Origin of the sequence: Streptomyces sp. NPDC051105, from assembly GCF_040682795.1 — a bacterium.
Taxonomy (GTDB): domain Bacteria; phylum Actinomycetota; class Actinomycetes; order Streptomycetales; family Streptomycetaceae; genus Streptomyces.
On record NZ_JBFBBR010000002.1, the window covers coordinates 57160 to 172502 of the forward strand.

97 protein-coding genes, 3 pseudogenes and 1 riboswitch (2 of these 101 only partly in view) are annotated in these 115343 nt (G+C 70.9%); of the genes and pseudogenes, 59 read left to right on the top strand and 41 right to left on the bottom strand.

What is annotated here, in order from left to right; all coding sequences use genetic code 11:
* Nucleotides 1-595: the 3' portion of a hypothetical protein gene (locus AB0N16_RS04255; RefSeq protein ID WP_365792899.1), read on the top strand. Its footprint begins 26 nt before the window's first position; only the last 595 of its 621 coding nucleotides appear in the window; its start codon lies beyond the left edge, outside the window; it ends in the stop codon at nt 593-595.
* A 213-nt stretch (nt 596-808) separates the two neighbouring features.
* Entirely contained in the window at nt 809-1147 is a 339-nt protein-coding gene (locus tag AB0N16_RS04260; protein ID WP_365792901.1) for a DUF2218 domain-containing protein, read from the top strand.
* 24 nt (nt 1148-1171) lie between these two features.
* Here the strand turns inward: AB0N16_RS04260 and AB0N16_RS04265 are convergent, their stop codons facing one another.
* Entirely contained in the window at nt 1172-1981 is an 810-nt protein-coding gene (locus AB0N16_RS04265; protein WP_365792903.1) for a hypothetical protein, read from the bottom strand.
* A gap of 141 nt (nt 1982-2122) precedes the next feature.
* A complete protein-coding gene (locus tag AB0N16_RS04270) occupies nt 2123-2380 on the bottom strand; it encodes a hypothetical protein (protein ID WP_365792905.1) in 258 nt (85 codons plus the stop codon).
* 160 nt (nt 2381-2540) lie between these two features.
* Here AB0N16_RS04270 and AB0N16_RS04275 point away from each other — a divergent pair, with 160 nt between their 5' ends.
* The 11 genes from AB0N16_RS04275 to AB0N16_RS04325 all read left to right on the top strand — a co-directional run bounded on the left by AB0N16_RS04275 (nt 2541) and on the right by AB0N16_RS04325 (nt 12858).
* Nucleotides 2541-2687, top strand: a complete 147-nt coding sequence (locus AB0N16_RS04275; RefSeq protein WP_365792907.1) for a hypothetical protein — start codon at nt 2541-2543, stop codon at nt 2685-2687.
* A 128-nt stretch (nt 2688-2815) separates the two neighbouring features.
* Nucleotides 2816-3688, top strand: coding sequence for a glutathione S-transferase C-terminal domain-containing protein (locus tag AB0N16_RS04280; protein WP_365792909.1), 873 nt, complete (start codon nt 2816-2818; stop codon nt 3686-3688).
* Between the two features lie 77 nt (nt 3689-3765).
* Nucleotides 3766-3889: riboswitch (SAM riboswitch) on the top strand.
* A gap of 390 nt (nt 3890-4279) precedes the next feature.
* Nucleotides 4280-5260, top strand: a complete 981-nt coding sequence (locus AB0N16_RS04285; RefSeq protein WP_365792911.1) for an amino acid ABC transporter permease — start codon at nt 4280-4282, stop codon at nt 5258-5260.
* Nucleotides 5257-6039: an amino acid ABC transporter ATP-binding protein gene (locus tag AB0N16_RS04290; RefSeq protein ID WP_365792913.1), complete on the top strand. Its 783-nt coding sequence runs from the start codon at nt 5257-5259 to the stop codon at nt 6037-6039. Before AB0N16_RS04285 ends, AB0N16_RS04290 begins: the two co-directional genes overlap by 4 nt.
* Nucleotides 6040-6104: 65 nt before the next feature.
* Nucleotides 6105-7130, top strand: coding sequence for an ABC transporter substrate-binding protein (locus tag AB0N16_RS04295; RefSeq protein WP_365792915.1), 1026 nt, complete (start codon nt 6105-6107; stop codon nt 7128-7130).
* A gap of 26 nt (nt 7131-7156) precedes the next feature.
* Complete coding sequence (locus tag AB0N16_RS04300; protein WP_365792917.1) at nt 7157-7870, top strand: GNAT family N-acetyltransferase; 714 nt, start codon at nt 7157-7159, stop codon at nt 7868-7870.
* A gap of 43 nt (nt 7871-7913) precedes the next feature.
* A complete protein-coding gene (locus AB0N16_RS04305; protein WP_351703418.1) occupies nt 7914-8009 on the top strand; it encodes a putative leader peptide in 96 nt (31 codons plus the stop codon).
* Nucleotides 8010-8075: 66 nt separating this feature from the next.
* Nucleotides 8076-9266, top strand: a complete 1191-nt coding sequence (locus AB0N16_RS04310; protein WP_365792919.1) for an LLM class flavin-dependent oxidoreductase — start codon at nt 8076-8078, stop codon at nt 9264-9266.
* Nucleotides 9267-9288: 22 nt separating this feature from the next.
* The gene (locus tag AB0N16_RS04315; RefSeq protein ID WP_365792921.1) at nt 9289-10662 is read left to right on the top strand and encodes an NtaA/DmoA family FMN-dependent monooxygenase; all 1374 of its coding nucleotides are present in this window, start codon (nt 9289-9291) and stop codon (nt 10660-10662) included.
* On the top strand, nt 10659-11741 hold the full coding sequence (locus AB0N16_RS04320) for an LLM class flavin-dependent oxidoreductase (protein WP_365792923.1): 1083 nt from the start codon (nt 10659-10661) through the stop codon (nt 11739-11741). Before AB0N16_RS04315 ends, AB0N16_RS04320 begins: the two co-directional genes overlap by 4 nt.
* Nucleotides 11734-12858 (top strand): LLM class flavin-dependent oxidoreductase, encoded by a 1125-nt coding sequence (locus AB0N16_RS04325; RefSeq protein ID WP_365792925.1) that lies wholly within the window; start codon nt 11734-11736, stop codon nt 12856-12858. The genes AB0N16_RS04320 and AB0N16_RS04325 overlap by 8 nt, the downstream gene beginning before the upstream one ends.
* A gap of 3 nt (nt 12859-12861) precedes the next feature.
* On the opposite strand, the gene AB0N16_RS04330 is transcribed toward AB0N16_RS04325, so the two are convergent.
* The 5 genes from AB0N16_RS04330 to AB0N16_RS04350 form a co-directional block, all read right to left on the bottom strand.
* Entirely contained in the window at nt 12862-13977 is a 1116-nt protein-coding gene (locus tag AB0N16_RS04330) for a phosphotransferase (RefSeq protein WP_365792927.1), read from the bottom strand.
* Nucleotides 13974-14735, bottom strand: a complete 762-nt coding sequence (locus AB0N16_RS04335) for an ABC transporter ATP-binding protein (protein ID WP_365792929.1) — start codon at nt 14733-14735, stop codon at nt 13974-13976. Before AB0N16_RS04335 ends, AB0N16_RS04330 begins: the two co-directional genes overlap by 4 nt.
* Nucleotides 14732-15496, bottom strand: a complete 765-nt coding sequence (locus AB0N16_RS04340) for an ABC transporter permease (protein WP_365792931.1) — start codon at nt 15494-15496, stop codon at nt 14732-14734. The genes AB0N16_RS04335 and AB0N16_RS04340 overlap by 4 nt, the downstream gene beginning before the upstream one ends.
* Nucleotides 15493-16530, bottom strand: a complete 1038-nt coding sequence (locus AB0N16_RS04345; protein WP_365792933.1) for an ABC transporter substrate-binding protein — start codon at nt 16528-16530, stop codon at nt 15493-15495. The genes AB0N16_RS04340 and AB0N16_RS04345 overlap by 4 nt, the downstream gene beginning before the upstream one ends.
* A gap of 123 nt (nt 16531-16653) precedes the next feature.
* On the bottom strand, nt 16654-17556 hold the full coding sequence (locus AB0N16_RS04350; RefSeq protein WP_365792935.1) for an ABC transporter substrate-binding protein: 903 nt from the start codon (nt 17554-17556) through the stop codon (nt 16654-16656).
* 408 nt (nt 17557-17964) lie between these two features.
* Here AB0N16_RS04350 and AB0N16_RS04355 point away from each other — a divergent pair, with 408 nt between their 5' ends.
* Nucleotides 17965-18816 carry a rhodanese-like domain-containing protein gene (locus AB0N16_RS04355; protein ID WP_365792937.1) on the top strand — a complete coding sequence of 284 codons (852 nt, stop codon included), beginning with the start codon at nt 17965-17967 and terminating at the stop codon, nt 18814-18816.
* 222 nt (nt 18817-19038) lie between these two features.
* Here the strand turns inward: AB0N16_RS04355 and AB0N16_RS04360 are convergent, their stop codons facing one another.
* On the bottom strand, nt 19039-20118 hold the full coding sequence (locus AB0N16_RS04360) for a M12 family metallopeptidase (RefSeq protein ID WP_365792939.1): 1080 nt from the start codon (nt 20116-20118) through the stop codon (nt 19039-19041).
* A 94-nt stretch (nt 20119-20212) separates the two neighbouring features.
* On the opposite strand from AB0N16_RS04360, the gene AB0N16_RS04365 reads away from it, so the two are divergent.
* Nucleotides 20213-21940, top strand: coding sequence for a LuxR C-terminal-related transcriptional regulator (locus tag AB0N16_RS04365; protein WP_365792941.1), 1728 nt, complete (start codon nt 20213-20215; stop codon nt 21938-21940).
* A 235-nt stretch (nt 21941-22175) separates the two neighbouring features.
* Here AB0N16_RS04365 and AB0N16_RS04370 read toward each other — a convergent pair whose 3' ends face one another.
* The gene (locus AB0N16_RS04370) at nt 22176-24740 is read right to left on the bottom strand and encodes a CHAT domain-containing tetratricopeptide repeat protein (RefSeq protein WP_365794011.1); all 2565 of its coding nucleotides are present in this window, start codon (nt 24738-24740) and stop codon (nt 22176-22178) included.
* Nucleotides 24741-24889: 149 nt separating this feature from the next.
* Here AB0N16_RS04370 and AB0N16_RS04375 point away from each other — a divergent pair, with 149 nt between their 5' ends.
* The 3 genes from AB0N16_RS04375 to AB0N16_RS04385 are packed head-to-tail and all read left to right on the top strand — an operon-like array spanning nt 24890 to nt 27443.
* Complete coding sequence (locus AB0N16_RS04375; RefSeq protein ID WP_365792943.1) at nt 24890-26332, top strand: S8/S53 family peptidase; 1443 nt, start codon at nt 24890-24892, stop codon at nt 26330-26332.
* A 35-nt stretch (nt 26333-26367) separates the two neighbouring features.
* Complete coding sequence (locus tag AB0N16_RS04380; RefSeq protein ID WP_365792945.1) at nt 26368-26967, top strand: sigma-70 family RNA polymerase sigma factor; 600 nt, start codon at nt 26368-26370, stop codon at nt 26965-26967.
* Nucleotides 26964-27443: a hypothetical protein gene (locus AB0N16_RS04385; RefSeq protein ID WP_365792947.1), complete on the top strand. Its 480-nt coding sequence runs from the start codon at nt 26964-26966 to the stop codon at nt 27441-27443. Before AB0N16_RS04380 ends, AB0N16_RS04385 begins: the two co-directional genes overlap by 4 nt.
* A 13-nt stretch (nt 27444-27456) precedes the next feature.
* On the opposite strand, the gene AB0N16_RS04390 is transcribed toward AB0N16_RS04385, so the two are convergent.
* The 4 genes and pseudogenes from AB0N16_RS04390 to AB0N16_RS04405 all read right to left on the bottom strand — a co-directional run bounded on the left by AB0N16_RS04390 (nt 27457) and on the right by AB0N16_RS04405 (nt 32324).
* Nucleotides 27457-28680: a cytochrome P450 gene (locus AB0N16_RS04390; protein ID WP_365794013.1), complete on the bottom strand. Its 1224-nt coding sequence runs from the start codon at nt 28678-28680 to the stop codon at nt 27457-27459.
* 133 nt (nt 28681-28813) lie between these two features.
* Entirely contained in the window at nt 28814-29605 is a 792-nt protein-coding gene (locus AB0N16_RS04395) for an N-formylglutamate amidohydrolase (protein WP_365792949.1), read from the bottom strand.
* 48 nt (nt 29606-29653) lie between these two features.
* Nucleotides 29654-29788 (bottom strand): annotated as a pseudogene (locus tag AB0N16_RS04400) (homoserine O-acetyltransferase); the annotation flags it as partial.
* A 319-nt stretch (nt 29789-30107) separates the two neighbouring features.
* Complete coding sequence (locus AB0N16_RS04405; protein ID WP_365792951.1) at nt 30108-32324, bottom strand: NADP-dependent isocitrate dehydrogenase; 2217 nt, start codon at nt 32322-32324, stop codon at nt 30108-30110.
* A gap of 203 nt (nt 32325-32527) precedes the next feature.
* Between AB0N16_RS04405 and AB0N16_RS04410 the strand changes: the two genes are divergently transcribed.
* Entirely contained in the window at nt 32528-34111 is a 1584-nt protein-coding gene (locus AB0N16_RS04410; RefSeq protein ID WP_365792953.1) for a M1 family metallopeptidase, read from the top strand.
* Between the two features lie 181 nt (nt 34112-34292).
* Here the strand turns inward: AB0N16_RS04410 and AB0N16_RS04415 are convergent, their stop codons facing one another.
* On the bottom strand, nt 34293-35384 hold the full coding sequence (locus AB0N16_RS04415; RefSeq protein WP_365792955.1) for a mechanosensitive ion channel family protein: 1092 nt from the start codon (nt 35382-35384) through the stop codon (nt 34293-34295).
* 201 nt (nt 35385-35585) lie between these two features.
* Here AB0N16_RS04415 and AB0N16_RS04420 point away from each other — a divergent pair, with 201 nt between their 5' ends.
* The 3 genes and pseudogenes from AB0N16_RS04420 to AB0N16_RS04430 all read left to right on the top strand — a co-directional run.
* Nucleotides 35586-37031 carry an FGGY family carbohydrate kinase gene (locus tag AB0N16_RS04420; protein ID WP_365792957.1) on the top strand — a complete coding sequence of 482 codons (1446 nt, stop codon included), beginning with the start codon at nt 35586-35588 and terminating at the stop codon, nt 37029-37031.
* On the top strand, nt 37028-38413 hold the full coding sequence (locus AB0N16_RS04425) for an FAD-dependent oxidoreductase (RefSeq protein WP_365792959.1): 1386 nt from the start codon (nt 37028-37030) through the stop codon (nt 38411-38413). The genes AB0N16_RS04420 and AB0N16_RS04425 overlap by 4 nt, the downstream gene beginning before the upstream one ends.
* A pseudogene (locus AB0N16_RS04430) lies at nt 38410-39426 on the top strand (FAD-dependent oxidoreductase); the annotation flags it as partial. The gene AB0N16_RS04425 and the pseudogene AB0N16_RS04430, both read left to right, overlap by 4 nt.
* A 1-nt stretch (nt 39427) precedes the next feature.
* Here the strand turns inward: AB0N16_RS04430 and AB0N16_RS04435 are convergent.
* On the bottom strand, nt 39428-40192 hold the full coding sequence (locus AB0N16_RS04435) for a crotonase/enoyl-CoA hydratase family protein (RefSeq protein ID WP_365792961.1): 765 nt from the start codon (nt 40190-40192) through the stop codon (nt 39428-39430).
* A 40-nt stretch (nt 40193-40232) separates the two neighbouring features.
* Nucleotides 40233-41216 (bottom strand): lysylphosphatidylglycerol synthase transmembrane domain-containing protein, encoded by a 984-nt coding sequence (locus AB0N16_RS04440; RefSeq protein WP_365792963.1) that lies wholly within the window; start codon nt 41214-41216, stop codon nt 40233-40235.
* A gap of 237 nt (nt 41217-41453) precedes the next feature.
* Here AB0N16_RS04440 and AB0N16_RS04445 point away from each other — a divergent pair, with 237 nt between their 5' ends.
* The 3 genes from AB0N16_RS04445 (at nt 41454) to AB0N16_RS04455 (ending at nt 47082) form a co-directional block, all read left to right on the top strand.
* A complete protein-coding gene (locus tag AB0N16_RS04445; protein ID WP_365794015.1) occupies nt 41454-43319 on the top strand; it encodes an ABC transporter ATP-binding protein in 1866 nt (621 codons plus the stop codon).
* A gap of 194 nt (nt 43320-43513) precedes the next feature.
* Complete coding sequence (locus AB0N16_RS04450; RefSeq protein ID WP_365792965.1) at nt 43514-44875, top strand: lectin; 1362 nt, start codon at nt 43514-43516, stop codon at nt 44873-44875.
* Nucleotides 44876-44895: 20 nt separating this feature from the next.
* The gene (locus tag AB0N16_RS04455; protein ID WP_365792967.1) at nt 44896-47082 is read left to right on the top strand and encodes an RICIN domain-containing protein; all 2187 of its coding nucleotides are present in this window, start codon (nt 44896-44898) and stop codon (nt 47080-47082) included.
* A gap of 62 nt (nt 47083-47144) precedes the next feature.
* On the opposite strand, the gene AB0N16_RS04460 is transcribed toward AB0N16_RS04455, so the two are convergent.
* From AB0N16_RS04460 to AB0N16_RS04475, 4 genes are all read right to left on the bottom strand, one after another.
* On the bottom strand, nt 47145-48812 hold the full coding sequence (locus AB0N16_RS04460; protein WP_365794017.1) for an MFS transporter: 1668 nt from the start codon (nt 48810-48812) through the stop codon (nt 47145-47147).
* 116 nt (nt 48813-48928) lie between these two features.
* Nucleotides 48929-49396: a MarR family transcriptional regulator gene (locus AB0N16_RS04465; RefSeq protein ID WP_365792969.1), complete on the bottom strand. Its 468-nt coding sequence runs from the start codon at nt 49394-49396 to the stop codon at nt 48929-48931.
* 81 nt (nt 49397-49477) lie between these two features.
* On the bottom strand, nt 49478-50668 hold the full coding sequence (locus tag AB0N16_RS04470; RefSeq protein WP_365792971.1) for a glycoside hydrolase family 3 N-terminal domain-containing protein: 1191 nt from the start codon (nt 50666-50668) through the stop codon (nt 49478-49480).
* Nucleotides 50669-50847: 179 nt separating this feature from the next.
* Nucleotides 50848-51318 carry an ATP-binding protein gene (locus AB0N16_RS04475; RefSeq protein WP_365792973.1) on the bottom strand — a complete coding sequence of 157 codons (471 nt, stop codon included), beginning with the start codon at nt 51316-51318 and terminating at the stop codon, nt 50848-50850.
* Nucleotides 51319-51485: 167 nt separating this feature from the next.
* Here AB0N16_RS04475 and AB0N16_RS04480 point away from each other — a divergent pair, with 167 nt between their 5' ends.
* From AB0N16_RS04480 to AB0N16_RS04500, 5 genes are all read left to right on the top strand, one after another.
* Nucleotides 51486-51830 (top strand): STAS domain-containing protein, encoded by a 345-nt coding sequence (locus AB0N16_RS04480; RefSeq protein ID WP_365792975.1) that lies wholly within the window; start codon nt 51486-51488, stop codon nt 51828-51830.
* A gap of 509 nt (nt 51831-52339) precedes the next feature.
* Nucleotides 52340-56614: a HAMP domain-containing protein gene (locus AB0N16_RS04485; RefSeq protein ID WP_365792977.1), complete on the top strand. Its 4275-nt coding sequence runs from the start codon at nt 52340-52342 to the stop codon at nt 56612-56614.
* Nucleotides 56615-56690: 76 nt separating this feature from the next.
* Nucleotides 56691-59207, top strand: coding sequence for a SpoIIE family protein phosphatase (locus AB0N16_RS04490; protein ID WP_365792979.1), 2517 nt, complete (start codon nt 56691-56693; stop codon nt 59205-59207).
* A gap of 525 nt (nt 59208-59732) precedes the next feature.
* Complete coding sequence (locus AB0N16_RS04495; protein ID WP_365792981.1) at nt 59733-60089, top strand: PRC-barrel domain-containing protein; 357 nt, start codon at nt 59733-59735, stop codon at nt 60087-60089.
* Between the two features lie 77 nt (nt 60090-60166).
* Nucleotides 60167-60340, top strand: a complete 174-nt coding sequence (locus tag AB0N16_RS04500; RefSeq protein ID WP_365792983.1) for a hypothetical protein — start codon at nt 60167-60169, stop codon at nt 60338-60340.
* Between the two features lie 41 nt (nt 60341-60381).
* On the opposite strand, the gene AB0N16_RS04505 is transcribed toward AB0N16_RS04500, so the two are convergent.
* Together AB0N16_RS04505 and AB0N16_RS04510 are read right to left on the bottom strand one after the other, a co-directional pair.
* Nucleotides 60382-60741 (bottom strand): STAS domain-containing protein, encoded by a 360-nt coding sequence (locus AB0N16_RS04505; RefSeq protein ID WP_365792985.1) that lies wholly within the window; start codon nt 60739-60741, stop codon nt 60382-60384.
* A 331-nt stretch (nt 60742-61072) separates the two neighbouring features.
* Complete coding sequence (locus AB0N16_RS04510; protein ID WP_365792987.1) at nt 61073-61507, bottom strand: MarR family transcriptional regulator; 435 nt, start codon at nt 61505-61507, stop codon at nt 61073-61075.
* A 198-nt stretch (nt 61508-61705) separates the two neighbouring features.
* Between AB0N16_RS04510 and AB0N16_RS04515 the strand changes: the two genes are divergently transcribed.
* Nucleotides 61706-62881 carry a PP2C family protein-serine/threonine phosphatase gene (locus AB0N16_RS04515; protein ID WP_365792989.1) on the top strand — a complete coding sequence of 392 codons (1176 nt, stop codon included), beginning with the start codon at nt 61706-61708 and terminating at the stop codon, nt 62879-62881.
* A gap of 68 nt (nt 62882-62949) precedes the next feature.
* Here the strand turns inward: AB0N16_RS04515 and AB0N16_RS04520 are convergent, their stop codons facing one another.
* Nucleotides 62950-63453: a MarR family transcriptional regulator gene (locus AB0N16_RS04520; protein ID WP_365792991.1), complete on the bottom strand. Its 504-nt coding sequence runs from the start codon at nt 63451-63453 to the stop codon at nt 62950-62952.
* 471 nt (nt 63454-63924) lie between these two features.
* Here AB0N16_RS04520 and AB0N16_RS04525 point away from each other — a divergent pair.
* Nucleotides 63925-64302: pseudogene (locus tag AB0N16_RS04525) on the top strand (asparaginase); the annotation flags it as partial.
* A gap of 124 nt (nt 64303-64426) precedes the next feature.
* On the opposite strand, the gene AB0N16_RS04530 reads toward AB0N16_RS04525, so the two are convergent.
* The gene (locus tag AB0N16_RS04530; protein WP_365792993.1) at nt 64427-65098 is read right to left on the bottom strand and encodes an enoyl-CoA hydratase-related protein; all 672 of its coding nucleotides are present in this window, start codon (nt 65096-65098) and stop codon (nt 64427-64429) included.
* Between the two features lie 614 nt (nt 65099-65712).
* On the opposite strand from AB0N16_RS04530, the gene AB0N16_RS04535 reads away from it, so the two are divergent.
* Together AB0N16_RS04535 and AB0N16_RS04540 are read left to right on the top strand one after the other, a co-directional pair.
* Nucleotides 65713-67671, top strand: a complete 1959-nt coding sequence (locus AB0N16_RS04535; protein ID WP_365792995.1) for a glycoside hydrolase family 15 protein — start codon at nt 65713-65715, stop codon at nt 67669-67671.
* A 95-nt stretch (nt 67672-67766) separates the two neighbouring features.
* The gene (locus tag AB0N16_RS04540; RefSeq protein WP_365792997.1) at nt 67767-67961 is read left to right on the top strand and encodes a hypothetical protein; all 195 of its coding nucleotides are present in this window, start codon (nt 67767-67769) and stop codon (nt 67959-67961) included.
* Between the two features lie 231 nt (nt 67962-68192).
* Here the strand turns inward: AB0N16_RS04540 and AB0N16_RS04545 are convergent, their stop codons facing one another.
* Nucleotides 68193-70298 carry an FUSC family protein gene (locus tag AB0N16_RS04545; protein ID WP_365792999.1) on the bottom strand — a complete coding sequence of 702 codons (2106 nt, stop codon included), beginning with the start codon at nt 70296-70298 and terminating at the stop codon, nt 68193-68195.
* A 96-nt stretch (nt 70299-70394) separates the two neighbouring features.
* Between AB0N16_RS04545 and AB0N16_RS04550 the strand changes: the two genes are divergently transcribed.
* A complete protein-coding gene (locus AB0N16_RS04550) occupies nt 70395-70640 on the top strand; it encodes a hypothetical protein (RefSeq protein WP_365793001.1) in 246 nt (81 codons plus the stop codon).
* Here AB0N16_RS04550 and AB0N16_RS04555 read toward each other — a convergent pair.
* Nucleotides 70622-70762 carry a hypothetical protein gene (locus AB0N16_RS04555; RefSeq protein WP_365793003.1) on the bottom strand — a complete coding sequence of 47 codons (141 nt, stop codon included), beginning with the start codon at nt 70760-70762 and terminating at the stop codon, nt 70622-70624. The genes AB0N16_RS04550 and AB0N16_RS04555 overlap by 19 nt on opposite strands.
* Before the next feature lie 745 nt (nt 70763-71507).
* Between AB0N16_RS04555 and AB0N16_RS04560 the strand changes: the two genes are divergently transcribed.
* Nucleotides 71508-73046, top strand: a complete 1539-nt coding sequence (locus tag AB0N16_RS04560; protein ID WP_365794019.1) for an RICIN domain-containing protein — start codon at nt 71508-71510, stop codon at nt 73044-73046.
* Nucleotides 73047-73097: 51 nt separating this feature from the next.
* Here AB0N16_RS04560 and AB0N16_RS04565 read toward each other — a convergent pair whose 3' ends face one another.
* Both AB0N16_RS04565 and AB0N16_RS04570 read right to left on the bottom strand, forming a co-directional pair.
* The gene (locus AB0N16_RS04565; RefSeq protein WP_365793005.1) at nt 73098-73649 is read right to left on the bottom strand and encodes a hypothetical protein; all 552 of its coding nucleotides are present in this window, start codon (nt 73647-73649) and stop codon (nt 73098-73100) included.
* Between the two features lie 43 nt (nt 73650-73692).
* Complete coding sequence (locus AB0N16_RS04570) at nt 73693-74784, bottom strand: hypothetical protein (RefSeq protein WP_365793007.1); 1092 nt, start codon at nt 74782-74784, stop codon at nt 73693-73695.
* Nucleotides 74785-75189: 405 nt separating this feature from the next.
* On the opposite strand from AB0N16_RS04570, the gene AB0N16_RS04575 reads away from it, so the two are divergent.
* The 5 genes from AB0N16_RS04575 to AB0N16_RS04595 all read left to right on the top strand — a co-directional run bounded on the left by AB0N16_RS04575 (nt 75190) and on the right by AB0N16_RS04595 (nt 82282).
* A complete protein-coding gene (locus AB0N16_RS04575) occupies nt 75190-75909 on the top strand; it encodes a hypothetical protein (protein ID WP_365793009.1) in 720 nt (239 codons plus the stop codon).
* Nucleotides 75910-75979: 70 nt separating this feature from the next.
* Entirely contained in the window at nt 75980-77827 is a 1848-nt protein-coding gene (locus AB0N16_RS04580; RefSeq protein ID WP_365793011.1) for an FG-GAP-like repeat-containing protein, read from the top strand.
* A 763-nt stretch (nt 77828-78590) separates the two neighbouring features.
* Entirely contained in the window at nt 78591-81134 is a 2544-nt protein-coding gene (locus AB0N16_RS04585; protein ID WP_365793013.1) for a hypothetical protein, read from the top strand.
* Between the two features lie 10 nt (nt 81135-81144).
* Nucleotides 81145-81273: a DUF6131 family protein gene (locus AB0N16_RS04590; RefSeq protein WP_365793015.1), complete on the top strand. Its 129-nt coding sequence runs from the start codon at nt 81145-81147 to the stop codon at nt 81271-81273.
* 448 nt (nt 81274-81721) lie between these two features.
* The gene (locus AB0N16_RS04595; RefSeq protein WP_365793017.1) at nt 81722-82282 is read left to right on the top strand and encodes a hypothetical protein; all 561 of its coding nucleotides are present in this window, start codon (nt 81722-81724) and stop codon (nt 82280-82282) included.
* Nucleotides 82283-82871: 589 nt separating this feature from the next.
* Here AB0N16_RS04595 and AB0N16_RS04600 read toward each other — a convergent pair.
* Nucleotides 82872-83207, bottom strand: coding sequence for a MerR family transcriptional regulator (locus tag AB0N16_RS04600; protein WP_365793019.1), 336 nt, complete (start codon nt 83205-83207; stop codon nt 82872-82874).
* A 473-nt stretch (nt 83208-83680) separates the two neighbouring features.
* Here AB0N16_RS04600 and AB0N16_RS04605 point away from each other — a divergent pair, with 473 nt between their 5' ends.
* A complete protein-coding gene (locus AB0N16_RS04605) occupies nt 83681-84355 on the top strand; it encodes an SUMF1/EgtB/PvdO family nonheme iron enzyme (protein ID WP_365794021.1) in 675 nt (224 codons plus the stop codon).
* A 360-nt stretch (nt 84356-84715) separates the two neighbouring features.
* The gene (locus tag AB0N16_RS04610; RefSeq protein WP_365793021.1) at nt 84716-85516 is read left to right on the top strand and encodes an aminoglycoside phosphotransferase family protein; all 801 of its coding nucleotides are present in this window, start codon (nt 84716-84718) and stop codon (nt 85514-85516) included.
* Between the two features lie 113 nt (nt 85517-85629).
* Here AB0N16_RS04610 and AB0N16_RS04615 read toward each other — a convergent pair whose 3' ends face one another.
* From AB0N16_RS04615 to AB0N16_RS04625, 3 genes are all read right to left on the bottom strand, one after another.
* Nucleotides 85630-86268, bottom strand: coding sequence for a DUF6262 family protein (locus AB0N16_RS04615; RefSeq protein ID WP_365793023.1), 639 nt, complete (start codon nt 86266-86268; stop codon nt 85630-85632).
* 150 nt (nt 86269-86418) lie between these two features.
* The gene (locus tag AB0N16_RS04620) at nt 86419-87459 is read right to left on the bottom strand and encodes a tyrosine-type recombinase/integrase (protein WP_365793025.1); all 1041 of its coding nucleotides are present in this window, start codon (nt 87457-87459) and stop codon (nt 86419-86421) included.
* A 316-nt stretch (nt 87460-87775) separates the two neighbouring features.
* The gene (locus AB0N16_RS04625; RefSeq protein ID WP_365793027.1) at nt 87776-88177 is read right to left on the bottom strand and encodes an NUDIX domain-containing protein; all 402 of its coding nucleotides are present in this window, start codon (nt 88175-88177) and stop codon (nt 87776-87778) included.
* Here AB0N16_RS04625 and AB0N16_RS04630 point away from each other — a divergent pair, their 5' ends adjacent.
* From AB0N16_RS04630 to AB0N16_RS04645, 4 genes are all read left to right on the top strand, one after another.
* A complete protein-coding gene (locus AB0N16_RS04630; RefSeq protein WP_365793029.1) occupies nt 88178-88330 on the top strand; it encodes a hypothetical protein in 153 nt (50 codons plus the stop codon).
* A 351-nt stretch (nt 88331-88681) separates the two neighbouring features.
* The gene (gene panD / locus AB0N16_RS04635) at nt 88682-89101 is read left to right on the top strand and encodes an aspartate 1-decarboxylase (RefSeq protein WP_365793031.1); all 420 of its coding nucleotides are present in this window, start codon (nt 88682-88684) and stop codon (nt 89099-89101) included.
* A gap of 21 nt (nt 89102-89122) precedes the next feature.
* Nucleotides 89123-89467: a GNAT family N-acetyltransferase gene (locus tag AB0N16_RS04640; RefSeq protein ID WP_365793033.1), complete on the top strand. Its 345-nt coding sequence runs from the start codon at nt 89123-89125 to the stop codon at nt 89465-89467.
* 10 nt (nt 89468-89477) lie between these two features.
* The gene (locus tag AB0N16_RS04645; protein ID WP_365793035.1) at nt 89478-90110 is read left to right on the top strand and encodes an aspartate/glutamate racemase family protein; all 633 of its coding nucleotides are present in this window, start codon (nt 89478-89480) and stop codon (nt 90108-90110) included.
* Between the two features lie 588 nt (nt 90111-90698).
* Here the strand turns inward: AB0N16_RS04645 and gndA are convergent.
* Complete coding sequence (gene gndA / locus AB0N16_RS04650) at nt 90699-92138, bottom strand: NADP-dependent phosphogluconate dehydrogenase (RefSeq protein ID WP_365793037.1); 1440 nt, start codon at nt 92136-92138, stop codon at nt 90699-90701.
* 353 nt (nt 92139-92491) lie between these two features.
* Between gndA and AB0N16_RS04655 the strand changes: the two genes are divergently transcribed.
* A complete protein-coding gene (locus tag AB0N16_RS04655) occupies nt 92492-93667 on the top strand; it encodes a transglycosylase family protein (RefSeq protein ID WP_365793039.1) in 1176 nt (391 codons plus the stop codon).
* On the opposite strand, the gene AB0N16_RS04660 is transcribed toward AB0N16_RS04655, so the two are convergent.
* Entirely contained in the window at nt 93657-94877 is a 1221-nt protein-coding gene (locus AB0N16_RS04660) for a DMT family transporter (protein ID WP_365793041.1), read from the bottom strand. The two genes, AB0N16_RS04655 and AB0N16_RS04660, sit on opposite strands and share 11 nt — an antisense overlap.
* 231 nt (nt 94878-95108) lie before the next feature.
* Between AB0N16_RS04660 and AB0N16_RS04665 the strand changes: the two genes are divergently transcribed.
* The 6 genes from AB0N16_RS04665 to AB0N16_RS04690 all read left to right on the top strand — a co-directional run bounded on the left by AB0N16_RS04665 (nt 95109) and on the right by AB0N16_RS04690 (nt 103971).
* Complete coding sequence (locus AB0N16_RS04665; protein ID WP_365794023.1) at nt 95109-95876, top strand: (2Fe-2S)-binding protein; 768 nt, start codon at nt 95109-95111, stop codon at nt 95874-95876.
* A gap of 38 nt (nt 95877-95914) precedes the next feature.
* Nucleotides 95915-97066: a glycogen synthase gene (gene glgA, locus AB0N16_RS04670; protein WP_365794025.1), complete on the top strand. Its 1152-nt coding sequence runs from the start codon at nt 95915-95917 to the stop codon at nt 97064-97066.
* A 92-nt stretch (nt 97067-97158) separates the two neighbouring features.
* Nucleotides 97159-98379, top strand: a complete 1221-nt coding sequence (glgC, locus tag AB0N16_RS04675) for a glucose-1-phosphate adenylyltransferase (RefSeq protein ID WP_351744298.1) — start codon at nt 97159-97161, stop codon at nt 98377-98379.
* Nucleotides 98380-98561: 182 nt separating this feature from the next.
* Entirely contained in the window at nt 98562-100883 is a 2322-nt protein-coding gene (locus AB0N16_RS04680) for a GH92 family glycosyl hydrolase (protein WP_365793043.1), read from the top strand.
* A 159-nt stretch (nt 100884-101042) separates the two neighbouring features.
* Nucleotides 101043-102374 carry a wax ester/triacylglycerol synthase family O-acyltransferase gene (locus tag AB0N16_RS04685; RefSeq protein ID WP_365793045.1) on the top strand — a complete coding sequence of 444 codons (1332 nt, stop codon included), beginning with the start codon at nt 101043-101045 and terminating at the stop codon, nt 102372-102374.
* 103 nt (nt 102375-102477) lie between these two features.
* Complete coding sequence (locus AB0N16_RS04690; RefSeq protein WP_365793047.1) at nt 102478-103971, top strand: SDR family NAD(P)-dependent oxidoreductase; 1494 nt, start codon at nt 102478-102480, stop codon at nt 103969-103971.
* 155 nt (nt 103972-104126) lie between these two features.
* Here the strand turns inward: AB0N16_RS04690 and AB0N16_RS04695 are convergent, their stop codons facing one another.
* Nucleotides 104127-104885, bottom strand: a complete 759-nt coding sequence (locus tag AB0N16_RS04695) for an SDR family oxidoreductase (protein ID WP_365793049.1) — start codon at nt 104883-104885, stop codon at nt 104127-104129.
* Nucleotides 104886-104910: 25 nt separating this feature from the next.
* Entirely contained in the window at nt 104911-105288 is a 378-nt protein-coding gene (locus AB0N16_RS04700; RefSeq protein WP_365793051.1) for a hypothetical protein, read from the bottom strand.
* Between the two features lie 487 nt (nt 105289-105775).
* Here AB0N16_RS04700 and AB0N16_RS04705 point away from each other — a divergent pair, with 487 nt between their 5' ends.
* A complete protein-coding gene (locus AB0N16_RS04705) occupies nt 105776-105949 on the top strand; it encodes a hypothetical protein (protein WP_365793053.1) in 174 nt (57 codons plus the stop codon).
* 54 nt (nt 105950-106003) lie between these two features.
* On the top strand, nt 106004-106486 hold the full coding sequence (locus AB0N16_RS04710; protein WP_365793055.1) for a GNAT family N-acetyltransferase: 483 nt from the start codon (nt 106004-106006) through the stop codon (nt 106484-106486).
* Between the two features lie 6 nt (nt 106487-106492).
* Here the strand turns inward: AB0N16_RS04710 and AB0N16_RS04715 are convergent, their stop codons facing one another.
* The 3 genes from AB0N16_RS04715 to AB0N16_RS04725 form a co-directional block, all read right to left on the bottom strand.
* Complete coding sequence (locus tag AB0N16_RS04715) at nt 106493-107449, bottom strand: SDR family NAD(P)-dependent oxidoreductase (RefSeq protein ID WP_365793057.1); 957 nt, start codon at nt 107447-107449, stop codon at nt 106493-106495.
* 58 nt (nt 107450-107507) lie between these two features.
* On the bottom strand, nt 107508-107636 hold the full coding sequence (locus tag AB0N16_RS04720; RefSeq protein WP_365793059.1) for a hypothetical protein: 129 nt from the start codon (nt 107634-107636) through the stop codon (nt 107508-107510).
* A gap of 70 nt (nt 107637-107706) precedes the next feature.
* Nucleotides 107707-108390: an aldo/keto reductase gene (locus AB0N16_RS04725; RefSeq protein ID WP_365793061.1), complete on the bottom strand. Its 684-nt coding sequence runs from the start codon at nt 108388-108390 to the stop codon at nt 107707-107709.
* A gap of 31 nt (nt 108391-108421) precedes the next feature.
* Between AB0N16_RS04725 and AB0N16_RS04730 the strand changes: the two genes are divergently transcribed.
* On the top strand, nt 108422-109003 hold the full coding sequence (locus tag AB0N16_RS04730; RefSeq protein WP_365793063.1) for a TetR family transcriptional regulator: 582 nt from the start codon (nt 108422-108424) through the stop codon (nt 109001-109003).
* A 165-nt stretch (nt 109004-109168) separates the two neighbouring features.
* Here the strand turns inward: AB0N16_RS04730 and AB0N16_RS04735 are convergent, their stop codons facing one another.
* Entirely contained in the window at nt 109169-110518 is a 1350-nt protein-coding gene (locus AB0N16_RS04735) for an amidase family protein (protein ID WP_365793065.1), read from the bottom strand.
* A gap of 253 nt (nt 110519-110771) precedes the next feature.
* Between AB0N16_RS04735 and AB0N16_RS04740 the strand changes: the two genes are divergently transcribed.
* On the top strand, nt 110772-113147 hold the full coding sequence (locus AB0N16_RS04740) for an alpha-L-fucosidase (protein ID WP_365794027.1): 2376 nt from the start codon (nt 110772-110774) through the stop codon (nt 113145-113147).
* A 67-nt stretch (nt 113148-113214) separates the two neighbouring features.
* Here the strand turns inward: AB0N16_RS04740 and AB0N16_RS04745 are convergent, their stop codons facing one another.
* Nucleotides 113215-114261 carry a LacI family DNA-binding transcriptional regulator gene (locus tag AB0N16_RS04745; protein WP_365793067.1) on the bottom strand — a complete coding sequence of 349 codons (1047 nt, stop codon included), beginning with the start codon at nt 114259-114261 and terminating at the stop codon, nt 113215-113217.
* A gap of 227 nt (nt 114262-114488) precedes the next feature.
* Between AB0N16_RS04745 and AB0N16_RS04750 the strand changes: the two genes are divergently transcribed.
* A protein-coding gene (locus AB0N16_RS04750) for a sugar ABC transporter substrate-binding protein (RefSeq protein ID WP_365793069.1) crosses the window boundary here: on the top strand, nt 114489-115343 show its 5' portion. It continues 438 nt past the right edge of the window; only the first 855 of its 1293 coding nucleotides appear in the window; it begins with the start codon at nt 114489-114491; the stop codon falls past the right edge of the window.

The window sequence follows — 115343 nt, forward strand, 5'->3', positions numbered from 1 at the left end:
CATGGCCGCCGGGCTGACCGGCGCGCTGGTCGCCGTCACTCTGGGCGGCACGTCCGCCTCGGCCGCCCCCGCGGCCGGTCCGGCCGAGGGCGGTGCGACCGGCATCGTCGACTCCACGTCCTCGTCGGGCTTCACCTTGACGACGGCGACCGGCGTCAAGGTGACCGTGGACGAGACCTCGGCCACGAAGACCGTCGGCGGGCCGGCCAAGGCCGTGCGGACCGGTGCGAGCGTGCTCGTCCTCGGCACGGTGGACAGCGCGACCATCACGGCGACCCGGGTCGTCGTGCAGCGCCACGGCGACGGCGGAGCGGCGGCCGCCGAGGCGGCCGGAGTGATCCCCTTCCAGCAGGGGACCCCGTCACCGGACAAGTCGGTCGGGCAGATCCCGGACTACACCGAGGGCGAAGGGACGATCATCGGCGGCAGGACCGCGGACAAGGCGGTCGAGGCCGCGCAGGCCGTCGTGCCCGGCGGCATCGACGACCGGGTCGTCCAACTGGCCGACGGCGAGTACGAGGTGCACAACATCAGCGTCAACTGGCCGCACCATGTGTTCGTCAGCCAGGACTTCGAGGTCGTCGGGTACGAGTAGGCCACGGCTCGCGGCTACGGCACCTGGGTGAGCGCACTGACGTCGAGGCCGTCGGCGGACTCGATCGCCGGAGCGTGTGGAAGCGCGTCACCGCGGCGTGGGTGACGCGACCGGCATGCATAGCTTGCGGACTCCGCTACGGCGCCGCACCCCCCACCCCGACGTAGCGTGAGCCCGTCACCGTATGCCCGCCCGCAGCACCGGGAGTCCCCGATGGCCCGCTCCGAAGCCCGCGTCACCACCGACCGCCCCGCCCGCTACGCCAAGCAGCTCGCCGCCCACCTCGGCCGCCGCTCCCGGACCAGCTGGGACGAGGAGACCGGCACCGGCGGGATCGTCTTCCAGAACGGCACCGGCACCCTCACCGCCACCGAGGGTGCCCTGCTGCTCTCCGTGGAGACGGACCCCGAGAACCTCGATCTCCTGGAGGGTGTCGTCGGCCGCCACCTGGTCCGCTTCGGCACCCGCGACGAACTCCTCGTCGCATGGCACCGGGACAACGGCGAACCGGGCACCACCCAGGCCAACTCCGAGGACCCCATGCCGCATTGAGCTGGTGCTGCGACCGGAACAGCACTAGTCGAACTGGCTCGGCATCGGTGCCGGGGTCTTGCCGGACAGGACGTCCTGGAGGCGCTGGGCGCCGGTCTGCACGGCCAGCGCGGTGCTGTCGTGGTCGACACCGGACAGGCCGCCGTTGGTGACCGCCGCCCCGGAGGCGCCGATGCGCAGCACCGCCACGTCCGTGGTGTAGGTGGCGGACTGGCCGTTGGCGTTGCCCTGGACGGTCACCGTCAGGGCAGCGCGCGCGTCGCCCGACTTCGGCACCTTCGCCGAGACCACCTGCACGGTCCGCTTGCCGCCGTCCTTGCCGGTGGCCGTGAACTGGTCGCACTTGTCCGGCAGCGTGTTCAGCCAGGCCAGCGTGGCGTCCAGGTTCGCCGAGCCGTAGTCGCCGGCCTGGTACAGCATCCGGGCGTCCTCCGAGGTGAACCCGCGCAGCCCGGAGGCGCCGGAGGCGCGGCCGAGGAGGCTGTCGGAGTACAGGCCGTCGAGGAGGCGCTGGCAGTCCGCGGCGTCGGACTTGGCGGTGAGGAAGTCGGCCACGTCGACCTTGCCGACCAGCATCGAGTTGCGCCAGGTCGCCGCGTCGGTGGCCAGCTGCCAGTTGTCCTCGATGTCGGCCGGTGTGATCAGCGCGGCCTGCGCGCCCGCCCCGGTGAGGGCGGGGGTCGCCGACGGGGACACGGGGGAGCGCTCCCCGGCCGGCGAGACGGACACGGCCTCGGGGCCGCCACTCTCGTCCGTGCAGGCCGCCGTGGCGAGCAGGACCCCCGCCACCAAGGCCGAGGCGAGAACACGCACGGGTCGGGACGGACGGATCATCGCGACTGCCTCCTCGGGAACGCGGTACGTCACTCCGCGGGGGCAGCGGTGCTGCGTCCCTCCGCGGACGACGGCGGTACGTCCCCCACGCCACCATCCGGCACGACAGCCGACCACCCGCGCGTGTCGTTCGGGTGAGCGTCATGATCCGGGAGTCGTGATCCGCACCCTCCGGCTGCCGCAGCGCGGGCACACCGCGTCGGTGAGCGGCGACCGCACCGCCCGGCCGGCCTCGTCCACGTACTCCTGGGTGCTCCGCAGGTCCGGGTCGGCGATCGGGTCGGTGAAAAACACCGCCTGGAAGGTCGCCTCCCAGGCCTCGCCGCACCGCCCGCAGCCGAACGCGAAGGTCTCCGGCACGGCACCGGGCACCGGCCCGGGACCCGGGGGCTCGCTCATCGCATCCGGCTCCTGTCACTCGGCCTGCGTCTCCAGCGGACAGCCGCTCCCGCCCGGCGGCAAGCCGGGGCCGGGTGTCCCAGGCGTGGACGCCCCCTTGACGGCGCGCGGAGGCCGATCGACACTCCAGGTGGGAATCCTAGTGAAAAGGTAGGGAAAGATGGGTCGGCTGCGCACGGTCACCGGCAGACAGCGCCGAGAGAGCCGTACGCCCTGCCCCGTCCCGCTGCTCACCTCCCGCCTGCACATCGACCTGCTGCGTGTGTGCAGCGCCATCAGCCGCAGCGCCATCAGCCGCACCGGCTGACCCCCGCTCCCGGCCGTACCAGCCGTACCGGCTGAGTGCCCGCCGGCGGCCGCATCCGCCGAACGCCCACCACCGACGAACGCTTCCGCCGCGCGTACGTCCGCGCGTCCGCACCCCTGGGGAGACGCATGTCCATCACTCCGTTCGCCGCCCTCCCGTCCGTCCGGACCACCCCCGCCTTCCGGGGGCGCATCGGCCGGGACGCGCGCAGCGGCCACTACGCCGTGCCGCGCCGCTACCGGCTCCACCTCGCCACCGCCTGTCCCGACGGCCTCCGCATCGCCGTCGGCCACAGCCTGCTGGCCCTCGACGACTGTTGTCCGGTCACCTATCTGCCCGCCGTCCCGGACGGTCCGGACGGCAGCCACACGGCCCTGCGCCCGCTGTACGAGGCGAGCGCCCACCACTACTCGGGACCGGCCCTCGCACCCGTGCTCAGCGACGACTGGTCCGGCCGCATCGTCAGCACCCACGGCCGGGACATCCTGCGCGACCTGGACCGTCACTTCGGCGACGGCGTCACCCGGCTGTACCCGTGCGGTGCCGAGGCCGAGATCGAGGCCGTCGAGCGGCTGTGCGCCGAGGACATCGAGCAGGCGGCACAGCACGCCGGCCGAGCGGGCGGCGACCCGGAGGCGCTGGAGGTGCTGCTCGCCGCCCTGGATGAGCTGGAGCGCCGGCTGACCGGCGCGGAGTTTCTGGTCGGTGGGCAACTCACCGCGGCTGACGTCGAGTTGTGGGTGACCCTGGTGCAACTCGACACCGTGCACCGCAACCACCTGGACGCCTCCGCCGTGCACGCCGTCGCCGGCCACCCGGAGCTGTGGGCCTACGCCCGCCGGCTGGCCGCCCACCCGGCCTTCGGCGCCCACCTCGACCTCGACGGCATCGCCCGCCGCCACCACGGCCGTTGCCAGGGCCTGGAAGCCGCCGGCGCGGCCGTCCAGATCCTGGACTGGGCGGGCCACGCGGCGGACGCTCCCGGCCTTCCGCGCAGGTGAGAGCGGCCCGAACCGTTTCGCCACTTGGACAGGCGTTGACATTCGTTCGGGCAACTGCGTTACTTACGGACCAGAACGGTCAAGAGCGTCAGCGTCAAGCCCTGGCTTGCTGACCGGCAACCCTCGCATCGCGGTGGGGTGCCCCAGGTGACGACCGGACCGATGACGTTTCGGCAAGCGACGATTCGGTAAGCGCGAGGCCCCCCGGGGCCAGCACGACAGTGACAGGTGACGGACATGTACGCAGTCTCCAGGACGGCCCAGCGCCGCACCTCGGGCTGCGTACGCCCGTATTCGAGCCCGCTCGTCGCCGACCGTGCCGTCGACCTGCTCCGTGTCAACAGCGCCCTGTGTAGCGCGTGTACCGCACCGGGCTGTGCCCGCTGTCGGGTCTGACCAGGCTTTCCGCCGGCTTCCCGCAGCTTCGCGCCTCAGCGTCCCCGTCGAAACACCGGCCGCCCGGTGTGCCGCCGTCCGCCCAGCCCCCCTGCCCCGCGCGCCCCCGCGCACCGTGCCGCCCGCCCGCATGCGGCCCGGTCGCGCGGTCCCGGCCGTGGGACCCGGGGGTGACCGACTCCGCCGGAGCCCGCCATGACCGAACCCCCAGGCACCGTGTCCCTCGCCGAGGCACCGCCGCCCACTGATGAAGCATCAAAACCTGCTACCGCGCAGCGAGTTCAGCCGCTGCGCCGCCCCGGCCGGTGGATCGCCACGGCCGTCGTCCTGGTGGTCGTCGCGCAGTTCGCGCACGGACTGGCCACCAACCCCTTCTACCAGTGGGACCGGTTCCGCTACTGGTTCCTGCGGCCCACCATCCTCGACGGGCTCGTCATCACCCTCGAAGTAGCCGCGCTCAGCGCCGTGCTGGGCCTCCTCAGCGGAGTCGTGCTGGCCGTCGCCCGGCTCTCCGGCAGCCCCGTGCTGCGGGCGGTGAGCTGGACCTACACCTGGCTGTTCCGCTCGATCCCGCTGATCGTCCTGCTGATCTTCCTCTACAACTTCTCGGCGCTATACCAGACGTTGAGCCTCGGCGTGCCCTTCGGCCCGTCCTTCGTCAGGTTCGACGAGACGAAACTCGCCACCGACATGGTGGTCGCCGTGGTCGGCCTCAGCCTCAACGAGGCGGCCTACGCGGCCGAGGTGGTACGCGGCGGCATCCTCAGCGTCGACCAGGGCCAGCACGAGGCGGCCGCCGCACTCGGCCTGCCCAAGAGCTACCAGTTCACCCGGATCGTCTTCCCGCAGGCCCTGCGCTCCATCGTGCCGAACTACGTCAACCAGCTCATCGGGCTGATCAAGGGCACGTCCCTGGTGTTCTACGTCTCGCTGCTCGACCTCTTCGGCTCGGTGCAGTCCATGGGCAGCACCTATCCCGGCGACATCGTGCCGCTGCTGCTCGTGGCCACCGTCTGGTATCTGATCCTGACCAGCGCCGTCTCCGTCGTCCAGTTCTACGTCGAGCGGTACTTCGCCCGCGGCGCCACCCGCACGCTGCCGCCGACCCCACTCCAGAAACTCCGCACCGGCCTCGGCGACCTGCGGGCACGGATACGCCGGGAGGCCGCCGCATGACCACCGCACCGGACATCGCGCCCGCCGCCCTGGAGATCCACGACGTCCACAAGTCGTACGGCGCCCACCGCGTCCTCGACGGCGTCGACCTGACCGTCCGCCCCGGCGAGGTCACCGTCATCCTCGGCCCGTCCGGCTCCGGCAAGTCCACGCTGCTGAGGGTGATCAACCATCTGGAGAAGCCAGAGACCGGCTACGTCAGCGTCGGCGGCGAACTGGTCGGCGTGAAGCGCCACGGCGACCGGCTCAAGGAGCTGACCGAACGCGCCATCCTGGCCCAACGCAGCCGGATCGGCTTCGTCTTCCAGAACTTCAACCTGTTCCCGCACCTGACGGTCCTCGACAACGTCGCGGCCGCCCCCGTCGCCACCGGAAAGCTGACCAGGACCGAGGCCCAGCAGCTGGCCAAGGAACTCCTCGAACGGGTCGGCCTCGGCGAGCGCGTCGGCGCCTACCCACGGCAGCTGTCGGGCGGCCAGCAGCAGCGCGTCGCCATCGCCCGCGCCCTCGCGCTGCGCCCCGGGATCATCCTCTTCGACGAACCGACCTCCGCGCTCGACCCCGAGCTGGTCGGCGAGGTCCTCGCCGTCATCAAGGACCTGGCCTCCGGCGGCACCACCCTGGTGATCGTCACCCACGAGATCGGCTTCGCTCGTGAGGTCGCCGACCGGATCGTCTTCATCGACGGCGGAAAGATCGTCGAACAGGGCCCGCCCGCCGAGGTCCTCGACAATCCGCGGCACGAACGGACCCGGGACTTCCTCCGCAAGGTCCTCTGAAACACCCCCCTTTTCTCACTGGAACCACCTCCCTTTCACTTGTCACTGAAACACGAAGGACGGCCATGCCCACGCTCCTCTCCCGACGCAGCCTGATCCGCGGCCTCACCACGGCGACCGCCGTCGCGACCCTCGCCACCGGGCTCGCCGCCTGCGGGGGCGACAGCGACGCCGCTACGACGACCGACAGAGCCAAGAGTGGCGAGGTCGTCATCGGACGAGTCTCCAACGGCGCCGCCCAGCAGACCACCATCAAGGTCTCCGAGGTCAAGTCCATCAGCGCCGAACTGCCCGCCTCCGTCCGCAAGAGCGGCAAGCTCGTCATCGGCGAGGGTGTCCTGCCCGCCGGATTCCCGCCGCTCGCCTACGTGGGCAACGACCAGAAGACCCTCACCGGTTCCGAACCCGACCTCGCCCGGCTGGTCGCCGCGGTCTTCGGCCTCACGCCCGAGCTGAAGAGCTTCACCTGGGAGAACATGTTCGTCGGCATCGACAGCGGCAAGGTCGACGTGGCCCTCTCCAACATCACCGACACCGAGGAGCGCAAGAAGAAGTACGAGTTCGCGTCCTACCGGCAGGACAACCTCGCCTTCACGGTCCCGAAGAAGAGCACCTGGAACTTCGACGACAACTACGAGAACCTCGCCGGCAAGACCGTCTCCGTCAGCGCCGGCACCAACCAGGAGAAGATCCTCCTGGAGTGGAAGGCCAAGCTGGCCAAGGAGGGCAAGAAGCTCACGGTCAAGTACTACCAGGACAGCAACAGCGTCTACCTGGCCCTCAACAGCGGCAAGATCGACGCCTACCTCGGCCCCAACCCCGGCATCGCCTACCACAACAGGCAGACCGCGAACACGCCCAACGCCACCCGCACCGCGGGTACCTACTCCGGCGCGGGCGCCAGCCTCCAGGGTCTGATCGCGGCCACCGCGAAGAAGGACAGCGGTCTTGCCAAGCCGCTCGCCGACGCCATCAACTACCTGATCAAGAACGGCCAGTACGCGAAGTGGCTGGCCGCCTACAACCTCTCCAACGAGGCCGTCGCCAAGTCCGAGGTCAACCCGCCCGGGCTGCCGCTGGACAACTCCTGATCGGTCGTCAGCGGAGAACGTCACACATGACCGTTGAAGCATCCCGCGGCGTCCTGGACAACGCCGTCTGGTCCGCACTCGCCGGTCCGCACGCCCACCTCGCCGAGCATTTCGGCCGGGCCGCCCGCTACCCCGACGACGTCTACGCCTACGCCGCCCTCGCCGACCCCACCGACCCGGAGGCCTGGGCCGACCTGCACACGCTCGTCGGCCCCGGCGCGACCGTGAAGATCAAGCCGGTCGAGGAAGCACCGCCCGGCTGGGAGGTGCTGGGCGGCGGGGTGGGCGTCCAGTTCGTCGACACCGGGCTGCGGGCCGAGCCCGATCCCGAGGCGGTCCGGCTCGGCTCGTACGACGTGCCCGAGATGCTGGACCTGGTGGCCCGCACCGAGCCCGGCCCGTTCCGCAAGCGGACCGTCGAGATGGGCGCCTACCTCGGCATCCGGCACGGGGGACGGCTGATCGCCATGGCGGGGGAGAGGCTGCGGCTGGACGGCTGGACGGAGATCAGCGCGGTCTGCACCGACCCCGGGCACCGCGGCCGGGGGCTGGCCACCCGGCTGGTGCGCGCCGTCGCCGCCGGCATCAGGGAGCGCGGTGACACGCCGTTCCTGCATGCCGCTCCGGGCAACGCGACGGCGATCCGGCTCTACGAGTCGATCGGCTTCACCGAGCGGCTGCGCACCCGCACCCTGCTGGTGCGCAGCCCGGGAACAACCGCGAACGCCGGGCTGTTGTGAGTCACGACGAGATGTACACGGAGCAGGCTGGGAGGTGCGGGACATGACACGTGTCCTCAGCCCCAGCCGCCGTACCGTCCTGCACTCCCGGCCGCACATCGACCTGGTGCGCGTGGCCGGCGCGCTCTGTTGTTCCTGACCCGTTGTCCTCGCCGCGCCCCTGTCCTCGGCGCGCCCTCGTACGGACCTCCAGGAAGGCACCACTGTGTCCTCATCTCCCGCTTCCCCCCTGCACCTCGCCGTCGCCCTCGACGGCACCGGCTGGCATCCCGCCTCCTGGCGCGAGCCGGTCGCCCGCCCCCGTGACCTGCTCACCGCCGGCTACTGGGCCGGCCTGGCCGCCGAGGCCGAGCGCGGCCTGCTCGACTTCGTGACCATCGAGGACGGTCTCGGCCCGCAGTCCTCGCACTTCCTGGAGCCGGACGAGCGCACCGACCAGGTGCGCGGCCGCCTCGACGCCGTGCTCATCGCCGCCCGGATCGCACCCCTCACCCACCACATAGGTCTGGTGCCGACGGTGGTGGCCACCCACACCGAGCCGTTCCACATCTCCAAGGCGATCGCCACCCTCGACTACGTCAGCACCGGCCGCGCCGGGCTGCGCGTCCAGATCACCGCCCGCCCGAACGAGGCCGGCCACTTCGGCCGTCGTACGATCCCGCGCATCGAGGCCTACGACAGCCCGGTGGTGGCCGACCTGTTCGACGAGGCCGCCGACTACGTGGAGGTCGTGCGCCGCCTCTGGGACAGCTGGGAGGACGACGCCGAGATCCGCGACGCCGCCACCGGGCGCTTCGTCGACCGCGACAAGCTGCACTACATCGACTTCGAGGGCCGCCACTTCAGCGTCAAGGGCCCCTCCATCACCCCGCGCCCGCCGCAGGGCCAGCCGCTGGTCACCGCGCTCGCCCACCAGACGATCCCGTACCGGCTCGTGGCCCGGCAGGCCGACCTCGGCTACGTCACCCCGCACGACACCGGGCAGGCCCGCTCGGTCGTCGCCGAGATCCGCGCCGAGCAGGCGGCGGCCGGCCGCGCCGCCGAGCCGCTGCACGTCTTCGGCGACCTGCTGGTCTTCCTCGACGACACCGAGGCCCAGGCGGTGGCCCGCCGGGAGCGCCTCGACGACCTGGCCGGGACCCCGTACACCGGCGACGCCCGGATCTTCACCGGTACGGCGGCACAACTCGCCGACCTCCTCGAGGAGTTCGCGGCGGAGGGGCTCACCGGTTTCCGGCTGCGGCCCGCCGTCCTCGGCCACGACCTGCCGCGCATCACCGAGGGCCTGGTCCCCGAGCTGCAACGCCGGGGCCGCTTCCGGACCGCCTACGAGGCCGACACCCTGCGCGGCCTGCTCGGGCTCGCCCGCCCCGCCAACCGCTACGCCGCCGCCTGAGCCGGAAGGGACCGCACCCGACATGAGCAAGCCCCTGAAGCAGATCCACCTGGCCGCGCACTTCCCCGGCGTCAACAACACCACCGTGTGGAGCGACCCGGCCGCCGGCAGCCACATCGAGTTCAGCTCCTTCGTGCACTTCGCGAAGACCGCCGAACGCGCCAAGTTCGACTTCCTGTTCCTCGCCGAGGGGCTCAGGCTGCGCGAACAGGGCGGGAAAATATACGACCTGGACGTCGTAGGCCGCCCCGACACCTTCACGGTGCTGGCCGCGCTGGCCGCCGTCACCGAGCACCTCGGACTGACCGGCACCATCAACTCCACGTTCAACGAGCCCTACGAGGTGGCCCGCCAGTTCGCCAGCCTCGACCACCTGTCCGACGGCCGGGCCGCCTGGAACGTGGTCACCTCCTGGGACGCCTTCACCGGCGAGAACTTCCGGCGCGGCGGCTTCCTGCCGCAGGACCAGCGCTACGCCCGCGCCAAGGAGTTCCTCGCCACCGCGCACGAGCTCTTCGACTCCTGGCGCGGCGACGAGATCCTCGCCGACCAGGCCACCGGCACCTTCCTGCGGGACGCCAAGGCCGGCTCCTTCGTCCACCAGGGCGAGCAGTTCGACATCCACGGGCAGTTCAACGTGCCGCGCTCCCCGCAGGGCCGCCCGGTGATCTTCCAGGCCGGCGACTCCGACGAGGGCCGGGAGTTCGCCGCCGCCGGCGCCGACGCGATCTTCAGCCGGTACGCCACCCTCGAAGGCGGCCAGGCCTTCTACACGGACGTGAAGTCCCGGCTCGCCAAGTACGGCCGCAGCCCCGACCAGTTGCTGATCCTGCCGGCCGCCAGCTTCATCCTCGGCGACACCGACGAGGAGGCGGCGGAGCTGGCCCGCCATGTGCGCCGCCAGCAGGTCAGCGGGGCCACGGCCCTCAAGCACCTGGAGTTCGTCTGGAACCGGGACCTGTCGTCGTACGACCCGGAGGGCCCGCTGCCCGAGATCGATCCGGACGTCAGCGCGGAGCACATCTCGCGCGGCCGGGCGCAGGTGCGGATGTACCGTGACCCGCTGGCCATCGCCCAGGAATGGCGGGAGCTGGCCGCGGCCAACAAGTGGTCGATCCGCGACCTGGTCATCGAGACCGGCAACCGGCAGAACTTCATCGGCACCCCGGCCACCGTCGCCCGCACCATCAACGAGTACGTCCAGGCGGACGCCAGCGACGGCTTCATCCTCGTGCCGCACATCACCCCGGGCGGCCTCGACGTCTTCGCCGACAAGGTCGTACCCCTCCTCCAGGAACAGGGCGTCTTCCGCACCGACTACGAGGGCCCCACCCTGCGCGACCACCTGGGTCTCGCGCACCCGGACGCACCGCGGGGCGAGCGGGTGGCGTCGTGAGATTCCTGGCGATCACCCTGATCGTGCACCGCCCGGATCCGGTCACGGGGACCCAGAAGTCCACCCACGAACGGTTCCGGGAGGTCCTCGACAACGCCGTGCTCGCCGAGGAACTCGGCTTCGACGGGTTCGGCGTGGGGGAGCGGCACGAGCGCCCGTTCATCTCCTCCTCGCCGACGGTGGTGCTCAGCCATGTCGCCGCGCTCACCCGGCGCATCCGGCTCTTCACCGCCGTCACCACCCTCAGCCTGCTGGACCCGGTCCGCGCCTACGAGGACTACGCCACCCTCGACCACCTCTCCGAGGGCCGCCTCGACCTGATCATCGGCAAGGGCAACGGCACCGCCCAGCGCGAGCTGTTCCATGTCACGCCCGAGGACCAGTGGGACCGCAACGCCGAGAGCTACGAGGTGTTCCGGCAGCTCTGGCGGCAGGACAAGGTGACGGCGAAGACCCGGTTCCGGCCCGAACTGACGGACGCCGAGGTCTGGCCGCGCCCCTACCAGCGGCCGGTCCGGGTCTGGCACGGCAGCGCCACCAGCAAGGAGTCCGTCGACCTCGCCGCCCGCTACGGCGACCCGCTGTTCTCCGCGAACGTCACCAACCCCATCGAGCCCTACGCCGAGTTGATCCGCCACTACCGGGAGCGCTGGGAGCACTACGGTCACGACCCGGCGGACATCGCCGTCGGCGCGGGCACGGCGGGCGTCCTGGTGGCGCCCACCAGCCAGCAGGCGCTGGCCGCCTACCGCCCGGTGTTCGAGGCGAACCTGGCCTTCTTCCGGCGGGCCGGACTGCCGGTGGTCTTCGAGACCCTGGAGGACTTCGCCGAGCGCAGTTCGGCGCTGATCGGCAGTCCGCAGCAGGTCATCGAGAAAGTGCACCGCTACCACGACCAGTTCGGGCACACGGTCCTCCATCTGCACGCCGACGCCGGCGGGCTGACCGTCACCCAGCACCGCGACTCGCTGGAGCTGTTCCAGGCGGCGGTGGCCCCGGTCCTGCGCAAGGACATCCCCGACCCACCGTTCCCGTGGGCACCCGTTCTGCCGGCCGCCGAGGAGCGCGCACATGTCTGACATCCCCCTCGGTGTCCTCGACCTGGTACCGATCCCGAGCGGTGCCACCGCCGCCGATGCCCTGCGCAACTCCATCGAACTCGCCCAGCGCGCGGAGGAGTTCGGCTACTCCCGCTACTGGTTCGCCGAGCACCACCTCAACCCGGGGGTGGCCGGCACGTCCCCCGCGGTCGTCCTGGCGCTCACCGCCGCCGCGACCTCCACCATCCGGCTCGGCTCCGGCGCCGTACAGCTCGGACACCGCACCGCGCTGTCCACGGTCGAGGAGTTCGGCCTCCTCGACGCCCTGTATCCGGGCCGCCTCGACCTGGGCCTCGGCCGCTCCGGCGGCCGCCCGCCCGCGGAGAGGACGGAGAGCCCGACGACGACCCCGGTGGTCGACGGCCGGGCCCCCAACGGCCTGGTCATCCCGCCCCGGTTCTCCTTCGCCCGCCTCATCGGCTCCCCGCGGATCGCGCTCCATCGCAAGCTGCTCCTGCTCCCGGGCGCCGAGTCCCAGGACTACGCCGAACAGATCGACGACATCCTCGCGTTGCTGGCCGGCACCTACCGCACCGAGGAGGGCGTCGAGGCGCACATCGTCCCGGGGGAGGGCGCCGACCTCGAGCTGTGGATCCTGGGCAGCAGCGGTGGCGAGAGCGCCCAGGTCGCGGGTGCCCGGGGCCTGCGCTTCGCCGCCAACTACCACGTCAGCCCCGCCACCGTCCTGGAGGCGGTGGACGGCTACCGGTCGTACTTCCAGCCCTCGGACGTCCTCGACAAGCCGTACGTCAGCGTCTCCGCCGACGTCGTGGTCGCCGAGGACGACGCCACCGCCCGCGAACTCGCCACCGGCTACGGCGCCTGGGTCCGCAGCATCCGTACCGCCGAGGGCGCCATTGCCTTCCCCACGCCCGACGAGGCCCGGGCCCACGTCTGGACGGACGAGGACCGGGAGCTGGTCCAGGACCGCCTCGACACCCAGTTCGTGGGCAGCCCCCGGCATGTCGCCGACCGTCTGGAGCAGCTCCAGGAGGCCACCGGAGCCGACGAGTTGCTCATCACGACGATCACCCACGACCAGGCCGACCGGGTGCGCTCGTACGAACTCCTCGCGGCGGAATGGCGTCGGCGCTGAGACTCACACCTGCGCGGCCACCAGCTCGAGGAGCCGGTGGCCCGCCCCTCCCGAGAACCACTCCGCATGGCCGACGTAGTACTCGTACGCCAGCCGGGCGTTCTCCTGTGACCGGGTGACCCCGTGGAAGTAGTCCAGCTCGGACAGGGCGAACTCGGCGTGCACGAGCGGCAGGAGAGCGGGCAGGGCCGCCGATTCGGCGGCGCTGAGCGGGCGTACCGACTGGTACCCGCGCAGCAGCTCGATCGCGTGCTTCTCCTGGACCGGGCGGTCGGGATCCAGCCACTGCACGGTGTTGCGTTCCAGGGCCGTGGCCAGGTCGTGCACCGCCGTGGTGCGGTCGCTCATCCCGAAGTCCAGGACCGTGGCGACCGCGCCGTCCTCACCCCACAGGAGGTTGGAGGCGTGCCAGTCGTTGTGGGTCCACAGGGGGGTGAGATCCGGGAGGTGCGGGGCCAGGCGCTCGTGGAGCGGGAGCAGCACGCGGTGGGTGTCCTCGTACCAGGGGAGATCCGCCAACGCCCCGGCCAGCCCCGGCCGTTCGGCCGTGTACGTCTTCAGCGCGGCCCAGGGGTCCGACGCCGCGAACACCGTGAACGAGGCGACCAGCGGCTGCGGTGAGCGCCGCGGTGCCGCGAAGCCCTCCGCCGCCAGGTGCAGCCGGGCCAGCGCCTCGCCTGCCGCCCGGGCATGGGCCGTAGTCAGGAACGGCGACCAGGACAGCGCATCCCGGTACAGGTCCGTGCCGGTCCCGGCCGAGTGCACCTCGTACGTCCACTCGCCGCGCTCCACCGCGTCCAGGACCTCCACCACCGGCGCCCCGCGCTCCCGCAGATGGCGCAGGAAGGCGTGTTCCTCCGCCAGGCCCCGTGGGGTGCGCACGCGGACATGGTGCCGTTTCACGAACAGCCGCCGCCCGTCCCGTTCCACGACGGCCGCCGCCGACAGCGGACGCGGGCTGCGCCACACCACCCGGGCCGGGCCGGTCACGGCGGTGACCTCGGCGTCGGTCAGCGGCGGCCAGTCCGGTTCCACCGGCTCGGTGCCCAGACCGTGGGCGAGATGCGCGGTCACGGAGCCGTCCCAGCCGCCGTCCCCCGCAGGACGATGCGCGGTCACGGAGCCGTCACCGCCGTCGTCCCCCGCAGGGCGTCCAGGATCCGCCGTTCCGTCGCCGCGAACTCCGGTGCCGTGAAGTCGTCGGCGCCGCGCGGGCGGGGCAGCGGGACCTCGACGCGGTCGACCACGGTGGCCGGGCGCGGGGACAGAACGTGGACGGTGTCGGCGAGCAGCACTGACTCCCGGATGTCGTGGGTGACCAGGACGATCGTCCAGCGGTGCCGCTGCCACATGCCGGCCAGCCACAGCTGCATCTCGGTGCGGGTGAGGGAGTCCAGCGCGCCGAACGGCTCGTCGAGCAGCAGCACCGGCCGCTCCAGGACCACCGTGCGCAGCAGCGCGGCCCGCTGCCGCATACCTCCGCTGAGCTGGGAGGGGTACGCCTGCTGGAAGCCGTCGAGGCCGAAGTCGGCGAACAGCGCGTCGGCCCGCGCCCGCGCCACCTTCTTCCGCACCCCCTGCGCCTCCAGGCCCAGCGCGGTGTTGTCCAGGACCGTCCGCCAGGGGAACAGCAGGTCCTTCTGCGGCATGTAGGCGACCTTGCCGGAGGCCACCCCGGCGGGCTCGTCCTCCACCAGCACCTGTCCGCTGGTGGGGCGGTCGAGGCCGGACACCAGGTTGAACAGGGTGCTCTTGCCGCTGCCGCTCGGCCCGATGACGGCGGCGAACTCGCCCGGTTCCACGGTGAGGTCGAGGTCGCGCAGGACGTCGAGGTCCCCGAACGACTTGCTCACCTTCGTGACGCTGAGACCGCTCATGGCCGCCGCTCCTTCCGTTCCCAGGGCAGCGCCAGCCGCTGCAGCAGGTAGGTCGCCCCGAACAGCGCGATGCTCAGCGCGGCCGTCACCGCCACCGCCGCGAAGACGAGGTCGGTCCGGAACGCGCTCTTCTGTGCCTGCATGTAGATCCCGAGCCCCGACTCGGCGCCCGCGTACTCGGCGAACACGGCACCGACCACGGCGTAGGTGATGCTCACCCGCAGCCCCGCGAAGAAGTACGGCATCGCACTGGGCACCCGCACCAGCCGGAACGCCCGCCACCGCCCGGCGCCGAGCGAGCGCAGCAGCCGCATGGCCTCGCGGTCGGTCGCCGCGAAGCCCGCGGCCAGGTTGGCGGCCAGCGGGAAGAACGTCGTCAGCGTCACCACCAGCATCTTCGGCAGCAGCCCGAAGCCGAACCAGATGATCAGCAGCGGGGCGACCGCCACGATCGGGATCGTCTGCGAGGCGACCAGCAGCGGGTACAGGCCTCGGCGCGCGGCGGCCGAGAAGTCCAGCACCACCGCCACCAGCCAGGCCGCCGCGAACGACAGCGCGAAGCCGAGCAGCGTCTCCTGGAGTGTGGGCAACGTCTGGTCCCACAGGTCCTGGCGGTTCAGCCAGCCCTGCCCGACCACCCGGGCGGGGGAGGGCAGCGTGGTCGGGTCGACACCGGCCGCCGTCACATACAGTTGCCAGCCGCCGACCACCACGGCCAGCACCAGCAGGGGCGGCCACAACGACCGCAGGACGGACCTCACTTGGTGTCCGGGAGGTAGGCGTCCGTGAAGAACGTCGAGGTGTCCGGAGCCTTGGTCAGCTTCTTGCCGTTCGCGTCGACGAGCAGCCCGGCGCCGTACTCGAAGTCGGCGAAGGCCTTCCAGCGCGCGGCGCTCTGGGTGCCGGTGGTGCCGTCGGCGCCCTTGTAGTACTCCTTGGCCAGCAGCTGCGCACTCTCCTTCACCAGCTTGGTGTTGGTGAGCACGCTCTTGTTGGCGGCGACGAGCAGGTCGGCGGCCTGGTCGGGGTTCTCCGCCGCGTAGCGGTAGCCCTTGTCGACGGCGGCCAGGAACTTCTTCGCCACCGCCGGGTTCTTCTTCAGGAACTGGTCGGAGGACGCGATGAGCGTGGAGTAGATCGCCGGGAAGCCGTAGTCGGAGAGCTGGAAGTCCTTGAGCGGCTTGCCGCTGAGCTTCGCCTCCAGGCCCTCCCAGGTCGGCATCGGCATCGCGAAGTCCGCCTTGCCCGCGTACAGCGCCGCGTACGCCGAGGTGTTGAGGGTGACCTGCTTGAAGTCGCCCGTGCCGCCCGCGTTCTTGATCACCTTCTGCAGCAGCGGCTTCTCGTAGGGGGCGCCGAACCCGGCGTACGTCTTGCCGTCCAGGTCCTTGGGCGAGGTGATGTCGGTGCGGTCGGCGCGTACCGAGACGGTCACGTCCGTCTTCTGGGTGACGGCGTAGACGGAGGTGATGTCCTGGCCGGCGGCGCGGGCCGTGGTGACACCCTCCTGGTAGGAGATGCCGAAGTCGGCCTTGTGGTTGGCGATCAGGGTCTCGGGCGCGGTCGAGCCGTAGGGGATGATCTTCAGGTCGATACCGGCGTCCTTGAACCAGCCCTTGGCCTGGGCGACGTAGATGCCGGTGTGGTTGGTGTTGGGGGTCCAGTCCAGGGCCAGGGTGACCGAGGTGGTGCCGTCCTTGGCGGCGGCCGAGGAGTCGGCATCGGCCGAGCAGGCGGTGGTGACGGCGAACAGTGTCGTGGCGGCCAGGGCCGACAGCGCGGTGCGGCGGAGCATACGGGAGGGGTCCTTCGTACGGGGAGGGGAGGAGGAGTCGGGCGGCGGTGCGGGGCGGTCAGGCCCGACACAGCGCGCTGTCCACCCGCTTGAAGTCGACGGCGAGCCGCCGGGTGAGCAAGGTCATGCGGTCACGTCCAGCAGGCTGTTGGTGAAGGACCGGTTCCAGTCGTGGTCGTGCGCGATGGCGCCGTTCTCGGCGAGCCAGTGCGCGTAGGGACCCATACGGCCCTCGTCGATCACACCCCAGCGCCCCTGGGGATCGGTCCAGGTGGGCGCGATCAGGGCGAGGGAGCGGGCGATGAGCGGGCGCGGGAAGTACGGGATGACCCGCTCCAGCATCTCCAGGGTGGCGTCGGGCTCCCCGGCGGCGGTGGCGTAACCGCGGGCCGTCACGGTCAGGAAGTCCCGCACCAGGGCCGGCCGCTCGTCGCGCAGCCGCTCGCTCGTGCCGAGCAGATAGCTGTGGTAGCGGGGTGCGCCGATCTCGTCGACCGGCCAGGTCAGGCGCCGCCGCTCGGGCAGGTCGCCGCGGAGTGCGTCCCAGGACCAGTAGTTGCCGAAGGTCGCGTCCGCCTCGCCCGCCTCGATGTCGTCCACGGTCAGCTCGCGGGCGCCCGCGTCGACCGTGATCACCGCGTCGGGGTCGCCGCCGTCCGCCGCCACCAGATGGCGGACCATCGCCCGCCCGCGCGGTGTCGGGTTGAAGGCGAGACGGCGGCCGGCCAGGTCGCGGGGGCGGTTGATGCCGGTGGAGGTCGTGGTCTGGATCGCCTCCAGACCACGGTGGTTGATCGCGGCGACCGCGACCAGCGGCTGGCCGAGCGCCGCCCGGCGGGCGAGCAGCCGGTTCGGCGGGAAGATCCCGAAGTCCACCTCGCCCCGGGCCAGGTACTCCAGCGTGTCCCCGCGCCCCGGATCCTGCACCACCAGTTCGACGTCCAGACCCGCGGCCGCGTACCAGCGGTGGGCACGGGCGACGTAGAGACCGGCGGAATTGGGCCATGGGTGGAAATAGTCAAGCATGACCCGTATGTGCGGCATGGGGGTACTCCGAAGATGGCGTGCGCGAGCGCGCGGGGGTGAGCGGGATGCGGGAGGTGGCGGTCAGCGGGACCGGCGACAGCAGGTGCGACAACAACAGGAGCGGGCAGCGCGGTCAGGCGCCGGGGACTGCGGCTCTACTGCTGGGAACACGTGGACTCCTACGCGGGGCGCAAAGCGCTGCTGGTGCGGTCGGCGTCCCCATGGGGACCGCGCGCGCTCGGCGAACGGATCCCAGACGCCCTCTCAGCCCGGTCGGGGAGGGGCTCCCGCGTAGATGGCCGAAACCATAACCGCAGCTCCCGCCTGCCGCGCAAGCGGAGTCCGGAATGTGGGACGCCTCTGCCCATTCAGTGAGACCTCCAGGTCACGGGCGTACGATCGGCCGCCATGACCACCCTGCTGCCCGGCCCCCTCGTCGACGACACCTGGCTGGCGACCCACCTGGACGACCCGCGGCTGGTCGTCCTCGACGCCACCGCGCTGCTGCCCTCGCCCCGCCACGACGGCGACCACCGCTCCGCCTCCGGCCGCGCCGGCTGGGCCGAGCGCCATGTCCCCGGCTCCCGCCACGCCGACCTCACCGGCGAGCTCTCCGACCCCGGCGCTCCCTACCACTTCGCCGTTCCGGCCCCGGACGCGCTGGCCGCCGCGCTGGCCCGGCTGGGCGTCGGGGAGGGGGCCGAGGTTGTCGCCTACGACACCGGCGGCGGTATCTGGGCGGCCCGGCTGTGGTGGATGCTGCGCGCGATCTCGGTCCCGGCCGCGGTGCTGGACGGCGGCCTGGCCGGTTGGGAGGCGGCGGGGCGGCCGGTGGCCACGGGGGACGACGCCCCCGAGCCCGCGGTCGCCGTACCGGTGGCGCCGGTGCCGCGGCCCGAACTCTGGACGGACATCGAGGAGGTGGCGGCGATCAGCAGGGGGGAGCGGCCCGGGGTGCTGGTGTGTGCGTTGCCCTCCGGGGGGTACGCCGGGTCCGTGCCGACGCGGTACAGCCGGCGGGGGCATATTCCGGGGAGCGTCAGCCTGCCCGGGCGGGGGCTGCCGCCCGCCGAACTCGAAGCGAAGGTACGGGAGTTGGGTGACGCCTCACCGGTGGTGCTCTACTGCGGCGGGGGGATCTCGGCGGCGGGGGCGGCGCTGGCGCTCACGCTTCTCGGCCGTGAGGACGTGTCCGTGTACGACGGTTCGCTTGAGGAGTGGTCCAAGGACCCTTCGCGACCGTTGGAGTTGGGCGGCTAGAGGGAGGGGTGGGGCGGGGCGCTGCCGGGTGCGGGTGCGGGTGCGGGTGCGTGGGGGCTGGTCGCGCAGTTCCCCGCGCCCCTGGGGGCGTATCCCTGGCGGAATGACAAGCGCACCGGTGTGGTCGCGACACGTATCCCTCCCCCGAAGGCTACGTGCCGCGACCGCTTCCCCCGGTGTCGGACAGTGGTCCGACCTCCGCGTCGCGGTCGTGTGCCGGAGTTACCAGCACATGACCGCTGTCTCCCCCGACCCCCACGTGGAATGGAGACGGACGCGGACGAAGTAGCGGCGGCCCTTGACGAGCCGGACCCTGATCGCGGTGTTGTGCGGGGTGCCCCCGTCGTCGTGGCCGGCGAGGTAGCGCGGTTCCCCGTCGCGCTCCTCGAAGACCACGACGACGGAGTCGCTCTCTCCGAAGGTGCCCACGTCGTACACGCGGGTCTCCGGCGGCTCCACGACGAAATCCGCCTGCTCGCCCGGGCCCAGGCCGAGCGGCGCCGAGCGGAACGGCACCAGCGTGGCCGGGGCCTCGGTGGGCGGGTACCAGCGGAGCACGAACTCCTTGTCCGCCGGGGACAGCGAACCCGGCGGGTACAGACCGCCGTGGTACTGCTCCGGCTCCAGGATCAGCCCCGGGCCGAAGGAGTACTGCATCACGGACTGCGGGTCCCACACCGAGCCGTTGGCCTCGGCCGGGTCCAGCCTGCGCAGGATGTTGAAGTCCGTCGTGTGCCGGCTCCAGTGGTTCGGCGGGCCGGCGAGGTCGGCGTAGACCGCCTCGTCGTCCCAGTGGACCCCGGCGAACGGACTCTGGTGCTCGTGCCGCATCCCGAGCGCGTGCCCGATCTCGTGCAGGGCGATCCAGCGCCCGCCGGGCCCGGTCAGGTCCCAGCCCAGGTTCATGGTGCGCTCGCCCGCGCCCACCGAGAGCGCGTCCCGGCCGACCGCCGACCAGGAGCCGTCGCCCAGCTGGAAGCCGATCCGCAGCTCGGCCTCGCACCGGTCGGAGACCTCGGCGAACATCACCCCGATGCCCAGGTCCCGCCACTGCCGGAAGCACTCGCGCACCACGTCCCGCTGCTCCTTGGCACCGGCCCACGGCACCCGGCGGGTCTCCCCGGTCCCCGGGACCGGGATCACCGAGGAGTCGGTGTCGGCGTCGAAGAAGTAGTAGTGCAGGGCGGTGCCGTTGACCCACATCCGCCGCCCGCCGACCAGCGCGCTCAGCCGCTCGGCGGCCAGCCCCGGGGCGAACACCGGGTCCGACTGCCGCGGAAGCGAGCAGTAGCGTCGGGTCATGCGCCCAGACTGCCGGTCCCCCCGGCCGGACGCCTGAGTCGGGAGCTACTCAAGTCCCCGTGTATCAGAGCTGAGTAACGCGACTCATACTCACGTGACGAGTTACGAACAGGACGCGCGGACCCTCGAACTCCCCTGGCCGTTCACCGGCCGGGAGGACGAACTGGAGCTGGTCAGGCGGTCGCTGGGCATCGGCCGGCAGGGCGTCGTGGTCACCGGACCGGCCGGCCGCGGCAAGACCCGGCTGATCACGGAGGCGGTGCGGGGCACCGACTGCGCCCGCGTGACCGGAACCCCCGAGACCTCCGCCCTCCCGTTCGCGGCGTTCGCGCACCTGCTCCCCGGCCGGCTCTCGCTGCCCGGCGCGGTCCAGAACCTCTCGGGGGTACGGCTCCTCGTCGTCGACGACGCCCACCTCCTCGACGAGGCCTCGGCCGCCCTCGTCCACCAGCTCGCCGTGCACGGCCGCACCCGGCTCGTGGTGGCCGCCGCCGACCAGGCACCCCTCCCCGGCGCGGTCTCCCGGCTGTGGACCGGGGAACTGCTCACCCGTCTCGCCCTGGAGCCGCTGCCCTACGACGAGACGGCCCAGCTGCTCGCCGACGGCGGACTGGAGCCGCTCACCGTGCGCCGGCTGCACCGGTTGTGCCGGGGCGATCTGCGGCTGCTGCGGGAGCTGCACGGCGCCCTGCGCGCGTCCGGTGCGCTGACCCGGGTGCCGGACACCGGCGCATGGGCCTGGCACGGCCCGCTGCCGCTCACCGCGACCGTACGGGACCGGATCGCGCCCCTCCTGGACCGTCCGGACCCCGGCGAACGCGACGCCCTCGAACGGCTCGCCTTCCTCGAGCCGCTGCCGGCCCACCTCGACGACGGCCTCGACCTCGGCATCCTCGAACGGCTGGAGACGGACGGCCTGATCCAGGTCGACGACCGGGGCGCGGTCCGCCTCGCCCACCCGCTGCACGGCCCCGCCCTGCGCGCCCGAGCGGGCTGGCTCCGGACCCGCCGCCTGGCACGCACCCCGAGCCAGTGCGAGCCCGCCCTGAAGGACGAGCAGGAGCAACTCGCCACCTGTGTCGACCAGTTGGACGTACGGGAGGTGCCGGCCCCGGTGGGGGAGTGGCTGGCGTCGGGAGGCCTGCCCGTACCGGCCGGGTACGCGGCCGTGCGTGCCCGGTACTCGCGGCTTCGGGGGGAGCTGCGAGAGGCGGCGGCATGGGCGAGGGAGGGACTGCGGACGGCGCCGGGCGACGCCTCCTGCCGGACCGAACTCGCCCGTGCCGCCGCCGAGGCGGGGGAAGCTGCCGTAGTGCGCGGGGACGGGGGTCTCGCGCACTACGGCGCAGTACGGCGGGGAGAGCCCGCGGGGGCCGCGGAGCGACTGGAGGGGGTCTTCGCGCGGCACGCCGAGGCCCTCGCCCATGACGACGGACCCGCGCTCGACCGGGCCGCCGAGGAGCTGGCCGAGCGCGGTCTGCTGCTGTTCGCGGCGGAGGCGCACGCCCAGGCGGTCCGTGCGCACCGCGACCCGCGGGCCGCCCGGCTGTCCCGCACCCGCGCCGTCGCCCTCGCCCGCCGCTGCCAGGGCGCCCGCACCCCGGCCCTGTCCGGCCTGGTCCTCGGCGAACTCACCGCCCGCCAGCGGCAGATCGTCACGCTGGCCGCGGCCGGCCTCAGCAACCGCCAGATCGCCGAGCGGCTGACCCTGTCCGTCCGGACGGTGGGCAACCACCTCTACAGCGCGTACACCCGCCTCGGCGGGAGCGACCGGGCGGCGCTGCCGTGGCTGGTGGAACAGCCCGAGCGGAAATCGGCGTGACCGCTCCAGCGCCCCGAAGGGGCGCGGGGAACCGCACGACCAGCCACGGCGGCGCCGCACCCGACGACGGTCCTTCGCCGTGCCCCCGCCGAACCGCAGCCGACGACGGTCCTTCGCCGTGCCCCCGCCGAACCGCAGCCGACGACGGTCCTTCGCCGCGCCCCCGCCGAACCGCAGCCGACGACGGTCCTTCGCCGTGCCCCCGCCGAACCGCAGCCGACCCAGCTCGGTCCGCTCAGGCCGCCCCGAAGGCCGCGAACGCCCACCCCGTCGCCTGGTGGACCGCGTCGCCCGGCAGGGCGGCCCGGGCGTCCCGCAGCGCCTCCGCCAGCGACAGCCCGGCGCCCAGGCCCTTGTGCAGGGCCAGCATCAGCGGGACCACGGCCGCGTCGTTGACGGGCGCGCTGCTCGCCACCACGCCGGCCGTGCCCAGCGGCAGCAACGCCGTGACCAGGCCGAGGAGTTCGTCGGCGCCGACCGAGGCGAGGCGGGCGGTGTCGCAGCTGGAGAGGATGATCCGGTAGGGGCTGCGGGCGAGACGCTCGAAGTCGTGGACGATCAGCGGGCCGTCGGCCATGCGCAGCGAGGAGAAGAGCGGGCTGTCGGCGCGGAAGGTGCCGTGCGCCGCGATGTGCGCCAGTGTCGCCCCGTCCAACTCCTCGAGAACGCGGGGGACATGGGCCTCGTCGTGTTCAAGGATCCGTGCCGTCGCGTACCGGCCCGCCACCTCGGGCACCTCCGCGCCCCCGGTCGCCAGTCCCGGCCCGCGCACCAGCACATGGCGGCCGCCCGGCGGCGGCTCGGTCTCCCGGGCCCGCAGCCAGCTCCCCGCCGACGGCGACACGCTGAGCACCCGCTCCCGCAAGGACGGCAGCAGGGCCCATGGCACCCGGTGCAGCGCCCCCGGCGGGACGATCACCACCGGCCCCGAGCCGAGATGGTCCGCGGCCGCGCCCAGCAGCAGTTCCTCCAACCGCCGCCCGGCGGCCTCGACCACCGCTAGCCGCCCCTCCGCCCCCGGATGCGCGAGCCGCCGCAGCCCCGCCTGGACGTGCTCGGCCTCGGCGACGGCCTCCGCCAGCAGGCCGCCCTCGAAACGCCGTACCCGGCCCTGTCCGCACAGCAGAATGTGCACCCGCCCGTCCAGGACGGCGAGTTCGGCCAGGCGGGCGTCGCCGAGCCGGTCGAGCAGCCGGGCCGGGTCGAAGCGGTCGCCCTCGCCGGGGGCGTCACCGCGGATGTGGTGGGTGCGGGAGCGGATCTCCCTTTCCAGACGGCGCTGTTCGCGCTCCAGGGCGGGCACCGGGCGGCCCTGCCTGCGGGCGTCCTCCGCGCGGGACGCGATCTCACGGAACGCGGTGAGCGAGGCGAGCAGAGCCGGGTCGGCGGGCGGCCGGGTCGGGGGAGTGGACAGGACCGTGGCCCGCCAGCGTTCGCTCCACTCCAGCAGCCGGCGCGGTCCGCCATGCGCCAGGCTCGCCTGCTGGGCCAGCGCGGCCAGCTCCGCGCCCTGCGCGGTGGCCCGGGCCCGCAACTCCGAGGCGCCCAGCGTCATCCGGTGGTCGTCGAGGACGTCCAGGCCACGCCGGCAGGCCTCCAGCACGCCCCGGCGTGAACCGGCCGCCCGGGCGCGCAGCGCCTGCGCCGCCCAGCCGGTCATCCGGGCCAGCGGCGGTCCGCCGCGTCTGCTGCGCGCGGCCACCGCGAGATGCCGTTCCGCGTCCGCCGTCCAGCCCAGCGCCAGCGCGATCCGCCCCGCGAGCAGCGAGGCCTCCGGCGCGGCCGGCGCCCCGAAGGAGGCCAGCTGGTCGGCGACCGCCGCCGCGTCCTGCACCAGCCGCCCGGAAGCGGCCCCGCCCGCCACCCGCGCCTCGAGCAGCTCCAGCCGGGCATGCGTCTCCCACCAGCTGCGCCGCTGCCCCGAGAAGAGCCGTACGGCGACGGCGGCACGGGCGATCGCGGTCCCCGCGTCCCCCGCCGAACGCGCGGCCCGGGCGGCGGCCAGCAGCAGCTCGGCCTTGCGGGTGGACTGCCCGCCGATCCGGTCCAGGGCCGCGATCGCCGTGTCCGCCTCGGCCAGCGCCTCCGGCGCCAGCCCGGCCGCCATCAGCACCTCGCAGCGCGCGATGTACAGCATGAACGGCGGTGTGCCCAGTTCGTCGTACCGCTCCTTGGCCGCGGCCAGCAGCCGCAGCGCCGCCGGGATGTCGCCGGACCGGTACGCGGCCAGGCCCCGGTTCTCCACCGCGACCGCCTTGTCGTGCTCCTGGCCCGTCGTCTCCCACAGCAGCTCCGCCGCCGTGAAGTCCGCGTCCGCCCGCTCCACCGCACCCACCGCCAGATGCACGGTGGCCCGCACACTCAGCGCCCGCGCGGTCCAGATGACGTCACCGGCCTGCCGCAGTACCGGTATCGCCCGCCGCAGGTCCTCCAGTGCCTCCTTGTGCCGGCCCAGTACCCACGAGGCGAACGCCCGCCGGTACAGCACCCGCGCCCGGGTGTGCCCGTTGCCCCGAGCCACCCCGCGGTCCAACGCGGCCAGTCCCTGTCGCGTGCGCCCCGCATGCACCAGGGCGACTCCGAGGGTGCCGAGGACATCCGCTTCCCGCTCCGCCGAGTCCGCGCGGGCCGCGAAGCCCCGAGCGCGCCGCAGATGGTCGAGGGCCACGGCAAGGTCCCCGAAGTCCCGCTGCCAGATGCCGATGACCTGGTGGGCGACGGACGCGTCCAGCGGCGACGGATCGGACTGGAGGACGCGTTCCGCCCGCGCCAGGGCCTCGCCGGGGGCGGCGAACACCATCGGCAGCAGTTCCGTAACCGAATCGCTTCGCGCAGTCACCCCTCGGATGGTAGTGGCCTGGGCATACATGCCCCACAGGTTTGTCGCTGTATCAAGCGGCGGGCCCGTGAATCTGACTGAAGAACGCCGTTACCGGGGGAGGACAGGCCATGGCAGCTCAGCGATTCCATGAGCAGTTCGATCAGATCCAGCGTTCCATGCCGGACGTTCCACTGGCGATGGGGCCGGACGACGCAGCCGAGTTCCTGTACGAGAAGGGGGTCGTCCTCGCCCGTGACGGCGAGGAGGCACGGATCGTCGAGGACACCGTGCGGGCCCACTTCACCGCGACCACGGGCCTGCTCGCCGACCACGTGCACCGGGCAGGCCCGGAGACCAACCGCACCGGTGTCACCCGCATCCGGGTCGGTGACCCGAACCACGGCGACCGCACCGGTGACCGCGCCGTCGGCCACGCGCTGCGCGCCCTGCGGGAGGCGGAGGGCCGCACCGGCCGCCGCCTGGTCAGCCGTAACCACGTGGTGTCCACCACCCCGAACGCCAACTCCTGCAACCCCTGCGAACCGCTCCCCGCCCTGCTCACCCAGGCCCCCAACCCGCAGCCCGTGACCGGGAGTTACGACCCGGACACCGCCGTCAGCGTCCTGGTGATGGACACCGGTCTGGTGCACGACTACCGCTCCTACCCGCTCCTCGGCCGCGTCCAGGGCGACCCGCAGCTCACCGAGACCGACGCCGACGGGATCCTTCAGCAGTACGTAGGTCACGGCACGTTCATCGCCGGTCTCATCGCCGCCCTCGCCCCCAACACGGACATCACCGTCACCAACACCCTGACCGACGCGGGCGCCATCCTGGAGTCCGAGTTCGGAGCCAAGCTCTTCGAGGCGGTCGACCGGCACGGCTGGCCGGACGTCATCAGCCTCTCCGCCGGCACTCCGAACGGCAGCGCTGAAGGACTGCTCGCCGTCGAGGCCTTCATGGACGCCCTGCGCGACCAGTCCACCCTGCTCGTCGCCGCCGCCGGCAACAACGGCAGCGCCACCTCCTTCTGGCCCGCAGCCTGTGCCGGTCTGCCCGGCTACGAGAACACGGTCCTGTCGGTCGGCGCGCTGCGCAGCGACGGCGAGTACGGCGCCTGCTTCACCAACCACGGCAGCTGGGTCAAGGTCTACGCCCCCGGCGAGCAACTCATCGGCGCCCTGGCCGGCTTCGACGCACCCGTGCCGTACGTGTACCAGCACACCACCTACGAGGCCTGCCGGTTCGGCTTCACCTACGCCTGCACCTGCCAGTACCCGCGCCACACCGGCGTGTTGACCGACACCGGGACGACCGGCCCCGGCAAACCGGACCAAGTGATGTTCGAAGGGTTCGCACAGTGGAGCGGAACATCGTTCGCCACCCCCATCGTGGCCGGCCTCGTCGCCGACCGGATGACCACGCACAAGGAGACCGACCCGCGTACGGCGGGCACCCGGCTCCTGCAGAACATCTCGGAGTACGCCGAGGTGCGCGGCACCGCTGTACCGGCGCTCCGCCCGGCGAGCTGGCAGCCGGTCCCGGTCGTCAGGCTGGTGACGACGGCCTGAGTTCCGGAACACTCCACTCCACGGCGTACGATGACTTGCCGTACACGAGGGGTGGGACCGTGGACCGAGCAGAGGTCGGCGCGCTGGTCCAGTCCGCCGTCGACGGCGACGCGGCGGCCTGGAAGGCGCTCGTGGAAGGGCTGAGCCCACTGGTGTGGTCCGTGGTGCGCGCGCATCGGCTCTCCGACGCCGACGGGCACGAGGTGTACCAGACCGTCTGGTTCCGGTTCGCCCAGCACCTGGGCCGGATCCGGGAGCCCGACAAGGCCGGTTCCTGGCTGGCCAGCACGGCACGCAACGAGTGCCTGAAGGTGATCCGCGGGCTGACCCGGCTGCTGCCGACCGACGATCCACAGGTCCTGGACCGGGTCAGCGAGGTCCGTACGCCCGAGCAGTCCCTGATCGACGCGGAGGACCGGGCGGACGAGGCCGAGCGGATCCGTCTGCTGTGGCAGGAGTTCGAGGAACTCGGCGACCGGTGCAGGCAGTTGTTGCGGGTCCTGATGGCCTCGCCGCCGCCCAGCTATGTCGAGGTGTCCGTGGCGCTGGGCATCGCGGTGGGCAGCATCGGCCCGCTGCGCCAGCGCTGTCTGCGCCGGCTGCGGGCCCGGCTCGACGCGAGGGGTGCGGTATGAGCGACGACGGTTTCCCGGTGGCGGAGGACCTCGACGGCACCGAGTTCGACGCGGACCTCCTGGAGGAGGAGCTGCGCCAGGCGGCCGCCGTCCTCGACCCGCTCCCGGCCGGGCTGCTCCAACTGGCCATGGACGCCTACGCGCTGCACGACCTGGACGCCCGGGTCGCCGAGCTGACCTTCGACTCGCTGGTCGACGCCATCCCGGTCAGAGGGGCCGAGGCCCCGCCCCGGATGCTGACCTTCCAGGCGGGCGATCTCACCGTGGACATCGAGGTCACCGACGAGGGACTGCTGGGCCAGGTGCTGCCCCCGCAGTCCGCGCGGATCGAGGTGCTCGGCGGTCCGGCGGCGGCCCGCCCGCTCACCGCCGACGGCATGGGCCGGTTCGCCAGTGACACCCCGCCCGCCGGCCCGTTCGCGCTCCGGCTGCGGACCGGCGGGGACGTGATCGTCACGGAGTGGCTGCGGGCCTGAACCCGGCGCCGTCTCACCAGGCGACGGGCAGGGTCCGCGGCCCCCGGATCATCGTCCTGCGGCGCCACTGCACCTCCTCGGCCGGCACCGCGAGCCGCAGCCCCGGCAGCCGGTCGAGGAGGGTGTCGACCAGCAGCTCGGTCTGGAGCCGGGCGAGGACCGCGCCCGTGCAGTAGTGCGGGCCGTTGCCGAAGGCGAGATGCGGGTTGGGATCGCGGTCCGGGACGATACCGTCCGGGTCGGGGAAGACGGCCGGGTCGCGGTTGGCGGCGAGATAGGAGACGTACACCGGATCGCCGGCCGCGATCCGGGTGCCGTCGCCCAGTTCGACGTCCTCCAGGGCGATCCGGGCCAGTCCGACCGTGCTGCGGTGCGGGATCCAGCGCAGCAGCTCGTCAAGGACCGGCCCGCGCTCCACCGCCGGGTCCCGCAGGTGTGCCAGCAGCTCCGGCCGGGAGAGCATCAGGTAGAGCATCTGACCGCAGTTGTGGGTGACCGCCTCACCGCCGATCTGCAGCGGACCGGCCAGCCCGACGGCCTCCTCCTCGCCGATCTCGCCCCGGGCCACCGCACTCCCGAGCAGCGAGTACACGTCGTCGTCCGGGCTGCCGGCCCGCGCGCGTACCGTCTCGGTGATCCACCCGTACAGCCCCTGCTTGGCCCCTTCGGCGGCCTCGGCGCCGCCGGAGGTGGAGATGATCTGCCGGGTCCAGGCGTGCACCCGCTCCCGGTCGGCCTCCGGCACCCCCATCACCTCGCTGACCACGGCGATCGGGAACGGCTCCAGCACCCGCTCGATCAGATCGGCGGGCGGCCCCTCCCGCACCACCCCGTCGACCAGTTCGTCGAGGATCTCCTGCGCCCGGGGCCGCAGCCGCTTCATCGCGCCGACCGTGAAAGCACCGGCGAGTGGCTTGCGCAGCCGGTTGTGGTCGGGCTGGTCGGCCCAGGCCAGCGAGCCCGGACGGGGCTTGAAGTGCGGGGCGAGCCGGGTCACCTGGCGCCGGGTGACCTCGGTACGGCTGAACCTCGGGTCGTTGGTGACGGTCCTGACGTCCTCGTACCGGGTGGCGAGCCACGCCCAGCCCTCACCGAACGGCAACCGGATCCGCGTCACCGGCGCCTCCCGCATCAGCGCGGCGAGGATCGGGTCGAACTCGGTCCCCTCCAGGTCGTAGGCGGGCCAGTCCCGTACGGGCGGCGCCGCCGGGCAGACGGGCGGGGCCGGCTCCGCCATCGGGGGCGGGGCCAGTTCCGTCGTCGTGAGCCCGGCCGGCTCCGTGGTCGTGGGCGCGGTCGTCTCCGTGGTCATGCCTCCACGGTCGTACGGCCCTCACCGCGTGTCCTGCGGGAATGCTCCAGCCGGAGGGTCAGCGGGCGACGGAGTCCACGAGCGCCGCGAGGGCGGCGGCGAGCCGGTCCGCTCCCGCCCCTGCCGGACCGCCCGGTTCGGTCATGTAGAGGTCCCGCCGGATCTCGATCATCAAGGCGCCGACCCGCGCGTCCGACCCGTAGAACTCCAGCGGCACGTACGCCCCGCCGAACGGGCTGTCCAGCCCCGTCTCCCCGCACCCCGCGAAGGCCCTGCGGGCCGCCTCCGTCAGCTCGGCCGGCGTGTGGAAGCCGTCCGTGCCCAGGCACACCGGCGGTCGCGGTCCCGCCCCGTGCAGCTCATAGGGCAGCGCCCGGCCCGGATAGGAGTGCACGTCGATCACGACGGCCCGCCCGGTCGCCGCCAGCCGCCCGGCGACGGCCTCCGTCATCGCCCGGGCGTACGGCCGGAAGTACCGCTCGACCAACGGCCCGGGATCGAACGGCTCCTCCCGCAGCACACCCCGGTGCGTGGTCCGCGTGTACACGGCCCCCATGCCGACGGCGAGCATCTCCTCCCGCTCGTCAGGAAACCGCTCCGGATCCACCACCAGCCGGGACAGCCGGTTGACGAACCGCCAGGGCGTCACCCCGGCCAGCTGAGCCGCGGCCGCCGCGATCTGTGCGGTGTGCGCGTCCGTGATGTGGTCCAGCTCCCGTGCCAGCGCGGCGTCGTCGAGCACGATGCCGTCCCGTACCCCGGCCGGGATCGTCCGTGCCGAGTGCGGCACGTGCAGGACCACGGGTGACTCCGCGGCGCCGGGCAGCAGTTCGTACGACGGCTCGGACACGGGCGGCTCCCGGGGTGTGGTCGGTGGCGGGGTGCGGGATCAAGGTTTTCACATCGACGACGGCCCCAGCAGCTCCCGGATCAGGCCGCCCATCTGTCCGGTCTCGATCAGGAAGCCGTCGTGCCCCTACGGCGACCCGATCAGCCGCGGCCCGTCGGCCGACGGGATCAGCGCGGCCAGCTCGGGGGGACAGCCGGTGGTGGTGACACGGGCGTGGTCCACGTGGCGTCGGGTCACAAACCCCGTCGTGTGTCGAGCGAACCACGGCAGGTCACGGCGGACCAGCCGCACTGGAGAACCTGACCCTCGCGGCCCGCGCGGCCGACCGGATCGGCGCGGTGCTCCTGATCGAGACCCTCAACGGGGCCGCGCCGCACGAGACACGCAGACTTCACGAACCACATACGCCCGCCACGGGGGCCGGACACGGCTCCGCCCCGGCGGGCGGATGCCTGCCGGGGCGGAGACTTCATACGGACCCCTGGGGGGCCGGGGTGTCGGCTCAGAGGGCCGCGAGCGCCGCGTTCCAGGTCGCCGACGGGCGCATGACCGCGTCCGCCTTGGCCTTCTCGGGCTGGTAGTAGCCGCCGATGTCGGCCGGGGAGCCCTGGACGGCGAGCAGCTCGTCGACGATCTTCTGCTCGTTGGCGCCGAGCGTCTCGGCGAGCGGCGCGAACGCCTTCGCCAGCTCGGCGTCGTCGGTCTGCCGGGCCAGCTCCTGCGCCCAGTACAGGGACAGGTAGAAGTGGCTGCCGCGGTTGTCGATGCCGCCGACGCGACGGGTCGGGGACTTGTCCTCGTTGAGGAAGGTCGCCGTGGCGCGGTCGAGGGTGTCGGCGAGGACCTTGGCGCGGGTGTTGCCGGTGAAGTCGGCGTACTGCTCGAAGGAGGGGACGAGCGCGAAGAACTCGCCGAGGGAGTCCCAGCGCAGGTAGTTCTCCTTGACCAGCTGCTGGACGTGCTTCGGCGCGGAACCGCCGGCGCCCGTCTCGAACAGGCCGCCGCCCGCCATCAGCGGGACGACCGACAGCATCTTGGCGCTGGTGCCCAGCTCCAGGATCGGGAAGAGGTCGGTCAGGTAGTCACGGAGCACGTTGCCGGTGACGGAGATGGTGTTCTCGCCGCGGCGGATGCGCTCCACGGACAGCTTCGTGGCCTCAACCGGCGCCAGGATCCTGATGTCCAGGCCCTCGGTGTCGTGCTCGGTCAGGTACTGCTTGACCTTGGCGATGAGCTGCGCGTCGTGCGCACGGCCCTCGTCCAGCCAGAAGACGGCCGGGTCGCCGGTGGCGCGGGCGCGGGTGACGGCCAGCTTCACCCAGTCCTTGATCGGCGCGTCCTTGGTCTGGCAGGCGCGGAAGATGTCACCGGCGGCGACCGGCTGCTCGATCACGACGTTGCCGGCCGCGTCGACCAGGCGGACCGTGCCGGTGGTGGCGATCTCGAAGGTCTTGTCGTGGGAGCCGTACTCCTCGGCCTTCTGCGCCATCAGGCCCACGTTCGGGACCGAGCCCATGGTGGACGGGTCGAAGGCGCCGTTGGCCCGGCAGTCCTCGATCACGGCCTGGTAGACACCGGCGTAGGAGGAGTCCGGGATGACCGCGAGGGTGTCGGCCTCCTGGCCGTCCGGGCCCCACATGTGGCCGGAGGTGCGGATCATGGCCGGCATCGAGGCGTCGATGATGACGTCGGAGGGCACGTGCAGGTTGGTGATGCCCTTGTCGGAGTCGACCATCGCCAGGGCCGGGCCCTCGGCGATCTCGGCGTCGAAGGAGGCCTTGATCTCGGCACCCTCGGGGAGGTTCTCCAGACCCTTGAGGATGCCCCCGAGACCGTCGTTCGCGCTGAGGCCGGCCGCCTTGAGGGTCTGGCCGTACTTCGCGAACGTCTTCGGGAAGAAGACGCGCACCACGTGGCCGAAGATGATCGGGTCGGAGACCTTCATCATCGTGGCCTTGAGGTGCACGGAGAACAGGACGCCCTCCTGCTTGGCGCGGGCGATCTGCGCGGCCAGGAAGTCGTTGAGCTGGGCGACGTGCAGCACCGAGGCGTCGACGACCTCGCCCGCCAGGACCGGTACGGAGTCCTTGAGCACGGTGGTGGTGCCGTCCTCGGCGACCAGTTCGATCTTCAGGGCGCCGGCCTCGGAGATCACCACGGACTTCTCGGTGGAGCGGAAGTCGTTCTCGCCCATGGTCGCCACGTTCGTCTTGGACTCGGAGGTCCAGGCGCCCATGCGGTGCGGGTGGGTCTTGGCGTAGTTCTTCACCGAGGCGGGGGCGCGGCGGTCCGAGTTGCCCTCACGCAGGACCGGGTTCACGGCGGAACCCTTGATCTTGTCGTAGCGGGCGCGGATCTCGCGCTCCTCGTCGGTCTTCGGGTCGTCCGGGTAGGCCGGCAGCGCGTAGCCGTTGCCCTGGAGCTCGGCGACGGCGGCCTTCAGCTGCGGGATCGACGCCGAGATGTTCGGCAGCTTGACGATGTTGGCCTCGGGCGTCTTGGCGAGCTCGCCCAGCTCGGCCAGGGCGTCCGGGATGCGCTGGTCCTCGTTCAGGTACTCCGGGAAGTGGGCGATGATGCGCCCGGCCAGCGAGATGTCGCGGATGTCCACGGCGACACCGGCCTGCGAGGCATACGCCTGGATCACCGGCAGGAACGAGTGCGTCGCCAGGGCCGGGGCCTCGTCTGTGTAGGTGTAGATGATGGTCGAGTCAGTCACCGGGTGCTCCGCTCCACGTCTGCAACATTGCTCGACATCAAGATATCTCGTGAACGACCCGCGCTCGACAGGGGTCCGCGACTCGGAAGATCCGATGGTCATACGACGGGCAACCGGATCGGTCAAAAGGGTGGTCATGACAAGCGAGCCACCATCGACCGGCGGCCGGACCGACCACCCGGCTGCCCGAGCGAAAGCGGACCATGAGAAATCGCATCAGAGTGACGGCCCCGGCGGCCGCCCTGCTCGGCACGGCGACCGTACTGGCCACAGGCGCCCCGGCCCTCGCGCGTCCCTTCTCCGCGGGGGAGAAAAGCGGCGACGCGGGGACCGGGGGCAAGACGCCCGCCCCGGGCCCGGAGACCCTCGGCGACCCCGTCTACCCGGCCCTCGGCAACGACGGCTACCGGGTCCACGCCTACGACCTCGACCTCGCCTACGATGCCACGACCCGCCTGGTCGACGGCACCGCGACACTGCGCCTCCGCGCCACGCGGAACCTGTCCCGCTTCTCCCTGGACGCGCTCGGCCTCGACATACGCTCCGTGCGCGTCGACGGCCGCGACGCGGACTTCGAGCAGGCCGACGAGAAGCTGCGGATCACCCCGGCACGCCCGCTCCGGGAGCACGACCGGGTCACCGTGTGCGTGGAGTACGGCGCCGATCCGCGCCGCACCCTCCCGCACACCGCCTGGGTGCCGACCCCGGACGGCTTCGCCGTCTGTCCGCAGCCGAACTCCGCGCACACCGTCTTCCCGTGCAACGACCATCCCTCGGACAAGGCGGACTTCACCTTCCGCATCACCGTCCCGACCGGCCTGCGCGGGGTCGCGAACGGCCTGCCGACCTGCACCGAGAACCTCCCCGGCGACCGGACGGCGTACTCGTACCGGTCCCGGTCGCCGATCGCCACGGAACTCGTCCAGATCACCGTCGGCGACTATGTGATCAAGGACCGGCGGGGCCCGCACGGCCTGCCGCTGCGGGACGTCGTCCCGGTCGCCCGGGCCGCCGCGCTGGAGCCCGCGCTGGCCCTCACCGCGGGCCAGGTGGCGTGGCTGGAGGACCGGCTCGGCGTCGCCTTCCCGTTCGAGACGTACGGCCTGCTGCCCTGCAACTCCGATGCCCCGAACGCCTTCGACTTCACAGGGCTGGAGACCCAGACCCTCACCCTCTACAAGCCGAACTTCCTGCTCCAGGCGGAGGCGAAGATCGGCGCGCACATGATGCACGAGCTGGTCCACTCGTACTTCGGCAACATGGTCTCCCCCGCCACCTGGGCCGACCTCTGGCTGAACGAGGGCCACGCCGACTTCTACGGGCTGCTCTACCGCTACGAACGCGGCTGGCCGGACTCCCTGGGCATGACCACCATGGAGGCCCGGATGAAGGACACCTACGCCCGCGGCGACCAGTGGCGCCACGACTCGGGGCCGGTGGCCGCCCCGAACGAGGTCAACCTCTTCGACGACCAGCGCTACCTCGGCGGCGTCCTGACGCTGTACGCCTTCCGCGAGCTGGTCGGCGAGGACGCCTTCCACGCGGTGGAGCGCGCCTTCCTGGACCGCTTCCGGTTCCGCTCGGCGTCGACGGCGGACTACATCGCGGTGGCCGCGGAGGTCACCGGCCAGGACCGGTCCGGCTTCCTCCGCGACTGGCTCTACGGCACCACGACCCCGCGGATGCCCGGCCACCCCGACTGGACGGTCACCCCGGTGACACCGTCCCCGGCCACCCCGCCCAGCCTGCGCGGCGGCCACCACCACGACAACTCGGCCACCCTGTAGGCGAAAGGCAGGGGGCTGGTGCTGTGACCGGAAAGGTTTGCCGGGAAGCTCGCGGCGTCCGGTGCGGTGCATCGCAAGGCGGAGCATCACCCGCGTACTGGATGTACTCGGGTGGTGCGACAACGCGGCGAGGTGCCGTGCCGGGCGTCGCGAGCCGGTGAACCTTTCCGGTCGCAGCACTCTAGTCGGTGCGCGGCGGACCGGAGCGCAGGTCGTCCGTGACGCGCTGCTGCGGAATCACCACGGCCCCCTGCTGGAGCGCCACCGTGCGGGTCGGGGCCGGGATGCGGATGCCCTCCTCGCGGTAGCGGCGGTGCAGCCGCTTGATGAACTCGTGCTTGATCCGGAACTGGTCGCTGAACTCCCCGACGCCCAGGATCACCGTGAAGCCGATCCGCGAGTCGCCGAAGGTGTGGAAGCGGATGGCCGGCTCGTGCTCCGGGAGGGCGCCGGTGATCTCGGTCATCGTCTCGGCGATGACCTCGTGCGTGACCCTCTCGACCTGGTCCAGGTCGCTGTCGTAACTCACGCCCACCTGCACCAGGATCGTCAACTCCTGCTCGGGACGCGTGTAGTTGGTCATGTTCGTCTTCGCCAGCTGGCCGTTGGGGATGACCACCAGGTTGTTGGAGAGCTGGCGGACGGTCGTCTGCCGCCAGTTGATGTCCACGACATAGCCCTCCTCGCCGCTGCTCAGCTGGATGTAGTCGCCCGGCTGCACGGTCTTGGAGGCGAGGATGTGGATGCCCGCGAAGAGGTTGGCCAGGGTGTCCTGGAGTGCCAGCGCGACCGCGAGACCGCCGACGCCCAGGGCGGTGAGCAGCGGCGCTATGGAGATGCCCAGCGTCTGGAGCACCACCAGGAAACCGATCGCCAGGACCAGCACCCGGGTGATGTTCACGAAGATCGTCGCCGAACCGGCCACCCCGGAGCGGGACTGGGTGACCGACTGCACCAGGCCGGCGATCACGCGCGCCGCCGAGACCGTCACCGCGAAGATGAGCAGCACCTTCAGGCACTGGTTGGTGTGGTGCTGGACGGTCCTGGTCAGTGGCAGCACCGCCGCGGCGGCCGCCGCGCCGCCCGAGAGCGCCGCCCACGGAACCACCGTGCGCAGCGCGTCCACGATGACGTCGTCACCGCTCCAACGGGTCCGCTTCGCGTGCTTGGCCAGCCAGCGCAGCATGCCGCGTGACAGAAAGGCCAGCAACAGGCCCGCCGCCAGGGCGATGCCGGCCAGGACCAGGTCATCGACGGTGAGCGCTCGGTCCACCGGTTACCTCCCATTCGGTAGTGCAACCGCTCATCCTGCCGTATTCGCGGAACCGAATCCGCACAGAGGTTCGCACCGCGGCCCCTGTCGGCCGGGACTGTGCTGAATCTGTCCGGCTCTAACTGCCGCCACGCCGTGCTTGGTTGACGCGGCCCGTCGCACGACGGCAGGCTGTCGCGCAGTGATCGCCAGGGAGGCTCGATGACAGGTCCGGTGCTCGCCGTCGACCAGGGCACGTCCGGCACCAAGGCCCTGGTGATCTGCCCCGAACGGGGCGTCATCGGCACCGGATTCGTCGCCATAACCCCCCGTCACCTGCCCGGCGGCCTGGTGGAGGCGGACCCCGAGGAGCTGTACGACTCGGTGCTCGTCGCCGGCCGCCGGGCGCTCGCCGAGGCCGGCGAACCGGTCACCGCGCTGGGCCTGGCCAACCAGGGTGAGACCGTCCTGGCCTGGGACCCCGGCACCGGGCGCCCGCTCACCACCGCGATCGTCTGGCAGGACCGCCGGGCCGAGACCGTCTGCGCCGAACTCGCCGAACACGCGGACGAGTTACGGGAACTCACCGGACTGCCCCTCGACCCCTACTTCGCCGCGCCCAAGATGGCCTGGATCCGCCGTCACCTCACCATCGAGGGAGTCGTCACCACCACCGACGCCTGGCTGGTCCACCGGCTCACCGGCGCCTATGTCACCGACGCCGCCACCGCCGGCCGCACCCAACTTCTCGATCTGGACCGGGTGCGGTGGTCGCCCCGCGCCCTCGACCTCTACGGACTGTCCGCCGAACACCTGCCCGAGATCGTCGACAACTGCCAACTCATCGGCACGACGAGGGAGTTCGGGCGCGAGATCCCGCTCACCGGACTCGCCGTGGACCAGCAGGCCGCCCTCCTCGCCCAGCGGATCACCGGTCCGGGCGGCGCCAAGTGCACCTACGGCACCGGGGCGTTCCTGCTCGCGCACACCGGCGACATCCCCCGGCACAGCACCTCAGGACTGGTCAGCTGTGTCGCCTGGCGCCTCGCCGGAGAGACCGGCTACTGCCTGGAGGGCCAGGTGTACACGGCCGCCTCCGCCGTCCGCTGGCTCACCGACCTCGGCGTGATCTCCGGCGCCGCCGACCTCGACCGGGTCGGCGGCACCGTCTCCGATACCGGCGGGGTCACCTTCGTTCCCGCGTTGGCGGGGCTCGCCGCTCCCTGGTGGCGCGGCGACCTGCGCGGCTCGCTCACCGGTCTGGGCCTCGACACCGGCCCCGGGCATCTGGTGCGCGCCCTGTGCGAGGGCCTCGCCGCCCAGGTGGTGGAACTCACCGAAGCCGCCGAGACCGACCTCGGCACCCCGCTGACCGCGCTGCGCGTCGACGGCGGACTCACCCGCTCGGCGCTGCTCATGCAGATCCAGGCCGACCTGCTGCAACGCCCGGTCGAGGTGTCCACGCTGCCCGACGCCACCGCCCTCGGGGTGGGGGCCCTCGCCTACCTCGGCACCGACCCCACCGACTTCCTGCCGGACGGGGGACCGTCCGCCGTCTACGAGCCGCGCATCTCGCCGGGCGAGGCCGCCGACCGCCTGGGCACCTTCCGGGCAGCCGTCGCCGCATTGCTCGCGCGCGCCGGAGCCGGAGCCGGAGCCCCCGGGTGACGGTCACCGCCGACGGGCCGCTGCCCTCCGCCCCGTACGACGTGACGGTCGTCGGCGCCGGGGTCGTCGGCAGCGCGATCGCCCGTGAACTGGCCCGTCACCCGCATCTCGAGGTCGCCCTGGTGGAGGCCCAGGACGATGTCGGCGAGGGCACCTCGAAGGCCAACACCGCCATCCTGCACACCGGTTTCGACGCCCACCCCGGCACCCTGGAGGCCCGCCTGGTCCGTGCGGGCTCCCGGCTCCTCACCGCGTACGCCGCCAAGTCCGGCATCCCGGTCGAGCCGGTCGGCGCCCTGCTGGTGGCCTGGGACGAGGAGCAACGGTCCGCCCTGCCGGACCTCGCCCGGCAGGCCGTACGCAACGACCACCACGACGTACGCCTGTTGACCGCCGCCGAGCTGTACGCCCGCGAACCCCACCTCGGCCCCGGTGCGCTCGGCGCCCTGCACGTACCCGGCGAGAGCATCATCTGCCCCTGGACCACGACCCTGGCCTACGCCACCCAGGCCGTGCGGGGCGGCGTCGACCTCCACCTCAACTCCCGCGTGGCAAAGGTGAGCCGACACGACGGCGTGCACACCCTGACCACCGCGCGCGGCCCCCTGCACACCCGCCACCTCGTCAACGCGGCCGGTCTGCACGCCGACACCCTCGACCGTCTCCTCGGCCACCGCGCCTTCACCGTCACACCGCGCCGCGGCCAGCTGATCGTCTACGACAAGTTCGCCCGCGACCTGGTCCGGCACATCCTGCTGCCGGTCCCCACCGCCCTCGGCAAGGGCGTCCTGGTCGCCCCCACGGTCTACGGCAACGTCCTGCTGGGCCCCACCGCCGAGGACCTGGACGACAGGACCGCCACCGGGTCGACCGCCGAGGGGCTGGCGGCCCTGCGCGAGAAGGGCCGCCGGATCCTGCCCGCGCTCCTCGACGAGGAGGTCACCGCCGTCTACGCCGGTCTGCGCGCGGCCACCGAGCACGACGACTACCGCATCTCTGCCCACCCCGAACAGGCGTACGTCACCGTCGGCGGCATCCGCTCCACGGGCCTCACCGCCTCGCTGGCCATCGCCGCCCATGTCACCGCACTGCTGCGGGACTCGGGCCTCGACCTGAAGGACCCCGTCGACCTGGAACCGGTCCGGATGCCGAACCTCGGCGAGGCCTTCCCCCGCCCCTACCAGCGCGGCGGTGACGTCATCGTCTGCCACTGCGAGCGCGCGACCCGCGGCGAGATCCGTGCCGCCCTGGTCAGTACGGTCCCGCCGCGCAGCCTCGCCGGCCTGCGCCGTCGCACCCGGGCCGGGGCGGGCCGCTGCCAGGGCTTCCACTGCGGGGCGGCCGTACGCGATCTGTTCGAAAGGACCGGGCCCACCCGATGACCGCCGAACGCCGGGTCGACGTCGTGGTCGTCGGTGCCGGTCCCGCCGGTCTCGCGGCCGCCGCCCGGCTGGCGGCCGCCGGAGCGGGCCGGGTGGAGGTGCTGGAGCGGGACCAGGAGGCCGGGGGAGCGGTACGGCACTGCGCCCACGGCGGATTCGGCACCTGGACCAGGCCGTCGACCGGACCCGGGTACGCCCGCCTGCTCGCCGAGGCGGCCGCGCGGGCCGGAGCGGTGGTCCGTACCGGGGTCACCGCCCTGGACTGGGCCGGGCCGCTCTCCCTGACCACCGTGGGTGAGCGGGGCCCGGAGACGGTCACCGCGCGGGCCGTGGTGCTCGCCACCGGCGCCCGGGAACGCCCCCGCACGGCACGGCTGATCCCGGGCACCCGGCCCGCCGGGGTCTACACCGGAGGAGAACTGCAGCAGGCGGTGCACCGCTACCGGCAGCCGATCGGCGAACGGGCGGTGGTGGTCGGGGCCGAGGACGTGTCGTACGCGGCCGCCGGGGCGGTACGGGCCGCGGGCGCCGAGGTCGTCGCGATGCTCACCGACCGGCCGCGCGCCATCTCCGTCCGTGCCTGCACCGACCGGCCGCGCGCCGCCTTTGTCCGTGCCGGCACCGACCGGCCGAGCGTCGCCTTTGTCCGTGCCGTCACCGACGTGACGCGCGCCGCCTCCGTCCGTGCCGTGGACGCCCGGCTCCGCTCCCGCGTCCCGCTGCTCACCGGGACCACGGTCACCGAGATCCTCGGCCACGGACGGCTGTCCGGCGTCCGCATCCGGCACGTCGACGGGCGTACGGGAGTCCTGGCCTGCGACACGGTCGTCTTCACCGGGGACTTCGTCGCCGAGGACGAACTGGCCCGCCGGGCCCGGCTCACCCTCGCCCACGGGCCGGGCACCGACCGCCCGGGTGTCTTCGCCGCCGGCGGTCTGCCGCACCCGGGACAGAACGCCCGGACGGCGGCCCGGGAGGGGGTGCAGGCCGCGGGTGCGGTGCTGGAGTGGCTGGTCAGTCGCGCGTGAAGGACCCGTGCCGGCCCGCTCCTGCCGCGAACCGCGCCGCTCCGTCCAGGCCTTCCGCCAACACCGCCATGCCGTGGCGGATCTCGCCGAGCATCGCCGTCGGTTCGTCCAGCCCCTCCTGGTCCAGCACCGACGCCCGGTCGCTGCGCAGGCAGGCCTGCGGGAAAGCGGCGATGGCGGCGGCCAGTTCCTCCGCCGCCGCGCGGGAGCGGCCCGGCGGGACCAGACGGTCGGCCAGGCCCATTCCGTGCGCCTCGGGAGCCGGGACCGGGCGGCCGGTCAGGATCAGGTCCATGGCCCGGCCGGCGCCGATCAGCCGGGGGAGCCGTACCGTGCCGCCGTCGATCAGGGGCACGCCCCAGCGGCGGCAGAAGACGCCGAACACCGCGTCCTCCTCGGCGACCCGCAGATCGCACCACAGGGCCAGCTCCAGGCCCCCTGCCACGGCGTGCCCGGCGATCGCCGCGATCACCGGCTTGGACAGCCGCAGCCGGGTCGGGCCCATCGGGCCGTCCCCGTCCTCCGCCACCCGGTTGCGGCGCTCGCCGCCCATCGCCTTCAGGTCCGCGCCCGCGCAGAAGGTGCCGCCCTCACCCCACAGCACCGCCACCCGGGCCGCGTCGTCCGCCTCGAACTCCCGGAAGGCGGCGACCAGTTCGGCCGCCGTCGGCCCGTCCACCGCGTTGCGCACCTCGGGCCGGGAGAGCACCACCGTGGTGACAGGACCCTTGCGTTCCAGGCGGACCGGCATGCGTTTCCTTCCGTCGGTTCCTTCGGAAGGTCACCCCGTGTCAGATGACCTTCAGTCGCACCAGCGCTCCCAGTGTCAGTGCTCCCGGCAGCAACGGCACCCACACGGTGATGATCCGGTACGCGAGGACGACGGCCGTGGCGACCGCCACCGGGCCGCCCGCGGCCACCAACGCCACGATCAGCGCCGCCTCCACGGAACCCAGACCGCCCGGCGTGGGGATCAGCGCGACGGCGACCGTGGCCGCGAGATACGCCAGCGCCATGTGCGCGGGCGGCACCGGCAGGCCCAGCGCCTGCCCCACCGCCACCAGACCGGCCGCCTGGAGCGCGGGGAAGGCGAGCGAGCCGCCCCACAGGGCCAGCGCCCGGGACGGACGCGTGTGCACCGAGCGGGCCTCGTTCAGGGCGGAGCGCACGAAGCGGAACACCGGCTCGCGCACCCGTCCTACGAGGAACAGCGCGGCCAGCGCCACGGCCACCAGCGCGCCGGCGACGGCCAGGACCGGTCCCGTCGTCCCGTCGGGGAGCAGGCCGCCGAGCTGCAGTGCGTCCGGGAAGGCCACGAAGAACACGGCCATCAGGCCCACCCGGGCCACCGATTCGGCGAGCAGGTACAGGGCGAGCGCGGCCGACGAGGTGGCGAGCGGCACCCCGCACACGGTCATGAACCGCAGGTTGACCGCGCCGGAGCCCAGGCCCGTCGGGAGCAGATGGTTGGCTGAGCCGGCCGCCAGCTGGGTCGCGAGCAGCCGCCAGCGGGGCAGTTGCTGGACCACCGCGCCCTGCCGGGTGACGGCCGCGGCCACCCAGGTCAGACAGGTGGCCGCGCCCGCCGCCAGCAGCCAGGGCCAGGAGGCGTCACGGAGGTGGCCGAAGCCCTCGACGAGGACCGACCGGTGCTGCACCGCGATGACCGCGACGAGCAAGAGCGGAATCAGGGTGAGGATGTGCCGCCAGGGGAGACGGCGGGCGAGCCGGGGGAGACGGCCCGCACGGAAGCCGGGGATTCTTACCGCTGTCACACCGGGAGAGGTTTTCCGCGCCGCGCCAACGGCGGGTGGCGGAAGGGGAGACACCGGATGACGGACGGGAAGCGGGGGAGGGGGGAGGCCTGTCTGGGCTTTCGCATGGGCTTCCGCGTGGGCTCTCGCAGAGCCGGGCGGTGCCTTCGGGAGGCTCATCGGGTCCTTCGTACGGGGGGACGGCGAGCGGACATTGACCTCAACGAAGCTTGAGGTCCTACGTTCTCCCTCATGAGTATGGAAACCACCGCCTGGACGCAACTGCACAGCGTGATGACCGCCCAGCAGGAGCGCCGCCCGTTCGACCGGGCCGCACTGCGCCGTATCGCCGCCTTCGCCCGCCCGCACCGGCAGGGCATAGTCCGTTTCGTCCTGCTCGGGGTGGTGACGGCCCTGCTCGCCGTGGCGACCCCGGTCCTGGCCGGCCATGTCGTCGACGCCATCGTGTCGGGGCACGACACCGGGACGGTCGTACGGCTGTCGCTGCTGATCGCGGCTGTGGCCGTCGCGGAGGCGGCGCTCGGGGTGCTGGGGCGGCGGCTCTCGGCGACGCTCGGGGAGGGACTCATCCTCGACCTGCGAACGGCTGTGTTCGATCATGTGCAGCGCATGCCCGTCGCGTTCTTCACACGTACGCGTACGGGAGCGCTGGTCAGTCGTCTCAACAACGACGTGATCGGCGCCCAGCGGGCCTTCGCCAACACCCTCTCCGGCGTGGTCAGCAACCTGGTCACGCTGCTGCTCACCCTCGTGGTCATGCTGACCCTGTCCTGGCAGATCACCCTGCTCGCGCTGGTGCTGCTGCCGGTGTTCGTGGTGCCCGCCCGCCGGATGGGCGGCCGGATGGCCCGGATGCAGCGCGAGTCCGCCGCGCTCAACGCGGCCATGGGCACCCGCATGACGGAGCGCTTCTCCGCACCGGGCGCCACCCTGATCAAGCTCTTCGGCCGCCCCGAGGAGGAGTCGGCGGAGTTCTCGGCCCGCGCCGCCCGCGTCCGGGACATCGGGGTGCGCACCGCCACCGCCCAGTCGGTGTTCATGACCGCGCTCACCCTGGTCTCCTCGCTGGCACTCGCCCTGGTCTACGGCCTCGGCGGCTGGTTCGCGCTGCGCGGCACCCTGGAGCCGGGCGCCGTCGTCTCCCTCGCCCTTCTCCTGACCCGGCTGTACGCCCCGCTCACCTCCCTCGCCGGCGCCCGCGTCGAGGTGATGAGCGCGCTGGTCAGCTTCGAGCGGGTCTTCGAAGTGCTCGACCTGAAGCCCCTGATCGAGGAGAAACCGGACGCCCGCGAGGTTCCCGAGGGCCCGGTGGCCGTCGAGTTCGAGGACGTCCGCTTCGCCTACCCGGCCGCCGACCAGGTCTCCCTCGCGTCACTCGAAGAGGTCGCGACCCTGGACGGCCGCGGCGGTGCCGAGGTCCTGCACGGCATCTCCTTCCGCGCCGAACCCGGCCGGACCGTCGCTCTGGTCGGCTCCTCCGGCGCCGGCAAGTCCACCATCGCCCAACTGCTGCCTCGCCTGTACGACGTCGACGAGGGCGCCGTGCGCATCGGCGGCGTCGACGTCCGCGACCTGACCGCCGGCTCCCTGCGGGCCACCCTCGGCATGGTCACCCAGGACGGCCACCTCTTCCACGACAGCGTCCGCGCCAACCTGCTGCTCGCCCGGCCGGGGGCCACCGACGAGGAGTTGTGGGACGCCCTCGGCCGGGCCCGCCTCGACGAGGTCGTACGGTCCCTGCCGGACGGCCTGGACACGGTGGTCGGCGAGCGCGGCTACCGGCTCTCCGGCGGCGAGCGGCAGCGCATGACCATCGCCCGGCTGCTGCTGGCCCGCCAGCGCGTGGTCATCCTCGACGAGGCCACCGCCCACCTGGACAACACCTCGGAGGCGGCCGTCCAGGAGGCCCTCACCGAGGCGCTGGAGGGGCGCACGGCCGTGGTCATCGCCCACCGGCTGTCCACGATCCGGGCCGCCGACCAGATCCTGGTGGTCGAGGCCGGCCGGATCGTGGAGCGCGGCACCCACGAGGAACTTCTGCTGGCCGACGGGCGGTACGCCGAACTGCACCGCACCCAGTTCACCGAAGTGACGACGCCCTGACAGAGCGTTCACATCACCGTCACGTTTTCCTGTGAGTCGAGGAGGGGAGCGCTCCCCCACTTGACGACTGTGGTCCGGACCTTTAGCTTCACGCCTTAAACAAAGCCTCACGTGTGTAGCCAACACCCACCTGAACAAGGGGTGTTGGGACACATCGTGCTGCCACCCCCCGCGTGAAAGGCCACCCCCCGCATATGGCCAGACCTCTCCCCACGGCTGTCTCCATAGCCGCGCTGACGCTCTCCGCAGGCCTGCTCACCGCCGCTCCGGCGCAGGCGGCCACCGGCACCATCACCGGCCTCGGCGGCAAGTGCCTCGATGTCGCCGGAGCCAGCTCAGCCGACGGCACGGCCGTCCAGCTCTACGACTGCAACGGCACCGCCGCCCAGCAGTGGACGGTCGGCAGCGACGGCACCATCCGCGCCCTCGGCAAGTGCCTCGACGTGACCGGCAATTCGACCGCCGACGGCGCCAAGGCCCAGCTGTGGACCTGTTCCGGCGGCGCCAACCAGCAGTGGACGGTCACCTCCGCCCACGACATCGTCAACCCGCAGGCCAACAAGTGCCTGGACGCGACGGGCAACTCGTCCGCCAACGGCACCCGCGCCCAGATCTGGACCTGCGCGGGCACCGCCAACCAGAAGTGGACCGCCCCGGCGGCCGGCGGCGGCACCACCCCGTCCTCGCCGATGGCCGTGGCGCCGTACCTGTACAATGGCTGGGGCGACCCGCCGAGCCCGACCACGATCACCAACGCGACCGGCGTGAAGTACTACACGCTCGCGTTCGTCCTCAGCAACGGCTACTGCAACCCGCAGTGGGACGGCAGCCGGGCGCTGACCGGCGGCGTCGACCAGAGCACCATCAACACCGTGCGCGCCAACGGCGGTGACGTCATCCCGTCCTTCGGCGGCTACAGCGGCAACAAGCTGGAGAGCTCCTGCTCCAGCGCGGGCGAACTGGCGGCGGCCTACCAGAAGGTCATCAACGCCTACGGCGGTCTCAAGGCCATCGACATCGACCTCGAAGCCGACGCCTACAGCAACGGGACCGTGCAGCAGCGGGTCGTGGACGCGCTGAAGACGGTGAAGGCCAACAACTCCGGCCTGAAGGTGTACATCACCATCGGCACCGGCCAGAGCGGCCCCGACACCAGCCTGATCAACCGGGCCGCGTCCTCCGGGCTGACCGTCGACGCCTGGGCCATCATGCCGTTCGACTTCGGCGGCGCCGGCCAGAACATGGGCAACCTCACCACCCAGGCGGCCGAGGGACTCAAGAACGCGCTGAAGAACGCGTACGGCTACAGCGACGACACGGCCTACCGGGACATGGGCATCTCGTCCATGAACGGCATCACCGACAACAGCGAGACCGTGACGGTCGCCGACTTCCGGACCATCCTCGCCTACGCCCAGCAGCACCATCTGGCCCGGCTCACCTTCTGGTCCGCCAACCGTGACCGGCCCTGCACCGGCGGGTCCGCCGACAGCTGCTCCGGCGTGAGCCAGTCCAACTGGGACTACACGCGCGTCTTCGCCGGCTACACCGGCTGAACCCCCGAACAGGAGAACTCGTGCCCAGCCTTCCCCGGCGCCGCAGAGCAACGGCCGCCGCAGCGGTGGCCGTTGTCGCCGCCTCCCTGCTGACCGCGGCCGGCGCCGCCGCGCCCGCGTCCGCCGCCACGCTGCCCACCGGCAACGTCACCCTGCTCAACGCGGCGAGCGGCAAGTGCGTGGACGCCAAGGCCGCCGCCACCGCCGACGGCACCGTCGTCCAGCAGTACGCCTGCAACAACTCCACCGCCCAGCAGTGGAGTTTCACCACCACCAGCGACGGCTACGTCCGCATCAACAACGCCAACAACACCAACGAGGTCCTGGACGTCACCGGCGTCTCCACGGCCGACAGCGCGGCCGTGCAGCTGTGGACCTACGGCGGCGGCAACAACCAGCAGTGGCTGCCGGTGGACGACGGCGGCGGCGCCTACCACTTCGTCAACCGCAACAGCGGCAAGTGCCTGGACGACCCCGGTGCTTCCACCGCCGACAGTGTGCAGTTCGTGCAGTACACCTGCAACGGCACCGCCGCCCAGCGGTTCCAGGTCGTGCCCGTGGCTCAGACGAGCAACCCTGACCTGGGCTCCAACGTGGTGATCTTCGACCCGTCGATGTCCGCCGCGACCATCCAGAGCAAGCTGGACTCGATCTTCCAGCAGCAGCAGACCAACCAGTTCGGCTCCCAGCGCTACGCCGTGATGTTCAAGCCGGGCGCCTACAGCGCGGACGTCAACGTCGGCTTCTACACCCAGGTCCTCGGCCTGGGGCTGTCCCCGGACGCGGTCTCGGTCAACGGCGCGGTGCACACCGAGGCCGACTGGTTCCAGGGCAACGCCACCCAGAACTTCTGGCGCGGCGCGGAGAACCTCTCCGTCAACCCGACGAGCGGCAGCGACCGTTGGGCGGTCTCGCAGGCGTCCGCCTACCGCCGGGTGCATCTGCGCGGCAACCTCGCCCTGGACGACGGCGGCTGGTCCAGCGGCGGTCTGATCGCCGACAGCCAGATCACCGGGCAGGTCAACTCCGGCAGCCAGCAGCAGTGGCTGACCCGCAACTCGCAGCTCGGCAGCTGGACCGGCTCCAACTGGAACATGGTCTTCGTGGGCAGCACGGGCGTGCCGTCCACCACCTTCCCCAGCCCGCCGGACACCACGGTCGCGCAGAGCCCGGTGACCCGTGAGAAGCCGTTCCTGTACGTCGACGGCGCCGGCAACTACCAGGTGTTCGTGCCGTCCGCACGGTCCAACACCAGTGGAACCAGCTGGAGTTCGGGTTCCGCCGCCGGGTCGTCGCTCTCACTGGACAGCTTCTACATCGTGAAGCCGGGGGCCACCGCCTCCCAGATCAACGCGGCCCTCACGGCGGGGAAGAACCTCCTGGTCACCCCGGGTGTCTACCACCTCGACCAGACCCTGCAGATCAACCGCGCCGACACCGTCGTGCTGGGCCTCGGCCTCGCCACCTTCGTCCCGGACAACGGCGTCACCGCCATGAAGGTCGCGGACGTCGACGGCGTCCAGATCGCGGGCCTGCTCTTCGACGCCGGCACCACCAACTCGTCCACCCTGGTGGAGGTCGGGCCGAGCAACTCCTCGGCCTCGCACGCGGCCGACCCGACCTCGCTGCACGACGTGTACTTCCGGGTCGGCGGAGCGGGCGTCGGCAAGGCCACCACCAGCCTGGTCGTCAACAGCGACAACGTCATCGGCGACCACATGTGGATCTGGCGCGCCGACCACGGCAGCGGAGTCGGCTGGACCAGCAACACCGCCGACACCGGCCTGGTCGTCAACGGCGACAACGTGACGATGTACGGCCTGTTCGTCGAGCACTTCCAGAAGTACCAGACCGTCTGGAACGGCAACGGCGGCAAGACGTACTTCTACCAGAACGAGATGCCGTACGACCCGCCCAACCAGGCGGCCTGGATGAACGGCTCGACCCAGGGCTACGCGGCCTACAAGGTCGCCGACTCGGTCACCAGCCACCAGGTGTACGGCCTCGGCAGCTACTGCTACTTCAACGTCAACCCCAGCGTGGTCGCGGCGCACGCCGTCGAGGCACCGAACAACTCGGGCGTCCGCTTCACCAGCATGGTGACGGTCTCGCTGGGCGGCACCGGCACCATCAGCCACGTCATCAACAACACGGGAGGCCCGTCGAACTCCTCGACCAACGTGGCGAACCTCGCCTCGTACCCGTGACCGTCGCTCCCTGAGCGGAACACGGGTGCCCCGGCGGACCTCCGCCGGGGCACCCGTGTCTTTCAGGACGGAGCGTTGTGCCGGGGCTCTGCCGTCCGCACCTGCGGCTGGTCCTTCGGCTCCGGACGGTCCTGGCGGTCCTGGCCGGGCCGGTGGCTGCCGCGCAGGGCCGAGGCCACGGCGGAGACCAGGGCCATGCCCGCGGCCACGCCGAACACGATGCCCAGGCCGTGGTGGAACGGACCGGAGACCAGTTGCGGGAAGAAGGTGTGACCGGTCAGGACGGACCGCTGGGCCCGGGTCACATGGTCCAGGACGCCCTCGGAGGAGAGCAGGTGCTGGATCGGGTTGTTGCCGAGGAACGTCGCGAAGAGCGTGCTCACCGGCGGCAGTGAGGCGGCGTGCGCGGCGGAGGCGGCCGGCACGCCGTGTGCCATGAGCCCGCTCTTCAGCGTCTCCGGGAGCGAGGAGGCGAGGCCGGAGACCATCAGCGAGAAGAAGACGCCGATGGACAGCGCCGTACCGGAGTTCTGGAAGGTCGAGCGCATGCCCGAGGCGACACCCCGGTACTCGGCCGGGACGCTGCCCATGATCGAGGACGTGTTGGGTGCCGAGAACATGCCCTGGCCGAGCCCGTTGAGCAGCAGCAGCGCCGCGAACAGCCCGTAGTCGAAGTCGACGGGCAGCGCGAGCAGGCCGAGGAAGGACAGCATGACCACCACCAGTCCGGCGGTGGAGAAGAACCGGGCGCCGAACCGGTCCGACAGATAGCCGGAGACCGGGCCCGCGACGAGGAACCCGAGCGTGAGCGGGAGCATGAAGATGCCGGCCCACAGCGGGGTGTCCTCGAAGTCGTAGCCGTGCAGCGGCAGCCAGATGCCCTGCAGCCAGATGATGAGCATGAACTGCAGGCCGCCGCGCGCGATCGAGGTCAGCAGGGCGGCCACGTTGCCCGCCGCGAACGCCCTGTTCTTGAAGAGCGCCAGGTTGAACATGGGCTCGGCGACCCGCGTCTCGATGACGCAGAAGGCCAGCAGCAGACCGACGCCACCGATCAGGCCGGTCAGCACCCATGGGTTCCCCCAGCCGGTGGCACTGTCGCCGTAGGGCTGGATCCCGTACGTGATCCCGGCCAGCAGGATCCCGGCGCCCGCCGCGAAGGTGATGTTGCCCAGCCAGTCGATCCGGCCGGGCCGGCCCGTCGAGGTCTCGCGCAGGCTCAGGTACGACCAGATCGTTCCGGTGATGCTGACCGGGACGCTCACCCAGAACACGGCGCGCCAGTCGACGACGGCGAGCAGACCGCCCGCGAGCAGACCGAGGAACTGGCCCGCCAGCGCGGTGATCTGGTTGATGCCGAGCGCCATGCCGCGCTGCCGGGTGGGGAAGGCGTCGGTGAGGATGGCGGCCGAGTTGGCGGTGAGCATGGACCCGCCGAAGGCCTGCACGATCCGCCACAGGATCAGCCACAGCGCGCCCGCCCCCGCGCGGAACGGGTCGAGCGACAGCGCGACCGACGCACAGGCGAAGATCAGGAACCCGAAGTTGTAGATCCTCACCCGCCCGAACATGTCGCCGAGCCGCCCGAGTACGACCACGAGGACCGCGGAGACCAGCAGGTACCCCAGGATCATCCAGAGCAGATACCCGATGTTGCCCGGTGCGAGCGGGTCGAGGCCGATGCCGCGGAAGATCGCCGGCAGCGAGATGATCACGATCGACGCGTCCATCGTGGCGATCAGCACGCCCAGGGTGGTGTTCGAGAGCGCGACCCACTTGTAGCCCGGCCCGGGCGGGGTGTCCTTGTGGCGGCCCGAGCGCGGGGAGCCGGGCCGGATACGGGCGCTCACAGCTGTTCCGCCAGCCGGGCGAGGAGCGGCACGGCCGCTCCCAGGGTCTCGCGCTCCTCGGCGGAGAACGTGTCGAGGACCTGCGCGAGCCGCTGCACCGATTCGGAGCGCCGCTCGGCCAGCATGGCCCGCCCCTCGTCGGTGACGGCCGCGATGCTCCGCCGCCCGTCCGCGGCATCGGGGGTACGGCGGACCAGGCCACGCTGTTCGAGGTGGGCGAGGGTGGTGGCCATGGCCTGCGGCCGCACCCGCTCCATCTCGGCGAGCGACGTGGGGGAGTCGGGTCCGTCGGCAGCCAGCCGGGCGAGCACGGACACGCCCGAGAGCGATACGTCCCCCACCGCGTGGGCCTGCCGCAGCCGCCGCGTCATACGGCCCACCGCGAGCCGGAGCTCGGCGGCGAGCAGGGAGGCGTCGCTCGGACCGCGGGTACCGCCGGCCTCGGAGGCTATGTCTGTCTTCACATGTACTAATACTAGGTTTATCAGTCTGGACTGCTCAACCAGCCGTAAGTAAATACGGGCCGTCCGGGTCGGGAGCGGGTCTCAGCCGCAGGTGAGCCCGCCCGCGTTGGCCTTGGCCGTGAGGATGCGGTGGACGGAGGCCGCGACCGTGGCGCGGAAGGAGGCACTCGTCGCCATCCGGGCCTGCACGCCCTGCACCATCGCCGGCACCGTCGACGCCTTGACCGTGAGGATCATGTCGCCGCCCGCGGTCAGGAAGTCCACCGCCCGCTGGGCCGGGGTGTAGGCGCGGACCGCGACCGCCTGGCCGATGTCGTCGGAGATGACGACTCCCTTGAAGCCGAACTTGGTGCGCAGCAGCGAGTTGATGACGGTCGGGGAGAACACGGCCAGGTGCTTGGAGTCGATCTTGGTGTACTTCGCCGAGGAGACCATCACGAACGGCGTGCCGGCCGCGATCCCGCTGCGGAACGGCTGGAGGCTCGCGCTGGAGGCGGTGGTCACCGAGTCGACGACGTTCGCGGTGGTGTCGGTGTTCCCGATGACCTGGCCGAGCCCGGGGAAGTGCTTGAAGGTGGTCATGACCCCGGCCGTGCGGAAGCCCGCGGCGAAGGCGCCGGTGCCCGAGGTCACCACGGCGGGGGTGTGTCCGTACTCACGGTAGTAGCGCCCGATGGGAGCGTTGCGGGTGCCGAGGCTCGCCGGCACCACGTCGGCGACCGGGGCGAGATTGAGGTCGAGACCCGCCGCCTTGAGCTGCTTGGCCCAGGTCTCGGCGCGGGCGCGCAGTGTCGTCGTGCTCCACGTGCCCTGGGTCAGGGCGTTGGGCATGACGGAGAAGCCGGGGCCGCTGAGCACCTGGACCTGTCCGCCTTCCTGGTCGGTGGCCACGAGCAGCCCGACCCGGTGGCCGGCGACCGTGTCCGCCTGCGCGCGCACCCCGTCGACGACCTTCTTCGTCGCCGTGGTGCCGGCGGTGCTGCGCCCGGTCAGCATGACGGACCCGACATGGTAGGTACGCAGGGTGCGCAGATCCGTGGTGCTGGGGCGGGCGGCGGCGACCCCGCCCATGAACAGCTGGCCGACCCGCTGCGCCTGGGTCATTCCCGTATAGACCTTGTCGGCGCAGGTGGTGGCGGACACGCGGTGGGCTTCCTCCCCTGCGGCCGGGGCGCTGCACGCGCCGACGGCGAGCAAGGTGGTGGCGAGCCCGACGGCGGTGCGCCGGGCAGCGGGGCCGCGGCCCGCGGGCCGGCGGACAGGTGTCGCCATGATGCGCTCCTGACTCGTGAGAGGTGCAGGCCACGGGGACCGGCGGGCCGACGCACGGCATGGGCACCCTGCGTGGCTCGAAGCCGCCCCAGCGGCTCACGTTACGCCGAACGGGTGCGGTGCGCGCTGCGGCCGGCCGACGACTCCACCGCTGGGACGATCGCACCGCCCGGCGGCCGTCAGCCGAACAACGCCAGCCGGGCCGTGACGCGCTTGCCCACGGACTCCCGTCGTGCCTCGAAGCCCTGTACCACGGCCAGCACGATCTCCAGACCGTGCTGGCCCACCCGTCCGGCGTCGGTCGTCCGGGCCAGCGGAAGGGTCGGATCGGTGTCCCACACCTCGATCTCCACCGCGCCACCGGCGACACCCAGGCGCAGCAGCACCGGTCCCGGCGCGTACTTCAGCGCGTTGGTGACGAGCTCGCTGACCACCAGCTGCGCCAGCTCGCGGGTGCGGGCCGGTACCGGCAGTCCCTGCTCGGACTCGGCGTGCGACAGGAACTCCGCTGTCCGGGTTCGCGCGTCGGCGATACAGCCATCCGCTCCGTCCAGTGCGATGGTGGCATCGGCGGGTGCGGCGTCCGCCGTCCGGCAACACTCCTCGGCCGGGACGGACTCCCTGCCGGCGAACCGCGATACCCCGTTCATGGCGGCCCGTCTACCCGGCGATCCGCCGTGTTACTCCCGCGCCGCCCGGATTCGGATGGCCCGTCTCGTGCATCGCACTGCGCATCCCTGGGCACGTTGGCTGCGACGAGGTGACGCGGCCCGGATCGAAGGTGCGGAGGACGCACGTGGCAGACGAACAAAGAGCGATGAATCACGGCGAGCTGTCCGTCACCCGGACCGACGTCGAAGGCATCACCGTGCTCGGCCTCCGCGGCGAGATCGACTACGAGAGTGTGGGCGCTCTGGCCCGGGCCATGCCTCCGGCGGACCCCACCGCCGGCTCCCGGGTCGTCGTCGACCTGAGCGGGGTCACCTTCATGGACTCCAGCGGGATCAACGCCCTGATCGCCACCCACCAGGCGACTCGGGCCGCGCAGGGGTGGCTGCGTCTCGCGGGGGTCAGGGACTCCGTGCTGCGCACCGTGCAGCTGGTGGGCCTCGACACCCTCGCCACCTGCCACCCGACCGTGCGGGACGCCATCGCGGCGTGACGGCGTCGACGGAAGCACACTGCGGAAGCACAGTGATGTCGACAACGGGAACGTGGTGGCGGCGGCAGCGGTGACGGTGCGGGTCGCTCGGGCTGCGGCCGGCGCGCCGGTCCCTCGGGCTGCGCCGGCCTGCCGGGGATGAGGCACGGGCCCCGGGGCCGTCCTGCGGGCTCCTGATCGGCTCCCGAGGGACGGGCCGGCCGGGTTCCGTGGCGGCCATCGGCGGGATCCCGGGTCGGCGTCCTTCCAGGGCTCCACCTTCGGGCGAACCCCATCGGGTACCCCGAACCGGCCCGGGTATTCCGCCCTTCTCGCCCTTGATTTCGGTGCGCTCTCATAGTCGCGCCAGACTTTGGTTGTCGGCCGACAACTGAGTTAACCTGCGACCGATTTCTTGTGGGGGCGAGACCGTCGAACGCGGAATCGCCGCTGGTGGGCGGAGCTCTACTGCTCCGGCGAGGTTCCGGGTCCTCGGGGTGGGGACCCTGGGGAGCGGAACGAGGGTGTGCATGAGCGGCATGTCGATGGACGCCCAGGTCCAGGGGCCGGGCGAGCAGGAGTTGCGGCAGCTGCTGGCCGGCCTGACGGCGGTACGGGACGGTGACTTCGGCACCCGGCTGCCCTCCGACGGACAGGGCCTGCTGGGCGACATCGCCACGGTCTTCAACGGCATGGTCGACCAGCTGTCCCTGTTCACCTCGGAAGTGACGCGGGTGGCACGCGAGGTGGGCACCGAGGGCACCCTGGGTGGCCAGGCGCAGGTCCCCGGGGTCTCCGGCACCTGGGCGGATCTGACCGACTCGGTCAACGCCATGGCGGGCAATCTGACCACGCAGGTCCGTGACATCGCCCAGGTGGCCACGGCGGTGGCGAGAGGCGATCTGTCCCAGAAGATCGACGTACCCGCGCGCGGGGAGATCCTCCAGCTCAAGGAGACCGTCAACACGATGGTCGACCAGCTCTCCGCCTTCGCCGACGAGGTCACCCGCGTCGCCCGCGAAGTGGGCAGCGAGGGACGGCTGGGCGGCCAGGCGCAGGTGCCCGGGGTCGCCGGCGTCTGGCGTGACCTGACCGATTCGGTCAACTTCATGGCCGGAAATCTCACATCGCAGGTCCGCAACATCGCCCAGGTGACGACCGCGGTGGCGCAGGGCGATCTCTCCCAGAAGATCACCGTGGACGCCCGGGGCGAGATCCTGGAACTGAAGAACACCATCAACACGATGGTCGACCAGCTCTCCGCCTTCGCCGACGAGGTCACCCGTGTCGCCCGCGAGGTCGGCACCGAAGGCCGGCTCGGCGGACAGGCGGACGTCAAGGGAGTCAAGGGCACCTGGCGCGACCTGACCGACTCCGTGAACTTCATGGGGGGCAACCTCACCGCGCAGGTCCGCAATGTCGCCCAGGTGGCCACCGCGGTGGCGCAGGGCGATCTCTCCCAGAAGATCACCGTGGACGCCCGGGGCGAGATCCTGGAACTGAAGAACACCATCAACACGATGGTCGACCAGCTCTCCGCCTTCGCCGACGAGGTCACCCGCGTCGCCCGCGAGGTCGGCACCGAGGGCAACCTCGGCGGCCAGGCGATCGTGCGGGGCGTGTCGGGGACCTGGAAGGATCTCACGGACAACGTCAACGTGATGGCGTCCAATCTGACCGGGCAGGTCCGTTCGATCGCCCAGGTCGCCACGGCTGTCGCGCGCGGTGATCTCTCGCAGAAGATCACCGTGGAGGCCAAGGGCGAGGTCGCCGCCCTGGCGGACGTCATCAACACCATGGTCGACACGCTGTCGGCGTTCGCCGACGAGGTCACCCGGGTGGCGCGCGAGGTGGGCACCGAGGGCCGCCTGGGCGGGCAGGCCCATGTGCCGAACGTGGCGGGGACCTGGAAGGACCTGACGGACAACGTCAACTCCATGGCCAACAACCTCACCGGGCAGGTGCGCAACATCGCCCTGGTGACGACCGCGGTGGCCAACGGCGACCTCTCGAAGAAGATCGACGTCGACGCCCGGGGCGAGATCCTGGAGCTGAAGACCACCATCAACACGATGGTCGACCAGCTGTCGTCGTTCGCCGCCGAGGTCACCCGCGTCGCCCGCGAGGTCGGCAGCGAGGGCCGGCTGGGCGGTCAGGCAGAGGTGGAGGGTGTCGAGGGCACCTGGAAGCGGCTGACGGAGAACGTCAACGAGCTGGCCGGGAACCTCACCCGGCAGGTGCGGGCGATCGCCGAGGTCACGAGCGCCGTCGCGGAAGGCGACCTGACCCGCTCCATCACCGTGGTGGCGTCGGGCGAGGTCGCCGACCTCAAGGACAACATCAACTCCATGGTGGAGTCCCTGCGCGAGACCACCCGGGCCAACCAGGAACAGGACTGGCTCAAGACCAACCTCGCCCGGATCTCCGGCCTGATGCAGGGCCACCGCGACCTGCCCGTGGTCGCCGAGCTGATCATGGACGAGCTCACCCCGCTGGCGTCGGCCCAGTACGGCGCCTTCTACCTGGCGGAGGAGACCGAGCGCGGCCAGGAACTGCGCCTGGTGGGCTCGTACGGCTATCCGGACGACGCGGAGCGGCCCACCCGGATCCCGGTCGGGCGTTCCCTGGTCGGGCAGGCCGCACGCAACCGGCGTGTCATCACCGTCGAGGAGGTGCCGGAGGGCTACGTCACCATCTCCTCCGGACTCGGGCAGGCCGTGCCCAGTGCGCTGGTCGTGCTGCCCATCGTGGTCGAGGAGCAGGTCCTCGGCGTGATCGAACTGGCCTCGCTGAGCCGCTTCACCCAGATCCACCAGGACTTCCTCACCCAGCTGATGCCGACCATCGGCGTGAACCTCAACACCATCGTGGCCAACGCCCGCACCGACGAGCTGCTGGGGGAGTCCCAGCGGCTGACCTCCGAACTGCAGGCCAGGTCGGAGGAGTTGCAGGTGCAGCAGGACGAACTGCAGCGCTCCAACGCCGAGCTGGAGGAGAAGGCGTCCCTGCTGGCCTCGCAGAACCGTGACATCGAGGCGAAGAACCTCCAGATCGAGCAGGCGAGGCAGGAACTGGAGACCCGCGCTCAGCAGCTGGCGCTGGCCTCCAAGTACAAGTCGGAGTTCCTGGCCAACATGAGCCACGAGCTGCGCACCCCGCTCAACAGCCTGCTGATCCTGGCCCAGTTGCTGGCCCAGAACCCCTCGCGCAACCTCACCCCGAAGCAGGTCGAGTACGCGGGCATCATCCACTCGGCGGGCTCGGACCTGCTGCAGCTGATCAACGACATCCTCGACCTCTCCAAGGTGGAGGCCGGCAAGATGGACGTGACGCCCGAGCGGGTCCCGCTACGCCAGCTGCTGGAGTACGTCGAGGCGACGTTCCGGCCGATGACCACCCAGAAGAGCCTGGAGTTCACGGTGGCCACCGCCACCGGCACGCCCGCCGATCTGCTCACCGACGACTCCCGGCTGCGTCAGATCCTGCGCAACCTGCTGTCCAACGCGGTGAAGTTCACCGAGCATGGCGGCGTTCAGCTACGGATCGAACCGGCCGCCGACCGGGAGGTGCCGCCGGTCGTCCTCCGCGGTGGTCCGGTGGTGGCCTTCCGGGTCGTCGACACCGGCATCGGCATCCCCCGTCAGCAGCTGGAGACGATTTTCGGCGCCTTCCAGCAGGCCGACGGGACCACCAGCCGCAAGTACGGCGGCACCGGTCTCGGCCTGTCCATCACGCGGGAGATCGCCCATCTGCTCGGCGGCGCCGTCACCGTCGACAGCACCCCCGGCCAGGGCAGTACGTTCACGCTGTACCTGCCCGTCGCACGCGCCGACTTCGAGGAGCTGCTGGAGACCGGCGGCCGGCCGGTGGAGCAGCCCAGTGCCGTCGCCGCGTCCGAGGCGGCACCGGCGCCCCGGCTGGCGGCCGGTCCCGTGCCGGTCCCCGAGCACCGCAGGCGCCGCCTCCTGGTGATCGAGGAGCGCCCGCGCGGTCTGCTCACCCTGGTCGCCGAGCGGGCCGTGGCGGACCTCGCGCACGACCCCGGCGATCCGCACGGTGCGATCGACCTCATCACCGCCGTAGGGGCGCAGGAGGCGGCGAGCACGCTGGCGGCCGAACCCTGCCACTGCGTCGTCCTGGAACTGGGCATGCCCGGCAAGGAGGGCGCGGACTTCCTGGAGGCCTTGCGCGGCGACTCCGCGCTGGCCAGCGTGCCCGTCCTGGTGCACACCGGGCATCGGGTGGATCTGGCGCAGGAGCAGGCGCTGCGCGCCCTCGCGGGCGGCCGTCCGCTGGACTTCCTGGCCAGTCTGGACGAGCTGCGCGAGCGCATCACCCTGCACCTGTCCGCCGAACAGCCCGGTGACGTACTGTCGCTGGTGCGCGCCGAGGAGCCGCACCGCCCGGCCGCGCAGGTGGTGGACGACTCCTTCCTCGGCCGGACGGTCCTGGTGGTCGACGACGACGCACGCAACCTCTTCGCCCTCAGCGGGGTGCTGGAACTGCACGGTTTCGAGGTCCTGCACGCCGACAACGGCCGCAAGGGCATCGAGATGCTGCTAGCCCACCCGGACATCTGCCTGGTGCTGATGGACGTGATGATGCCGGAGATGGACGGCTACTCCGCCACCGCGGAGATCCGCGCCATGCCCCGGTACGCGGAGCTGCCCATCATCGCCGTCACCGCGAAGGCCATGCCGGGGGACCAGGAGAAGAGCCTCGCCTCGGGGGCCAACGACTACATCACCAAGCCCGTCGACGCGAACGACCTCATCGCCCGCGTCCGTCGCTGGCTGGCCGTGTGACAGCGCGCCACCCCACCGCTTCCACCAGCCGGCCGCGTAACGCCCCGGGTGCCCCCAGCCGAGAAGCAGGCCCACCGTGAGTGATCTCCGTCCATCGCCCGAACCTCCCCAACCGCCCGGTTCCGACGACCTGGCGGGTGAGCCGTGCACGCCGGAAGGCGTCGCCCCGGCGGGAGTCGAGCTGCCCGGTGCGGTCGGCGGCACCCGGGAAGCCGCCACCGGTGAACCGGACGAGCCCGGCCGGTCGTCCCCCCTCGGCAGACTGGCGGCGACCGTGGAGCGGCTGCGCCGCGAGGTGCGGGCGGCGCATGCCGAGGCCGACGGGCGGGCCCTGATCGAGCTGGCCAAGGGCATCCTGGTCGAGCGGCTGAGCTGTGGCCCGGCGCAGGCGGCCCGGCAGCTGGCCGAGCTCGCCGAGCAGGCGGGGGTGACACCGCTCGAGTTGGCGGTCGATGTCATCAACCAGGCCGCACAGGACCGGATGTCGGAGGTGACCGCCGCCTTTTTCGCGGCCACTGCGGCCGGTACCGAGGCCGCCGACTCGGCGGGCAGCCACTCCTCCGCCGTACGGCTGCGGGCCGCCGAGAGCGGTGCGCTGGCCGCCCAGGACACCCAGGCCGTGGCCGAGTCCCTGCTGGAACACGCGCTGGCCCCCCTGGGTGCGGAGGCGGTCGCCATCTGGTCACTGGGCGCCGACGGCTCGCTCACCCTGGCCGGCCACGCCGGATTCTCCTCCGCCGAGGCCGGGCGCTGGCGGCATGTGCCGCCGGGGGTGGCGACGGTGGGCCGCCGCGGCCTCGCCGAGCGATCGGGTCACTGGATCCGCAGCCTGGCCGAGACCGGGCTGCCCTCCATCGGCCAGCACTATTATCCCGAGGGCGGCCGGGTCGCCGTGGCGGCCGGCACCGGCGGGCGCATCCACGGCGTACTGGAGATCGTCTGGCCCGCCCCGTTGGACACGCCTCCCGCGCCGGTGTTCCGGCAGATCGAGGCCCTGGCCGAACTGTGCGCGCACACCCTGGACACCGGAGCCCCGGACCAGGCCCCCAGTGACGGTGGCCGGCCCGTCCTGCCCGGTGTCACCGAGCTGATGGACCTGGCCGACGGACTCCACGACCCCGCCCTGGTGCTCCTGCCGCATCTGGACGCCGACGGTGACCTCGTCGACTTCCGCATCCACCACGTCAACGGCCGCTTCCTGGACCCCGGCGGCAGGCCCCGGGCCGTCATCAACGGCGCCCTGCTGCTGGAGACCTATCCGATGGCCGCCGGCCACAGCGAGCTCTTCGAGCGCGTCGAGCGCGTCTACGCCACCGGTGAGCCCTACCGCGCCCACCGCATGCGGCTCACCGCCCTGGTCGACGAGGTCCCCCTGGCGGCGGTCGCCGACATCAACATCAGCCGGCACGGAGACTGCGTCCTGCTCATCTGGCGCATCGAGGACGAGACGGCCCGCTTGGCCAGCCTGCTCCAGCACGCGCAGCGCCTCGGCCGTATCGGCGGCTTCGAGGAGAACCTCCTCACCGGCGAGATCACCTGGAACGGCCAGCTGTACCACCTGTACGGCAAGCCCGCCTCCGACGCCCCGGTGCCGCTGGAGGACCTGCCCGCCCATGCCCACCCCGACGACGCCGTCACCATCGGCCGCTTCCTGCGCACCCTGCTGCACCACCGCCGGCCCGCGTCCACGGCCTTCCGCCTGCAGCGCCCCGACGGGGTCACCCGCCATATCCGGGTGGCGGCCGAACCCGTCCTCGACTCCAGCGGGCAGCTGTACGTCGTACGCGGCGCATACCAGGACATCTCCGCACACCACTGGACCGAGGTCGCTCTCGCCGCGACCCGCGTCCAGCTCGCCCACTCCGAGCAGCAGGCCAGCGAACGCAACCGGCTCACCCTCCAGCTCCAGCACGCCATCATGCCGCCCGCGCAGGCCCCGCTGGAGGTCCCCGGCCTTGACCTGGCCGTGCGCTACCGGCCCGCGGAGACCCAGCATCTGGTCGGCGGCGACTGGTACGACGCGGTGGTGCTGCCGTCCGGGCTGGTGCTGGTGTGCGTGGGCGACGTCGCCGGACACGGCATCGAGGCGGCCACCAGCATGGTCGTCCTGCGCAACGCGCTGCGCGGGCTCGCCGTGACCGGCGCCGGACCGGGGCAGTTGCTGTCCTGGCTGAACATGGTGACCCATCACCTGACCGGTTCCGTCACCGCCACCGCGGTGTGCGGTCTCTACGACCCAGACCGCCACACCCTGCGCTGGGCGCGGGCCGGTCATCTGCCGCCCGTGCTGGTCCGTGGCGGTGAGGCGGAGCCGCTGCCCCTGGTCAGAGGGCTGCTGCTGGGTGCCGTGCCCGAGGCCGAGTACCAGGAGCACGAGGTTCAACTCGCCGTCGACGACACGTTGTTGATGTACACGGACGGCCTGATCGAGCGCCGTGACCGGTCCGTGGAGGAATCCCTGGCGCAGATGCTGACGACCGCGCGCACGGTTCCGTCGACCCTGGAGCAGCAGTTGGACCGCCTGCTGACCCACAGCAGATCCGACACCGACGACGACACCTGCCTCGTGGGCATCCGGGTGGCGGCGTGCTGATACCCCGATGACGCGACGGGGACCTCAGCACTGCTGGTCGTGGTGGAGTCTGTCGTATCGCAGGGCGGCGATGTCCTCACCGCTGTCCGGGAACGCCTCCGTCCGCGGGGCCTCGTCCCAGACGTGGCCGACGGTCTGTCCGATCCCGGGATGCGCGGGCGGCGGGACCACCGGCGTGCTGAGGAGCCGGCGCGAGCGCGAGCGCGAGGGCCGGCGGGGACCGGCGACCCGTTGACGCACAGCCCGACCCGCCGAGCGACCACCGGTCGCGGCGCACACGGCGGACTGACCGGGCGCGGGAGAAACCCATGGTTCAGGTGCACCGCGCGCCACGCTTGCGCGCCGGGCTCGCGGCGCCGGTCCGGCGGGCGGCCCGGCGGTACGGTGGGCGGCCCGGCGGTGCGGCGGGCGGCCCGGCGGTGCGGTCGCGCGGATGCGCTGGTAGTCGCCCCCCCCCACGGCGGCCTGCCCGGTCGACGGCGTCAACCGGGCGATCAGGGGTACCCGTCCCCACGGAGGTACCTGATGTTCGAAGCAGGCGATATCCGAGAGTGGCGCGGTCACGATGTGGTCGACGCCTCCGGGCAGAAGGTCGGCGTCCTGGAATCGGTCTACGTCGACACCGCGACCGACCAGCCTTTCTACGCCACCGTGACGGTCGGTCTGCCCACCCGCCGCCGCCTGGTGTTCGTTCCGCTCGCGGACGCGACCGTCGGTCCGTCCTATCTGAAGGTCGCCTACGACAAGGACACCGTCAAGAAGGCCCCCGCCATCGACACGGACGGCGAGCTGCCGGCCTCGCAGGAGCCTGCGGTGTTCGCGCACTACGAACTCGCCTACACCCCGGGCGCGGGCGGTGAGCGCCGCCTCGCCCGCCGCTGACCCACCGAACCCACCGAATCCACTGAACCCACTGAACCCACCGAACCCACCGAAGCCGACGGCCGACAGGAGAGCCGATGAGCCTGTTCCTGCTTCTGATCCTCGTTGCCCTCGTCCTGGGCATCATCGGGTTCGCCGCCCACGGACTGTTCTACCTGCTGATCATTGGTGGGGTAGTGCTTCTCGCCGACCTCGTCTACGCCGCGGTCCGACTGCGACACGGGGGAAGGCATCACCGCGTGGCGCGCTGAGCGTCACCCGGGGACACTGGCCCACCCGCTGTCGCCCTCCTTCACGAGGCGGCCGCCCCGTCGCCGCGGGGGCCGGTCTCGGTGATGGTGAACAGCCGGATGGCGCCGGTGATCGTCAGGAGCCGGCCGACGGCCGGTCGCAGGGGTCCGATCAGCACCAGGTCGCGCCCGGTGGCCCGATGGCGGAGACGGGCCTCGATGAGGGCGTTGAGGAGCATGCTGTCGGCGAAGGTGACCTGCGTCAGATCGACCGCTGTCACGGGCATCGCCGCACGATCGGCCGCTTCCCATGCCTGTTCGAAGCCCTCGGCGTCGGCGTAGTCGACTTGACCGCGCACGGTGATCACGAAGGTCTGCTCGCCGCGGTCGATATGCACTCTCAGTTCGGGAGCCGCGGGCATCGCGCCTTCCTCGTGTCATTGGCTTTCGACGGGCCGTGCGGTACGTGCGCGCGTTCCGGTCACCCTTGGGCCGTTCCAGGTCCCTTCCAGTTTCCGGATTTATGAGACATTTCGCACAATTGACGCGGTTCGCGTCAATACAAGGGTAGTCGGACGGTGTAAGAGCCACATCAGGAACTGTTGTCGTTTGACAATAGTAGCCATGAGGCAACAGAGTAGCCGAGTCGGACGTACACGGGGAAGGACCTGGAATGTTCCGGTGGACAGGGGCCACTGGCGCCGGTCGCCACCGTCACGGAGCGGTGGTGGCACCGGTGCCGTGAAGGGTTGTTCAGGCGGTCCGGCTGTCGGATTCGGGGGCCTCGTCGGGTATCTGCGTCGCCGCGGTGGCGCAGAACGCCTCAAGTCCCTCCAGAAGGGCGACACGCTTGGCGGCGGGCATGTCCGCCAGCACCTTCTGCAGCTCACTCTCCCGACGGGCACGCAGGTCGGCCAGGAAGGAGCGGCCCCGGCCGCTGAGATGCAGCCGTACCTCCCGTCGGTCCTCCGCACCCATCACGCGCTCGATGAATCCCGCGGCCTGTAGCCGGTCGCACAGTCGGCTCGTGGACGGAGGGGTGGAGGCCAGGGATTCGGCGAGTGTGCGCAGGTTGATGCCGTCGTGGTGCTCCAGGATGTGCAGCACCCGCAACTGGGAGGCAGAGGTAGGCGCGGTCGAGGCACGGCCCCACACAACTTCCAGCAGCTCAACAGCCTTGGTGGTCACGCGTGCGACCTCATCGGGCTCTGGGCGGCGGCGCAAGGCAGTCACGATCACACTCTCACAGGCACTGGGGCACCTTTCAGCCTACTAGGAGCCCCAGCCCACACCTCCCTCGGAACGACCGACGCGGCTCTTCGCGACGCCGCGCCCACGCGGCCGGGCCCGCACGTTGCCGGGAGAAAGAATGGTGCATTCCTCATCGTGAACAGATTCCAGACCGCTGAGCGCGCCGTGCGCACAGCGGCTCCCCACGAGTTGCTGGACGCCGTCCGCGTCGTGCTCACCGAGCTGTACGGCGCGGAGGCCGTCGAGCTCTTCATGGCCGACTACGGCCTGACGGCACTGCAGCCGGTGTCGGTACGGCCGCACAACCTGGTGCCGGTGCCGGTACACGGCAGCCCTGCCGGGCGGGCCTTCGGTTCGCAGGAGCCCTACTGCGAAGAGGGCCAGGACCGGCGGATGCACGTCCACCTGCCGGTCAGCGTGCGCGGCGACCGGCTGGGCGTGCTGTCCGTGACGCTGCCCGACGGCGACGCGGCACGCGGATGTGTGTCCGAACTGGCCGAGATCGCCGATGTGCTGGCGCACGAGGTGCTCGTGGCCGAGCGCGACACGGACCTGTATCTCCAGGCCCGGCGCAAGGACCGGCTCACCCTGGCGGCCGAGATCCAGTGGCAGTTGCTGCCCGGTCGCTCCTGCACCCGGCCCGAGTACGACCTGGGCGGCCAGCTGGAGCCCGCCTACGCCGTCTTCGGCGACAACTTCGACTGGTCCGCCACCGCCGATCGTCTGATGCTGTATGTCACGAACGGCATGGGCGAGGGCATAGAGGCGGCTCTGCTGACCAGCCTCGCCATCAACGCCCTGCGTAATGCGCGCCGCGCCGGCATCTCCATCGCCGACCAGGCGGCCCTCGCCGACCAGGCCGTCTACGCCCACTACCGAGGCCAGCGCTATCTGTCCGTCCTCATGTTCGACTTCGACCTGGACACCGGACGGGTGAGCGTCGTGGACGCGGGCTCCCCACAGCTCCTGCGGCTGCGCGGCGGCACCGTCGAACGTGTCCCCTTCGAGGCGCAACTCCCCCTGGGCATGTTCGAGGAGACGGACTACGTGGCGCAGGAATTCGAGGTCGAGCCCGGGGACCGGCTCGTCTTCGTCAGCGACGGCGTCCACGCGGTGCACTCCCCGAAGGGCGAGGCATACGGGGATCGGGCGCTCGCCCGGGCCATCCACTCCACCCGACTGCTTCCCGCCGCCGAGGTATCCCGCGCCATCCTGCGCGAACTGGCAGGACACCGGGGTGAAGCCGTCATGGCCACCGACGACGCCTTGGTCGTCTGCCTGGACTGGCGCGGACGCCCCCAGCAGTCCTGACCCGCTCCGCGGGTCCTCGCCCCCTGCCGCGGGAACGCCCGGCGGGGCCGACCCGCCCCGGGGCCCCGTCAGGGGCCGGGGGCGGGACGTCCCCGCGTTCCGCGGTCGTGGGCGGCCAGAAACCCCTGGAGCCCTTGCCCGAGAGCCTCCCGCTCGGCCGGCTCCATCGCCCCGAGCACGACGGCCAGGGCGCGTGCTCTGCGCACGGCCACCTCGTCCAGGATCCGGTGGCCCTGCCCTGTCAGGAGCAGTCGTACCTCGCGCCGTTTGTGCGGATGCAGCACGCGCTCCAGCAGACCGGCCGCTTCCAGCCGGTCGCACAGCCTGCTGGCGGTCGGCAGCCCGATCTTCATGCCCACCGCCAAGGCGGTGAGGTTGAGGCCCGGCTCATCCTCCAGAATCCGCAGTGCGCGCAGTTGGTGCGGCGACAGGCGCAGGCTCGCACTCTGTGCGGCGTCCGACCACAGGTGGGTCAGACGGTCCACGGCGTCGGCCAGCGCCGCGGAGAGGGAGACGGGGCCGTCGCGCGGTCCGCCTGATGGTTCGTCCCTGGAATCACTCAGACCAGTCACGGAGGCATCGCTTTCAGAGTCCCGCGGTCATTGCATGTATCACCTATGCAAACGCCGTACCCGAAGAGTCGCCGGGCAAGCACTCCCGGCCGGGCCGGTCGGGTCATCGCGCCCGCGCCGTACGGGTATTGAGCACGCCTGCGCATGCCATCCGGCACCGGGCCGGCCTTCGAACACCGTCGCGTACGCTGATCCCGCCCGGTCGTGGGGTGGGGGTCCGGGGGCATCGATCAGTGCGGGTTCTGCGACACCTGGGAGACGCCACCCCGAACGCGTTACTGGCCACAAGCTGTTCAAAATGCCCTTGACCTGCAAAAACGCAGACAGGGAGCCTACTTCGCAGGAGTCTTTCGATAAAGCGGTGCGGGCGCCCGGAGAGTTCGACCGCACACTGCTGGACCCCCGACCTCCTTGGTCGGCAAGCCCTGACCTGACCGACAGATCAGCACGTAGAACCAGCCCACCGTCTTTTTCGTACTCGCCGTCCCCACCACGCCCGAGCGGCAGGTTGCCGACGCCGTGCGAGCCCACCCCCAAGGACGTCGCCGGCACCCGCCGCCACGACACCTGGCTCATGCGGGAGGTACCGGGCGTCCTGTCGGAGGTGGGCGCGGAAGCGGTCCAAGCGGTCGCTCTGCCCCACGGCCGTGCCCGTGCCCTGGCCCTCAAGATCGAGGACGGCTGCGCCCGAGCCCTGGGGCCGGTCCTGGCCCGCGCGCTTGGTTTACTCGGCGTGACGGACCAGTGATCAACCGCGTCGGACGTATGCCCCCTGCTGGGCGGAGGTCGGGGGTGGGCGAGATACGGACGGTGTTCCGAGGCAGTGGTGCGGGGCGCTGGTGGTCGTGATGCTCGCAGACGTCCACCACCGGGCCACGTGCCCGGCTCATTCCCAGGATCACACTGGTCCGGCCGCTGGGCCGGGCACCCGCAGCAGTGGGGGCCCGGCGCCCTCCGTCGGTTGCCTGCGGCGTCAGCCGCGTGGGTTGACCGTGTCGCGGAGGGACGCCAGAGCCGAGCCGTACAGCCGAGCCTTGATGGTGCCGAGGGTGCCGCCGGCCTTGCTCAGCTGTGCCTGGGCGATCTCCACGGCCGTGGAGCGCACGGCGTCCTCGGCGACCGCCCGGTCGACGATGCCGAGGGCCGCGGCGTCCGACCCGCCGTAGCGGCGGGCGGTGACCATGGCCTCGTGCGCGGTCTGCGGCGCCAGCCGGGACTGGATCAGGGCGGACATGCCGGGCGTGAAGGGGAGGTTGATGTCGGCTTCGGGCAGGCACCAGTAGCCACGGTCGGCGCGCATGACGCGGAAGTCGTGCGCGAGGGAGAACATCGCGCCCGCGGCGAAGGTGTGCCCCTGCAGGGCTGCCACGGTGATCATCGGTAGCGAGAGCACGCGGGCGAAGAGCTCATGGACGGAGACGATGTAGTCCTGGTGCTGGTCGGCGTGGCCGGACAGCCACTCCAGGTCCAGGCCGTTGGAGTAGAACTTGCCCGTCGCGGCGCTCACCAGGGCTCGCGGTCCTGCTGCCTTCTCCACCTCGTTCAGGGCGGCGTCGACGGACGCGATCCAGTCGGGGTGGAAGCGGTTCTCACCGTCTCCGAGGTCGAGCACGAAGACGTTGTCCTGGCGGTCAAGGGTAGGCATGTGCCCTCCTGGAAGGATGCGTGGTGTGAGGGAAGGGCGAGATCGGGCAGCGGGCTGCCGTGGGCGTGCTCCAGCTCCAGCATGGGAGCCATCGGGATGCTGTGCCTGGCGCACCCCTCTGTCCAGTCTGGCGTAGTCGACGCCGGCAAGGCCGGATTGCGTGCGGCGACGTCCGCGTGCACTGGGTGCAGTTGGCGTTCCGGTTCAGTGTGGTCGTACCGGCGGGACGCGGTGCCGGCCCACCCGTACGGTGTCGGAGGACGACCCGATCTTGATCACGTCGGCGCCGAGGTCACCGAGTGTCTGGGCCGGGGTCACCGAGTGTCTGGGCCGCGTACCGACCCATCACCACGGTCCACCGGTTGATCGCCCGCACCCTGTCGAGCGGCGCGGATGACGAAGGATTCCGCCATCTCCCTCTTCCCTTCGCACCGTGCCTCGTTGCTCCGGCTTCGGTCAGCCGTCGAGGCGGCCAGGTTGAAGCTACCGGGGGAGTAATGCGAACCCGCGGCATGCCGGGCAGTCTGGAGGTGGGGGCGCAAGGTGTGTCCGCGAGGGGCACGGCGGTAGCGGCGACGTCACCGCTCGCGCCAGGCGGGATGGGAAGAGGCCCCATGAACGAATATCCGCTGATCGACGACCACGGACTCATCGGTGACCTGCAGACGGCCGCGCTGGTCTCCACCGAGGGAACGATCGACTGGTTCTGCAGCCCGCGATTCGACTCGCCGAGTATCTTCGGAGCACTGCTCGACGGTGCGAACGGCGGTCACTGGACGATTGCTCCCCAGGCGCCGACGTATGCGACCAAGCAGCTCTACTACCCGGACACCTGTGTGCTGCTCACCAGATTCATGACCGAGCAAGGCGTCGGATCGGTCGTGGATTTCATGCCGCCTGCTTCTCCACGTACTCCGACAAGCAATCACCGGCTGGTCCGCATGCTGCGGTGCACACGCGGCGAGATCTCGTTCGACATCGAGATCGCCCCTCGGTTCGACTACGCGCAGCAACCATGTGAGGTCACCTCGCATATGGGCGGCTGGCATTTTGCCAGCCGAGATGCGGATGTGACCGTCCATGTGGTGGACACACCTGACGTCGAGTGCGTGAGCGACCGCAGGATTCGGTCGGATGGCGTGTGCATGACTGTAAGGCTACGGGCTGGTATGACCCGCGGCCTGGTGCTGGAGACGTGCGCTGACGGTGCGCCACGCATCGTCTCGCCGCAGGAATGCGAGCAGCTACTGGAGGACACCATCGCCTTCTGGCACAACTGGCTGGCGCGTTCGCGCTACACCGGACGGTGGCGGGAGACGGTCAACCGCTCGGCCATGACGCTCAAACTCATGACGTACGCCCCGTCCGGGGCCATGGTCGCGGCTCCGACCACCAGTCTGCCGGAACAGGTCGGAGGCGAGCGCAACTGGGACTACCGCTACGCGTGGGTACGTGATGCCTCCTTGTCCCTCCATGCGCTGCTCGGACTGGGATTCACCGAGGAGGCCGTGGCGTTCACCGAGTGGCTGGGCGACCGCGTTCAGGAATACACCGGTCCTGGCGAACACCCTCTGAAGGTCATGTACCGCGTCGACGGCTCCTCCGACCTGGCAGAGCAGACCCTGGGCCACTGGGAGGGCTACCGGCACTCCGCTCCGGTGCGGGTGGGCAACGGTGCCGCTGACCAGCTGCAGCTCGACATCTACGGATCGGCACTGGAGTGCCTCCATTTCGCCGACCAGCAGGGTCTGCCGACAACCTGCCGCATCTGGCAGACGCTGATCAACACGGTGGACTGGGTGTGCGAGAACTGGGACCGTCCCGAAGCCGGTATTTGGGAAACGCGGGGCGGTGACAAGGACTTCACCTATGGACGACTCATGAGCTGGACCGCGCTGGATCGGGCCATACGCATGGCCACCCGGAGCGGCCGCCCCGCCGAGGTGCAGCGCTGGACGAATGAACGCGACGCCATCTACTGGCAGATCCTGCGGCGAGGGTGGAGCCCGGAGCGTGCAGCGTTCACGCAGTACCTGGGCAGCGACGTCCTGGACTCCGCGCTTTTGCGGATGCCTGCGGTAGGGTTCATCCCCCCGCAGGATCCGCGGTGGCTCTCGACCCTGGACGCGATCAGGAACGATCTCGTGTCCGACGGCCTCGTATACCGGTACGACCCCTCTGCCTCTCCCGACGGACTGCTCGGTTTCGAGGGCACCTTCTCGGCGTGTACTTTCTGGTACGTCGAAGCCCTCGCTCGCGCCGGCCATCTGCGTGAAGGGCGACTCGTCTTCGAGAAGATGCTCACCTACGCCAACCATCTCGGCCTGTACTCCGAGGAGATCGGGCTGACCGGCGAGCAACTCGGCAACTTCCCACAAGCATTGACCCACCTCGCCCTTGTCACCGCCGCGCTTAGCCTGGATGCCCATCTCGACGCCGCCAGGCCGGGCTTTCCTCCCACCTCTGCGGTTCCGGTTCCCTTTCTCTACGCGCAACCGATGGCGGCAGCGGCCGGAGTTCCACCTGTCACGCCGACCACCCCGTATCCGTCGGACCACGTCATCCGCAGGTGAGCGCACCACCCTTTCCCCATCGGTCCGCCACCTGCGGTAGCAAGCCGCGTCCACCGGCGATGGCAAGGCGGTCGTGATGCCGGCACGGCTACAGGGTGCGCGATGACCATGGGCAAGCCCGTCAACACGCCACTGAGAAGGCTTCGGCCACGGCCGACCAGCCTGTCGCGGCATCGCTGCGCGATGGTTGGATCCTGCTGATCGAGATTGCCGATCTACGGTTGCCGTTGCCAGGTGACTGCACCATCGACGCCCTCGCCCGACCGCTGACGACACTGGCAGCCTGGTGAACGCAAGGGTCGGCCATGCTGACCGGGGCGATCGGCACGGAACTGCTGTCGCGCGACCTGGCGCGTGCGCGCAACTCGACAGGTACTGGCTTGATGGTCAGGTCGGGGTAGGGATCCGGAACGCGTCGCGCCGCCCTGCACTGGCGTCGATCCCCAGGGCCTATCCGGCTTCGCCCGTCACCCCCCCGGGAGGGACCCCACGGTCAGGGCGGACAGCGACTTTGCGGAGTCTCAGGCTGCCGCGTGGCGACCGCGGCGGTGGCGGGAGGCGATGGTGGCGGTCAGGGCCTCCACGGCGTCGACGGTTGCGGTGCTCAGGACGACGGCGCGGCTGGTCGTGGCGCTGAAGCCGTCGGGTGTCTCGGCGGGCAAGCCGGAGCGGGCGGTGAAGGAGTCGAAGACCGACCGCAATGCCCCCGGGGCCACCGTCTCGGCTCCGGCGGCGGCGCGGGCCAGGGCCGTGAGGTGTTCGTGCAGCGGATCGACCAGTTCGGTCAGCTCCGGCACGGTGTCCTGAGGAGTACGCGGCAGGTGTTCGCCCAGCAGGGTGGCGCATCCGGCAACCGTGGACACCTGAGTCCTGATCTGCTCCAGCTGCACACTCGACCAGGGGCCGCGGTGCTCTGCCGGCTCGGCGTGCGACTGCTCCACCGCGGCCTCCAGGTGCTCCCTGACCTGCCGTGACCGCGCCCGCAGCGCGTCGACGGCTGCCGGGTCGGTCGCCCCGACGTCGGCGTAGCCGGTCAGCAGCTCTGGCAGCAGCCGGTCCTGCACCCGCAGCCACTCCGCGAGCAGGCCCGGCACCCGCCGGGTGGACCAGGTCGGCCAGACCAGGAAGATGAGCACGGCGATCGCGGCGCCGACCACGGTGTCGGCGGCGCGCGCCCACGCGGTGGGCCCGGGCAGCCCGCCGACGTGGTGGATCAGGAAGACGATCCAGGTGGTCAGCCATAGGTTGAGCATCAACTGCCCGGTCCGCAGGGTCACAAACGACGCAGCGGCCAGCACTACCGCCACGACCGCGAGGCCGACGGGCGTCCAGTTCGGCAGGGACAGAACCCAGGCGAACAGGCCGCCCAGCACGGCCCCGGCCGTACGTCCCCAGCCGCGGGCGAGGGTATGACCGTACTCGGGGAAGAGCACCAGCATGGTGGTCAGGGCCACCCAGAAGCCGTGCGTGGAGATGCCCAGCCCGCCCCACCCGCCGATCGACCGGCCGATGACCTCGGCGAGCACCACGCCCACTGCGAGCCGCACCGCATGGCGGAAGATCGGTGATTGGGGGTGCAGCTGCGCCCGGATCCGCCGGGCCGTGCGTGCTACGGAGGGGGTGCCCGCGTACAGGCCCGGCACCTCGGTGTGGGGTTCCAGTACATCGCCCAGGCGGTCGTCGGTCGAGCGTCGGGCCAGCTGCTCGGCCGTCCGTAGCCGGGCGGCCAGATCGCGCGGGCCGCGCACGGGCGAGAGGGCCGCCCAGGACTCCAGGAGGGTCCAAGCTTCCTCGGGGGTGCGGTGCTCGCGGCCGGAGGCCACCGTACGGGAGATGTCGCCCAGCACCTGCGCCGCAGCGGCCAGTGCCTCCTGGTTCCCGGCCGCCGCTACCGTCAGCCGCACCGTGTGCAGCGCGCGGCGGATGCGCTCGGCCTCTCCCAGCAGTCCGAACATGGCCGCCGCCGCCGGTCGGCTCAACTGCGGCAGCACGTCCAGGGCCTGCCGGGCCGCCGTGAACGGAGCGGACCCGCCCAGGCCGGCGGAGCCGGCCGCGACCGAAGCCTCGGCGAGCGACTGGTACAGAGCTGCAAGGGCGCGGCGCTGGGCGGCGAACCGCGGACCGTACGGGGGGAGCAGTTGCACCACCACGACGAGTCCGGTCCCGACCGCGATCCAGCCGGCGATCACCAGGCCGCCCTGTACGTCGGGAGCGAGATCAGCCGTGATCATCAGCCCGATGACCGCGAGGCAACCCCGAATGCCGGGCGCGATGCCCATCGTCCGCCACAGCCCGGTGGCGAACGCCGCGACCGCGAGCACCAGCAGGAACAGCCAGGTAGTGCCGTGCACCAGGGCCCCCAGCACCGCCATGGCGCTGAAGGCCGCGGCCATCTCGAGCGCGTTCACCACAGGGTGTCGCAGCGGGCTCAGTAGCGTACCGACGCCGCAGATGAACGCACCGACGCTGGCCATGGCCCCAGCCACCGGGTCGTCCAGCACCAGGCCGAGGACCGTGGCGAGCAGCACGGACAGTACGGCCCGTGCGATCGCCGACGGGGCGGCGAATGCCCGTTGAACGCGCAGCCCGTCCCGGCTGATCGTGACCAGCGAGGACCACCAGCGCATGTCCGGGCCTCCTTGGCGGCGCGGGAGCAGCGCTCTCATCCTCTGCCAGCGCCGGCGTGGCTGCCACTCGCCCCCTGGAGGGCGCCCCTCAGGGTCGTGAGCCCGGCGGTCACCGTGCGTTCGTCCGAACAGCTCCGACACCCAGTCTTCGCCTGCGACGCGCAGGATCGGCTGACCCCCGCCTGGACGGACGCCAAGGGACTCACCAAGGCCACGGCGGGCCAGCTCGCCCAGTGCGCCACGTCGCGTCCGACCGCGGCCACCATCGGCGGACCGGCCCCGTACTGGACGGACTGGCAGTTCGACCAGCGGGACATTGCTGCTCAGCGGGTGGGTGCATGACGTGCCGCCGGGCCGGCGTCCTCTGTGACCGATGGCTGCGGGAAAAGGCGCTCTTCAAAGGCGGTCACTCCGAGCAGCAGAGCCATCATCGCCACGGGCGTGAGCAGGGCGAGCAGGATCACAGCACCTCCCGGAAGGTCGGTCTGTGGCACCTGGCGGAGCCAGCTCCAGGATGCGGCCGAACGGGGGAACGCGCACCCCGCGCCCACAGGACGCCCCCCAGGCCGCCCGGCAGCCAAGGAGCCAGTGAGCCGACCGCCCCCACCACTCGTGAACCGGCCGGTGTGGTAGACGCCAGGGACCGCGCCGCCACGCGAGCGGCACGGCGAGCCGGACTGGACGCCGCAGCGCGGGCAGGGGTGGCGCTCGATGCCGCCGGCGTCCGCCGGTGGAAGGTCGTGAGCGTCCGACGAGCAGATCGAGATGGTCGAGCCGGTCGAAAGCAGGCTGCTCGACGAGCAGCCGCGGCGCCTGGGCAATCTGGCAGACGCGCTCGGCTTTGAGCGCGCACGCCTCCACGATGCGCAGCAGCGGGCGAGGCGCTCTGGTTGGGCCTGTCGTCACGACTTTCGCAGGGTGATCGCCTCTCGGCGATGCGGGACGGTTGTCACCGCTGCATGCCGCGACACCGACAGCGGAGTCTGCTTCGTCAACGCCGCGCCTATTGTTCCCTCGTGAGGGTGGCTGACCTTTCGGTCGCGTGTCGACGACTGGTTCGCTTCGTGCAGGAGGCGGTCCAAAGCCGCGAGTGGGCAAACGCTCCGTTTCCAGACAATGGTGTGATCCGGCGTCCTACTTTTCGTTCCGTTTGTCCGCTGTCGACGTCATCATCAAGTCGGCGGTCGGGTGAACGGTGAAGGGATGCAGATGAGCACTGGTAGCACGGGAGTTGTAGACGGCGAGGAGTTCACTCCCTTGATCAGCACGGTCGCGGGAACCGGTACTGCGGGGGCGCCCAAAGGAGGCAAGGAGCTTGCCGTTTCGGCTCTGTTGAACGGTCCGTACGGGGCCGCGGTGGACCGCGACGGGACCCTCTACATCTCCGAATACGGCGGCCACCGTATCCGGAAGGTCACGACCGACGGGCAGATGAGTACGGTCGCGGGGACGGGGAGCCCGGGACGTGGGGCAGAAGGTGTCGCTGCTGTCTCGGCCCCGCTGACCAATCCGCGCGGGATTGCCGTGGACAGTGCGGGTGACCTCTACATCGCCGATTCCGGCAACCACCGGATCCGGAAGATCACGATGACCGATGGGAAGATCCACACGTTCGCCGGCACAGGCGCCGCGACCTTCGGCGGTGATGGCGGCCTCGCCACTGCCGCCCATTTGAACACTCCGTTCGATGTTGCGGTGGATAGCGCGGGCGATGTCTACGTCGCCGACTACCACAACAACCGGATCCGGAAGATCACGATGACCGAGGGGAAGATCCACACGTTCGCCGGCACGGGCGCCGCGACCTTCGGCGGTGACGGCGGCCTCGCCACCGCCGCCCAGCTAAAGGGCCCAAGCGCGGTTGCGGTGGACAGCACCGGCGACCTCTACATCGCCGAGTACGGCAACCACCGGGTCAGGAAAGTCGCGAAGGCCGATGGGAAGATCAGAACGTTCGCCGGCACAGGCAGCGCTACGTACATCCGTGATGGCGTCCAAGCAACCACAGCCCCCCTGAACTCCCCAATGGCGGTGGGGGTGGACAGTACTGACACCCTCTACATCGCCGACTACGGCAACCACCGTGTTCGGAAGGTCGCGGCCGACGGAACGATCAGCACGCTCGCCGGCACGGGCGCCGCGACCTTCGGTGGTGACGGCGGCCCGGCCGCTTCGGCCCAGCTCAACCTTCCGCACGGGATCGCCGTGGACTGCGTCGACACTCTCTACATCCCCGACTACGCCAACAACCGGGTCCGGAAAGTCACGTCGGCGAGGATGGCCGGGTTGCCCGATTCGGGCACGGTGGTCTCCTGGGCCAGCGTGCGCAGCAGGTTGCGGATGGCGGTCGTGCGTGAGTCCATCAGCGACGGGGCCGAGGTCCACCAGACGCTCACCGTTCCCAGGGATCACCAGCGGTGGCGGCTCATCGCGGCGGGCCAGGACGACGGCGAGGTCCTGTACCGGATCGAGAACGTGCGCAGCGGCAAGGTTCTGGAGGTCGTCGGAGCGCAGGAGATCGAGGGGGCGGTGGTGGCGCAACGCGCCTACGACGGTGCTGACGCGCACCACCAGCACTGGCGGCTGATCCCGGTGGGCCCGGTGACCGGCACCCCGCGGGTGTACGAGATCGCGAACCGGAAGAGCGGTCTGTTGCTGGGAGTCGACACCAACGCCCGTACGGTGATCAAGCAGTACGAGGCGGCGGGTGCCCCCCAGGACCGTCGGTGGCAGCTGCTCCCGGTATGACGCACGAGGAGGCCAGGGGCGCTCATGCCCCTGGCTCTCGTGGCTTCAGCACTACTGGGAGCCGGACGGTTTTTCGGTGGTCGTCTCGGTCGTCTTGGTTGTTCCCAGCTTCTGCGGAGTCTCGGCGGCCGCCGGGGGCGCCTTGGGGGGCGCTGCGGCCTTGGGTTCCTCCGGAGACTTGGGTGCCTTGGAGTAAGCGCTCTTGTCCGGCGTGTCTTCCAGGTCCTTGTTCTTTTTCAGTCCGTCCTCGTTCTTCACGGTGTCACTGGCCTTCTTCATGCCGGCGGACGCTGTGCCGGAGACTGAGCTGGCGTGGGCGTACTGGGCCTGTGTGCCGGCCGAGTCGCGGGTGGTCTGGATGAAGGAGCCGAGGATGCCCAGGATGGCCCGCGCTTGGGGTGACTGCTCCTGTACGACTTTCGCCCGGGAGGAAGCCCCGTGGATCGCGTGGGTGAACAGGCTCGTGCTCTTGTCGTCGTATGTGTCCTCCTGGGCGTCTTCGAAGTCGACGTCCGCAGCCGGCTGCGATTCGGCTTCGCCGGCCTTCACTGAGAACAGCCCCGCACTGTTCTGCGCGAAGCCGAAGATGTTGTCGAACACCATGGTCATCACCCCTGGTCGTCGTTGTGGCGGTGCTGCCGCCCGGTCAAGGCCCCTTGTGCAGGGCGCGCTGGCTGAAGGTCAGGGGCTCGGCTTCGAACATCGTGTGGTGGACGTCCAGAGAGGAGACGACCTCCATCCGCCCCTTGATGCGGTATCCGCCGCCGGCCAGGTCGATGTCGGCGATGTCGCGGGCGACCACCTGGGCGAGGCCGGGGAAGGCCCCGGGCTGCGGGGGAGACAGGACCGGAACCGGAACGGCGTACTGCACCGCGAGGAACCCGGCGAAGGTCACCGGGATCTCGTACTCGTAATGCCGGTGGGCACGCCGCTGCGTGGCGATGGTCTCCACCCGGGAGTCCGCCGGGACCTTGCCGGAGATCTGCGACTTCGAGACCCAGCTGGTCGTCAGAGAGCCGCCGACGCTGGCCGCGAGGCCCAGCGCCAGCTGCGCGTTGAGCGACGCGCTGCCGGTGGCGCTGCCCTGCGTCGTGAACGCCACCGAATTCGTCACCGAGTTCGACGCGGAGTTGCCCGTCGAGTTCGTCGTGGCCGTCTCGGTGGCATTGGCATTGTCGACCCCGACGCTGTCCTTGCTGTTCTTGTTGGTCACCGTGTTGGCGTTCTTGTTCGCCATGTCGTTGCGCAGCTGCGTCCCGAGCTGAGCCTGGAGGTCCATCTTGAGCTGGTTCTGCAACTGCAATTGCAGCTGCGCGCCGATGCTGCCGCCGAAGGTGAGCTTGGCATCCCCGTGAAGCGACCAGGTCACCCCGTTCGACACGGTGAAGTCGACCGAGTCGGTGAAGGTCATCTCCTGCGTGTCGCTGCGATTGACGTAGGCGCGTGAGGAAAACGTGTCGGGTCGGGGAGGGGTGATGTCGCCGCGCTCCTCGATCAGCGGTTCCCCGAGATTCATGTAGGCGAGCCAGCCCAGATCGAACGCGGAGCCGGCGAAAGTGCCGGAGCTCGACTTGTTGATGGAGATGCCGACGGGCTTGTGCTGCGCGCCGTTGTTGTCGGTGTAGACCAGGTTGGGGTGATTCAGGAGGGACGGCAGGTCGATGCCGAGCTCCCGCAGGTTCTTCTTCGTCAGCGGATGGCGCTTGAACCGTTCCAGGTTGTACGCGGTGGAAGGCATTCCCCGTCCTCGACTGATCTGTCCGAAACGCGCCGGACGGAATGGAAGCAGGCAGCTGTGAGTTTTCCGAAATTCGAAGGTACCGGCGACCTCATTTCCTGGGAAGGTGCCTTCGTGCATCACGCTCAATCGAGTGAAGAGCATTCACCGGGCATACCCAACTCGCCAACGAGAAAGGTAAGTTGAAGTGCTCCAGGCCGCTCGGCCGACGTCGTCAAAAAGCCTTCCGGATGCGTGTTGCACCCGTGATTGGTGTGGTGGCGGGGGTGTTTGGTTCGGTCGTCCATTTAAGACCGGGATTATTTCGATGCGGGGCGTTCAAATCCCGGCGGTAACGCCGCGCAATAAAGCGCTGCACTGTGGCTGGCTTGTTGTGCTCCACTTCAAGAACAGGTGAGGTTAGCGATGTACACCCAAGAACGCACGGCGATGTCGAATCTGGTGGTCGGCGGCCCGGTGGCGGTGAACAGCTACGACAACGCGATCGTGGCCGCGCTCGTCGAGAACCGGCCGGTCATGCTCGTCCACGCCTTCAACGGCGGCTTCCTGCGGCCCGCCGACCTGAAGGACAGCGTCCACGACAAGGGAGTCAAGCTGTCCACCGCGCTCGACTCGGCCACCAAGGAAGCGCAGGGCCACCTGTGGTACATCACCCCAGCCGGCTTCTTCGGGCAGCGGCCGCTGTACTTCGTCGAGAGCGCCGCGGGCCCAGTGCCGCCGAAGCCCGCCGGTGCGGGCCAGGCCGATGCCGGGCGCGGCGACGACGGGGTGCCCAAGCCGCAGCGCCGGCGCATCACCGTCCACCAGAAAGCCCCCGAGAGTACGGCCGACACCGTCCAGGTGGGCCTGCCCGACAAGGTCGGTGACCTGTGGCGCGGGAAGAACGGCGCGCCCGAGGACACCCAGCTGTGGGTCGTCACGGTGACACCGTGGGGCGGGATCACCTTCGTGCCGATCACCCACCCCGACGCCATCCTCGGCTTCAAGGACCACGCGGTGGCGGCCGACAGCGAGGTGCGCGTGACCTACAACTGGGGCGGGGACTTCACCGGGACGGTCATCAACACGTTCTACCCGCGACTGCCCAACGAGTGGAACGTCCCCTACCACCACGTCTTCACGTGACCCGCAGCCACCGGCGCTGCGCCACGCCCCTCCCGAGCCCACACCCGTACCGCCTGGAAGAGGCACCACGATGCCCGTGCCCACGCAAGAACTGAAACTGGAGATCGTCAACGTCGCCACAGGGAAGACCCTCGGCGCCAAGGCCACGCCGGGAACGGACGGGGCACTGGTCGTGCGCGACTTCCCTGACGGTGGCCCGAGCCCGGAGCAGTGGCGGCTCACCCCCGTACAGGCCACGCAAGGCGGGCCCGCACAAGACGAGCAGGCATATGTGATCCGCAACGCGGTCAGCGGCAAGGTCCTCGACAATCCCGCCGCCGCGGACCGTGGCGTCCGCCAGTGGGACGCCACCGCCGGCAAGAAGAGCCAGCACTGGCACGTCGTCCCCGTGGAGGGCGAAGCCGGACTCTACTTCATCGAGGGCGCCACCGACGGGGTCGTCCTCGACCTCGCCGACCCCACAGCGGACGACATCCGGGTCGTCCTGCGCGCCTACGACGACAGCGCGACAAGCCAGCACTGGCGGTTCGTCCCGGCCACCCCCGAGCGCACCAGCGACCCTGTCCTGCGCTGGGCACCACTGAGCCACTGGAACAGCCGCCAGTCATGGCGGCTGGCCCGCTCGGCCGCGCTGCGGCCGGCCCCCGCGGCGACACCCACCTTCAGCGACATGCTGCTGGTCGTCAAGCGGTTCGGAAGCGACCAGGACGCCGGCGCATGGCAGAGCGCCGGAGCCACCCGCACTCCCAGCGCACAGACGGGCTGGTGGGCCGGGCTCGGTGACCGGTTCCTCGCCGACACCACCGGAGCAGGGCAAGCGGACATCGTCGGGCTCAAACCAGCGAAGGGCGCTGTGACGGCCGCCGGCGAGGGCGACGGCACCTTCAAGGACGACGAGCGCGTCCTGCACCCGCCCGTACCCTCTCCGAGTCCCAAGGACTTGTGGACCCTCGGGGACACGACGGGCGACGGCAGGCCGGACGTCGTCGTCCTCGCCGCCGACGGTGTCCGCGTGTTCCTGCAGGACAAGAACAAGAAGTTCGCGCCCGCGAGCGGCGAGCCGGTCGTCAAGGCGTTCGGCCACGGCCAGCCTGCGGGCGGGTGGGTTGCCGACAGGCACCCCCGCTTCGTCACCGACACCACCGGTGACGGCCGCGCCGACATCGTCGGCTTCCACGACGACGGCGTCTGGATTGCACTCCAGGACGAGGAAGGGAAGTTCGCGCCCCTCGCCGCGGAACCGGCTCTCCGGGCGTTCGGCCACGGCCAGTCGGCCGGCGGGTGGGTTGCCGACAGGCACCCCCGCTTCCTCGCCGACACCACCGGTGACGGCCGCGCCGACATCGTCGGCTTCCACGACGACGGCGTCTGGATTGCACTCCAGGACGAGGAAGGAAAGTTCGCCGACCCCCTGTGGATCCTGGACGACTTCGGGGTCGACCAAGGGTGGAGCTCGATCGAGGAGCACCCCCGGTCCCTGGTCCGGACCGCCGACGGCGGAGCTGTGGACATCATCGGGTTCGGCCCGCAGGGCGTCGTCCTCGCACGCGGTCGCGGCGACGGCACATTCGAGCCCTCCGAGCTCGTCCTGAACGACTTCGGGCTCGCCCAGGGGTGGACGAGCAAGAAGCACCTCCGGTTCCTCGCCGACGTCACCGGCGACGGCAACCCAGACATCGTCGGCTTCGGCGACGAAGGGGTCTGGGTCTCGCACAGCTGTGGCGACGGCCGGTTCGAGCAGGCACAGCTGGTGTGCCGCGGCTTCGGCTACAACGACGACGCAGGCGCCTGGCGGGTCGGCCACCACCCCCGCTTCGTCGCCGACATCACCGGTGACGGACGCGTCGACATCGTCGGCTTCGGCGGCCCGGGCGTGTACGTGGCCCGCAACCTCTTCCGCCGCTTCAGAACCCGATAATCCTCCAAGGGCCCGCACCGCTGCAGCACGGCGACCGGCCATCGGCGGCGAGGGCGGCTACCAGGCCGTCCAGCTCGACACCAATGACCGCGAACGCAACGTCACCTTCGCACCCGGCTGTCGCTGAACGCCAGCCTGTCCATGAATGGCGCGCCGCCCTGCGGCTCGCAGGCCGACGACCGCACCGCACCGCCGGAAGGGCCGTGGGCGGCTGATGGGATAAGCGGCCCTTCAGTGTCGTACCTGCCGAACCGCAGCGCCCGGGCGAGGCCGGGGAGCTGGCGAGCGCGCCGTGATCGCCTCGAATCGTCACGCGAACCTGTGATTCCTGCCAGTCCCCTCACCAGGGGCTCGCTGGGGCGGTGAGGGGGTCCTTACAGGGCTTCGACGTCACACAGCACGACACCGCTGGCCACCGTCGGCTGACCGTGCCCCGGTCAGTCCTGTGCACCGTCGTGATCATCAAGCTCGACGGGGTCCGGGTCGCGTAGGGCCTCGGCCACCCGGAGCATGTCCGGTGGCAGCGGACCTGGGGGAGGGCGCGAAACGCTCAGAATCACTCATTAGGAGTCAGTGACAGAAATAGCCCATTTTCACACCTCTCTTACATGGCATGTTGGCCTCCCTGCTTCCCCGAGGGAGGAACTGCGTGCCCAACTCGCCCACGGGCTCGGCCCCGCGATACCCCAGGTGGTCGGACCGCCTCATACGTCAGCTCGACATCTTCGCTGCCACGCGATCAAGTGCCGAGAAGGTGCCGGCCTTGATCCTCACCAGGCAGGACGGCGGCGATGTCCGGGCACCGGCCTTCATGGTCCGGGAATACGAGCACCGGCTGTCGCGACCGCGGGGCAACCCTCACTTCCAGGTGCCGCACGCCGTCGTCGACGACGCGGAGCTGAGCGGAGGCTTCCTTGCCGCGATCGACCGAGTCGGACTGCGGTTCCAGCTCACCATGCCGTCGGGAAGACTGCGGTTGCCGGCCTTCCACACGTGCCGGGCCGTACTGGACTGCGAACGCGGCGCGGGCGACTTACAGGCCCAGCAGCAGCCGATTCTCGATGACCTGTACGCAGCGTTGCTCAAAAGGCGGAAAACGCTGCGTGCCTGCGCTCGCCTCGCAGACTTCCTGGGTCAGCACCTCCTGACCGGCTGGCTGCAGGGACTCGTGGCAGCCCTGATCGTCGGCTTTCCCAAGCTCTGCTACCGGTTCCACCTGCGGCACTGGGGCCTGCGCTGGGTCGCGGACGAGGCGAACGCGACCTGCTTCCTGGACGCCGCGCTCGCCTTCTGCCAGGACGGCGAGCTGGACAGGGAGGACCCGCGCGTGCGGCGTATCCTCCTGCGCGCGCTGCTCACCGATCTGCGGAAGGCGACCCGAGGAAGGACCTGGCTGAGTCATCTGTGGGCACGGCGCCGGTGGTCCTTCGTCGTCCTCATTCCCGAGATCGACGACGCGGACGGCCCCGGCCGTGCCTTCCTCGGGACGTTCGAGGAGCTCGCCGGTGACCATCCGTCCAAGCCGCTGCTCGTCCTGGCCGCCTGCGCGGGTCCGCCTCCGGACTACGCCGCGCCGCTGGGCGCCGAAGCCGACCGGCCCAACGGCATTGCCGACAAGGTCTTCACGTTCCTCAACGAGGGCAGTGACGAGCCGGTACGCCTCATCACGCTGCCGGCCGGGGACGACACGGAGGGTACGGCCAAGACGAAGATCGACACCCATTGGGGCGTCATGGCTCGCCGGGACCACCCGCTCGACTGGTTGCGTCCGGCCGCTCTGCCCGTCATGGCCGCGGCGGCCGCGGGTATCCTCCTGGCCCCGCACTACCTCTGGCCCACTCCGCCCCCCGCGCCTGCCTCATGCGTCACTGTAAAGACGGGTGAGCGTGTGGGCGTCACCGACGGCAGCCAGTGTGATCTCGCCGTGCCGGGAGACCGCGGAAAGGAACTGCGGGACCTGGAGCACCAGGTCGCGAAGGAGAATGCTCAGATCCCGGACGGGCGTTACCGCACCCTGGTCTTCCTCGCTCCGCTGAGTCTGCAGAACGGCGTGTACGACGACCCGCCGATCGGTCTGCAGATCCTGCGCGGTGCCATCGCCCAGCAGCACAAGCTCAACACCGGGGTCCGCCAGAACAAGATGCCGATCCGCCTGCTCATCGCCAACACCGGCCAGTACTTCCAGTACGGCGCGCACGCCGCCGCAGCGCCCAAGGACCCGGACGTCGCGCAGATGATCATCAGCCGTCAGCGGCAGGACCACATCGCCGCGGTCATCGGTATCACCCAGAGTCGTCCCGAGTCGCTGAACGCGGCCCGGGAACTCGACCAGGCCGGCATCCCCGTCATTGCGAACGGTGTGTCCGGCAGCACCATGGTCGGCCCGGACTCGCCGCAGCGGTACTTCCAGATCTCGGCGCCCGACGGGCGAGTCGCGCGGGTCCTGGCCGACTTCATCGGCCACTCTCCCGCGGTCCGCGAACTCACCAGCGGCACACCGCACGCCGTGGTCGTGTACGACCCGACCGACACGGCCTTCAGTACCGACCTGAAGAACCTGTTCGTCGCCGCCTACCGCGCACACGGCGGTGTCGACGAGGTCAAGTACAGCGAGAAGCCCGGGGCGAGCACGCCGGAGGACATCGCGAGCGAAGTGTGCAACAAGGTCGCTGCGACGCACGGGATCGTGGTCTACCTCGCCCGGTCCGGTGTGCTTCCCAGCCTCCTCAACGCGATGCAGCGTGCGGGCGGTCAGTGCCAGCCCCCGGAGGGCACGACCATTCCGATGATCACCGAAAGCGCCCCCATCGACTTCCAGCTCCATCCCGAACAGACGGCGCGCGCCTACCCGTACATGACGCTCTTCTACGAGACGACGAACGCCCCCACCCCGGACTCCCGGGATCCCTATGCCCAGTTCGCCCAGGACTTCGCCACCGTCTTCGGCGGCCGCAGCGCGGATGCGGACGCCGCCGGCGGGTTCGACACCGTGGGTGTCGTCAGCAAGGTCATCGAGGACCTGCTGCCGGCTTCCGACGACGTCCAGCCCAACGACATCTACCTGTGGCTCACCGCTCACGGCGTGTCCCAGTACCCCGGCGCTTCCGGCGTGCTGCAACTGGACGGCAAGAACAAATTCCCGCCTGACAAGGCGGTGTTCATCCGCGAGATCGCCCAGCCGGGCGGAACTACGGCCACACTCCTCAGCTGCGGGGTCCTGCCGGACCGGCAGAACCCCGCGAAGTGGGGTACTCCTCCCGACACCTTTCCCTGTCCCAGGGACGACACCGCGGCGGCTTCCCCATGAGAGGCTCCCGGTGAGCGTCGCCCTCGACCACATCGGCATTCTGTGGACGATCGGCATCATCCTGCTTGTCATCGGACTCATCCTGTTCGTCCTCGGCTCCGTCGGCCACGCCGTGGGCGGCCGCCGCCCCTACTGGTAGCCGCCACCAGCCGCCTGGAGACTGGCAGCACCTCTCTCCCGCGCCCCCGGGCCGTGCCCGACACCCCGGCAAGGAGCTGGCCTTTCCCAAGAGCCCACGATGACGTGCCCCGGCTGCGCGGACGGCCGCGGTGGCGGCGGCACAGAGCCACACGGCCCAACCTCAGCGGTGTCACGCGACATGGCTTCCCGTCCTCCCCCGGACTCCCGAGCGCCCCTGGCAAACATGTGTTCATGCTAGGAGATCTCGCAGGACCGCCTTTCGAGAAGCTGGCCCGAAAACCAGGCGCCGCCTCGGCCGGGCGTGGACTCTCTCACGGCGGATGGACCGGTGCGGCTTCCAGGTCCCGCCAACTGGGCCGCCTTAAGCCGAGTAGAGCCGCTGGTCCTGGGGAACGATCAGGGCTTCCGAACGGGCATCTCCGCTCGCCTACCCGCAAGGATCGCCGATGCTTCCTGAGGTCCGCCCCCATGTGTCCGCCCCGCTCGCCAACCAGTTGGAACACCAATTGGGCCTCGTTTCCGACCTCGAAGCCCGGCATCTCGACGTGGAGCGTGTCGCCGGTATCGCGGTCGTCGCCGCTGCCCACTCCGGTGGGTACGCGTCCATCGGCCATCTCCTCGGGCTGCTGGCCGCGCTCCCTGCTCCCACCGAGGCAGGCGAACGCTTCTGGTCCAACCTGTGGAGGTCCTCGGGCACCGCCTACCTGCTCCCCGCCAACATCAAGGCCGAGGTGCTGCAAGCCCTGACAGGCGAAGGAACCGCCCTGGCCCGACAGATCCTCTCGGCTGTCGACGAGATGACCCCGCCCCAACGCGTCGCGGCTGGGGAGGTGATCGGTCAAGCCCTCGCCGAGTCCGACCATCTCCCCGACCTCAAGACACAGGTCATCGGAGAACTGTGGCTCCGTGATCTCGAACTCACCGCCTGGCACGTCCTGCACGCGGACCGGAGGTCGGACGACCCTGCTGGACGGAAAGCCTTCCTCGAAGCCTGGACGAGCGCCTGAACGTCTGCTCCTCCAAACCGCACGACAGCCGCACCGGGGCCGCGGCGCCCCAGCCGCCACGCGGCCCGCAGCCACGACCTCGTATCCCTACTCATCCGGCCCGGTACCCCTGCCCCTTCCGAGGCACACCCCGGTCGCCAGCGATCAGCACGCAGGCGACCAGGACCACAGCGTCGTCGCTTCTAGTCTGGACGACGGTTGAACGCTCTCAGCGGACGCCGACATTCAGCAACTCTCGGCGGAGGTAGCGCCCTCCTCGGCTGCACCTCGGGTCGCGCAGCTCATGGCCGCGCGACCCCGATCCTGTCTGTGACAGACCCCCCACCCGCGAGTGGGGGCCCACTGTCCGGCCGACAGCACCACCCGCATGGGCGTCGGCAGCTACCGGACGCGGCCATGTCTCAAGCCGACCAGCCGATGTACGCCTCCCGCGACATGCGCAAAAGCGGAGGTGACCGCCTGGTCCCAGCAGCACGGCAGAACTCCCACACCGAAGACGTGGGCGATGGAGAACTTCCGAACCATGACAGCTGACGCAGGCGCTGCTCACCCGTACACCTGTCATCTGAGGCGATGACCACGCACTGCCTCAGGATGCGGGTGGTGTGGACGCTTCCGCGGCGCGGCGGTGTTCGGCGTTGATGCGCTGGGCTTCTTCGAGTTGGTCTTCGAGGATGATGATGCGACAGGCGGCCTCGATGGGGGTGCCCTGGTCGACGAGTTCGCGGGCGCGGGCGGCGATGCGCAGCTGGTAGCGGGAGTAGCGGCGGTGGCCGCCTGCGGAGCGCAGCGGGGTGATGAGGCGGGCTTCGCCGACGGCGCGGAGGAAGCCCTGCGTGGTGCCGAGCAACTCGGCGGCCCGGCCCATGGTGTAGGCGGGGTAATCGTCGTCATCGAGACGCCCGAACGAGTCGTCTGCTGTCATTGCACCTCTCTGTGGAACGCGTGGAGGGGCCCTGGCGCCGTGTCGGCACCAGGGCCCCGAAGGAACTGCTACACCATCTGCCGGCCCCAGTAATGCGCCGGCCTTCTGTTTCCGCGCGCCCGGCCTGAACGCTCGCGCAGGAGGAGCAGGTACTCGCCGCGATCGTCGTGTTTACCGGCCATGGACGTGACCGGGTCGGCTCTGAGCTGGGGTGTTGTGTTGCCCATCCACACGTGACGTGGTGGGCTGCCAGCGAGGGCCGATTCGAGATCTTCAGCGCGGCCTCCTGGTGAAGTCGGCCCGGGGCGCGGTACCGGTCTTTCGACCGGCCCGTTTCCTCGGAGCCGCTTGCCGAACCGGGCATGCGACTTGGCACCAGTTAAGGGTGACGACTTGCAGATTCGTGCCAGCCAAGGACAACCGTTGGTGCTTTGTCGTTTCGCACTGATAGGTCTCGTTAGGATCTCCTGATGATGGACGTGATGATGGGGAACGAGATGATCGCCATCCCGCCGGGGCAGGTGACGCTGTCGGACCGGCGGACACAGCGCAGTTGGTCGGTCGAGCTCGCGCCTTACCAGCTCGCGGCATGGCCGGTCACCCAGGCGTTGTACGCACAGATCACAGGCCAGCGGCCGAGTACCACCCCTGGGGACCAGTTGCCCGTCGAGTGCGTCGCCTGGTGGGACGCGGTACGGTTCTGCAACGCCCTGTCCCAGTGCGCCGGCTTCACGCCCGCGTACCACTTCGGTGCCGAGGCCGAAGAAATCGAGTGGGACGCGTCCGCCGACGGGTATCGGCTGCCGACCGAAGCCGAGTGGGAGCACGCCTGCCGTGCCGGTACTGCAGGACCGCGTTACGGGGAGCTCGACGAGATCGGCTGGTACCGCGGCAACTCGGATGAGCGCATCCACGAGGTGGGCGGCAAGCGCCCCAACTCGTGGGGGCTTTACGACATGCTCGGCAACGTCTGGGACTGGTGCTGGGACGTCTACGACGCCGAGGTCTATGGCGCCTACCGGGTGCTCCGTGGCGGTGGTTGGTTCGATGAGCACTGGAGTTGCCGGGCCTCCGCGCGGCGCCGCAGCCACCCGACTTTCCAGGTCGACGACGTGGGATTCCGCGTCGCGCGTTCTATCGTGCGCTGATCCACGTCGTGTGCGAAGGCCCTCTGTGGTCTGAGAGGACCACTTGGGCAGTGAGAACGGGGACCACGTTGCTCCGTTCGTGAAGGCGGTGGACACCGTCGCAGGCTCATGATCGGCAGCGAGAATGGGGGCCACCTCTATCGGGCGACTTCTGCCGTGGTCTGCATGAAGCCGTGTGTGTCCGTACCGTCGGAAACGGGTCGGGTGGATAGGTTGGGGGGCTACCGGCGTCCCCTGGACTGTGTCCGTGACAGGCATAGCTTGGGTGGCCCCGATCTTGCGTGTGAGCCTTCGGCGCTTGTTTGTGCCGAGTTTGCGGCCCGGCCCGCGGGGGGTCGATCTGGCGATAGCGTGATCCTCATGACGGCTGAAGACGAGGCGCTGGTCGGCGGGATGGCGAACGCGGGGGCGGTCTTTCGCCGGGGGGAGTTGGTGGAGCGACCGGCACCGCGCAACGCGCGCGCCCTGCATGCCTATCTCCTTGCGCTGAAGGAGCACGGCTTCGACGCGGCGCCGGGCCCTGTCGGTCTCACGGCGGATGGCCGTGAGCAGCTGACTTTCATCTCTGGCGACGCGGCTCTGCCGCCGTTCCCGGACTGGGCGATGACGAGCTCTGCCCTCGAATCCGTGGGGAGTTTGCTGCGGCGTCTGCATGAGACCAGCGCGGTCGTCGCGGTGGACACCCGTGCCGAGTGGCCCCCGGACCTTGCCGACCCGGAGGGGGGAACGATGTTGTGCCACAACGATGTGTGCCCGGAGAACGTCGTCTTCCGCGACGGTCGTGCCGCGGCCGTGATCGATTTCGACTTGGCGGCCCCGGGCCGTGCCCTCTGGGACATCGCCATGACTGCCCGCTATTGGGTGCCCATGCTTGATCCCGGGTCTGCGGCCGCTCTCTATCCCCCCGGGCTGGATGCGGCCGCACGGCTGCGGATTCTTGCCGACAGCTACGGCCTCTCGGCGGGGGACCGCGCCGAGTTGCCCGGCGTCATCGAGCAGGCCACGGAGGTCTGCCGGGCCTTCGTCGCCCGCCGCGTGGCCGGCGGAGACCCTGTCTATCTCCAGGCGTTGGCCGAGCATGGTGGATGGGAACGCTGGGAGCGCATGCAGACCTGGCTGGTGGACCACCGCAAGACGTTCACGGCTGCCCTGCTGAACTGACCGGCCCGGACGTTCGTGGACAGACTCACCGGGCGTTCTTGGTGCCGCGTTCATCCTCGGTGGCCCATGAGAAACGCCCTCGTCGCACTCGTCGAGGAACGCTTCCAGTTGCCTCATGACCGACGCGAGGGCGTGGATCGTCTGGCGGTCGAGAGCGACTGGGGCGGAATCGGGGGCGGGGTGCATGAGGGGTCCTTTTCCAGGAGTTGGACCTCGAGGTCCGCGATGCGTTTGTCGGCGAAGCGGAGGTTGGAGCGGGCACCTTCGAGTCGCTCTTGGAGCTTGCGGTGCTCCTGTGTGAGCTGGTTGACCCGGTGTTTGAGGGTGGTGTTCTCGGTGGTGAGGGCCTGCACCGACTCGCCGGGGACCATCTGGTCGAAGTCGCGTAGTTCACCCATGAGTTCACCGATGCGCTGCCGCTGAGTGCGTACCTCCTTCTGGGCTCGGGCCAGCTCCGCCTCGGCGTTGAGTGCGCGCTCGCGCCAGGTGGCCTCAACGCGATCGTGTTCGTGCTGGTTCTTCTGGTCGTGGCGGCTGCGGCTATCGGCGACCGCGTTCTTTACGAGGGCGCGGGCGCCGACGTTCTCGTAGAGGAACGTGGCGGAGACGCCCGCGCGCTGAGCGATCGCTTTGACAGTGAGACGTCCGCGTTCGCGGCGTAGGTGGCGGATCGCAGTTTCGACCCAGGCGAGCTTCTCCTCGCTTTGGCGCTTGCGAGCGGCGATGGCGGCCTCGGGGACGGTGGGCCTCATGCTGCGGTCCCGTCTGTCTGGTGCTGGGCTAGTCCCTGAGCGCGGAAGGCGGTGGCCCAGACACGGCCGAAGTACTCCTGTGGCCGGCGGAGATCGAGTGCGAGGGCCTCATCGAGTAGACCGACGGCTCCGAGGGTCTTTTCGAGGCCGTCAATTGCGCGGGCCGTGGGTTCGAAGATGTCGTGCAGGTAGTCCGCGGTCGCACTGTCGGATGCCCCCTCGCATGGCGTGCCATTGTTCGCGCTTGCGGTGCCAGTAGACGAGGTCAGCGCCGGACATGACGAACTTGTCGCAGTTATGGCAGTCCATATTCCACGGGCACGCCTGCCCGTCGACAACTGCTTGGAAGGTGCAGAAGCCACCCTCGGCAGGCGTCGACTTGCGCGAGAGGTCGATGGCAAGGGCCTCGGCCTCTGCGCGGGTCATGGGTTTGCCTGAGGTGAGAGCGAGGCCGGGCTGGGCGGCGCCGGGGCCGGCGACCCAAACGGCATTCAGCGCGTCGTTGAGTTCGGAGTCGGTGTTGGCGATGTGTACGTAGTGCTCGGCCATCACCGCCGAGATCTGCCCCAAGTACCGTTTAATCTGAGTGAGGTTCGCGCCTGCCTTGAGGAGTTTTGTGGCTAGCGTGTGCCTTGCCTGATGAGGGACTCCATGACCTACGTCGAGTGTCTCCAGCCACGTGCGGAACAGCTTGAGGAACCACTTGTAGCTGACGCTCTTGAGTAGTTGCCGGTTACTCGCTCGACGCGGAAATAGGGCGATCTGGCTTCGTTCTTGTGGTGCTGGCGGGTAACCTACCCTCTGAATGTATCGATCGATTGTCTTTTTCTGGCGCCGCTCAAGGCGAAGGTATAGCCGCTCGGGAATCCGAATCGCCTCGTCGAGATTTCCAACTTTCGTTTGGTCGTGCCAGAACAGGGGAACGCCGTTCAAGCGGCTGATGCAATCCAGTCGTACCTCGCGAACCTCCTTTCCTCGCCGCCCGGTGAGGACTTGGGTTTCCCAGATATCCCGGATGCCACGGTCGTCTTCGTCGGCTTCCTCTAACCTCTCCAGGTTCTGCTGATTGGCGACGGCCCGAGCGAGAACATCTGGAAAGGGGCGCCTACGCCCCGTTCGCATGTCGCCGCCCGGCAGCGCAAGCGCGAACCGGCGGTCAAGGCCGAGGCGTTCGGCATCACCGGAGTCCAACCCGAACCGGAGCACGCGGCGGGCGCCGTTGAAGGTGGCGGACTGAATGCACTTCGTGACAAATACGAGTCCGCTTCCTCGTCGACCGAACAGTCTGGCCAGACGATCGAGTACGACAGCCCGCCGCCCGATCTCTTCAACACCTGGACTCTGAGATCCCCAAGTACTACTCGACTACGCGCCACTCGTGCCTCCTCGCTGATTCTTCCCATGTCCTGAAGACAACTGGGGAGGTTGGTTAATACGAACGGGACAGTGGAGGAGAGGGTCCGAACGAGTGACGCTGGGACTCGTGGGGCGGTCGGTAAGTTGTAGATCAGGGCGGAGGCGTTGGCCAATTCCGGTTCGGCTGACGGCCGGAATTTGAGCAGCTTCTCGCGCACGGTCGGGAGGTCACCCGGTCCCCGGGCCGCCTCTCGATGCCGCCGATCTCTTCTTCCTGCAGCATGACCGGTGCCTCGGTCGTGGTGTGCAGGCGGAAGAGGAACCGGAGGTCGAAGTGCTGACAGCCGGGTTCGCCTTTGCCGGGGTGAGCGTTGATGTCGTGGATGTCGATGTCCAGAGGAACGGTCTCGTAGCCGGGCCACGGCGTGACGGACTGGGGCGGGATGCCGGTCTCCTCGTGCAGCTCTCGCAGCGCTGATGATGCCAGGGAGTCGTCTGAGGGCGCGGTGTGTCCGCCGGGAGTGAGGACCTTCCCGCTCGCCAGCTGCAGCACGTGCAGGACACGGGCGAGCTGGTCGACGACGACCGCGCCGCAGGTGACGTGTCCGGTGAAGGTGGAACGGCTGGCAATGTCGTCACCGGTCCGGTCCAGGGCTTCCAGGAGGTCGCCGAGCTGCTCGCGCTCATGAGGGTGCGAGCGAGGTAAGTATCGACGGTGGTGCGGATGTGGTCGTGCGACAACGGCATGGGGCTACCTCATACTTCCGGTCGAGCGCCTTCGCTCCTGACTGCCGTCCAGACCGTCCGCGTGACGGTGATCACGGACGTCCTTCGGGGGTGCTGCGTAGGCTTGGGCCGTCGCCACGGTGGGGTCCGCGAGAGTGGGCGAAGCCTTCCCCGGCTACCTGACGGGGCGTCAGGAACGTCGGCAAGTGGTCAGCATGAGTCCTGAAAAACCTGGGGACAGCTGCCGGAACACGCGACTCGTTGTAGGGTGTGGAAACCGCCCTTGACCTGCAAAAACGCAGGCAGGGAGCCTACTTGTGGGAGTGCCCCAATGTTGCGCACCATGTTCAAGTCCAAGATCCACCGAGCCACCGTCACCCAGGCCGACCTGCACTACGTGGGATCGGTGACCATCGACGCCGACCTCCTCGACGCCGCCGACCTGCTCCCCGGCGAGCTGGTGCACATCGTCGACGTCAGCAACGGCGCCCGGCTGGAGACGTACGTCATCGAGGGCGAGCGGGGCTCCGGAGTCGTCGGGATCAACGGGGCGGCCGCCCATCTCGTGCACCCCGGAGACCTGGTGATCATCATCAGCTACGCTCAGGTCACCGACGCCGAGGCGCGTACGCTTCGGCCGCGGGTCGTGCACGTCGACCACGACAACCGCGTCGTGGCGCTCGGCGCCGACCCGTCCGAGCCGGTACCCGGCTCGGACCAGGAGCGCAGCCCGCAGGCCGTGTCGGCCTGACCGGCGGACCAGGAGGGCGACATGAGCGAGATCGAGATCCGCGACGACCGGCAGGCCGGTCGTCTGGAGGCGGTCGCCGGCGACGAAGTCGTCGGCCACGTCGAGTACTTCGTGCTGGAGTCGCCCTCCCGGGCCCTGGTGCCGGTCCACACCATCGTGGAACCGGAACACGAGGGGAAGGGCATCGCGGGCTCCCTCGCCCGCGAGCTGTACGCGATCGCCGAGCGCGAGGACACCCCGGTGGCCCCGCTCTGCCCGTACGTCGTCAGGTGGGCCGAACGCCACCCCGAGGTGGCGCCGGCGGCGGACCCCGAGCTGCTGCGCGCGGCGAAGGAGTGGCTGGTCGCTCACCCCGGCCGCTTCTGAGGAACCACAGGTGCTCGCCCTCCTTCACACGTCTCCCCTCCACATCCCCGTCTTCGAGGCCCTGCGCGACGAGGACCACCCTGGTCTGGGGCTACGGCACCTCGTGGCACCGGAACTCCTGGCCCGGGCCCGCCGGGAGGGCCCCGAGGCGGTGGCACCGGAGGTCACGGCGGCCCTGGAGCGAGCGGCGGCGGACGGCGTGCGGGCCGTGCTCTGCACCTGCTCGACGATCGGCGAGGTGGCGGAACGGGCCGCCGGAAAGGTCGGCGTCCCCATAATTCGGGGCGATCGTCCGATGGCGGCGGCGGCAGTGACGGCGGGGCCCCGCGTCGCCGTCCTGGCGACGGTCGAGAGCACCCTGGCCCCGACCCTGGCCCTGATCGAGGACGAGGCCCGCCGCGCGGACCGCCCGATCCGCGCCAGCGCTCAGGTCGTGCCGGACGCCTGGACCCACTTCGAGGCCGGCGACATCGAGGGATGCGCCCGCCTGGTGGCAGCCGCCGCGGACGCCGTCACCGACGCCGACGTGATCGTCCTGGCACAGGCTTCGATGGCCTCCGCCCAGCGGCTGACGACCACAGCCGTGCCGATCCTCTCCAGCCCACGCCCCGGCCTGGCGGCGGCAGCGCGGGCGGCAGGGTGAGAGTGCACCGGCCCCGTTCGGGTACGTGGGATGTACACCCCAGAGGTGAAGTCGAGCCACTGGCCGGAGGACACCATGACGAACCCGCAGCCCACCCCGGTACCCCCTGACCCCCAGCCTCCGGACCCCTACCCCAGCCCGGTCCCCACCCCCGAACCACCCCCAGCCCCGGGCCCCGTCCCCACACCGCCCCCACCACCGACCCCCACCCCACCCCCCGTCCCCCCGAACCCAGACCCCACCCCGGAACCGGGCCCACCCCTCACCTGAGAACCCGAACCCCCCCAACACCCCACACCAAAGACACCCCCAGGGGACGCGGGGACTACGCAAACCCCACGACGGCCCCACACCCGAGACCGAAACCTCGGCCCCCACCCCCCTCAGGGGCGCGGGGAACTGCGCAAATCCCACGACGGACCCGCACCCGGCCAACAGCCTGGGCGCCCCACCCCCCTCAGGGGCGCGGGGAACTTCGCAAGACCTACGACGGACCCGCGCCCGACCGACAAGCGGCCCTCATCGAGGGCGCGGGGAACCGCGCGAGCCCGCAGCTCACCCGCACCCGTCTTGAACAACCAGGCCCGACTACGCGGTGACCTCGCTGCGGTCCCCGCCCCACAGCGTGTGGAACGCACCCTCCCGGTCCACCCTCCGGTACGTGTGCGCCCCGAAGAAGTCCCGCTGCCCCTGCGTGAGCGCCGCAGGCAACCGCTCCGCCCGCAGCGCGTCGTAGTACGCCAGCGCCGCCGAGAAACCGGGCACCGCGACCCCCTCCCGGGTCGCCGCGATGATCACCTCACGCCAGTCGTCCTGCGCCCCGGCGATCTCCCGGGCGAACGTCTCGTCGGACAGCAGGCTCGGCAGATCCGCCCGCGCGTCGTACGCCGCGCGGATCCGGTCCAGGAACGCCGCCCGGATGATGCACCCGCCCCGCCAGATCGAGGACACCGCACCGAGGTCGATGTCCCAGTCGTACTCGTCGCTGCCCGCCTGGATCTCGTGGAAGCCCTGCGTGTACGACACGATCTTCGACGCGTACAGCGCCTGCTCCACCCGGTCCGCGAAGGCTCCCGCCTCCGCCTCGGACAGCGGCGTCGGCTTCGGCCCCGCCAGCCCGCGCGAGGCCGCCCGCAGATCCGCGTGGCCCGACAGCGAGCGGGCGAAGACGGCCTCGGCGATCCCGGACACCGGCACGCCCAGGTCGAGCGCGATCTGCACGGTCCAGCGGCCGGTGCCCTTCTGCTCGGCCTGGTCCACCACCACGTCCACGAACGGCTTGCCGGTCGCCGCGTCCACGTGCGCCAGCACCTCCGCCGTGATCTCGATCAGGTACGAGTCGAGGCGGCCGGTGTTCCAGGTCCGGAAGACGTCCGCGATCTGCGCGGGGGAGTACCCGGCGACATCCCGCAGCAGTTGGTACGCCTCACCGATCAGCTGCATGTCGGCGTACTCGATGCCGTTGTGGACCATCTTCACGAAGTGCCCGGCGCCGTCGGGGCCGATGTGTGTCACACACGGCGCGCCGTCGGCCGCCTTCGCCGAGATCTTCTCCAGCATCGGCCCCAGCGAGTCGTACGACTCCTTCGGCCCGCCCGGCATGATGCTCGGCCCGTGCAGCGCGCCCTCCTCGCCGCCCGAGACGCCCATGCCGACGAAGTGGATGCCCTGCTCGCGCAACGCCTTCTCGCGGCGCCGGGTGTCCGCGAAGTGCGCGTTGCCGCCGTCGATGATCATGTCGCCGGGCTCCAGGAGCGGTGCGAACTCCTCGATCACCGCGTCCGTCGGGTCACCGGCCTTGACCATGATGACCAGCCGGCGGGGCCGCTCCAGGGCCTCCACGAACTCCTTGGCGGTCTCGGCCGCGATGAAGTCGCCCTCGTCCCCGAAGTTCTCCACCAGCTCATGTGTCTTCGACACCGTGCGGTTGTGCAACGCCACCGTGTAGCCGTTGCGCGCGAAGTTCCGGGCGAGGTTGCGGCCCATGACCGCGAGACCCGTGACGCCGATCTGCGCCGAAGTGCTCATACCGCCTGCTCCTCAAAGATCAAGTCGATCCCGTAGAACGTGCAAGGGATGCTGCCGCCCCTCATGCCCGCCAGTATTGCCCAAAGGCCATCCTGACTCGCCGTTCGACCGGCCGCACTTGCAGATACGGACCACAGGCGCCGACGCCTCAGTAGCCTCGGGAGACACTTCCCAGGGGTGCCGTGCGGTCCGCCGGGCTGACGGCGGATCAACTCGGCTCCGACCCGCGCCGCTTCACGGCGTGACGGCGGTGCCCCCAGGTACGAGAGGCGGCTGATTGCTGTCTTGTCATGGCCTGTTCGGGGCACTTACTTTTGGCCTTCCTGACGCGCGTGGCGAGGGGGATCTCAGACATGGCCGAACGCGGGCGGCACCGCCGGTACCAGCCGAACAGGATCAACCGAGCCTCACTCACCGTCACGGCGGGCGGTGCCGGGCTGGCGCTGCCGCTGGCCGCCGCCGGGAGCGCCGACGCGGCCTCCGTGTCCACCTGGGACAAGGTCGCCGCCTGTGAGTCCAGCGGCGACTGGGGCATCAACACCGGCAACGGCTATTACGGCGGGCTCCAGTTCACCCAGTCCACCTGGGAGGCCTACGGCGGCACCCGGTACGCGCCGCGCGCCGACCTCGCCACCAAGGACCAGCAGATAGCCGTGGCCGAGAAGGTCCTGGGCGGACAGGGGCCGGGCGCCTGGCCCGTCTGCTCGGTCCAGGCCGGGCTCACCCGCGGCGGCGGCACACCCGAGGTGCACACCGAGAGCGCCGCCACCCGCCCCGCCAAGAGTTCGGTACGGGACGTACAGCCGCAGACCACACCGCAGTCCCGGGCCGGCAAGGCCGAGATGTACACCGTGGTGCACGGCGACACGCTCTCCGGGATCGCCGAGGAACACGACGTCACCGGCGGCTGGCACCGGCTGTACTCGGCCAACCGTGCGACGGTCGGCTCCGATCCCGACCTGATCCTGCCCGGCCAGCGACTGAGCCTGACGGGCCACGCCGCCGAGGCCGCGAAGACCGAACCGTCGGCGAAGAAGACGGCGGCCAAGACGTCCAAGCCGGCCAGGACGAAGACCAAGGCCAAGCCGGAGGCCAAGACCAAGAAGGCCTCCTCCCACAGCGATCACTCCCTCGTCGCCCCGGTCGACGCCCCGATCGGTACGCCGTACCACGCGTCCGGCTCGCACTGGTCGAAGGGCTACCACACCGGTGTCGACTTCCTCGCGCCCACCGGCACCTCCGTCAAGGCGGTCGAGGCCGGGCAGGTCGTCACGGCCGGCTGGGGTGGTTCGTACGGCTACCAGGTGGTGATCCGGCACGCCGACGGCCGCTACTCCCAGTACGGCCACCTCTCGGCCATCTCCGTGCGGGCGGGGCAGGGCGTGTCCACGGGGCAGCGGATCGGCCGCTCGGGTGCCACCGGAAACGCCACGGGCCCGCATCTGCACTTCGAGGTGCGGACGGGGCCCGGTTTCGGCACGGACATCGACCCGGTCGCCTATCTCCGGGCCGGCGGCGTCAGGATCTGACCCGCATCCGGCGGCGGTCGATCACCGGGGCCGGCACGTAGCCTGCGGCGGGAAGCAGGACGTCGGCCACGTCTGTCACGGACGCGGTGCGCTGCTGGGGCATCTCGACCCGCGGGGGCCGGTCGTCCCCGTCCGCCAACGCCCCGGCGAGGACTCCGCCCGCCTCCGCCAGACCGGCGACCGCCGCCAGGTCCACCTCTGCCGTACCGGCGGTCGCGAGGCCCGCGTCGGCCATACCGCCCTCCGCCAGGCCCACCTCGGTCAGGTCGGTCGCCGTCGTCAGGTCCGTCTTCGGGAGGCCGGTGTTCGTCAAGCCTGTCTCCGCCAGTTCCACGAGTGCCTCGACCAGCGGCTCCGGTGTGGTGTCCGCGGGGTGCGGTGTGTGCTCGAGGCGGTCGGTCGTCAGCAGGATCAGGCCGCCCGTCGCCACCACACCGCAGGCCAGCGCCAGCATCGTGCCCGTGGTGCCGTAGCGGAACGTCTCCTCGAACATCGTGATGCCGACCGCGGCGGCCAGCACCGGGTTGACCACCGTCAGCGTGGCCAGCGGCGCGGCGAGGCCGCCGCCGCGGTACGCGGCCTGGGAGATCATGACGCCGGCGACGGCGTAGACACCGATCACGGCCAGCCACAGCCCGTCGGACAGGGCGATCCCGCCGTCCCAGTCGATCGCCACGACCTTGGTGAACACCGAGGACATGCCGAAGGCTATGCCGGACGCGACGGCGAGCAGCACGCTGCGCACCGCCGGGTGCCGGTGCGCGGCCCGGCCCGCGACCATCAGCGTGACGATCGCGGCGCCGGTGACCAGCGCGACCCCGGTCCGGCCGGCGGAGTCCAGGGTGTGGGAGTCGGAGGAGCCCACCAGGGAGAGCAGGCCGGCCAGACCCACGGTGGCCATGATCGCCCCCCGCCAGGCGGTGGAGCCGGCCTTGCGGCCGACGAACAGGGCCGCCATGGGCAGCGCGAACACGATGGTGAGCGCGCCCAGCGGCTGCACCAGGCTGAGCGGGCCGTAGGCCAGCGCCACGACGTGCAGCAGTCCACCGAGGCCGTTCAGCGCCATCGCCCCCCACCAGCTCGGGCGGCGCAGCGGCGCGTACTGCTCGTCAGGGGAGGTGACCGCGACCTGCTCCTGCACGATCGCTCCGCCGGCGTAGGCGACGGCGGACACGAAGGACAGCACCACGGACAACGCGAGGGAACTCATGCAGGGCTCCTCTGCGTCAGGCGGATCCGCAGGGCGGTTCCGCACGGTGAACGGTCGGCTTCCATGAGCAACACTCTGCCCGCCCGAACGCTTCCCGTCGTCGTACCTGAGCACCCAATGCCTCGTACTACCGATGGAGTAGGGGAGGTCTCCGATCATCCCCAGGGTGGGCGACGGCGGGTGGAGAGCCGGGGCTACGGGATCCCAAGAAGCCTGGTACTACTGCTGTTCGTGGACCTGGACCCCGATCTCGCCGCGCTCCGGCCGCTCGGCGGCTTCTTCGTCCTGCGCTCGCTCCGATCGGCGGCCGGAGACCGGGAGGCGGTACGGATCGCCGAGCTGTCACACCTCGCAAAGGCCTATAAAAAGGTCACATCGGATGTTTACGAAAATGTGCTAACTTTCCGTGTTGGGCTGGTGGCGGACCGTCTCCGCACTCCGGAGCTCCGGGTCGCCGCCTCCATCGCCCACCAGGGACTCGCCGCCCGGCTCTGGTCCGTCGCCCTCGGCTGCGCCGCCCGCTACGGCCGCCTCCCCGACCTGGACCCCCGTCTGCTCCGCTGGGACGCCGGCGCCGCCGCCCCCGACGACCTCTGGCTCACCGAGGTCCGGCCGCTGCCCGGGGGCGCCGGACCGGCCACGCTCGCGGACGCCGTCGTACAGGGCCATCTCGAACCCCTGACGGAGGCCCTGCGGGCCCGCTACGGTGTCGCCGCCGGACTGCTGTGGGGCAACGCGGGCTCCGCGCTGGCCGCCGCCGCCCGCGAGCTGGAGCGGTGGGCCCGTGCCGACGGCCGCCCCGAGGCCGCGGACCGGACCCGCGCCCTCGTCGACGCGCTCTTCGAGCACCCCCTGCTGAGCGCCACCGGCATCCGCACCGGCCCGGCCTTCCGGCGGCGCAGCTGCTGTCTCTACTACCGGGTGCCCGGCGGCGGGGTCTGCGGTGACTGTTGTTTCACACAACCACCGCGCTCTTCCCCGCGCGCCGCATCTGGGTGACCATGGAACAACCGGCCGTGGAGATCAGGGGGTTGCGGGTGCGAGTGGGACTGCTGACCCGGGAGTACCCTCCGGACGTCTACGGCGGTGCGGGTGTTCATGTCGAGTTCCTCGCCAAGGAGTTGCGGCCCCTGGTCGACCTGGAGGTGCACTGCTGGGGCGAGGGCCGCGGGGTCGGCGTCGTCCGGCACCGCCCCTGGTCCGCGCTGGACACCGCCAACGACGCGCTGCGCACCTTCTCGGTGGACCTCGCCATGGCCGCCGGCCTCGAAGGCCGCGAACTCGTGCACTCCCACACCTGGTACGCCAATCTCGCCGGCCATGTGGCCAAGCTGCTGTACGGCGTCCCGCACGTGGTGACCGCGCACTCGCTGGAACCGCTGCGCCCCTGGAAGGCCGAGCAACTCGGCGGCGGATACGCCCTGTCGAGCTGGGCCGAGCGCAGCGCGATCGAGGCCGCCGACGCGGTGATCGCGGTCTCCGGGGCCATGCGCGCGGACATCCTCGGCTGCTACCCCGCCCTGGACCCGGCGAAGGTCCACGTCGTGCACAACGGCATCGACACCGCCCTCTACCGGCCGGACCGCTCCACCGACGTCCTCGCCCGGATCGGCGTCGACCCGGGCCGCCCCTATGTGCTGTTCGTCGGCCGCATCACCCGCCAGAAGGGTGTTCCGCATCTGCTGCGCGCCGTACGGGACATCGAACCGCGGGCGCAGGTCGTGCTGTGCGCCGGGGCGCCCGACACCCCCGAGATCGACCGGGAGTTCCGTGAGCTCTTCGAGGAGCTGCGCCGGGTCCGCGAGGGCGTGCACTGGATCCCGCAGATGCTGCCGCGCGCGGACGTCATCCAACTCCTCACCCACGCGGCCGTGTTCGCCTGTCCCTCGGTGTACGAACCGCTCGGCATCGTCAACCTGGAGGCGATGGCGTGTGGCACGCCAGTGGTGGCGTCCCGGGTCGGCGGCATCCCGGAGGTCGTCGAGGACGGCAAGACGGGGCTGCTGGTCGACCTGGACGACGACTTCGAGGCGGGCCTGGCCCGGGCGCTGGACGCTGTCGTCGGCGACCGCGAGACGGCCCGCCGGATGGGCGAGGCCGGACGGGAGCGCGCCGTGGGCGAGTTCGGCTGGGACGCGGTGGCCCGGCGAACGGTCCTGCTCTACGAGGAGATCCTCAAGCAGTCGTAACTGGCAGGCCGCCTGTTCGACGCGATCGGGGTACAGGCTTAGCAGGAGTGCTTCGAGGGCAGGCATGGAGCACCAGGGTGAGGGGAGCGGCCATGCGTCGTGGTGGGCCTTCGGTACTCGGGATCGTGCTCGCGGGCGGGGAAGGCAAGCGCCTGATGCCCCTGACCGCCGACCGCGCGAAACCAGCTGTCACTTTCGGCGGGACGTACCGTCTGGTGGACTTCGTGCTGTCCAACCTCGTCAACGCCGACGTGCTGCGCATCTGCGTGCTGACCCAGTACAAGTCGCACTCGCTGGACCGGCACATCACCACCACCTGGCGGATGTCCAGTCTGCTCGGCAACTACGTCACACCGGTCCCGGCCCAGCAGCGGCTCGGCCCACGCTGGTACCTGGGCAGCGCCGACGCCATCCTGCAGTCGCTCAACCTCGTCCATGACGAACAGCCCGACTACGTCGCGGTGTTCGGTGCCGACCACGTCTACCGCATGGACCCCCGGCAGATGCTCCAGCAGCACATCGAGGGCGGCGCCGGGGTCACGGTCGCGGGCATCCGCGTACCGCGCGTGGAGTCCTCGGCGTTCGGTGTGATCACCCCGGGCTCGGACGGGCAGACGATAGAGACCTTCCTGGAGAAGCCGGCCGACCCGCCGGGGCTGCCGGACGCCCCCGACACCGTCTTCGCCTCCATGGGCAACTACATCTTCACCACCAAGGCCCTAGTCGAGTCCCTGCACCGGGACGCCGAGGACGACGACTCCGTGCACGACATGGGCGGCTCGATACTGCCCCAGCTCACCGCCCGCGGCGAGGCCCAGCTCTACGACTTCGGCACCAACCACATCCCCGGCGAGACCAGCCGCGACCGCGGCTACTGGCGGGACGTCGGCACCCTCGACGCGTACTACGACGCCCATATGGACCTGATCGCCGAGCGGCCCGCCTTCAACCTCTTCAACCGCAGCTGGCCCATCTACACGCACTCCTACCAGCTCTCCCCGGCCCGCTTCAACGCCGGCGGCATGGCGAGCGAGTCCATCATCAGCGCCGGTTGCCTGATCCGGGGCCAGGTCACCCGGTCCGTACTGTCACCGGGCGTGCGCGTCGACCCGGGTGCCGTGGTCCAGGGGTCGATCCTGCACGACAACGTGGTCGTGGGGCGGGGCGCGGTGGTGCGCGGCGCGGTCCTGGACAAGAACGTCGAGGTCCCGCCCGGCGCCACCATCGGCGTCAACCCGGACCGGGACGCGGAGCTGTACACCGTCTCCAAGGGCGGGGTGATCGCCCTCGGGAAGGGGCAGCTGGTCTCGTAGCTCCCTCCGCGTACTCCGGGCCCGGCGCCGTTCCCGCGCCGGGCCCGCCCCGTTGCGCTTCCCGTGCGGTGGTCCGCCGGTCGTGCGACGCGCTGCACACGAAACCACCCAGGTGCCGGGCTTTGCGGTCTTTCCCCCTCACGATGCAGACAACGATGTCGAACCTTCGGAGGTCATCCGACATGAGAGGGACCCGGCGCACACGGCTGTGCCTGGCCGTGGTGCTGACAGCGTCCGCGCTGCTCACCGCCCCCGCGGCAGGGGCCGCCGAACCGACCGACGGCCACCTCACCGACCTGGTGAACCCCTTCATCGGGACCCAGGACGAGGGCAACACCTTCCCCGGCGCGGCCGTGCCCTTCGGCATGGTGCAGCTCTCCCCGGACACCGGGCACAGCACCGGTTACGACTACGCCCAGCACCGGATCCGCGGCTTCTCCCTGGTCCACCTCTCGGGCGTCGGCTGCCGCATCGGCGGCGACCTGCCCGTCCTGCCCACCACCGGGGACGTCACACAGACGGACTACGCCCGGTACGCGGCCGGGTTCGACCACGCCGACGAGGAGGCGAGCCCCGGCTACTACCGCGTCGGCCTCGACTCCGGCGTCCGCGCCGAGTTGACCGCGACCGCCCGCACCGGCGTCCAGCGCTACACCTTCCCGGCCACCGACAAGGCCAACGTCCTGCTCAACGCGGCCCAGGCGCTGCACAAGCCGGTGAGCAGCGAGGTCGAGATCCTCGACGACCACACCGTCCGTACGAAGATCACCGGCCATGGCTTCTGCCGGGAGACCGCCCCCTACACCGTGTACACGGTGACCCGTTTCAGCCGTCCCTTCACCGCCTACGGCACCTGGAACGGCGCCGCGGTCACCCCTGGCGCCCGTACCGGAGCCGACGGCGCCTATGTCCGCTTCGACGCCACCCGGGACCGTACCGTCGAGGCCACCACCGCCCTGTCGTACGTCGACGCGCGCGGCGCCGAGGTCAACCTGCGCGCCGAGGGCGGCCGTTCGTTCGACACGGTACGAGGGCAGGCCCGGGACGCCTGGGAACGGCGGCTCGGCGGGGTGCGCGTCCAGGGCGGCGGCGCGACCCTCCGCCGTACCTTCTACTCGTCCCTGTACCGCGCCTTCCTGGCGCCCAACGTCGGCGACGACGCGGACGGTCGCTACACCGGCTGGGACCGGCGGATCCACCGCTCCGCGGGGTTCACCTACTACCAGAACTGGTCGCTCTGGGACACCTACCGCACCCAGGCCCAGCTGCTCGCCCTGCTCGCCCCGCGCGAGGCCCGGGACATGGCGCTGTCGGTGCTGAAGGTCGACGAGGACGGCGGCTGGCTGCCCAAGTGGGGCTACGGCACGGTCGAGACGAACATCATGACCGGCGACCCGGTCACCCCGTTCCTGACCACCGCCTACCAGATGGGCCTGCTCAAGGGGCACGAGGAGCGGGCGTACCGGGTGCTGCGGAAGAACGCCGACGGCCTGCCGCCGGCCGCCAACCAGGGCGTCGGCCGCGAGGCCAACGCCGAGTACCTCGCCGACGGCTTCGCGCCCTACGCCAAGGGCCGCCCGCACACCAAGGTCGGCGACTCCGACTACGACCACGGCGCCTCCGTCACCCTGGAGTACGCGCTGTCCGACGCGATGCTCGCCCAGATGGCCCGGGACCTCGGCCATGGCGCGGACGCGGCCCGCTATGCCACCCGGGCCCAGAACTACCGCAACGTCTTCGACCCCTCCACCGGCTTCTTCCGCGCCCGGGACGCCTCCGGCGTCTTCACCGGCGACCCCGACCCGGCCCGCGGCATCGGCTTCCACGAGGGCACCGCCTGGCAGTACCAGTGGCTGGTCCCGCAGGACCTGCCCGGCGTGATCTCCCTGATCGGCGGCGAGCACGCCACCAACCGGCGCCTCGACTCCTTCTTCGCCTACGACAGACTGCTCGCCGACCCCGAGAAGACCGCGCGCGAGGTGTGGGTGCACGGCAACGCCTACGCCTACTACAACGCGGCCGTCTACAACCCCATGAACGAGCCCGACCTCATCGCCCCGTACACCTACCTCTCCACCGGTCAGCCCTGGAAGACCACCGACGTGGTGCACGCGGCGCTCACCCTCTTCACCGACGGCCCGTCCGGGATGACCGGCAACGACGACCTCGGCACCATGTCCGCCTGGAACGTGCTGTCGTCCATCGGCCTCTTCCCTGTCCAGCCCGGTTACAGCACCTGGGGCCTGTCCACGCCCGTCTTCGACCGGGTCGACGTCCGCCTCGACCGCCGCTACTGGCCGAGCGGCGGCTTCACGGTGACCGCGCCCGGCACCTCGGCCGCCGACCGGTACGTCCAGACGGCCCGGGTCGACGGATCGGAGTACGGCCGGACCTATCTGACGAACGGTTCGCTGCGCACCCTGCGCTCGCTGGCGTTCACGGTCGGCCCGCGCCCGTCAGAGTGGGGTACGTCACCCGAGGCGGCGCCACCGGCGCTGAGGTGACCTCAGGTATCCCTTGAGTCCCGCCTCTTTCGGAGGAGGCGGGGCTTAATCTGCTGTTAACTGAGCGTAGCGTGATCGTACTTGACCGTAATCAGGTGTCGGCGTTTGACTGCGGTTGACTCCTGATCCCCCCTCCGTCGACGCGAGGCACCCTCTTTGATGACTGCGACTGCTGATCTGCTCGCCCCTCTCGATCTGGCTTTCTGGAACATCGAGTCCGACCGGCATCCGATGCACCTCGGCGCACTGGGCGTCTTCTCGGCGCACTCGCCGACCGCCGGCGCCCACGCGGCCGATCTGCTCGCGGCCCGCGCCGCCGCCGTGCCCGGCCTGCGCATGCGCATCCGCGACGTCTGGCAGCCGCTCGGATTCGGCGGTGCCGCCCGCGAGACCGACCCGGACTTCGATCCCCTCGACCACGTCCGGCTGCACGCCCCGACCGCCGACTTCCAGGCCGCCGCCGGCCGGTTGATGCAACGCCCGCTGGAGCGCGGCCGGCCGCCGTGGGAGGCGCATGTGCTGCCCGGCGAGGACGGGGTGTCCTTCGCGGTGCTGTTCAAGTTCCACCACGCCCTCGCCGACGGCCTGCGCGCCCTCAAGCTGGCCGCCGGGGTCATGGACCCGCTCGACCTGCCCGAGCGCGCCCCCCGCCCGATCGAGGCGGCGCGCCGGCTCCCGGCGCTGCCGGACGTGCGCAGGATGCCCGAACTGGTGCGCGGCGCGCTCTCGGACGTGGGCCGGGCCCTGGACATCGGCGCCTCCGTCGCCCTGTCCGCCCTCGGGGTGAGCTCCTCCGCCGCGCTGAGGTCGGAGCCCACCGGCACCCGCAGCATCGCCGGCGTCGACCTCGACATCGACGATGTGCACCGGGTCCGCAAGGCCGTCGGCGGCACCGTCAACGACGTCCTCATCGCCGTCGTCGCCGGCGCACTGCGCCGCTGGCTGGAGGAGCGCGGCGAAGGCACCGAGGGTGTCGCCCCGCGCGCCCTGATCCCCGTCTCCAAGCGCCGCCCACGCACCGCCACCCCCCAGGGCAACCGGCTCTCCGGCTACCTGATACGGCTTCCGGTCGGCAACCCAGACCCGCTCGCCCGGCTCGACCGCGTCCGCACGGCGATGGTCCGCAACAAGGACGCCGGCCCCAACCGGGGCGCGGGTGCCGTCGCGCTGCTCGCCGACCATGTGCCCGCCATCGGGCACCGGCTGGGCGGACCGCTCGTCGGCCAGGCCGCCCGGCTCTGGTTCGACATCCTGGTCACCAGCGTCCCGCTGCCGGGCCTCGGTCTGCGCCTGGGCGGTCAGCCGCTCACGGCCGTCTACCCGCTGGCCCCGCTGGCGCCCGGCCAGTCCCTGGCCGTCGCCATCTCCACCTACCGCAACCAGGTCCACTACGGCCTGGTCGCCGACGCGGCCGCGGTCCCGGACCTCGATGTGCTGGCCCGCGCGGTGACCGACGAGGTGGGCTCGCTGATCTCGGTCTGCGATCCATGATCCGGTCGGGTTTGGAGGTATTGCCCGGCGCTCCGTAAAATTCCCTGTTCGATAGCGGGCGCGAGTCGGAGCGCCGCTGGTGGATCAGGGAAGCGGCAGCGCGATGACGGTGACACAGGACGGCCCGACGGCCGAGGACCAGGTGGTCTACGGCCCGGGCATCGACCCCGAGCGGCTCGCCGTCTGCCTCAGCGTGCTCGAAGAGCTGGACAAGCTGGAGGTCGACCACCCGGACGCCATCGCGGTGCGCCGGGCCACGGCCGGCGTCTACCGCACGGTCAAGCAGCGCCGCCGCCAGGAGCGCCGGGCCGCCAAGACCGCGCACGACAAGGCGGTCACCGAGGCCACCGCGACCGGCTCCGCCGAACGCATCGACGACGAGACCGAGGGTCTGCTGCCCTCCTCGCGGACCGCGGAGGGCAGGATCGCGGGGATACTCCAGCGCCCGCGCTCCTGCTACACCTGCAAGACCCGCTTCGTCGAGGTCGACTACTTCTACCACCAGCTCTGTCCGGACTGCGCTCGCCTGAACCGCGCCAAGCGGGACGCCCGCGCCGACCTCACCGGCAAGCGTGCCCTGCTCACCGGAGGCCGCGCCAAGATCGGTATGTACATCGCGCTGCGCCTGCTGCGGGACGGCGCGCACACCACGATCACCACGCGCTTCCCGAAGGACGCCATTCGCCGCTTCAAGGCGATGGAGGACTCCGCGGCCTGGCTGCACCGCCTGGAGGTCGTCGGCATCGACCTGCGCGACCCGGCCCAGGCCGTCGCCCTGGCGGAGCGGGTCACCGAGGCGGGCCCGCTCGACATCCTGATCAACAACGCGACCCAGACCGTACGCCGGCTGCCCGCCGCCTACGCGGCCCTGGTCGACGGCGAGAGCGCCCCGCTGCCCGCCGGTGAACTCCCCGCCCACCACGTGATCGGCGCCTTCAACTCGGGTGCCGTGGACGGCCTCGCCGCGCTGCCCGTCGGCATCAGCGGCCTCGACGCCCAGCAGGTCGCCGACCTGGCGCTGGTCGCGGGCAACGCCAGCGTCGCCCGGCACCTCGAGGGCACCGCCATCGACGCGGGCGGCCTCGTCCCGGACGTCGTCGACACCAACACCTGGGTGCAGACCATCGACCAGATCTCCCCGGTGGAGCTCCTGGAGACCCAGCTCTGCAACTACACCTCGCCGTTCATCCTGATCAGCGCGCTCCGGCCGGCCATGGCCGCGGCCGCGAAGAAGGCGGCGCGCGGACGGTCGTACGTCGTCAACGTCTCGGCGATGGAGGGCGTCTTCGGCCGCGGCTACAAGGGCGCGGGGCACCCGAACACCAACGCGGCGAAGGCGGCCATGAACATGGTCACGCGGACCAGCGCGACGGAGATGTTCCAGACCGACGGCATCCTCATGACCTCCGTCGACACCGGCTGGATCACCGACGAGCGCCCGCACTTCGACAAGCTGCGGCTGGCCGAGGAGGGCTTCCACGCCCCCCTCGACCTGATCGACGGCGCGGCCCGCGTCTACGACCCGGTCGTGCGCGGTGAGCAGGGCGAGGACGTGTACGGGGTCTTCCTGAAGGACTACGAACCGGGCAAGTGGTAGACCCCGCTTGACCGTTGGCGGCCACCGGCACCGGCGCCCCGCTGTTCGGGAAGGCGCCGGTGTGCGGGTGTCTGCGGCGGAGGGGCCGAGGACCGGCGCGGGTCGCGGGCCCGCGCGGGTCGTGCGTGATTTCTCGCGCGGTTCCCCGCGCCCCTTCAGGCAGGCAGGTGTGCCGCTCGTACCCGGGTGCCGCCATCGACCACCAGGTCCGCTCCGGTCACCCACCGTGCGGCGTCCGAGCACAGCCACAGCACCGCCCCGGCCACGTCCTCCGGCTCCCCGATCCTCCCCAGCGGCAGCCCGGCGGCGATCTCCTCCTCCCGCGGCTCCCACATGAAGCGGGCCATCTCCGTGCGCACCAGCCCCGGGGAGACCGAATTGACCCGCACCCGGGGTGCCAGTTCCCCCGCCAGCTGCTGCGTCAGGTGCAGCAGCGCCGCCTTGCTGGTGCCGTACGCTCCCACGTCGGGGCCGACGTGCGCCGCGCCCTCCGTGCAGATGTTGACCACCGAGCCGCCGTGCTCCCGCATCCAGCCCCGCCACGCGCACTGCGTCAGCCGCAGCGGTGCCTCGACGTTCACCGTGAACGCGTCCCGCCACGCCCTGGGATCGGCATCCATGAGCGGCCCGTACGGCCGATTGGTGGCCGCGTTGTTGACGAGGATGTCGAGCCGCCCGAACGCGCCGAGCGCCAGCCGGGTCAGCTCCCGGGCGTGCTCCGGCTCGGCGACACTGCCGGCCAGGCCGGTCCCGCCCAGCTCCGCGGCGGTACGCCGGACCTCGTCCGGGTCCCGCGCGCTCACGCACACCAGCGCCCCGGCCGCGGCGAGCGCCCCGGCCACCGCGCGCCCGATCCCACGCGTACCGCCGGTGACGACGGCCGCCCTGCCCCTGAGCCCGTACGACGACGTCATCGCCGTACCGTCTCATGACGGACCGTCAGTCAACAGCCCCGAGGCGGGAGTTGCGGGACGCGACCAGTTCCAGGATGGTCCGCCAGTCCTCCAGGACGCCCGCGTCGAGCCCCGCGGTGCGGCTCTCCTCGTCGGCCTGCCGCAGCCGCAGCAGGTCGTCGTCGGTGGGGGCGCCGCCGCCACGTACCAGGTGGTAGACCCGCTCCCCGAGCAGATGCCGTACCGCGTGCGCGGCGCTGTCGGCCGGGCCCAGCAGTTCCTCGATGCCGTGCACCAGGCCCGCGACCTGGAGCTCCTTGTCGGCGGGGCGGCTGCGGCGCAGCAGAGCCGCAGTGCGCAGTGCGCGCTGGTGCCGGCAGGCGTACAGCAGATCCATCAGCTCCTCGACGCTGCGCAACTCCATGCGTCAGTCCTTCCGCGAGACAGCCGTTGTCCTGTGCCATCGGATCATGTCGAGTTTTCGACCCGGCCAACGCAACCTGAACTGCACAGCCCTGTGAAGGGAGCGGAGGCCCGACGTATCGAATTTGTGTTCGACAGCTTAGCCAGAGCGGGCGGGGGATAAGCGGGGCATTATGTTACGAAGTGATGTATTTACGGGCGCCCAAAGTGCGTAACGACTCGCGATAGTTACACCTTGTTTGCACTCCCTATCGAGCGGGCCTGTGCTCATTTGGTTAATCTGTAGGGGACGGACAGCAGTAAGGGGTCCCACCCACACCCACGGTCCGTCCCGGGACAAGCCGGTCGACAACGGCCTGCTCTCTTGTGAGTTACCGGCGCCACCGCGTCCGAACCGGCCTTCCATCCAGACCCGAGCGGGCGCTCAAGCACCGGAACGCAGGCCGTCCGGTACGCCCCGAGGGTGACCGACACATAAGGAGTGCGCGGTGACACCGGAGAAGACGAATCTCGAGCAGCGCCCCAAGGAACGCACGGAGCGCTCGGGCAGCCGGCCCGGACAGCTCGGCAGCCTCGACGTGTGGGCCCGGTCCGCCCCGATCCGCCTCGCGGGTTACGAGGAGGATCTCGCCGAGCCCCACATCCTGCCGAGCGTGGACTGACCGCCGGTCGATAATCCGCGATCGCCGACGCATGGGCGTGCGAGACTCACGCCCATGCACATCAGAGCAGCCACCGCGGCCGACTGGCCGCAGATCTGGCCCTTCTGGCACCGGATCGTCGCCGCGGCCGAGACGTACGGATGGGACCCCGACACCTCGGAGGAGGCGGCCCGCGCCCTGTGGATGAGCCCGGCGAAACGTGTCTACGTCGCCGAGGACCCCACCGGAGCCGTCGTCGGCTCCGCCTATCTCACCCCCAACTACGGAGGCCCCGCCGCGGGCGTCGCCAACGCCGGCTTCATGGTCGACCCCGACCAGGGCGGCCGGGGCATCGGGCGGGCTCTCGCCGAACACATCCTGGCGGAGGCCAGGAGCCACGGCTACCGGGCGATGGTGTTCAACGCGGTTGTCGAGACGAACCCCGCCGTGGCCCTGTGGACCTCCCTCGGTTTCACGATCGTCGGCACGATCCCGGCCGCCTTCGACCATCCGAAGCACGGGCTGGTCGGCCTGCACGTCATGTACCGCGCCCTCTGAGCACGGTCAGCCGACGAGCGCCTCGGACACCGACCACAGACGGGCCGCGTTGTCCCGGTCCAGGGCGTACGGCGCGACACCGCCGACCGAGCCGGCCCGCTCGGTGACCGGCTTGGCCTCCGCACAGTCCTCGAAGTAGCGGCCGGTGACGCCCGCCACGGTCGGCGAGGCGGCCAGCAGCACCGAGGTCGCGGCGCCCTGCTCCACCGTCTTCTGCGGCGGCAGGGTGAGTTCGCCCGAGGCGATGAACGCGGCGACCTGCTGCATGTCCATGTGCCGGGCCAGGTTGGTGTCGGCGATGTTGCCCGGCATCAGGGCGTTGGCGGTGATGCCGTCGTCGGCCCAGCGCTCGGCGGCGGCCACGGCGAACAGGATGTTCGCGGTCTTCGACTGCCCGTAGGAGGTCCACGGGTCGTAGGGGCGGAACCGGTAGTCCAGGTCGTCGAAGACGACCGGGGAGAAGAGATGGCCGGTGGAGCTGACCGAGACGATCCGTGCGCCGTTCGCCGCCGCCAGCGCCGGGTGCAGGCCGGTGGTGAGGGCGAAGTGCCCGAGGTGGTTGACGCCGAACTGCTGTTCCCGGCCGTCGGGCGTACGGGTGATCTCCGCCGGCGCCATCACTCCGGCGTTGTTGACCAGGATGTGCAGCGGGCCCTGCCAGTCGGCCACGAAGGCGGCGACCGTCGACCGGTCGGCCAGGTCGAGCCGGGCCACGGTCAGCTTGCCCGACTCCGGCGGCAGTTCCGCCGCCAGGCGTGCCGCCACGCGGTCGCCCGCGTCGGTGTTGCGCACGGCCAGGGTGACGTCGGCGCCGGCCGAGGCGAGGGCGCGGGCCGTCTCCACCCCGATTCCGGAACTGGCTCCGGTCACCACGGCCCGTCGGCCGTGCAGGTCGACGCCGTCGACGACCTCGGCGGCGGTGGTGGTGGCGCTGAAGGTGCGGGGGGATTCGGGTACAGACATGTCGGGTGTCTCCTGAGTTGAGAAGTGGATCGGGCCGGGCTGTGCCCGGCCCGGTTGCCTACCGGGACGCCGGCGTGGCGCCGACGGGGGTCCAGCACTGGTTGTCGCCCTCGCGGGTGACCCGGCCGAACACCTCGTCCGTGAAGTGCCCGGGGCGATCACCGTGTCCGGCCGCCCGAGCACGCATGTCGCGCACCTGCGGGCCTGGTCGGGAGCGACGTCCTTTCGAGATGCCGCGGGTCGGGGAGGGCGGGCGCTCAGCCGCCCAGGGTGCCCATGTGCTCGGGCGCGTAGCGGTCGCCGGCGACCGCGCCGTGCGGGGCGACCGCCTCGATGGCGGCGAGGTCGGCGCCGGTGAGCGTCACCTCGGTCGCGGCGACGTTCTCCTCCAGGGAGCGGCGGCGCTTGGTGCCGGGGATGGCGACCGCGCCCTGGCGCTGGACCCAGGCGAGGGCGAGCTGACCGGGCGTGATGTTCTTCTCGGCCGCGATCCGGCGGACCTCGCGGACGACATCGAGGTTGCGGTCGAAGTTCTCGCCCTGGAAGCGCGGGTCGGTCCGGCGCCAGTCGTCCTCGGTGAAGTCGGCCGGGCTGGTGATCGCGCCGGACAGGAAGCCGCGGCCGAGCGGGGAGTAGGCGACCAGGCCGATGCCCAGCTCCTTGAGGGTGTCCAGGACACCGTCGTGCTCGATGCCGCGCTCGAAGAGCGAGTACTCGACAGCAGGGTGACGCCCAGCTCCAGCGCCCGGTCGATGGTGGCCAGGGACTCGGTCTCGTCGGTGGCGCCGTAGAAGACGCTCATGCCCATGAGGCCGAGGCCCTGGACACCGACGGTCAGGGCCCGGCCGCCGAGTGCTCGCTGTTCCATGATGAGGTTCCCTCGATTCCCTAACTAACTGGATAGATACACGACCGTAGACCCGCCTGCCCAGCGATGTCAATAACTAGATAGTTACTGTTAGGGTGGTGGGCATGTCACGCGATTCCAGCGCCACCAAGGCCCGGCTGCTCGACGCGGCCTTCAGCGAATTCGCCGCCTACGGCATCGCCGGTGCCCGGGTGGACCGGATAGCGGAGACCGCGGGGGCGAACAAGCGGTTGATCTACGTCTATTTCGGCAACAAGGAGCAGCTCTTCGACGAGGTGCTGCAGCGGGCGATGACGGCGGGCGCCGAGTCCGTGCCGTTCGACGTCGAGAACCTGCCCGGATACGCCGGGGCGATCTTCGACCACCTGGTGGCACGGCCGGACCTGATGCGTCTACGGCTGTGGAAGCTGCTGGAGCGCCCCTCCGCCACCGGACTGGAACACGACGCGTTCCGCGCCAAGGCGGCGCTCGTGGCCGAGGCACAGCGACGCGGCGACCTCGATGGGGACATGGCGCCCGACGACCTTCTGACCATGGTGCTGGCCGCGGCCCAGGCCTGGTTCTGGGCCGCCGAGGGCGTCGACCCCAAGGAGGTCAGCGAGTCCTGGCCGCAGGAGCGGCTGGCCCTGCACCGCGAGGCGGTCGTCGAGGCGGCCCGCCGGATGACCGAGCCCAAGAAGTCGTAGCTGGTGCTGTGACCGGAAAGGTTTGCCGGGAAGCTCGCGACGTCCGGTGCGGTGCGTCGCAAGGCGGAGCATCACCCGCGTACGGGATGTACTCGGGTGGTGCGACAACGCGGCGAGGTGCCGTGCCGGGCGTCGCGAGCCGGTGAACCTCCCCGGACAGCACAACTAGGGCCTGTCGACGGGCGCCGTCCGCTGCCACGGCCGCAGGGTCTCCAGCGTCTGGGCCACCGCCAGCAGGACCGCCTCCGAGCCCGGCCGGCCCACCAGTTGTACGGCGCACGGGGTGCCCGAGGGCAGGGTGCCGAACGGCACCGACATCGCAGGCCAGCCGGTGAGATTCCAGGCCGGGGTGAGCGGTGAGTAGGTGGATCCGGCCAGCGCGTTGCGCAGCCAGCCGCGCTCGTGCCAGGGGGCTGCCTCCGGGGCGCGGTGGGCCAGCGCCGGGGTGAGCAGCACGTCGTACTCGGCGAAGAACGGGGTGAGCCGGGCGCGCAGCCGCTCACGGGAGTCGCCCGCCCGGACCCCGCTCAGGAAACGGCGGCCGATCGCCGCGTGCACCCGGGTGCGCCGGGTCAGCAGCGCCGGGTCCAGATCGGCCGCGTCCACGGCGGTCCCCGCGGTCCAGTGCCGGAGCGCGGTGACACCGATCGACATCGGGTACGGCGGCTCGGCTCGCCGCACCTCGTGCCCGGCGCCTGCCAGCAGCCCGGCCGCCTGCGCCACGGCGTTCGTATACGGCCTGCTCACGGTCGTCCCGACCAGCGGGCTGCGCCGCGAGACGGCGATCCTCAGCGGACTGCCGTGCGCGGTGTTCTCGAACCCCTTGTCCGCGAGGACCGAGAGCATCAGCCGGGCGTCCTCGACGCTGGTCGCCAGCGGACCGTTCTCCGACATGCCGAACCAGTCGCCGTGGCCGATCCCGGCCGGGACCACCCCGAACCCCGGCTTGATGGTGACCAGACCGCAGTTGGCCGCCGGGATGCGCAGCGAGCCCATGCCGTCGTTGCCGAGGGCGATCGGCGCCAGCCCGGCGGCGACCGCGGCCGCGCTGCCGCCCGAGGAGCCACCCGCGCTGCGCTGGGTGTCCCACGGATTGCGGGTGATGCCGTGGACCCCGTCGGTCGTGCCGAAGACACAGAGTTCGGGCACGTTCGTCAGCCCCACGACCACCGCGCCCGCCGCCCGCAGCCGGGCCACGGTGGCATGGTCGGCGTCGGCGGGCGTGTCCGGCGTCGCGGCCGAACCGTCGAGATGCGCCTCGTCGCGTACCGCCAGGTTGTCCTTCACGGCCAACGGCACACCGGCCAGTGGGAGTTCACCGAGGTCGGCGTGGGCCGCGACCTCGTCCGCCTCGGCGAGCGCCGCCTCGGCCCGGACCTTCCGGAACGCGCCTATCCGCCCGTCCAGCCGTGCGATCCGCTCCAGATGCTCGGCCACCACCTCCCGGGGAGTGACCCGCTTCTCTCGTACGGCGGCGGCGATTTCGGCGGCGGTCCGGCCGACCCAGCTGGTCACGGGCGCTCCTGGGGGTGCGAGAGAGGCTTACTCGTCGGTACGAAAGGGCACTCTGCCTCGCCGCGGGCTTCCCGTCGAGAGCATCGACCGCCGGTCACGCGGGTGAGGTGTGCCCTGGACCGGCCGTCGGTGTCCGCCCTGTTCCCACAGGTCATCCGACCACTTCCTCAACTCCCGCACATGCACACCCCATTGACAGGCTTCTGGGCCCGCTCAATCATCAGACATCCGATGAATGGAGCCGCGCATGAGCATGTCTCCCTATCCCAGACGCCAGGTGCTGGGGGCCGCGGCGGGTGTCGCCGCGGCGGCCGCCCTGCCGCTCGCCGCGACGACCCCGGCCCACGCCGCCGAGCCCGCCGAGGCCGGCGCCGCCGGGTCGGCCGATGCGGGTGCCGCCTCGTCATGGGTCCCCGTCCCCACTCCGGTCCCCGTACCGCTCGACTCCCTCTACGACAACGACGGCATCGACACCGCCGGCGCCCGGGGCGGTGACTTCGACGGCTCCGGCTACACGTTCCCGGGCGAGGAACTCCCGGCCGGCCGTATCGAAATCGACGGCGTCCCCTTCGACTTCCCCGCCGCGGCGGCGGGCGCCAAGAACAACGTTGTCGCGCTCGGCCAGCGCGTCGACCTCCCCAAGGGCCACTACCTGTCCGCCGTCTTCCTCACCGCCGGCAGCTACGGCAACGCCTCCGGCCGGGCCACCGTCCACTACAGCGACGGCACGACCACCACCGCCGGCCTGAGCGGCGGCGACTGGTACGCGGTGGGCGGCCCGCTGACGGCGCCGTACCGCTACCAGCCGGACGGCGGCAAGGACCAGCACAGCGTCGGGATCGGCACCTCCGAGGTGTGGATCGACCCGCAACGCGAGGCCGTCGCCCTCACCCTGCCGGTCGGCAACCCGGCCGAGGCCGGCAAGACCGCCCTGCACGTCTTCGCGCTCTCCCTCCAGCCCGTCGCCCAGGGGCGGGCGCTGGCCCTGCGGGACGCCCGCTCCACCGGCTCCCTGCTGGACGCCACCGGTGCCCAGAGCGTCGAGGCCACCGTCGTCAACGCGGGCACGGTCGCGATCCTGGCCCACGACGCGGTGTCCGTACGCGTCGACGTCCCCGGCGCCCGTACCGTCGAGCCCGCCCGCATCCGCCGCCTCGACCCCGGCGAACAGGCACGCGTCCACGTCGGCATCCGCAGCCGTACCGGCACCGCGCCGGGCACCGAACGGGACGGCACGGTGAGCGTGCGCGGACGCGGCAGCCAAGTCGCCGCCGCCAAGCGCACGTTGACGCTGGGCGCCGCCGACTACCAGCCCAGCGAGACCTCGTTGGCCGGTCACCAGGCGCCCTACTGGTTCAACGAGGCCAAGTTCGGCATCTTCATCCACTGGGGCGTCTACTCGGTGCCCGCGTGGGCGCCGGTCGGAGTGCAGTACGCCGAGTGGTACTGGGACCAGATGCAGGACCCGAACAACCCCACCTACGCCTACCACCGGGACACCTACGGCGAGGACTTCGCCTACGACGACTTCATCCCGCGCTTCACCGCTGAGAAGTTCGACCCGCGGGCGTGGGTGGAGCTGTTCCGGGACGCCGGTGCCCAGTACCACGTACTGACCTCCAAGCACCACGAGGGCTTCGCCCTGTGGGACACCAAGGTCTCCGACCGCAACGCCGTCAAGATGGGCCCGAAACGGGACCTGGTCAAGGAGCTGTTCGAGGCGTCCCGCCGGTACACGCCCGAACTCCACCGCGGCCTCTACTTCTCCATGCCCGAGTGGTTCAACCCCGACAACCCCTGGATGGGCCACGCCCCGCGCAACCCGTACACGCTGGAGCCGCTGCCGTACACCGGGTACACCTCCGGCAAGGACTACGTGAGGGACTTCCAGGCCCCGCAGATGCTCGAACTGATCCACGGCTACGACCCGGAGATCATCTGGTGCGACATCGGCGGCGCGAACGACAGCGTCCACGTCCTCGCCGAGTACTTCAACCACGCCAAGAACCGGGCCCGTCCGGTCGACGTGACCGTCAACGACCGCTCGGGCATCGGCTTCCACGACTTCACCACGCCCGAGTACACGACGTACGCCGACACGGTCGTCGCCAAGTGGGAGGCCAGCCGCGGACTCGACCCGCGCAGCTACGGCTACAACCGGGCGACCCCGGACGACGCCTACATGACCACCGAGGAGGTCGTGCACAGCCTGGTCGACATCGTCTCCAAGAACGGCAACTTCCTGCTCGACATCGGCCCGCGCGCCGACGGCACCATCCCGGAGATCATGCAGACCCGGCTGCGGGAGACGGGCGCCTGGCTCGCGGTCAACGGCGAGGCGATCCATGGCACCACCTACTGGTCGCGCATGGCCCAGCTCGGCGAGGACCTGCGGTTCACCGTCCGCCCGGACGAGGCCTTCTACATCCACTCCCTGACCCGGCCCGGCGCCAAGCTCACCGTCGAGGCACCGGTGCCGGTCCGGGCCGGCGACAAGGTGACCATGCTCGGCCACCACCGGCCGTTGACCTGGACCGTCAGCAACGGGTCGCTCGTCATCGACGTGCCCGAGGCGGCCCGGCGGGCGGGAGAGCACGTGTGGGTGTTCAAGGTGGAGTGGCACGGGTGAGGTAAGGAAGAGGCTGCCGCGGCTGTTCGGGACCGCGGCAGCCTTGACGCCCCTGCCGACGTACCGTCTAGCAGCGGGCGGCCGCCGCCGTGCTGCCCCGTACCGTCAGCCGGGGGACCGGTACCCGGGCGGCGCGTGCCGCACCACCGTCCAGGAGGGACGTCAGTTCGCGTGCCGCCACCCGGCCGAACTCGGCGCTGTCCCGGGAGAGCGCCGACAGCCATGGCTTGACCATGCGGCACAGGGCCGAGTCCTCCCAGGAGACGACGGAGACGTCGTCCGGGACCGAGTAGCCGAGTTCGGCCGCTGCCGCGACTCCGGCCACCGCCATCACGTCGTTGTCGTAGATCAGGGCCGTCGGGGGCGGGGTGGCGCGCAGGACGCGGCGGGTGACGGCCGCGCCCTCCGCGTCGGAGTAGTCGGTGGTGACCGAGTGGACCTCGCCCAGGCCGCGCCGCTCGGCCTCGGCGCGCAGGGTCCGGACCCGCCGCTGGGTGTGCGCGAGGCCGGGCAGGCCGGCGATGTGGACGATCCGCCGGTGCCCCAGCCCGGTCAGCTCGTCGACCACCGACGCCATCGCGGCCGCGTCGTCCGCCCAGACCGTCGACAGCCCGGGGTGGCGTTCGTCGGGGGCGCCGCCGATCACCACGGCGGGCAGGCCGAGTTCGTCGAGGAGGCCGGGGCGGGGGTCGTCCGCGCGCGGGTCCACCATCAGGATGCCGTCGACGCGGTGTTCCGCCCACCAGCGGCGGTACACCGCGCACTCGTCGGCCACGTCCTCCGCCATCTGGAAGAGCAGGCCGAGATGGCGTTCGGCGAGCACCTCCTGGATGCCGGACACCAGTTGGAGGAAGAAGGAGTCCACGCCCAGGGAGTGCGCGGGACGGGCGAGGACGAAGCCGACCGTGGCCGCGCCCTCGCCGGACAGGGCGCGGGCGGCCGTGCTGGGCCGCCAGCCGAGCTGCTCGGCGACCCGGTGCACCCGGGCCCTGGTCGTCTCGGAGACCCCGGGGCGGCCGTTGAGCGCGAAGGACACCGCGCTCTCGGAGACTCCGGACCGGCGCGCGATGTCCTTCATCGTCGGCCGGCGCGCGGGGACGCGTTTCTCCGCCAACTCGCTCCCTCATTCGGTCCGGACCGTGATCCGCTAATGCGCTTGAGTTCGAACACTCTAAAGCGTATTAGTGATCGACCGCAATACGCTTGTAACACCCGGCTGAGCAGGGGTTTTGAGCCACTAATGACTTTAGCTGTGCCGAATCCATTGACTCTTCGCGGAATCGGCGTGCAAGGTCTGGCGCGGCACCTTCGGCCACCCCCGCTGCAAAGGAGCAACGGACCATGCGTATCTCCCGCAGAGCCCTCGCCCTCGCCGCTGCCGCCGTCCTCGCCCTCCCGCTGAGCGCCTGCGGTGCCGGGGAGGACGGCGGCGGCTCCACCGACGCCTCGGGCAAGGTCGAGGGCGACATCACCTTCCAGACCTGGAACCTGCGCGCGAACTTCAAACCGTACTTCGAGGGCCTGGTCGCGGAGTTCGAGAAGAAGTACCCGGACACCCACGTGAAGTGGATCGACCAGCCCGCCGAGGGCTACGCCGACAAGATCAGCGCGGACGCGGCCGGCGGCACCCTGCCCGACGTCGTCAACGTCTCCCCGGACCTCGTCGCCCCGCTCGCCAAGGCGGGCCTCGCCCTCGACCTCGACAAGGCCGCGGCCACGTACAAGCCCGAGTATCTGGAAGGGGCCTGGGCCAGCCATCAGATACCAGGGATGAGCGGGACCTACGCCTTCCCCTGGTATCTGAACACCGGGCCGCTCTTCTACAACAAGACCCTGTTCAAGCAGGCCGGACTCGACCCCGCGCAGCCACCGAAGACCTACGACGACCTCTTCGCCGACGCACTGAAGATGGCGCAGCAGAGCGACGGGAAGGTCGCCACCCTCGCCAACATCCCCACCATCGAGGACTTCGGGCGCTATGGCGTCGAGCTCATGGACAAGCAGGGGACCGGGTTCGCCTTCAACGACGCCAAGGGCATCGAACTGCTCACCAAGTACAAGGAGTTGTACGACGCCAAGGCGCTGGACCCGCAGGCGCTGACCGCGACCCCGGAGTCCTCCGGCAAGAAGTTCCTCACCGAGGCCGTCGCCATGAACCCCGGCAGCGCCCTCGACCTCGCCAACTTCCAGAAGCAG

Coding starts and splice junctions, on each gene's coding strand:
- AB0N16_RS04460 (WP_365794017.1), bottom strand. CDS start 48,812: ATGGACGCGTCGATCGTGATCATCTCGCTGCCGGCGATCTTCCGCGGC.
- AB0N16_RS04495 (WP_365792981.1), top strand. CDS start 59,733: ATGTTCGAAGCAGGCGATATCCGAGAGTGGCGCGGTCACGATGTGGTC.
- AB0N16_RS04345 (WP_365792933.1), bottom strand. CDS start 16,530: ATGCTCCGCCGCACCGCGCTGTCGGCCCTGGCCGCCACGACACTGTTC.
- AB0N16_RS04475 (WP_365792973.1), bottom strand. CDS start 51,318: ATGAACGGGGTATCGCGGTTCGCCGGCAGGGAGTCCGTCCCGGCCGAG.
- AB0N16_RS04600 (WP_365793019.1), bottom strand. CDS start 83,207: ATGACAGCAGACGACTCGTTCGGGCGTCTCGATGACGACGATTACCCC.
- AB0N16_RS04500 (WP_365792983.1), top strand. CDS start 60,167: ATGAGCCTGTTCCTGCTTCTGATCCTCGTTGCCCTCGTCCTGGGCATC.
- AB0N16_RS04420 (WP_365792957.1), top strand. CDS start 35,586: ATGACAGGTCCGGTGCTCGCCGTCGACCAGGGCACGTCCGGCACCAAG.
- AB0N16_RS04335 (WP_365792929.1), bottom strand. CDS start 14,735: ATGAGCGGTCTCAGCGTCACGAAGGTGAGCAAGTCGTTCGGGGACCTC.
- AB0N16_RS04285 (WP_365792911.1), top strand. CDS start 4,280: ATGACCGAACCCCCAGGCACCGTGTCCCTCGCCGAGGCACCGCCGCCC.
- gndA (WP_365793037.1), bottom strand. CDS start 92,138: ATGAGCACTTCGGCGCAGATCGGCGTCACGGGTCTCGCGGTCATGGGC.
- AB0N16_RS04360 (WP_365792939.1), bottom strand. CDS start 20,118: ATGACCCGACGCTACTGCTCGCTTCCGCGGCAGTCGGACCCGGTGTTC.
- AB0N16_RS04605 (WP_365794021.1), top strand. CDS start 83,681: ATGGACGTGATGATGGGGAACGAGATGATCGCCATCCCGCCGGGGCAG.
- AB0N16_RS04275 (WP_365792907.1), top strand. CDS start 2,541: ATGGGTCGGCTGCGCACGGTCACCGGCAGACAGCGCCGAGAGAGCCGT.
- AB0N16_RS04615 (WP_365793023.1), bottom strand. CDS start 86,268: ATGAGGCCCACCGTCCCCGAGGCCGCCATCGCCGCTCGCAAGCGCCAA.
- AB0N16_RS04575 (WP_365793009.1), top strand. CDS start 75,190: ATGTACACCCAAGAACGCACGGCGATGTCGAATCTGGTGGTCGGCGGC.
- AB0N16_RS04280 (WP_365792909.1), top strand. CDS start 2,816: ATGTCCATCACTCCGTTCGCCGCCCTCCCGTCCGTCCGGACCACCCCC.
- AB0N16_RS04640 (WP_365793033.1), top strand. CDS start 89,123: ATGAGCGAGATCGAGATCCGCGACGACCGGCAGGCCGGTCGTCTGGAG.
- AB0N16_RS04355 (WP_365792937.1), top strand. CDS start 17,965: ATGACCACCCTGCTGCCCGGCCCCCTCGTCGACGACACCTGGCTGGCG.
- AB0N16_RS04385 (WP_365792947.1), top strand. CDS start 26,964: ATGAGCGACGACGGTTTCCCGGTGGCGGAGGACCTCGACGGCACCGAG.
- AB0N16_RS04375 (WP_365792943.1), top strand. CDS start 24,890: ATGGCAGCTCAGCGATTCCATGAGCAGTTCGATCAGATCCAGCGTTCC.
- AB0N16_RS04350 (WP_365792935.1), bottom strand. CDS start 17,556: ATGCTTGACTATTTCCACCCATGGCCCAATTCCGCCGGTCTCTACGTC.
- AB0N16_RS04710 (WP_365793055.1), top strand. CDS start 106,004: ATGCACATCAGAGCAGCCACCGCGGCCGACTGGCCGCAGATCTGGCCC.
- AB0N16_RS04480 (WP_365792975.1), top strand. CDS start 51,486: ATGAATCACGGCGAGCTGTCCGTCACCCGGACCGACGTCGAAGGCATC.
- AB0N16_RS04270 (WP_365792905.1), bottom strand. CDS start 2,380: ATGAGCGAGCCCCCGGGTCCCGGGCCGGTGCCCGGTGCCGTGCCGGAG.
- AB0N16_RS04720 (WP_365793059.1), bottom strand. CDS start 107,636: ATGCGTGCTCGGGCGGCCGGACACGGTGATCGCCCCGGGCACTTCACG.
- AB0N16_RS04715 (WP_365793057.1), bottom strand. CDS start 107,449: ATGTCTGTACCCGAATCCCCCCGCACCTTCAGCGCCACCACCACCGCC.
- AB0N16_RS04655 (WP_365793039.1), top strand. CDS start 92,492: ATGGCCGAACGCGGGCGGCACCGCCGGTACCAGCCGAACAGGATCAAC.
- AB0N16_RS04290 (WP_365792913.1), top strand. CDS start 5,257: ATGACCACCGCACCGGACATCGCGCCCGCCGCCCTGGAGATCCACGAC.
- AB0N16_RS04570 (WP_365793007.1), bottom strand. CDS start 74,784: ATGCCTTCCACCGCGTACAACCTGGAACGGTTCAAGCGCCATCCGCTG.
- AB0N16_RS04470 (WP_365792971.1), bottom strand. CDS start 50,668: ATGGCGACACCTGTCCGCCGGCCCGCGGGCCGCGGCCCCGCTGCCCGG.
- AB0N16_RS04580 (WP_365793011.1), top strand. CDS start 75,980: ATGCCCGTGCCCACGCAAGAACTGAAACTGGAGATCGTCAACGTCGCC.
- AB0N16_RS04535 (WP_365792995.1), top strand. CDS start 65,713: ATGAACGAATATCCGCTGATCGACGACCACGGACTCATCGGTGACCTG.
- AB0N16_RS04435 (WP_365792961.1), bottom strand. CDS start 40,192: ATGCCGGTCCGCCTGGAACGCAAGGGTCCTGTCACCACGGTGGTGCTC.
- AB0N16_RS04410 (WP_365792953.1), top strand. CDS start 32,528: ATGAGAAATCGCATCAGAGTGACGGCCCCGGCGGCCGCCCTGCTCGGC.
- AB0N16_RS04685 (WP_365793045.1), top strand. CDS start 101,043: ATGACTGCGACTGCTGATCTGCTCGCCCCTCTCGATCTGGCTTTCTGG.
- AB0N16_RS04485 (WP_365792977.1), top strand. CDS start 52,340: ATGAGCGGCATGTCGATGGACGCCCAGGTCCAGGGGCCGGGCGAGCAG.
- AB0N16_RS04545 (WP_365792999.1), bottom strand. CDS start 70,298: ATGCGCTGGTGGTCCTCGCTGGTCACGATCAGCCGGGACGGGCTGCGC.
- AB0N16_RS04610 (WP_365793021.1), top strand. CDS start 84,716: ATGACGGCTGAAGACGAGGCGCTGGTCGGCGGGATGGCGAACGCGGGG.
- AB0N16_RS04680 (WP_365793043.1), top strand. CDS start 98,562: ATGAGAGGGACCCGGCGCACACGGCTGTGCCTGGCCGTGGTGCTGACA.
- AB0N16_RS04700 (WP_365793051.1), bottom strand. CDS start 105,288: ATGGAGTTGCGCAGCGTCGAGGAGCTGATGGATCTGCTGTACGCCTGC.
- AB0N16_RS04740 (WP_365794027.1), top strand. CDS start 110,772: ATGTCTCCCTATCCCAGACGCCAGGTGCTGGGGGCCGCGGCGGGTGTC.
- AB0N16_RS04390 (WP_365794013.1), bottom strand. CDS start 28,680: ATGGCGGAGCCGGCCCCGCCCGTCTGCCCGGCGGCGCCGCCCGTACGG.
- AB0N16_RS04315 (WP_365792921.1), top strand. CDS start 9,289: ATGAGCAAGCCCCTGAAGCAGATCCACCTGGCCGCGCACTTCCCCGGC.
- AB0N16_RS04300 (WP_365792917.1), top strand. CDS start 7,157: ATGACCGTTGAAGCATCCCGCGGCGTCCTGGACAACGCCGTCTGGTCC.
- AB0N16_RS04265 (WP_365792903.1), bottom strand. CDS start 1,981: ATGATCCGTCCGTCCCGACCCGTGCGTGTTCTCGCCTCGGCCTTGGTG.
- AB0N16_RS04260 (WP_365792901.1), top strand. CDS start 809: ATGGCCCGCTCCGAAGCCCGCGTCACCACCGACCGCCCCGCCCGCTAC.
- AB0N16_RS04530 (WP_365792993.1), bottom strand. CDS start 65,098: ATGCCTACCCTTGACCGCCAGGACAACGTCTTCGTGCTCGACCTCGGA.
- AB0N16_RS04295 (WP_365792915.1), top strand. CDS start 6,105: ATGCCCACGCTCCTCTCCCGACGCAGCCTGATCCGCGGCCTCACCACG.
- AB0N16_RS04505 (WP_365792985.1), bottom strand. CDS start 60,741: ATGCCCGCGGCTCCCGAACTGAGAGTGCATATCGACCGCGGCGAGCAG.
- AB0N16_RS04695 (WP_365793049.1), bottom strand. CDS start 104,885: ATGACGTCGTCGTACGGGCTCAGGGGCAGGGCGGCCGTCGTCACCGGC.
- AB0N16_RS04660 (WP_365793041.1), bottom strand. CDS start 94,877: ATGAGTTCCCTCGCGTTGTCCGTGGTGCTGTCCTTCGTGTCCGCCGTC.
- AB0N16_RS04730 (WP_365793063.1), top strand. CDS start 108,422: ATGTCACGCGATTCCAGCGCCACCAAGGCCCGGCTGCTCGACGCGGCC.
- AB0N16_RS04305 (WP_351703418.1), top strand. CDS start 7,914: ATGACACGTGTCCTCAGCCCCAGCCGCCGTACCGTCCTGCACTCCCGG.
- AB0N16_RS04450 (WP_365792965.1), top strand. CDS start 43,514: ATGGCCAGACCTCTCCCCACGGCTGTCTCCATAGCCGCGCTGACGCTC.
- AB0N16_RS04445 (WP_365794015.1), top strand. CDS start 41,454: ATGGAAACCACCGCCTGGACGCAACTGCACAGCGTGATGACCGCCCAG.
- AB0N16_RS04370 (WP_365794011.1), bottom strand. CDS start 24,740: ATGGTGTTCGCCGCCCCCGGCGAGGCCCTGGCGCGGGCGGAACGCGTC.
- AB0N16_RS04595 (WP_365793017.1), top strand. CDS start 81,722: ATGCTTCCTGAGGTCCGCCCCCATGTGTCCGCCCCGCTCGCCAACCAG.
- AB0N16_RS04560 (WP_365794019.1), top strand. CDS start 71,508: ATGAGCACTGGTAGCACGGGAGTTGTAGACGGCGAGGAGTTCACTCCC.
- AB0N16_RS04325 (WP_365792925.1), top strand. CDS start 11,734: ATGTCTGACATCCCCCTCGGTGTCCTCGACCTGGTACCGATCCCGAGC.
- AB0N16_RS04690 (WP_365793047.1), top strand. CDS start 102,478: ATGACGGTGACACAGGACGGCCCGACGGCCGAGGACCAGGTGGTCTAC.
- glgC (WP_351744298.1), top strand. CDS start 97,159: ATGCGTCGTGGTGGGCCTTCGGTACTCGGGATCGTGCTCGCGGGCGGG.
- panD (WP_365793031.1), top strand. CDS start 88,682: ATGTTGCGCACCATGTTCAAGTCCAAGATCCACCGAGCCACCGTCACC.
- AB0N16_RS04565 (WP_365793005.1), bottom strand. CDS start 73,649: ATGGTGTTCGACAACATCTTCGGCTTCGCGCAGAACAGTGCGGGGCTG.